93 protein-coding genes, 10 tRNA genes and 1 other RNA gene (1 of these 104 running past the window's edge) are annotated in these 115343 nt (G+C 73.2%); 8 read left to right on the plus strand and 96 right to left on the minus strand.

Annotation, left to right across the window (positions count from 1 at the left end):
* Positions 1-86: 86 nt before the first annotated feature.
* The 27 genes from mgtE to DYI95_RS10920 form a co-directional block, all read right to left on the minus strand.
* Positions 87-1499: a magnesium transporter gene (gene mgtE, locus DYI95_RS10790; protein WP_116899786.1), complete on the minus strand. Its 1413-nt coding sequence runs from the start codon at positions 1497-1499 to the stop codon at positions 87-89.
* Positions 1500-1508: 9 nt separating this feature from the next.
* Positions 1509-2546: a GTPase Era gene (era, locus tag DYI95_RS10795; RefSeq protein WP_116899785.1), complete on the minus strand. Its 1038-nt coding sequence runs from the start codon at positions 2544-2546 to the stop codon at positions 1509-1511.
* Between the two features lie 25 nt (positions 2547-2571).
* The gene (locus tag DYI95_RS10800; protein WP_116899784.1) at positions 2572-3795 is read right to left on the minus strand and encodes a DUF3048 domain-containing protein; all 1224 of its coding nucleotides are present in this window, start codon (positions 3793-3795) and stop codon (positions 2572-2574) included.
* A 141-nt stretch (positions 3796-3936) separates the two neighbouring features.
* A complete protein-coding gene (locus DYI95_RS10805) occupies positions 3937-4497 on the minus strand; it encodes a diacylglycerol kinase family protein (RefSeq protein ID WP_116899783.1) in 561 nt (186 codons plus the stop codon).
* Positions 4494-5027 (minus strand): rRNA maturation RNase YbeY, encoded by a 534-nt coding sequence (ybeY, locus tag DYI95_RS10810; protein ID WP_116899893.1) that lies wholly within the window; start codon positions 5025-5027, stop codon positions 4494-4496. Before ybeY ends, DYI95_RS10805 begins: the two co-directional genes overlap by 4 nt.
* A gap of 85 nt (positions 5028-5112) precedes the next feature.
* Entirely contained in the window at positions 5113-7413 is a 2301-nt protein-coding gene (locus DYI95_RS10815; RefSeq protein WP_116899782.1) for an HD family phosphohydrolase, read from the minus strand.
* A gap of 48 nt (positions 7414-7461) precedes the next feature.
* Positions 7462-8622: a PhoH family protein gene (locus DYI95_RS10820; protein ID WP_116899892.1), complete on the minus strand. Its 1161-nt coding sequence runs from the start codon at positions 8620-8622 to the stop codon at positions 7462-7464.
* Positions 8623-8873: 251 nt separating this feature from the next.
* Complete coding sequence (yqfD, locus tag DYI95_RS10825; RefSeq protein WP_116899781.1) at positions 8874-10193, minus strand: sporulation protein YqfD; 1320 nt, start codon at positions 10191-10193, stop codon at positions 8874-8876.
* Positions 10190-10621: a YabP/YqfC family sporulation protein gene (locus DYI95_RS10830; protein WP_116899780.1), complete on the minus strand. Its 432-nt coding sequence runs from the start codon at positions 10619-10621 to the stop codon at positions 10190-10192. Before DYI95_RS10830 ends, yqfD begins: the two co-directional genes overlap by 4 nt.
* A gap of 196 nt (positions 10622-10817) precedes the next feature.
* Positions 10818-11870 (minus strand): hypothetical protein, encoded by a 1053-nt coding sequence (locus DYI95_RS10835; RefSeq protein WP_147308085.1) that lies wholly within the window; start codon positions 11868-11870, stop codon positions 10818-10820.
* Between the two features lie 114 nt (positions 11871-11984).
* Positions 11985-12986 (minus strand): flotillin-like protein FloA, encoded by a 1002-nt coding sequence (gene floA / locus DYI95_RS10840; RefSeq protein WP_116899778.1) that lies wholly within the window; start codon positions 12984-12986, stop codon positions 11985-11987.
* A gap of 234 nt (positions 12987-13220) precedes the next feature.
* A complete protein-coding gene (locus DYI95_RS10845) occupies positions 13221-14702 on the minus strand; it encodes a nodulation protein NfeD (RefSeq protein ID WP_116899777.1) in 1482 nt (493 codons plus the stop codon).
* Positions 14703-14817: 115 nt separating this feature from the next.
* Entirely contained in the window at positions 14818-15276 is a 459-nt protein-coding gene (locus tag DYI95_RS10850; RefSeq protein ID WP_116899776.1) for a GatB/YqeY domain-containing protein, read from the minus strand.
* A 170-nt stretch (positions 15277-15446) separates the two neighbouring features.
* Positions 15447-15626 carry a 30S ribosomal protein S21 gene (rpsU, locus tag DYI95_RS10855; protein WP_006902959.1) on the minus strand — a complete coding sequence of 60 codons (180 nt, stop codon included), beginning with the start codon at positions 15624-15626 and terminating at the stop codon, positions 15447-15449.
* Between the two features lie 58 nt (positions 15627-15684).
* Positions 15685-16029: a histidine triad nucleotide-binding protein gene (locus DYI95_RS10860; RefSeq protein WP_006902958.1), complete on the minus strand. Its 345-nt coding sequence runs from the start codon at positions 16027-16029 to the stop codon at positions 15685-15687.
* Between the two features lie 126 nt (positions 16030-16155).
* Positions 16156-17436 carry a D-alanine--D-alanine ligase family protein gene (locus DYI95_RS10865; protein WP_116899775.1) on the minus strand — a complete coding sequence of 427 codons (1281 nt, stop codon included), beginning with the start codon at positions 17434-17436 and terminating at the stop codon, positions 16156-16158.
* Positions 17437-17691: 255 nt separating this feature from the next.
* Positions 17692-18450 carry a 16S rRNA (uracil(1498)-N(3))-methyltransferase gene (locus DYI95_RS10870; protein ID WP_116899774.1) on the minus strand — a complete coding sequence of 253 codons (759 nt, stop codon included), beginning with the start codon at positions 18448-18450 and terminating at the stop codon, positions 17692-17694.
* Between the two features lie 25 nt (positions 18451-18475).
* Complete coding sequence (locus DYI95_RS10875; RefSeq protein WP_116899891.1) at positions 18476-19540, minus strand: 50S ribosomal protein L11 methyltransferase; 1065 nt, start codon at positions 19538-19540, stop codon at positions 18476-18478.
* A 24-nt stretch (positions 19541-19564) separates the two neighbouring features.
* Positions 19565-20743 (minus strand): molecular chaperone DnaJ, encoded by a 1179-nt coding sequence (gene dnaJ / locus DYI95_RS10880; protein ID WP_116899773.1) that lies wholly within the window; start codon positions 20741-20743, stop codon positions 19565-19567.
* Positions 20744-20886: 143 nt separating this feature from the next.
* Complete coding sequence (gene dnaK, locus DYI95_RS10885) at positions 20887-22833, minus strand: molecular chaperone DnaK (protein ID WP_116899772.1); 1947 nt, start codon at positions 22831-22833, stop codon at positions 20887-20889.
* 52 nt (positions 22834-22885) lie between these two features.
* Entirely contained in the window at positions 22886-23728 is an 843-nt protein-coding gene (gene grpE / locus DYI95_RS10890; protein WP_116899771.1) for a nucleotide exchange factor GrpE, read from the minus strand.
* Positions 23729-23837: 109 nt separating this feature from the next.
* On the minus strand, positions 23838-24860 hold the full coding sequence (gene hrcA, locus DYI95_RS10895) for a heat-inducible transcriptional repressor HrcA (RefSeq protein WP_116899890.1): 1023 nt from the start codon (positions 24858-24860) through the stop codon (positions 23838-23840).
* Positions 24861-25202: 342 nt separating this feature from the next.
* Positions 25203-26453, minus strand: a complete 1251-nt coding sequence (gene hemW, locus DYI95_RS10900) for a radical SAM family heme chaperone HemW (RefSeq protein WP_243149989.1) — start codon at positions 26451-26453, stop codon at positions 25203-25205.
* Entirely contained in the window at positions 26453-28291 is a 1839-nt protein-coding gene (gene lepA, locus DYI95_RS10905) for a translation elongation factor 4 (protein ID WP_116899770.1), read from the minus strand. Before lepA ends, hemW begins: the two co-directional genes overlap by 1 nt.
* Positions 28292-28417: 126 nt before the next feature.
* The gene (locus DYI95_RS10910) at positions 28418-29230 is read right to left on the minus strand and encodes a thioredoxin family protein (RefSeq protein WP_116899769.1); all 813 of its coding nucleotides are present in this window, start codon (positions 29228-29230) and stop codon (positions 28418-28420) included.
* A gap of 236 nt (positions 29231-29466) precedes the next feature.
* Positions 29467-31812 carry a stage II sporulation protein P gene (gene spoIIP / locus DYI95_RS10915; RefSeq protein WP_116899768.1) on the minus strand — a complete coding sequence of 782 codons (2346 nt, stop codon included), beginning with the start codon at positions 31810-31812 and terminating at the stop codon, positions 29467-29469.
* A gap of 432 nt (positions 31813-32244) precedes the next feature.
* Positions 32245-32574, minus strand: a complete 330-nt coding sequence (locus tag DYI95_RS10920) for a phage holin family protein (RefSeq protein WP_006902945.1) — start codon at positions 32572-32574, stop codon at positions 32245-32247.
* A 166-nt stretch (positions 32575-32740) separates the two neighbouring features.
* On the opposite strand from DYI95_RS10920, the gene rpsT reads away from it, so the two are divergent.
* Positions 32741-33013 (plus strand): 30S ribosomal protein S20, encoded by a 273-nt coding sequence (gene rpsT, locus DYI95_RS10925; RefSeq protein ID WP_116899767.1) that lies wholly within the window; start codon positions 32741-32743, stop codon positions 33011-33013.
* 193 nt (positions 33014-33206) lie between these two features.
* Here rpsT and holA read toward each other — a convergent pair whose 3' ends face one another.
* The 36 genes from holA to DYI95_RS11105 all read right to left on the minus strand — a co-directional run bounded on the left by holA (position 33207) and on the right by DYI95_RS11105 (position 76418).
* Complete coding sequence (gene holA, locus DYI95_RS13150; protein WP_116899766.1) at positions 33207-34469, minus strand: DNA polymerase III subunit delta; 1263 nt, start codon at positions 34467-34469, stop codon at positions 33207-33209.
* A gap of 74 nt (positions 34470-34543) precedes the next feature.
* A complete protein-coding gene (locus DYI95_RS10935) occupies positions 34544-37525 on the minus strand; it encodes a ComEC/Rec2 family competence protein (RefSeq protein WP_116899765.1) in 2982 nt (993 codons plus the stop codon).
* A gap of 35 nt (positions 37526-37560) precedes the next feature.
* Positions 37561-38484, minus strand: coding sequence for a ComEA family DNA-binding protein (locus DYI95_RS10940; RefSeq protein ID WP_203530650.1), 924 nt, complete (start codon positions 38482-38484; stop codon positions 37561-37563).
* A gap of 822 nt (positions 38485-39306) precedes the next feature.
* Positions 39307-41907 (minus strand): leucine--tRNA ligase, encoded by a 2601-nt coding sequence (gene leuS / locus DYI95_RS10945; protein ID WP_243149765.1) that lies wholly within the window; start codon positions 41905-41907, stop codon positions 39307-39309.
* A gap of 137 nt (positions 41908-42044) precedes the next feature.
* Positions 42045-42117 (minus strand) — tRNA-Ala (locus tag DYI95_RS10950).
* A 366-nt stretch (positions 42118-42483) separates the two neighbouring features.
* Complete coding sequence (rsfS, locus tag DYI95_RS10955) at positions 42484-42840, minus strand: ribosome silencing factor (protein WP_116899763.1); 357 nt, start codon at positions 42838-42840, stop codon at positions 42484-42486.
* Positions 42841-42845: 5 nt separating this feature from the next.
* Positions 42846-44168: an LCP family protein gene (locus DYI95_RS10960; protein WP_243149991.1), complete on the minus strand. Its 1323-nt coding sequence runs from the start codon at positions 44166-44168 to the stop codon at positions 42846-42848.
* A gap of 246 nt (positions 44169-44414) precedes the next feature.
* A complete protein-coding gene (gene yqeK, locus DYI95_RS10965; protein WP_116899761.1) occupies positions 44415-45065 on the minus strand; it encodes a bis(5'-nucleosyl)-tetraphosphatase (symmetrical) YqeK in 651 nt (216 codons plus the stop codon).
* Positions 45066-45084: 19 nt separating this feature from the next.
* A complete protein-coding gene (gene nadD, locus DYI95_RS10970) occupies positions 45085-45978 on the minus strand; it encodes a nicotinate-nucleotide adenylyltransferase (protein WP_116899760.1) in 894 nt (297 codons plus the stop codon).
* Between the two features lie 41 nt (positions 45979-46019).
* Positions 46020-47396: a GTPase ObgE gene (gene obgE, locus DYI95_RS10975; protein ID WP_116899888.1), complete on the minus strand. Its 1377-nt coding sequence runs from the start codon at positions 47394-47396 to the stop codon at positions 46020-46022.
* Complete coding sequence (locus DYI95_RS10980) at positions 47393-47965, minus strand: Spo0B domain-containing protein (RefSeq protein WP_116899759.1); 573 nt, start codon at positions 47963-47965, stop codon at positions 47393-47395. The genes obgE and DYI95_RS10980 overlap by 4 nt, the downstream gene beginning before the upstream one ends.
* 141 nt (positions 47966-48106) lie before the next feature.
* The gene (rpmA, locus tag DYI95_RS10985; protein ID WP_116899758.1) at positions 48107-48415 is read right to left on the minus strand and encodes a 50S ribosomal protein L27; all 309 of its coding nucleotides are present in this window, start codon (positions 48413-48415) and stop codon (positions 48107-48109) included.
* A gap of 5 nt (positions 48416-48420) precedes the next feature.
* Positions 48421-48765, minus strand: coding sequence for a ribosomal-processing cysteine protease Prp (locus tag DYI95_RS10990; RefSeq protein WP_116899757.1), 345 nt, complete (start codon positions 48763-48765; stop codon positions 48421-48423).
* A gap of 3 nt (positions 48766-48768) precedes the next feature.
* Complete coding sequence (gene rplU, locus DYI95_RS10995; protein ID WP_116899756.1) at positions 48769-49080, minus strand: 50S ribosomal protein L21; 312 nt, start codon at positions 49078-49080, stop codon at positions 48769-48771.
* Positions 49081-49393: 313 nt separating this feature from the next.
* On the minus strand, positions 49394-51094 hold the full coding sequence (locus DYI95_RS11000; RefSeq protein WP_116899755.1) for an Rne/Rng family ribonuclease: 1701 nt from the start codon (positions 51092-51094) through the stop codon (positions 49394-49396).
* Between the two features lie 630 nt (positions 51095-51724).
* On the minus strand, positions 51725-52582 hold the full coding sequence (locus DYI95_RS11005; protein WP_116899754.1) for a site-2 protease family protein: 858 nt from the start codon (positions 52580-52582) through the stop codon (positions 51725-51727).
* Positions 52583-52684: 102 nt separating this feature from the next.
* The gene (locus DYI95_RS11010; protein WP_116899753.1) at positions 52685-54079 is read right to left on the minus strand and encodes a murein hydrolase activator EnvC; all 1395 of its coding nucleotides are present in this window, start codon (positions 54077-54079) and stop codon (positions 52685-52687) included.
* A gap of 165 nt (positions 54080-54244) precedes the next feature.
* On the minus strand, positions 54245-55387 hold the full coding sequence (locus tag DYI95_RS11015; RefSeq protein WP_116899752.1) for an FtsW/RodA/SpoVE family cell cycle protein: 1143 nt from the start codon (positions 55385-55387) through the stop codon (positions 54245-54247).
* A gap of 263 nt (positions 55388-55650) precedes the next feature.
* A complete protein-coding gene (gene minE / locus DYI95_RS11020; RefSeq protein ID WP_006902925.1) occupies positions 55651-56013 on the minus strand; it encodes a cell division topological specificity factor MinE in 363 nt (120 codons plus the stop codon).
* A gap of 39 nt (positions 56014-56052) precedes the next feature.
* Entirely contained in the window at positions 56053-56847 is a 795-nt protein-coding gene (gene minD, locus DYI95_RS11025; RefSeq protein ID WP_116899751.1) for a septum site-determining protein MinD, read from the minus strand.
* Positions 56848-56981: 134 nt separating this feature from the next.
* The gene (locus DYI95_RS11030) at positions 56982-58214 is read right to left on the minus strand and encodes a septum site-determining protein MinC (RefSeq protein ID WP_116899750.1); all 1233 of its coding nucleotides are present in this window, start codon (positions 58212-58214) and stop codon (positions 56982-56984) included.
* A 221-nt stretch (positions 58215-58435) separates the two neighbouring features.
* A complete protein-coding gene (gene mrdA / locus DYI95_RS11035; RefSeq protein WP_116899749.1) occupies positions 58436-60490 on the minus strand; it encodes a penicillin-binding protein 2 in 2055 nt (684 codons plus the stop codon).
* Positions 60487-61023, minus strand: a complete 537-nt coding sequence (locus tag DYI95_RS13155; protein ID WP_116899748.1) for a rod shape-determining protein MreD — start codon at positions 61021-61023, stop codon at positions 60487-60489. Before DYI95_RS13155 ends, mrdA begins: the two co-directional genes overlap by 4 nt.
* Positions 61020-61850 (minus strand): rod shape-determining protein MreC, encoded by an 831-nt coding sequence (gene mreC / locus DYI95_RS11045; protein ID WP_116899747.1) that lies wholly within the window; start codon positions 61848-61850, stop codon positions 61020-61022. Before mreC ends, DYI95_RS13155 begins: the two co-directional genes overlap by 4 nt.
* Positions 61851-61892: 42 nt before the next feature.
* On the minus strand, positions 61893-62933 hold the full coding sequence (locus tag DYI95_RS11050; RefSeq protein ID WP_116899887.1) for a rod shape-determining protein: 1041 nt from the start codon (positions 62931-62933) through the stop codon (positions 61893-61895).
* A gap of 157 nt (positions 62934-63090) precedes the next feature.
* Entirely contained in the window at positions 63091-63990 is a 900-nt protein-coding gene (radC, locus tag DYI95_RS11055; RefSeq protein WP_116899746.1) for a DNA repair protein RadC, read from the minus strand.
* A complete protein-coding gene (locus DYI95_RS11060) occupies positions 63987-64640 on the minus strand; it encodes a nucleoside triphosphate pyrophosphatase (RefSeq protein WP_116899745.1) in 654 nt (217 codons plus the stop codon). The genes radC and DYI95_RS11060 overlap by 4 nt, the downstream gene beginning before the upstream one ends.
* Positions 64641-64734: 94 nt before the next feature.
* Positions 64735-64989: a 2-keto-3-deoxygluconate permease gene (locus tag DYI95_RS11065; RefSeq protein ID WP_203530652.1), complete on the minus strand. Its 255-nt coding sequence runs from the start codon at positions 64987-64989 to the stop codon at positions 64735-64737.
* A 393-nt stretch (positions 64990-65382) separates the two neighbouring features.
* Positions 65383-68199, minus strand: coding sequence for a valine--tRNA ligase (locus DYI95_RS11070; RefSeq protein WP_116899743.1), 2817 nt, complete (start codon positions 68197-68199; stop codon positions 65383-65385).
* An 828-nt stretch (positions 68200-69027) separates the two neighbouring features.
* Positions 69028-69606: a GNAT family N-acetyltransferase gene (locus tag DYI95_RS11075; RefSeq protein ID WP_116899742.1), complete on the minus strand. Its 579-nt coding sequence runs from the start codon at positions 69604-69606 to the stop codon at positions 69028-69030.
* A 194-nt stretch (positions 69607-69800) separates the two neighbouring features.
* A complete protein-coding gene (gene lonB / locus DYI95_RS11080; RefSeq protein ID WP_116899741.1) occupies positions 69801-71492 on the minus strand; it encodes an ATP-dependent protease LonB in 1692 nt (563 codons plus the stop codon).
* A 482-nt stretch (positions 71493-71974) separates the two neighbouring features.
* Positions 71975-73234: an ATP-dependent Clp protease ATP-binding subunit ClpX gene (clpX, locus tag DYI95_RS11085; protein ID WP_116899740.1), complete on the minus strand. Its 1260-nt coding sequence runs from the start codon at positions 73232-73234 to the stop codon at positions 71975-71977.
* 24 nt (positions 73235-73258) lie between these two features.
* Positions 73259-73858 (minus strand): ATP-dependent Clp endopeptidase proteolytic subunit ClpP, encoded by a 600-nt coding sequence (gene clpP, locus DYI95_RS11090; protein ID WP_116899739.1) that lies wholly within the window; start codon positions 73856-73858, stop codon positions 73259-73261.
* Positions 73859-74102: 244 nt separating this feature from the next.
* The gene (gene tig, locus DYI95_RS11095) at positions 74103-75584 is read right to left on the minus strand and encodes a trigger factor (RefSeq protein ID WP_116899738.1); all 1482 of its coding nucleotides are present in this window, start codon (positions 75582-75584) and stop codon (positions 74103-74105) included.
* Positions 75585-75974: 390 nt separating this feature from the next.
* A tRNA-Gly gene (locus DYI95_RS11100) sits at positions 75975-76049 on the minus strand.
* 287 nt (positions 76050-76336) lie between these two features.
* Positions 76337-76418: transfer RNA gene (locus DYI95_RS11105), tRNA-Leu, on the minus strand.
* Between the two features lie 289 nt (positions 76419-76707).
* On the opposite strand from DYI95_RS11105, the gene speE reads away from it, so the two are divergent.
* The gene (gene speE, locus DYI95_RS11110; protein ID WP_116899737.1) at positions 76708-77595 is read left to right on the plus strand and encodes a polyamine aminopropyltransferase; all 888 of its coding nucleotides are present in this window, start codon (positions 76708-76710) and stop codon (positions 77593-77595) included.
* Here the strand turns inward: speE and DYI95_RS11115 are convergent.
* Complete coding sequence (locus tag DYI95_RS11115) at positions 77549-78439, minus strand: ankyrin repeat domain-containing protein (protein WP_371731875.1); 891 nt, start codon at positions 78437-78439, stop codon at positions 77549-77551. The two genes, speE and DYI95_RS11115, sit on opposite strands and share 47 nt — an antisense overlap.
* Before the next feature lie 224 nt (positions 78440-78663).
* Here DYI95_RS11115 and DYI95_RS11120 point away from each other — a divergent pair, with 224 nt between their 5' ends.
* Positions 78664-80364: an amino acid permease gene (locus DYI95_RS11120; RefSeq protein ID WP_116899736.1), complete on the plus strand. Its 1701-nt coding sequence runs from the start codon at positions 78664-78666 to the stop codon at positions 80362-80364.
* A gap of 24 nt (positions 80365-80388) precedes the next feature.
* On the opposite strand, the gene DYI95_RS11125 is transcribed toward DYI95_RS11120, so the two are convergent.
* The 22 genes from DYI95_RS11125 to hemL all read right to left on the minus strand — a co-directional run bounded on the left by DYI95_RS11125 (position 80389) and on the right by hemL (position 100929).
* Positions 80389-80461, minus strand: a tRNA-Lys gene (locus DYI95_RS11125).
* A gap of 8 nt (positions 80462-80469) precedes the next feature.
* Positions 80470-80540, minus strand: a tRNA-Gln gene (locus DYI95_RS11130).
* A gap of 62 nt (positions 80541-80602) precedes the next feature.
* Positions 80603-80676, minus strand: a tRNA-His gene (locus DYI95_RS11135).
* A 323-nt stretch (positions 80677-80999) separates the two neighbouring features.
* Positions 81000-81074, minus strand: a tRNA-Arg gene (locus DYI95_RS11140).
* A 35-nt stretch (positions 81075-81109) separates the two neighbouring features.
* Positions 81110-81180 (minus strand) — tRNA-Gly (locus tag DYI95_RS11145).
* A 78-nt stretch (positions 81181-81258) separates the two neighbouring features.
* Positions 81259-81330: transfer RNA gene (locus DYI95_RS11150), tRNA-Pro, on the minus strand.
* A gap of 13 nt (positions 81331-81343) precedes the next feature.
* Positions 81344-82009 carry an XTP/dITP diphosphatase gene (locus tag DYI95_RS11155; RefSeq protein ID WP_116899885.1) on the minus strand — a complete coding sequence of 222 codons (666 nt, stop codon included), beginning with the start codon at positions 82007-82009 and terminating at the stop codon, positions 81344-81346.
* Positions 82010-82154: 145 nt separating this feature from the next.
* Positions 82155-83546 carry a methylaspartate mutase accessory protein GlmL gene (glmL, locus tag DYI95_RS11160; protein WP_116899735.1) on the minus strand — a complete coding sequence of 464 codons (1392 nt, stop codon included), beginning with the start codon at positions 83544-83546 and terminating at the stop codon, positions 82155-82157.
* An 81-nt stretch (positions 83547-83627) separates the two neighbouring features.
* Positions 83628-84158, minus strand: a complete 531-nt coding sequence (locus tag DYI95_RS11165) for a DUF2179 domain-containing protein (RefSeq protein WP_116899734.1) — start codon at positions 84156-84158, stop codon at positions 83628-83630.
* Positions 84155-85453, minus strand: coding sequence for a DNA polymerase IV (dinB, locus tag DYI95_RS11170; protein ID WP_116899733.1), 1299 nt, complete (start codon positions 85451-85453; stop codon positions 84155-84157). Before dinB ends, DYI95_RS11165 begins: the two co-directional genes overlap by 4 nt.
* 200 nt (positions 85454-85653) lie before the next feature.
* Positions 85654-86004: a transfer-messenger RNA gene (ssrA, locus tag DYI95_RS11175) on the minus strand.
* Between the two features lie 263 nt (positions 86005-86267).
* Entirely contained in the window at positions 86268-86735 is a 468-nt protein-coding gene (gene smpB / locus DYI95_RS11180) for an SsrA-binding protein SmpB (RefSeq protein WP_006902900.1), read from the minus strand.
* Positions 86677-89268, minus strand: a complete 2592-nt coding sequence (gene rnr, locus DYI95_RS11185; protein WP_116899732.1) for a ribonuclease R — start codon at positions 89266-89268, stop codon at positions 86677-86679. Before rnr ends, smpB begins: the two co-directional genes overlap by 59 nt.
* A gap of 173 nt (positions 89269-89441) precedes the next feature.
* Positions 89442-91535 (minus strand): sodium-translocating pyrophosphatase, encoded by a 2094-nt coding sequence (locus DYI95_RS11190; RefSeq protein WP_116899731.1) that lies wholly within the window; start codon positions 91533-91535, stop codon positions 89442-89444.
* Positions 91536-91908: 373 nt separating this feature from the next.
* Positions 91909-92124 carry a preprotein translocase subunit SecG gene (gene secG, locus DYI95_RS11195; protein WP_116899884.1) on the minus strand — a complete coding sequence of 72 codons (216 nt, stop codon included), beginning with the start codon at positions 92122-92124 and terminating at the stop codon, positions 91909-91911.
* A 123-nt stretch (positions 92125-92247) separates the two neighbouring features.
* The gene (gene eno / locus DYI95_RS11200; RefSeq protein ID WP_116899730.1) at positions 92248-93534 is read right to left on the minus strand and encodes a phosphopyruvate hydratase; all 1287 of its coding nucleotides are present in this window, start codon (positions 93532-93534) and stop codon (positions 92248-92250) included.
* 190 nt (positions 93535-93724) lie between these two features.
* Positions 93725-95269, minus strand: coding sequence for a 2,3-bisphosphoglycerate-independent phosphoglycerate mutase (gpmI, locus tag DYI95_RS11205; RefSeq protein ID WP_116899729.1), 1545 nt, complete (start codon positions 95267-95269; stop codon positions 93725-93727).
* Positions 95266-96093 carry a triose-phosphate isomerase gene (tpiA, locus tag DYI95_RS11210; RefSeq protein ID WP_116899728.1) on the minus strand — a complete coding sequence of 276 codons (828 nt, stop codon included), beginning with the start codon at positions 96091-96093 and terminating at the stop codon, positions 95266-95268. Before tpiA ends, gpmI begins: the two co-directional genes overlap by 4 nt.
* Positions 96090-97364, minus strand: a complete 1275-nt coding sequence (gene pgk, locus DYI95_RS11215; protein ID WP_116899727.1) for a phosphoglycerate kinase — start codon at positions 97362-97364, stop codon at positions 96090-96092. The genes tpiA and pgk overlap by 4 nt, the downstream gene beginning before the upstream one ends.
* A gap of 87 nt (positions 97365-97451) precedes the next feature.
* A complete protein-coding gene (gene gap / locus DYI95_RS11220) occupies positions 97452-98462 on the minus strand; it encodes a type I glyceraldehyde-3-phosphate dehydrogenase (RefSeq protein WP_116899726.1) in 1011 nt (336 codons plus the stop codon).
* A 27-nt stretch (positions 98463-98489) separates the two neighbouring features.
* A complete protein-coding gene (locus DYI95_RS11225; protein WP_116899725.1) occupies positions 98490-99563 on the minus strand; it encodes an Asp23/Gls24 family envelope stress response protein in 1074 nt (357 codons plus the stop codon).
* Positions 99564-99621: 58 nt separating this feature from the next.
* Positions 99622-100929 carry a glutamate-1-semialdehyde 2,1-aminomutase gene (hemL, locus tag DYI95_RS11230; protein ID WP_116899724.1) on the minus strand — a complete coding sequence of 436 codons (1308 nt, stop codon included), beginning with the start codon at positions 100927-100929 and terminating at the stop codon, positions 99622-99624.
* Positions 100930-101193: 264 nt separating this feature from the next.
* Between hemL and DYI95_RS11235 the strand changes: the two genes are divergently transcribed.
* Positions 101194-102042 (plus strand): prolipoprotein diacylglyceryl transferase, encoded by an 849-nt coding sequence (locus DYI95_RS11235; protein WP_116899723.1) that lies wholly within the window; start codon positions 101194-101196, stop codon positions 102040-102042.
* Positions 102043-102203: 161 nt separating this feature from the next.
* Here the strand turns inward: DYI95_RS11235 and DYI95_RS11240 are convergent, their stop codons facing one another.
* Positions 102204-102860, minus strand: a complete 657-nt coding sequence (locus DYI95_RS11240; RefSeq protein WP_116899883.1) for a helix-turn-helix domain-containing protein — start codon at positions 102858-102860, stop codon at positions 102204-102206.
* A 383-nt stretch (positions 102861-103243) separates the two neighbouring features.
* Here DYI95_RS11240 and pruA point away from each other — a divergent pair, with 383 nt between their 5' ends.
* Together pruA and DYI95_RS11250 are read left to right on the plus strand one after the other, a co-directional pair.
* Complete coding sequence (gene pruA, locus DYI95_RS11245) at positions 103244-104794, plus strand: L-glutamate gamma-semialdehyde dehydrogenase (protein WP_116899722.1); 1551 nt, start codon at positions 103244-103246, stop codon at positions 104792-104794.
* Between the two features lie 480 nt (positions 104795-105274).
* Positions 105275-105886, plus strand: a complete 612-nt coding sequence (locus tag DYI95_RS11250; protein ID WP_116899721.1) for a Fur family transcriptional regulator — start codon at positions 105275-105277, stop codon at positions 105884-105886.
* A 295-nt stretch (positions 105887-106181) separates the two neighbouring features.
* Here DYI95_RS11250 and DYI95_RS11255 read toward each other — a convergent pair whose 3' ends face one another.
* Positions 106182-107117 (minus strand): S1C family serine protease, encoded by a 936-nt coding sequence (locus tag DYI95_RS11255; protein WP_116899719.1) that lies wholly within the window; start codon positions 107115-107117, stop codon positions 106182-106184.
* A gap of 140 nt (positions 107118-107257) precedes the next feature.
* Positions 107258-107332: transfer RNA gene (locus tag DYI95_RS11260), tRNA-Arg, on the minus strand.
* A gap of 541 nt (positions 107333-107873) precedes the next feature.
* Here DYI95_RS11260 and DYI95_RS11265 point away from each other — a divergent pair.
* Both DYI95_RS11265 and DYI95_RS11270 read left to right on the plus strand, forming a co-directional pair.
* The gene (locus DYI95_RS11265; protein WP_116899718.1) at positions 107874-108311 is read left to right on the plus strand and encodes a hypothetical protein; all 438 of its coding nucleotides are present in this window, start codon (positions 107874-107876) and stop codon (positions 108309-108311) included.
* A gap of 92 nt (positions 108312-108403) precedes the next feature.
* A complete protein-coding gene (locus DYI95_RS11270) occupies positions 108404-108958 on the plus strand; it encodes a hypothetical protein (protein ID WP_116899882.1) in 555 nt (184 codons plus the stop codon).
* A gap of 13 nt (positions 108959-108971) precedes the next feature.
* Here DYI95_RS11270 and DYI95_RS11275 read toward each other — a convergent pair whose 3' ends face one another.
* The 7 genes from DYI95_RS11275 to DYI95_RS11305 all read right to left on the minus strand — a co-directional run.
* Complete coding sequence (locus tag DYI95_RS11275; RefSeq protein ID WP_116899717.1) at positions 108972-109379, minus strand: hypothetical protein; 408 nt, start codon at positions 109377-109379, stop codon at positions 108972-108974.
* A 51-nt stretch (positions 109380-109430) separates the two neighbouring features.
* A complete protein-coding gene (locus DYI95_RS11280) occupies positions 109431-110108 on the minus strand; it encodes a hypothetical protein (protein WP_116899716.1) in 678 nt (225 codons plus the stop codon).
* Positions 110105-111136, minus strand: coding sequence for an ArsA family ATPase (locus DYI95_RS11285; RefSeq protein ID WP_116899715.1), 1032 nt, complete (start codon positions 111134-111136; stop codon positions 110105-110107). Before DYI95_RS11285 ends, DYI95_RS11280 begins: the two co-directional genes overlap by 4 nt.
* Before the next feature lie 49 nt (positions 111137-111185).
* Entirely contained in the window at positions 111186-112202 is a 1017-nt protein-coding gene (locus DYI95_RS11290) for a TRC40/GET3/ArsA family transport-energizing ATPase (protein ID WP_006902877.1), read from the minus strand.
* 71 nt (positions 112203-112273) lie between these two features.
* Complete coding sequence (locus DYI95_RS11295) at positions 112274-112573, minus strand: hypothetical protein (RefSeq protein WP_116899714.1); 300 nt, start codon at positions 112571-112573, stop codon at positions 112274-112276.
* Between the two features lie 135 nt (positions 112574-112708).
* Positions 112709-114481, minus strand: coding sequence for a carbon starvation protein A (locus tag DYI95_RS11300; protein WP_116899713.1), 1773 nt, complete (start codon positions 114479-114481; stop codon positions 112709-112711).
* A 626-nt stretch (positions 114482-115107) separates the two neighbouring features.
* A protein-coding gene (locus tag DYI95_RS11305) for a hypothetical protein (RefSeq protein WP_116899712.1) crosses the window boundary here: on the minus strand, positions 115108-115343 show its end. Its footprint extends 442 nt past the window's final position; only the last 236 of its 678 coding nucleotides appear in the window; the start codon falls outside the window, past its right edge; its stop codon occupies positions 115108-115110.

The following is a 115343-nucleotide window of genomic DNA, read 5'->3' on the forward strand; positions in this document are numbered from 1 at the left end:
ACCTCCCCGGCCCGGGCGGGCTGCGTGGGGCCCGGTTGGGATGGCACCACGAGGGCCGCTCCGCGCCTGGTCGCCCGGCGGCGCTATCAGCCCGCGACGCGGAACAGCAGCCACGTGGCGGTGAGAAAGTACACCAGGGTGCCCACCACGTCCAGGGTGGTGGTGACGAAGGGGCCCGACGCCACGGCCGGGTCGACCCGCAGCCCGTGCAGGGCCAGGGGCACCACCACGCCGATGGCCGCCGCCACCAGGGTGTTGAGCCCCATGGCCGTCCCCACCGTCACCGCCACCGCGCCGTTGCCCAGCACCGCGTAGACCAGGCCGGTGCTGGTCAGCGCCAGCACCAGCGCCAGGAGCAACCCCACCTGCAGCTCCCGCCCCAGGACCCGCAGCGCTTCGCCGCGGGCGATCTCCCCCGTGGCCAGCCCCCGCACCGCCGTGGCCAGGGACTGGGTGCCCACGTTGCCCGCGGTGGCCGCCAGCAGGGGGATGAAGTAGGCCAGCTCCGCCACCCGCTCCAGGGTGCCCTCAAACCCCTGGATCACCTTCGCCACCACCAGCTCGCCCAGCAAGAGGCCGACCAGCCAGGGCAGGCGCAGGCGGGCCCGCAGCCAGGAGGTGCCGGCCGCCGCCCCCTCGGGCGTGGCGGTCAGCCGGTAGATGTCCTCGCTGGCCTCCTCCTCCAGCACGTCGACCACGTCGTCCACGGTGACGATGCCCAGGATCCGCCCCTCGGCATCGACCACCGGCACCGCCAGCAGGTCGTACTTGGCCACCACCCGGGCGACCTCTTCCTGGTCCATGTCCGGCGGCACCGTCACCACGCGGGTGCGCATGATGCGGCGGATGGGGGTGTCTGGCGGCGCCACGATGAGCTCCCGCAGGGAGAGGACTCCCTGCAGCCGCTCCTCCCGGTCCACCACGTAGACGTAATAGATCGTTTCCGCGTCGGGAGCCAGCCGGCGCAGGGCGTCGATAGCCTCGGCGGCGGTAAGGTCGTCCTGCAGGGCAACGAACTCGGTGGTCATCAAGCCGCCGGCGGTGTCGTCCAGGTATGCCAGCAGGGACCGCACGTCCGCCGCTTCCCGGTCGCGGAGCAGCCTCAGCAGGTCGACCGCCCGCTGGGGCGGCAGCTCGCCCAGCAGGTCCGCCACCTCGTCGCTGGACATCTCCTCCAGGACGGCCCCGGCCCGCTGGCGGTCCAGGACCGCCAGGATCTCCGACTGGACCGGCGCCGGCAGCTCCTCCACCACCAGGGCGGCCTGCTCCGGCCGAAGCCACCCCAGCAGCCGGGCCCGGAGGGCCGGCTCCTGGCTCAGGACGAACTCGGCCAGGTCCGCCGGGTGCAGCTCGCCGGCCAGCCGTGCCGCCGCCGCCGCATCGCCGTCCTGTACGGCCCGGGCCAGCTGCTCCTGCCAGGGAGCTGCCGCACCGGCGGTGGCGGGGCCGGCCGGTGCGTTCCGGCGTCTCCGCTGCCCGTTCCCTTCCGCCTGCGCCACCGGACCACCTCACTGGTGGAAGCCGAAGTTGCTCAGGGCGCCCTGCTTGTTCCTCCAGTCGGGCTTGACCTTGACCCACAGGTCCAGGTAGATCCGGGAGCCCAGCAGGGCCTCGATCTCGAGCCGCGCCAGGCGCCCGATCTCCTTCAGCATGCGGCCCTGCTCCCCGATCAGGATGCGCTTCTGCCCCTCCCGCTCCACGTAGATGGTGGCGGGCACGTAGACCACCCCGTTGGGCCGGCGTTCCACCTTTTCGATCTGCACCGCCACCGCGTGGGGCACCTCTTCCCGGGTCAGGTGAAGGATCTGCTCCCGGATGAGCTCCGCCATGATCTGAGCCTCGGGCTGGTCGGTCACCATATCCTCGGGGAAGAACCGGGGCCCCTCCGGCAGCAGGCCCTCCAGGGTCCCAACCAGCTCGGCGACGCCGACCCCGTGCAGGGCGGAGACGGGGTGGACCGCGGCAAAGGTACCCAGCTCCGCAAAGCGGGCTGCGATGGCCGGCACCTCCCCCGGGGCCACCTGGTCGATCTTGTTGACCACCAGGACCCGCGGCGTCTTGAGACCGGCCAGCTGCTCGGCGATGAACCGGTCACCCGGCCCCGGTTCCCGGTCCGGAGCCTCCACCAGCCAGCAGACGGCCTCCACCTCCTGGAGAGTGCGGCGGGCGATCTGGACCATGTGCTCGCCCAGCAGGTGCTGGGGCTTGTGGATGCCCGGCGTGTCGACGAAGACCAGCTGGGCCCCGGGCCGGTTGAGCACCCCCAGGATCCGGGTCCGGGTGGTCTGGGGCTTGTCGGACATGATGGCGATCTTCCGCCCGATCAGCTGGTTGAGCAGGGTCGACTTGCCCACGTTGGGCCGGCCGATCAGGGCGACGAAGCCCGAACGGAAACCCTGGACGCGGGCACCCGGAGCGGGATGGGCGCCCGGCCCGCCCGGAGCGCCGGGCGGGTCCGGCCGGCGCTCGTGGGGCTCGTGGGGCGACTCGCCGGCTCCGGCCCGGCCAGGGGCCGGCGACTCCTGCCCCGGTCCACCGGTTGTCATGCGCCATCCCTCCTCTCTGCCCGGGCTAGTTGCCCGCCGGCGCCTGGCGGTTGTCCGTTTCGCCGGCGGCGTCCGGCCCCTGGTCCGGCCCCTGGATCTCCACCCGGGTGGACGTGGGAACCAGGTGGACCCAGACCGGACCGGGCACCAGGGTCACGGGCTGGCCGCCGGCCTCCAGCCAGCGGGTAGGTGCGGCAGCAGACGGCTTCTCCCAGCGCCCCTCCCGCCACCGCCCGCCGGTGGCGATGAGCAGGCGCCCGGAACCGGTCACCTCCACGTCCAGCCGCCCGGCCGCATCGCCGGCGATGGGCCGGGACGGGACGTACTGGATCAGCAGGCTCGCCGGCGCCAGGGGCTGCCCGGTCTCCTCGGCCGTATGGGGGCCGAAGGCGGTCTCCCGCCGGAAGCCTTGCCCCGTCCACCGGTAGCGCACCCACCCCTGGCGCCAGCCGGGCCAGTGGATGACCAGTTCCTCTACCTCCTGGCCCGCCGGACGGGCTCCGGGGTCCAGGAAGGTGAAGGGGGCGGCCGGCGGCTGCGCCGTGACGGCCCAGCCGCGTTCTTCCGCGGCCGCCACGGCCACCGGCAAGGATGCATAAAGATTATGGGGCATCGCCCGGCCGTTGTCCCGGGTGAAGACCCGCCGTCCCCCGCCCCGGGGATCGGAGCGGACGCCGTCCAGGTCATCCAGGCCGCTGGCCCCGATGCGGGCATAGTGCTGGGGGCTGCCGCCGGCGTGGACGTACAGGGCATCCCATTCGGCCGCCAGGTCCAGAAAATAGTGGCGCGAGCTGCGCACGGGCCCCACCCGCTCCGGCCGCTGGGTGACGAACAGGGCCAGCAGGCGGGTGATGCCGCCTTCCGCGGGCACCTCATACACCAGATCGGCCGCCGCCAGTCCCGCCTGGGGGCGGGCGTCAGGATGGTTGTCGATGCTGGCCAGGATCGGGCGCTGCTCCAGGAGGGCCGGGTCGTCGAGCGGCAGGCCCGTCAGCGGGTTCACCGCCGCCGGCGGCGTTGGGGCGGGTTCGGCCGGTCCGGGGGGTGGTGGCGATGGCGGGGCCGTGGCCGGCCCCGACCGGCTGCACGCGGGAAGGACCAGCGCCACGCCGGCCAGGATCAGCATGGCCAGGGCCAGGACCGGGCCCGGGACGAGCCTCCGGCCGGGGTGAAGGTGCGGGACGGCGGGCCGGCGACCGGCCCGCTCCGGCGACGGCGGCAGGGATGGCTCGCGCGGTGACGGCGGCAAGGGTGTCTCCTCCTCCCGTCAGGCTGGAATGGGATGGCCGCTTTGCGGCTCCGCCGGCGCGTCCCCCTGGCACCCGCGGTGGTCCCAGGCAGGTCCCGGCGGCGACCGGCGAACGGCGGGGGACGGCCCGGCCGGGCCAGCCTACCGGGCCGGCCGGCGGGCACCTGCCCGCCGCCGGTCCCGTGCAGGGGGGCGGGGGACCGGTTCGTCCCGGGTCGCCCGGCGAACGCCCAGGGAGCTCACGGCGAAATACAGCGCAGGGAGCAGGGGCAAGAGCCGCCAGGGCGCTTCCCGGGCGTGGGCCAGGAACAGGCCGGGGAGCTGCAGCAGCCCCTCACCCAGCACCACCACCCCCGTCAGGGTGGCCAGCAGGGCGGCCGCCAGCACGGCCCCCGCGGCCACATCCTTGACCCGGCCGGCCAGAGGCCGGAACTCCTCCGTGGCCAGGTCCACCGCCCCTTCGATGGCCGTGTTGAGCCACTCCAGCAGGATGACCATCCCGGCCGCCAGGATCAGGACGGCCCACTGCCAGGACGCGGCCCCGAGCCACCAGGCGGCGGTGAAGAGCAGCGTGGCGGCAGCGAAGTGCAGGCGCATGTTGGCCTCGGTGGCCCAGATCCAGCGGAAGCCGGCCCACGCGTAGCGGAAGGACTCGGCCAGGGTGCCGGCCCGGCCGAAGCTGGGCCGCCGGCCGCCCGTCATGGCCGGCTCAGCCCGCAGGCGGCCAGCGCCGCTTCCGCCTTCTCGTGCATGCGCCGCTCGCCCTCCGCGTCGGGGTGGTCGTAGCCCAGCAGGTGGAGCACACCGTGGGCCAGCAGGTAGGCCACCTCCCGGTCCAGGGAGTGGCCGTAATCCCGGGCCTGGGCCGCCGCCCGCTCCAGGGAGATCACCACGTCACCCAGGGGCACCGGCTCCGGCCCGGGCGCCACCTGGGCGGGGACGGCCGGCTCCCGCACCAGCGCGGCCACCTCGTCCGAGTCCAGCTGAGGAAAGGAGAGCACGTCGGTGGGCGCGTCCTTGCCTCGGTAACGCCGGTTGAGTTCCTGAATGGCCACGTCGTCGACGAAGGTGAGGGAGACCTCCACGGGGACCCCAAGGCCCTCGGCCGCCAGCAGGCGGCCCACCACCGCCGGCAGGAGGCGATCCCAGTGGGGTGGCACGGCCAGCCGGTCCTGGTGGTTGTCCATCGCCAGCACGGGCTGGGACGGCACGGCGCCGCCATCCTGGTGCATCCCGTTCCCTCCTGCTTCGTTGCCTCCGGCCGGGCCGCCCCAGGCCGGCCGGACTCCCCTCTCCTTCGATCTCAGCTGCCCGGTCTCAGTCGCCGCCGTCCGGGGGGCGGTGGCTGCCGGGGCCGCCGGCTCCCGCGGCCGGTCCCGGCGGCTCATCCGCTCCCGTCCCGGCCCGCTCCGGCCCGGCCGGCTCCGGGGCCTGGGGTGGCCGGGACCCGGTCCGGGAGGGCGGCCCTTCCTTGCGCCGGGCCCGCTCCATCTCCTTGAGCACCACCTCAGGGTACTCGATGCGGTGATGGAAGATCCCCGTCAGGACCCGGACGAAGGTGCTGGCGATCCGGTCCAGGTCGCGGAAGGTGAGGTCGGCCCGGTCCAGCTGGCCGTCGTTGAGGCGGTCCTTGATGATCTTGCGCACTACCTGCTCGATGCGGCCCGGGGTCAGATGTCCCAGGGACCGGACTGTCGCCTCCACCCCGTCGGCCAGCATCACCACCGCCGTCTCGCGGGTGGTGGGGGGCGGGCCGTCGTAGCGGAAGTTGCCCTCCAGCACCTGGTCCGGCTCACCCATCTCCTGCGCGCGCCGCAGGAAGTATTCCACCCTGGTGGTCCCGTGGTGCTCCCGGATGAACCGGATGATCTCTTCCGGCAGGCCGTGCTGCCGTGCCAGCTCGATGCCGTCCTTGACGTGGGCGGTGATGATCAGGGCGCTGAGGTTAGGCGACAGCTTGTCATGGGGGTTCTCGCCCCCGAACTGGTTCTCGATGAAGAAGTAGGGGCGCCGGATCTTGCCCACGTCGTGGTAGTAGGCTCCCACCCGCGCCAGCAGGGAGTTCCCGCCGATCTCCTCCACCGCCGCCTCGGCCAGGTTGGCCACCATCAGGCTGTGGTGGTAGGTGCCGGGCGCCTCCACCAGCAGCCGGCGCAGCAGCGGCTGGTTGGGGTTCGCCAGTTCGATCAGGCGGACCGGCGTGACAAGGCCGAAAAAGCTCTCCAGGAAGGGCAGCAGGCCGATGGTGAGAATGGCCGCCAGCAGCCCGCCGAAGGCCGACCAGCCCACCTGCTTCCAGACCTCGAGCCCGGTGAGGGGCGGGCTGCCGAACATCAGGGCCAGGGCCAGGGTCGACGCCGCGTTGACGCCCGCGATGATGGCCCCGGCCCGGATGAAGTCGGACCGGTGCCCCAGGCGGGAGACGGAAAAGGCCGCCGCCGCCCCTCCGAGGAAGGTCACGATGCCGAACCGCAGGCCGTCGCCGGCCATCACCCCCACCGCCACGGAGAGCAGCATGGCCGCCACCAGGGCCGTGCGAGGGTTCAGCAAGACCGCCAGCAACATGGGTCCCGTGGCCACCGGCATCAGGTAGGGCGACACGGGCTGGAGCAGGCGGGCAAAGACCAAGGTGATCACCGGCACCAGGCCGAACAGGACGAACCGCGGTTCGTCCTCGTAAACCCGGCGATCAAAGGTAGCCAGGTACGCGCCCCCGGCCGCCATGCCCAGCAGCACCAGCAGGCCCGTGCCCGCCCAGATGCCCGCCAGGTCCCAGGGGTCTTCCTGCAGCAGGCCCGCGTCCCGCAGGCGGACCATGTCCTCTTCCGTCACCTTCTCCCCGGCTTCCACGATGACCTCGCCGGGGACGATGACCACCGGATCAACCTGTTCCATGGCCCTGCGCCGGGCCTCTTCGGTGCCTTCCCGGTCGAAGATCAGGTTGGGCCGCAGCACGCGGCTGCCCACCTGGCGCATGAACTGCCGCAGGGGCTGGGGGTAGTCCAGGTTCTCGATCTCCTCGCCCAGCCGCAGCCGGGTGGCGGCCAGCTGGTCTTCCTTGATCCCCTGGTCCAGCTCCCGCCGCACCAGCGTCCACAGGTCGCGGCGCATGGCCTCCAGCGTGCCCTTGCCGGCCGCCAGGACGGCGTCCGCCACCTCCGCCGGAAGAGAAAAGCCCAGCCGCTCTTCCAGGCGGCTGCGATCCGCAGCCGTGGGGGCGGCCTCCGCAGGCGCGCCCTGGCCGTCCGCCTGGCCCCGCCGGGCCATGGCGTCCTGCACGGCAGCCACGGCGGCAAAGGCGGCCTCCAGGTCCCGCCGGGCCTGCTCGGCGGCCGAATCGTCCTCCTGGTACTGGTCGGGGACGGCCCGGGCCGCCTCCTGGCGGAGGCGTTCCGTCGCCGGGCGGTCGATGAGCTGCTTGGGCGCCACCAGATCCCGGGGTGCCGCCTGGCCGGGCCGCACCCGCACCTGGGCCGGCGCCACCGCCGTGGCCAGCAGCAGCGTGAAACACAGGAAGAACAGGCCACTCCACATGAAGCGCCGCACCTGGGGCTCCCGCCACTGCTCGCCCAGGTGGCGATCAAGCCACCGCCCCAGGCCGGCAAAACCTCCGTCCATCTTGTCCACTCCCGGCACAGGCGTCGCTCGAGGTGGCCGGGCGGGAGCTCACCGCCCGGCTTGCTGGGCCGGCATCCCGGCGCCAGGACGGCCGGCCGCCTCGCCCGCACCCTGCCCACCGTTGGGGCGCCCTTCCCCGGGGCCACCGGCCGGCGGCACCGCTCCACCCTCCCGGTGCGTCCCGTCGCGGCCGGCCGCAGCCTGTTCTTCCTGGCGCTCGTACGCCTCGTACGCGAGGATGATCTGCTGCACCAGGGGGTGGCGCACCACGTCCCGCTCCGTCAGGTAGACGAACTGGATGCCCTCGATGCCCTTGAGGACCTGCTGGACGTGGGCCAGGCCCGAGTGGCGCCCCCGGGGCAGGTCGACCTGGGTCACGTCGCCCGTCACCACCGCCTTGGAGCCAAAGCCCAGGCGGGTGAGGAACATCTTCATCTGTTCGGGGGTGGTGTTCTGCGCCTCGTCCAGGATGATGAACGAATCGTCCAGGGTACGCCCGCGCATGTAGGCCAGGGGGGCCACCTCGATCAGGCCCCGGTTCATGTACTTCTGGAAGGTCTCGACGCCCAGCATGTCCCACAGCGCATCGTACAGGGGCCGCAGGTAGGGGTCGACCTTCTCCTGGAGATCGCCCGGGAGGAAGCCCAGCTTCTCGCCGGCCTCTACGGCGGGCCGGGTCAGGATGATGCGGGCCACCTGGTGGGCCTTGAGACTGGCGATGGCCACGGCCATGGCCAGATAGGTCTTGCCCGTCCCTGCGGGCCCGATGCCGAAGACGATGCCGTTCTCGCGGATGGCCTCGACGTAACGACGCTGGCCCAGGGTTTTGGGGCGAATCGGCTTGCCCCGGGCCGTGGTCACGATGACGTCGTCGGTCACCTCGGGGATGCGCTCGGCCCGCCCCTCCCGCGCCAGCTGGATGGCGTAACGCACGTCTTCGGGCCCCAGGGCTACCCCGCGCCGCACCTGCTGCAGAAGGCCCTCGAACAGCGTGGCGACCTGCCGCACCTCCTCGGGGCGGCCGCGCAGGCGGATGTGATCACCCCGGGACACGATCTGCACGGGAAAGCTGTCCTGGATCAGGCGCAGGTTCTGGTCCCCGCGCCCGAAGAGCTGCAGCGCTTCGCTGTGGTCCGCCAGGTCGATCACGGCCACGTGGCCTTCGGCGGCCGGCGGCGCCGCACCGTTGGGCTGCCGCGCATCGGGCAAGGAGCCCATCGCCCTCCTTCGTGCGCCGGGTGAGGTCCTCCCGCGCCCCGGGCCCGGCAGGCTGCGCCCCGCGGCGGTGGCGGGTCGAGACCGGCCCGCCACCCCGGCCGCAGGATGAGCGGCCGGCCCTCGCTCACCAACCGGTCCCGCCGCGGGACCGGTTCCGCTTCCGGGAGGGCAGCCGGACAGGGAGCCTCGGGCCTGCGCCCCGAGCCCAGCCCCGGGGCCCATCCCGCCGGAGTCCGCGCCGCCTACCGCGGCTGAAAGGGGCGCTGGACGCCGATGTCCTCGATCACCTCGACGGTGGTGCGGACCCCGGCGAACCCGGCGCCCTGCTGCACCACCTGGCTGCGCACCGCCACCACCCGGCTTCCCGGCGGCAGGCCGGCGGTCACCCGGGCCACCACCTGCCGCTCCACCCGCCGCACCGCCTGCTGAGGTGTCAGCACGTGCCGGGCCAGCACCACCTGGTGGCGCGTTTCCCTGAGCAGTTCGACAGGCGGCGGGCCATCCCTCCAGCCGGGGATGGCCACCAGGACCCGGCGCTCGACCTCGTAGCGTCCTGGATACCCTCGCTGCCAGTATACCGGCAGGCGCCAGGATCCGATACGCAGGACGATTCGGGTCGACGAGCGTCCCGTGCGCACGGGCTGGGTCTGCTCCAGGGATACCTCGCGGTACTCGCTGTACCAGGTCCGGGCCAGCACCCGGCCCAGGGCGGCCACCGGCTTGCCCTGGCTGGGGGACGGGGACGGGCTGCCGCCGCGGCCGGGATCGGGGGGAGGCGGCGGCAGGTAGGCGCCGCGAATCAGGATCTGCCCGGCCTTCACCACCTGGCCGGGCTGGACCACCGGCTCACCCCGCAAGGCCATGACCTGGACGACGACGCCCGGCCGGCGGGCGACCACGTGGGCCGGCCGGTCGGCGGGCATGGCGGGCGGGGGATCCTTTTCCACCACATCCAGCACGACCTTGACGCCGTAACGGGTGATGCCCACCCAGGCCACCCCCGGCACCTCGAGGGGCAGCCGCTCGGCCAGCTGGCGGAGGTCGATGGCATCCTGGCGCACCCCGGGGCGGAGGCCGGCCCGGGCCAGCTCCTGCCGCAACACGGCCTCCGGCAGGTGCTCAAGGCCCCGGATCTCGATGAACCAGATGGCACCGGAGAGGTAATGGACCAGCAGCGCGGTCACCAGGGCGCCCCCCAGCAGCACCTTTCGCCGCTGCAGGCGGCGCCACAAAAAGGGCCAGCCCACCCGCCGGCCGAAGCGCACCCGGCAGCGGGCGGCCCGGGCCACCGGCCGCAGGCCACCCACCTGGCCGGCGGCCACCCAGCCCCGCAGGGACCCGTCTTCCCGCCGGCGCACTCGCCAGAGGACCAGCCCCCGGGCGGCCGCCAGGTTGAGAAAGGCCTCGGGCCCGGTTCGGGGCAGGCCGGGATCGTCACCCGGTGCCGGGGCGGGATCCCCCGGCCGGCGCTTGGACAGGGGGACGAACCGGCGGCCCCGGGGCGAGGGGCTGACGGTCACCTCCACCGCGCCCAGCAAAAACTGCCACAGCCCTCGGGTCACCGGGCCTTCCCTCCCGGACGGGAGGCGCCTCTGCCGGAGAAGCCGCCCGTCCTGCGGGGCCCGGCCCTGCCGCTTTCTTCCCCGCCGCCGGACACCGGCAGGAAGCGCAGCTGTTCCACCTGGCCCTGCAGGCGCAGCTGTTCCCGGTCGATCCGGCCGATGGCCAGCTCCCGGCCCGTGACCTCCAGGCGGCCGCCGGGCACGGCCACCAGCACCCGGCCCGGAGCGAAGAAGAGGACTCCCCGGTGATTCTCAACCACCAGCTCGAGCCCGCCCAGCAAGGTGATGCGGGGAAGGTTGCGTACCGCATCCCGCGGCAGCTCCAGGGCACCGGCAAGGGAGTCCTCCAGGCCCGCCAGCCACTGGCGCCACCCCTCCCCACCGGCGACCCCTCCGCCTGCTCCGCCCCCGCGCCCGTCCCGCGCCAAGGCGCTGCCTCCTTCGTGCACAAGCCTCCGCTGAAGGTTACGGCGGGGGACGGAGGGATATGATGGGCAGGTCATGGCCCCGCACCGGGGTCGGGGGCCTTGCCGGCGGCCACCGGCTCTCCCCGGGCAACGCGGCAGGGGCCGCGGCGTTACCGCGGCCCCTGCCGGACCTGAGTCGTTCGCGGAAGTTCGGGCGTCACGGCTTGCGGCGAAGAGGGGGTTCCGGCGTCCACGGGCGCAGGGCGCGGGGCCGGCCCAGCACCTCCGTCCAGACCCAGGCGGTGCGCAGGGCTTCCCGGCGGGCCGCCGGCGCCATCAGGGCGACCGCGGCCGCCGGCGGCAGGGGTCCCTGCCGGCCGGGAGCGGCCGGGCCCGGCGCGGCACCCCCATCCCCCGTGGCGGCGGCCGCCTGGCCGCCCGGGGCAGCCGTGGCCCCGGCGCCGGCCCGGACGCCTGCCCGGGCGGGAGCCGCGTGCCTTCCGGCAGGCCCCTCCCGGGTGAGCCGGCCCTCGCGGCCCGGCCCGCCCTCCCGGCCGGGGCTTCCCTCTCCGCCGGGAAGGCCCTCCCCGCCGGGGCCGCCCTCGCCGCCCCAGAGGCCCTCACCGCCGGGCACCCCCTCCCGGCCGGCCCGTCCTTCGCCACCCGCCCGCCCTGGACCTCTGCCGCCGGTGCCCGCCCGGCCGGTCAACGGCCGATGTTCCGGCGCCGCCTCGCCCGCCTCCGGGCGGCTGCGGGCCGGCGGCCGGGCTCGCCCGGGTTCGTCGCGGGGCAGCGCGATGTCGGTCTCCCGTAGCAGATCTTCCAGCTGGGACAGGAGGTCACCCCAGAGGTCGCCCCAAAGGTCCCGCCGGGGACCGGTCCGGGGCCCCCGGGCCGGCACCTGCGGGCGGCCGGCCCGCGGCCGCGGGGCCTCTGCTGCAGCGGGGGGACGGTGCCCTGGAGACCTACCGTCCGGGCCGTCCCCTCGGCCCTGAGCAGCCGGGAATCCTGGGGCTTCCGCCCGGCCCGGTTCCCCGAACCCGCGGGGCCGCGCCGACTGCGGGCCGGGCGGCGCCAGCTCCCGCCCGGGCTCCTTGTGCGCTGGGGGCTCCCGCCGTCCGGCCGCGGGGCGGTCCGGTGCCGGCCCGGCCCCTTGACCCGGCCGTTTCCGGTAGAAATCGGCCAGGCCCCGGGCGACGCTGGCCAGGACCCCGAGCAGGATGGCCAGATTGATTCCCGATTCCAGCAGCCACTCCAACCAGCCGTTCACCACCGCCCACCTCCCGGCGCCCGAACCCGGAGGAACCGGCGCGGCGTCGAGCCCTGCCGGCAGCGGCAGCCCCGGGCGCCGGGGAAGCCGCCGGCGCCCGGGCCGCCGCCCGGCTCACGTCTCCTGCCGCGGCGGCACCCCTTCGTCCTGGCCCGGACCGCCCGCCAGGGAGGCACGCATCTCGGTGTCGGCCTGGAGGTTGCGCAGGTTGTAGTAGTCGAACACGCCCAGGCGGCCCTGCCGGAAGGCTTCGGCAATGGCCAGGGGAATCTGGGCCTCGGCCTCGACCACCTTGGCCCGCATTTCCTGGACCCTGGCCCGCATCTCCTGCTCGGCGGCCACCGCCATGGCGCGGCGTTCCTCCGCCTTGGCCTGGGCGATGTTCTTGTCGGCCTCCGCCCGGTCCATCTGCAGCTGGGCGCCGATGTTGCGGCCGACGTCCACGTCGGCGATGTCAATGGACAGGATCTCGAAGGCCGTGCCCGCGTCCAGCCCCTTGCTGAGCACCACCCGGGAGATGGAGTCGGGATTCTCCAGCACCGCCTTGTGGTCTTCGGCGGAGCCGACGGTGGTGACGATGCCCTCGCCCACTCGGGCGATGATGGTCTCCTCGCCGGCGCCGCCCACCAGCCGGTCGATGTTGGCCCTCACGGTGACCCGGGCCTTGACCCGAAGCTCGATGCCGTCCTTGGCCACGGCGGCCACCACGGGCGTCTCCACCACCCGCGGGTTGACGCTGACCTGCACCGCCTGCAGCACGTCACGCCCCGCCAGGTCGATGGCCGCCGCCCGCTCGAAGGTCAGCGGGATCTCCGCCCGCTGGGCGGCGATCAGGGCGTCGACCACCCGGTCCACGTTGCCGCCGGCCAGGTAATGGGCCTCCAGCTTGTCCAGGCTGACGTCGATGCCGGCCTTGTCCGCCTTGATCAGCGGGTTGATGATCCGGTGGGGTGGAACGCGGCGCAGCCGCATCCCGATCAGGGTGATGATGGGCACCCGCACCCCTGCCGCCAGGGCCGAGATCCAGAGCCCCACGGGAATGAAGCTGAACAGGACCGTCAGGCCCACCAGGATGAGGCCGATGCTCACCAGAAGAACCGGCCAGGAAAGATCCATGGTCGTCCCCTCCCCTTGCCTCGCCCTTGCCGCCGCCCGGCGGCTTCGCCCCTCGCACCCGCGGCCCTGGCCGCCGGTCTCCCGCCCTCGTCGACTGCCTGCTGCCGCTGGCCTGGCCCTCGACCGGGGGCCGGCGCCAGGTGACGTCCCGGGCACAGGTGCAGAGGCTGCTTGCCCGGTGGCGCCAGGGGCGCCGCCAGAGCCTGCAGCGGCACCGCCCGGGATCCCGGCACCCTAGTCCCCATGGGACCCCTCTCCGGCCCCCGAGCCGGCAGCGGTGCTGCCACCGGAACCGGCGGCGGGGCCGGAACCGGCCGCGGCGCCAGGGGCCGCCTCCCCGGAACCCCCCGGACCGGTCTCGGGTCCGGCCGCCCGCACCACCACCCGGCGCCCTTCCACCCGGATCACCTCCACCCGCGTCCCGGCGGCCAGGTACTCCCCTTCCGTCACCACATCCACGCGCCGCCCGGCGATGGCCGCCGTCCCCGCCGGCCGCAGCGGAGTGAGGGCCGTTCCTGCCATCCCCACCAGCGCCGGGTCTTCCGCCGTGGCGCGAAAGCCCTCGGCCTCCCCCAGGCGGGTGGGCAGGGCCAGCCGGCGCCAGAGGCCCCTGCGGCCGGCCACCCGGGCCAGGACGATCAGCACCCCGGCGGTCACGGCAAGGCCGATCAAAAGGGATTGCAACCCCCGCACGGGGTCCCCGGTCACCAGCACGATGGCCGCGCCGATGGCCAGCAGCCCGGCCACCCCGAACACGCCGAAGCCCGGCATCAGCAGCTCCACCGCCAGCAACAGCACGCCGACCAGGAAGAGCAGGAGGATCTCCCACCCGGCGATGCCGGCCAGCAGATGGCCGCCGAAGAACAGGGCCAGGCTCAACAGGCCCACGATGCCGGGGAAGCCGAAACCGGGGACGTAGAACTCGGCCACCAGCCCCGCCATGCCGAGGGACAGCAGGATCGGCGCCACCACGGGGTCGGTGACGAACCGGGCCACCCGCTCGGCGGCCGTGGGGGCCAGTTCGTCCACGGGCAGGCCGCTCCACCCTGCTGCCTCCAGGGCGGCTTGGCGGCTGGCCGCCACCCCCTCGATGAAGCCGATCTCCCGCGCCCGCTCGCCGGTGAGGGTGAGGATGTGGCCGCGCTCCACCAGGCCGGGGACGGCCACGTCCTTGTCCACCATGGCGGCGGCCACCTGGGGGTCGCGGCCGCGGCTGCGGGCGGCGGCTTCGAATTCGGCGCGGACGTAGGAGATGGTCTTCTCGTCGGCGGGACGCGGCTCGGCGGCGCCCAGGGTGGCGTCGGGCGCCATGTAGAGGGAGGGAGCGGCGATGGCGATCAGCGCCCCGGCGGAGATGGCGCGGTCGGGAACCCAGGCAGCCACGGGCACCCCGGCCGCGGCTGCGGCGTTGATGGCGTCGCGGATGTCGGTGGCCCCGTCCACCCGGCCGCCGAAGGTGCTGATCTCCAGCAGGACCGCCGCCCGGTCGCGACGGGCTTGTTCCAGCCCCCGGCGGACGAAGCGGGCCAGACCGGGTTCGATGTTGCCGCGCACGGGGATGACCAGCACCCGCTGGGGCGGGCCGCTGGCGGGCGACGCCTCCTGGGCTGCCGCCGGCGGGCCGCCGCCCAGCCCGTGGCCCACCAGGGCGGCCAGCAGGGCCAGCAGGCCGGCCAGCCGCAAAAGGACCGTCCGGAACCGGTTCGGGTTCACCACCTGAGCCTGCCTCCCCCGGTCTCCCCCATGCGATGGGGCCGGCCGAGCCCTGCCGGCCCGGCGGGCCCGTGACCTGTGCGGGCCAGGGTCCTGGCGACCAAGACACCGGGCCCGGCTAGTTCATCCGGCCCAACAGTTCCCGCACGATCCGGCTGGCGTCGCTGCCCTCGGCCCGGCCGCGGATGCGGGGCATCAGCTGGCCCATGACCTTGCCCATGTCCTGCGGCCCCCGGGCGCCCACCTGGGCGATGACCTCTTCCGCCAGCAGGGTGAGCTCGGCCTCGGTCAGCGGCTCGGGCAGGTAGGACGCCAGGACCTGGATCTCTTCCTCCATCTGCTCGACCAGGTCCTGCCGGCCCGCCCGGCGGTACTCCTCCAGGGCCTCCTGGCGCTGGCGCTTCTCCCGCGCCAGGACCTGCAACACCTCGTCATCGCTGAGGGGATGTCCCCGCTCGATCTCCTCGTTCTTGATGGCAGCCCGGGCCATGCGAATGACCGAGAGGCGGGTCTTGCCCGCCTCCCGCGCCTTCATGGCCTCCTTCATGTCCTGTTCCAGGCGCTCCTTCAGGGACATGGGAAGACCTCCCCCGCCGCCCCGTCGCCCCGGTGCCCCAAGTGCCCGCCCCGGGCCCCTCGCCGTGGCGTCTCCCTCCGAGGCACCACCGGTCTTGGGGGACCCGGCCGTCACGGCGCGACCCGGCCGTCACGGCCGTCCCGGGCGGAGCGTCCGGGCGCTCGGCGACCCTAGCGGCTCCGCCGGCGACGGCGGGCGGCATCGCTCTTCTTCTTCCTGCGCACGCTGGGCTTGTCGTAGTGCTCGCGCCGGCGCACCTCGCCGAGAATGCCGGCTTTGCGCAAAGCCTGGCGGAACCGGCGCAGGGCGTCGTCCAGGGTTTCGTTTTCCCGGCGCTTGATCTCGGCCACCCCGGATCCCTCCTTCCCAGCCACGACCTCCGGCCACCGGGGTGGCCGCAGGGAGCCATCAGCCGGGTGGCCACTGCAGGGTGCGACCGCCCAGCACGTGGTAGTGCACGTGGAAGACGGTCTGCAGGGCATCGCGCCCGGTGTTGACCACCACCCGGTACCCGCTCTCGGCCACGCCCACCCGGCGGGCCACCTCGGGGATCACCCGCTGCAGGTGCCCGAGCACGGGGACGTCGTCGTCCCCCGCCTCGTTCAGGGAGGCGATGTGCCGCTTGGGGATCACCAGGACGTGTTGCGGCGCCTGGGGGTTAATGTCCCGGAAGGCGAGGACGTGCTCGTCTTCGTAGACCTTGTCGGCGGGCAACTGCCCCTCGACGATCCGGCAGAACAGGCAATCCGCCACGGGCTTCACCTCCCTGTCCTTGCTCCCGCCGGCGGGATCAAAGCCAGTTTCGCCACACGGGGGCCGGGGTCCTTCAGGTGCCTGGAGGAGCCTCCCGGGCGCCCCCTGCCCGTCTCCCGGGGCGCCTCATGCCCCGTCTCCATAGGTTGTCCGGAGGCGGGCCCGTTCACCATGCCGCTCCAGCGCCAGTTCGATGAGGCGGGTGATCTGGTCGCGATAGGGCAGGCCCGCCGCCTCCCACAGCTTGGGGTACATGCTCAGGGCGGTGAAGCCGGGGATGGTGTTGATCTCGTTGACCAGCAGCCGGCCGGTGGCCCGCTCGAGGAAGAAGTCCACCCGGGCCAGGCCGGCGGCGTCGATGGCCTGGAAGGCCGCGATGGCCAGCCGCTGCATCTCCTCCACCACCCGGGGAGGAAGCTGGGCCGGCACGATCAGGTCCGATCCGCCCTCGGTGTACTTGGCCTGGTAGGTGTAGAACGCGTCCCGGGGCCGGATCTCGCCCGGCACCGAGGCCACGGGGTCGTCGTTGCCCAGCACGCTGATCTCCAGTTCCCGGGCGTCGACGCCGCGCTCGACCACCACCTTGCGGTCGTAGGCGAAGGCCTCGGCCAGGCCGGCCTCCAGGGTGGCCCGGTCGGGACAGCGGGTGATGCCCACGCTGGACCCCAGGTTGGCGGGCTTGGTGAAGCAGGGGTAGCCCAGGGACTGCTCGATGGCGTCCAGCACCGCCGCCGGCTCCCGGCGCCAGCGGGCGGCCGTCACCACCAGGAAGGGCACCACGGGCAGGCCCCGAGCCCGGAAAAGCTCCTTCATGACGGCCTTGTCCATGCCGACGGCCGACGCCATGACGCCGGCCCCCACGTAGGGGATGCCGGCCAGCTCCAGAAGCCCCTGGACGGTGCCGTCTTCACCGAAGGTGCCGTGCAGCACGGGGAAGACCACGTCCAGCGGCTCGAGCCGGCGCCCCTGCACGGGCGCCCCGTCCTCCCCGGCCCCTCCGGCTGCGGACGAACCGGCTCCGCCGCCGGCCTCCAGCAGCAGCAGGCGGGCACCCTGCGGGCCGGGCACCACGGCCAGGGGGATGCCGTCGCCGGGTTCGACCCCCCGCCCTGCCTTCAGCAGGCCCGGCGCATCGTGGGGCAGGATCCAGAGGCCTTCCCGGGTGATCCCGATGGGCACGGGCTCGAACCGCCGCCGATCCATGGCCTCGAAGACGGACCGGGCCGACATCAGGGAGACCTCGTGCTCCCCCGACCGGCCGCCGAACAGGATGCCCACCCGCAGCCGGCGCGGCCCGGGCGCGGCCCCCGGGCCCGCCGCGGCCGGTCCGGTGGCCCTTCCGCCGTCCTCGCGGCGCGGGGCCGGCGTGGGCCCGCCGGCCTGGGGGGCCGCCGCGTGTTCTTTCATGATTTCCCCGCCTTTCCGCAGCCTGCCGTGGCCGCATGGTGTCCGGCAGGCGCCGCCGGCCGGAAGGCCTTCCGGGCGGCGCCACCGGTGCCCGGCCGGCCGGGCACCGCGGCCTGTCACCGGCCCTGCGGCTTCTCATCGATGGTATCTATTCGATGGTATCTATGCAGCAGAGCGCCGGCCATCGCCTGCCGGGGGCCCGGCCCGGAGAGCATCGCGGCCTTCGCCGGCCCATCCCGCGGCGGCCCAGCGGGCCTAACCCAGATCGCCCAGCACGTGCAGCACCAGGCCGGCCACCAGGACCCCCGCCGTCTCGGTGCGCAGGATGCGGGGCCCCAGGGTGACCACCCGGGCGCCGGCCCGCCGGGCAGCCTCGACCTCCCCGGCGTCCCAGCCGCCCTCCGGCCCCACCAGGATCAGCACCCGCCGGCCGGCGGCCGGGCGTCCCCAGGCAGCGGCCGCGGCCTGCAGCTCCTCCCGCAGGCCCCGGGCCTCCTCTTCCTCCCAGGGCATGAGGATCAGGTCCCATGCCTCCCCCCGGGAGAGCAGCCCGTCCAGAGAACAGGGCGGTTCGACCTGCGGCACGGCGGAGCGCTGGGACTGGCGGGCCGCTTCCCGGGCGATGCGCTGCCAGCGCTGGACCCGCTGGGCGGCGCCTGCCTCCCCGGGGCGGCTCACCGAGCGGGCGGCCAGGACGGGCACGAAGCGGGCGACCCCCACCTCCGTGCCGTGCCGTACCACCTCTTCCATTTTTGGTCCCTTGGGCAGGCCCTGTCCCAGGGTGACGGTGACGGGCGGCTCGCTGGAGGGCAGCTCTTCCCGGGCCTCCAGTTGAGGCGGGGAGCCCGGCGCCAGCCGGCCCAGCCACCGCCGGCCGGCGGGCGTGACGGCCACCACGGGATCGCCGGGACGGCGGCGCAGGACGCGCAGCAGGTGGTGGGCGTCGTCGGCAGCCAGAGGCGCCGCGGCACCAGGGGCCAGCTCGCGGTCGACAAAGACGTGGGGGACGAACATGCCCTTTCCTTCCGCCTTCCCGCTCCTACTGCGCCCCGGAGGGCGAACCGGCCGGCGTCCCGTCAATCTTTTCTGGCGCCGTGGCGCCGGGCCGCCGCAGCCGCCAGGCCTCCCAGCCCTCCGCCCGGCGCCGCTCCTCCAGCTGCCAGCCGCGGTCGTGGCAGCGTTCTTCCAGGGCGGCCGTGCCGGCCGCGCCCTCCAGCAGCCCCGAAAGGATGATGGTGCCGCCCGGCCGGGTCAGGGCATCCAGGTCGTCCACCATGCCGGCCAGCACCTCGGCGGTGATGTTGGCCACGGTCAAGGCGGCGGGCAGGTGGCCGGCCCACCCGGCGGGTGGCGCCTGGCGAAGGCCGGCCGGCGTCGCGCAAGCCAGGCCGATCCGCTCCGCGACCCCGTTGGCCGCGGCGTTCTCCCCGGCCACCCGCACGGCCACCGGGTCGATGTCGATGGCCAGCACCCGGGGGGCACCCAGCCGAGCGGCGGCGATGGCCAGGATGCCCGACCCCGTGCCCACGTCCAGCACGCTATCCCGGAGGGAAGCGGGCTCCGGGCCTGCTGCCGGCGCGCCGGCGGCACCCGCGGCATGGGACGGGGCCGCCGGACCGGCGGGGGCTTCCTGGCTCCCGTCTCCCCCCGGCGGCACCAGCACCTCCTCCAGCAGCTCCAGCGCCAGGCGGGTGGAGGCATGCTGCCCCGTGCCAAAGGCCATCCCCGGATCCAGAACCAGGGGCAGCCGGGGACCCGGGTCCACCTGATCCCGCAGCCAGCCGGGGACCACCAGGAGGTGCCGGCCCACGGGCAAGGGCTTGAAGTAGGCCTTCCAGGCATCCGCCCATTCGGCCTCGTCCCGGGCCCGTACCGCCGGCGCCCAGGGCCCGACGGCCGGGAAGACCTGCCGCACCCGCCGCCAGCGCTCCCCCAGCTGCCGGTACCGCTCCTCGAAGCCCTCCTCGGGCAGGTATGCCCGCAGGCGCACGCCACCGTCGCGATCTTCCCAGATCAGGCCGGAGCCCGCGATCTCCACCAGGGCAGCGGCGGCGGCCTCGGCCGCCTGGGCGGGCACGTCGATCACCATCTCCAGCCAGCGCACCGGCAACCCCCCGTCTGGTCCTGCCTACAGGTTGAAGGCGTCCCGCATGCGCTGGAACAGGCCGCGTTCGTCCGATACGGTCTCGCCCCGCAGCCGGGCCAGCTCCAGCAAAAGCTCCCGTTCCCGGTCGGAAAGCCGCCGCGGGATCTCCACCCGCACCCGGACCAGCTGGTCGCCCCGGCCGGTCCCCCTCAGCCGCGGCATGCCCTTGCCCTTGAGCCGGATCACCTCGCCGGGCTGGGTGCCGGGCGGCACCAGCAGCTCCTCTTCGCCGTCCAGGGTGGGGACCCGCAGCCGGGCGCCCAGGGCGGCCTGCGCCATGCCGACGGCCACCTCGGCCACGATGTCGTCGCCCTCCCGCCGGAAGACGGGATGGGGCTTGATGCGGATGCGCACGTACAGGTCACCCGGCGGGCCGCCGCGGCGCCCGGGCTGCCCCTGACCCCGCAGGCGCAGGCGCATGCCGTCGTCGACCCCGGCCGGGATGTCGATCTCCAGGGTGCGGCGCTGGGGCACCTCGCCCCGGCCGCCGCAGGCCCGGCACGCCGCCGCCGCCAGCCGGCCCGCCCCGCCGCAGCGCGGGCAGGTCTGGACGGTGACGAACTGGCCGAAGGGCGTGGTCCGGGCGGTACGCACCTGCCCGCTGCCGCCGCACTGGGGGCAGCTCACCAGCCGGCCGCCCTCGGCGCCCGTGCCGCGGCAGGAGGCGCATTCTTCCGGCCGCTCGACCCGGATCTCCCGGCGGCCGCCGCGGGCGGCCTCTTCCAGGGTGAGCTCCAGCTCCATCTCCAGGTCGGTACCCCGCGCGGGACCGCCCCGCCGGGCCGCCCGCCCGCCGCCGAAGACCGCGTCGAACAGGTCGCCGAGGCCGAAGTTGCCGAAGCCGTCAAAGTCACCGAAGCCGCCGAAGGGACCGAAGCCGCCGCCCGGGCCGCCGGCGGTGCCGAAGCCACCGGCGCCGCCCGGCCAGCCGCCGGCCGCCGGCCCCTCGGCGGTACCGAAGCGGTCGTAGGCCGCTCGCTTCTCGGGGTCGCTCAGGACCTGGTACGCCTCGTTGATCTCCTTGAACCGGCGCTCTGCCTCGGGGTCGCCGGGGTTGGCGTCCGGGTGGTAGCGGCGGGCCAGCCGCCGGTAGGCTTTTTTGATCTCCTCCTGGGAGGCGTCCCGGGACACGCCCAGGATCGCGTAGTAGTCCTTTGCCACGCCGCACCTCCTCCCTCACCGGGCAGGCGCCCGGGCCGGTGCCCCGTCCGGCCGGGAAGCCACACCGCCCCTACCCCGGCCCGGCCCCCAGCCGGCTCCATGGCCTGGGGCGAAAGCCGGCTGCAGCGGCCCCCGGCGGCTGTTCAGTCGCCGCCGGTACCGGTCCGCTCGTCGTCCCTGGACCGGAAGCCCGTGTCGTACACATCGCCCGCCGCGCCGGTGCCGCTGGTCGCCCCGCCGCCCGAACCGGCCCCGTCGCCGGCTGCCGCGGCGCCGCTGCCGGTCGCGGCCGCCTGCTGCTCGTAGATGCGCCGGCCCACCTCCAGCACCGCCTCGGAGAGCTCCTCCGCCCGGCGCCGGATGGTGCTGAGGTCGTCGCCCTGAGCGACCTCTTCCAGCGCCTTGATGCGCTCCTCGATGCGCTGCTTGAGGGCCTCGTCCAGCTTGCCCTCGTTGTCCTTGAGGGTCTTGCGCGCCTGGTAGAGCATGCCGTCCGCCTGGTTGCGCGCCTCGATGAGCTCCTTGCGCTTGCGGTCCTCTTCGGCGTGCTGCTCGGCTTCCCTGATCATCCGCTGGATCTCGTCCTCGGACAGGCCGCCCTGGGACTGGATGGTGATCTTCTGCTCGCGGCCCGTGCCCAGGTCCTTGGCCCGCACGTGGACGATGCCGTTGACGTCGATGTCAAAGGTCACCTCGATCTGCGGCACGCCCCGCGGCGCCGGCGGGATCCCGTCCAGGATGAACCGGCCCAGGGTCTTGTTGTCCCGGGCCAGGGGCCGCTCGCCCTGGACCACGTGGATCTCCACCCGGGTCTGCCCGTCGGCGGCGGTGGAGAAGATCTTCGACTTGGAGGTGGGGATGGCGGTGTTGCGCGGGATCATGGGCTCCACCACGCCGCCCAGCACCTCCACGCCCAGGGTCAGCGGCGTCACGTCGACCAGCACCAGGTCCTTGACCTCGCCGGCCAGCACCCCGGCCTGGATGGCGGCGCCCATGGCCACCACCTCGTCGGGGTTGACGCCCTTGTGGGGCTCCTTGCCGAAGAACTCCCGGATGGCCCGCTGCACCGCGGGGATGCGGGTGGAGCCGCCCACCAGGATGATCTTGTCGATGTCCCCGGGCTTCAGACCGGCGTCCTCCAGGGCACGGCGCGTCGGCCCCATGGTGGCCTCCACCAGGTCCGCCGTCAGCTCCTCGAACTTGGCCCGGGTCAGGGTCATGTCCAGGTGCTTGGGGCCGCTGGCGTCGGCCGTGATGAAGGGCAGGTTGATGTTGGTGCTCAGGGTCGACGACAGCTCGATCTTGGCCTTCTCCGCCGCCTCCTTGAGCCGCTGCAGCGCCATGCGATCCTGGCGCAGATCGATGCCGTGCTCCTTCTTGAACTCCTCGGCCAGCCAGTCGATGATCCGCTGGTCGAAGTCGTCGCCGCCCAGGTGGTTGTTGCCGCTGGTGGCCCGGACCTCGAAGACGCCGTCCCCCAGCTCCAGGATGGACACGTCGAAGGTGCCGCCGCCCAGGTCGAAGACCAGGATCTTCTGGTCTTCCTCCTTGTCCAGGCCGTAGGCCAGGGCGGCCGCCGTGGGCTCGTTGATGATGCGCAGCACCTCGAGGCCGGCGATGCGGCCGGCGTTCTTGGTCGCCTGGCGCTGGGCGTCGTTGAAGTAGGCGGGAACGGTGATCACCGCCTGGGTCACCGGCTCGCCCAGGTAGGCCTCGGCGTCCTGCTTGAGCTTGCGCAGGATCATGGCCGAGATCTCCTCGGGGGAGTAGAGCTTGCCGTCCACCTCCACCCGGGCGTCCCCGTTGGGCCCTTCCACCACCTTGTACGGCACCCGCCCGGCCTCGTCCCGCACCTCGGCGAAGCGCCGCCCCATGAAGCGCTTGATGGAGAAGATGGTCCGCTCGGGGTTGGTCACGGCCTGCCGCTTGGCCACCTGGCCCACCAGCAGCTCGCCGCCCTTGGACCAGCCCACCACGGAAGGAGTCAGGCGGCTCCCCTCGGCGTTGGTGATCACCGTGGGCTCGCCGCCCTCCAGCACCGCCACCACGGAGTTGGTGGTGCCCAGGTCGATGCCCACCACCTTGCCCATGCTACGTCGCCTCCTCCAGCACTCAACCTGCGACCGGTGCCCCGGCTCAGGTTCATCCGGACGAACCGGCCGTCCCCGCGCCCGGGGCCGGCCCCGGCGGCGCCACGGCCACCTTCACCATGGCCGGGCGCAGGGTTCGTCCCCGGTACAGGTAGCCCTTCCGGAACACTTCGATGACGGTCCCGTCGGGATGCTCGGCCGTTTCCTCCCGCGCCACCGCCTCGTGCCGGTAGGGGTCGAAGGGCTGCCCCTGGGCCGCGATGGGTTCCACCCCGGCCTGGCGCAGCACCTCGAGGAACTGCCGGTGGACCATGGCGACCCCCTGCACCACCGGGTGGTCGTCCTCGCCGGCGGCCGCCAGGGCCCGCTCCAGGTTGTCGACCACCGGCAGCAGCGCGCGGGCCAGCTCGGCCTCCGCCTCCTGCCGCCACCGGGACTGCTCTTCCATCATGCGCCGGCGGTAGTTGGTGAAGTCGGCCTGCAGCCGGCGCAGCTGATCCAGGGTCTCCTGGGCCTGCCGCCGGGCCGCCTCGGCCTCCGCCCGGGCCGCAGCAGCCTCGGCCCGCGCCGCCTCGGCTTCCGCCCGGGCCTGATCCAGCTGGCGCCGCGCATCGGCCAGGGCCGCCTCGGCCGCACCCAGGTCCCCCGCCGGCTCGCCCGCGGAGCCGGGGCCAGATTCACCGGACCCTTCCGGCACTGCGTCGAGCCCGGCCGCAGGGCCGCCCGCGGCGTCCCGGCCGGCCGCCTCGACCTCCAGGCTCCCGCCCGGGGCCCCACCGGCAGCGGCCGTCCCGGCCCGGGGCTCGCCGCCGGACTCGCCCGCGGCGGCCCCGCGGGCCTCAGGGACCGGATGACCCGCGCCCCCTGGAGTATTCGTCACCGCCTCACCCGTCACGATGGGCCCTGCCTCCTTCCCAGCGCCCCGCACCGGTCCCGGGTCCCGGACAAAAAAGCCCCGCCACCGGCTGGCAGGGACAAGCTTTCCCGTCCGGCGGCGGGCCCGGTCACCGAACCGACCGCTCGAGGGCTTCGGTCAGCAGCTGGGCCAGCAGCTCCATCAAGCTGGTGATCCGAGGGTAGTGCATCCGCTTGGGGCCGAGCACGGCAATGCGACCGGCCACCTCGCCACCAAGACGGTACGTGGCGCTGACCACGCTGCAGTCGTACAGATCGGGGTACGGATTCTCGTGTCCGATGGTGATGACCAGCTCGTCGTTCCCCTGCCGGCCCAGCAGGTCCCGCACCAGCTCCTGCCGCTCCACCAGCCCCAGCACGGCCTGGGCCCGCTCCAGGTCCTGGAACTCCGGCTGGCGGAACAGGCGGCGCGTGCCCATGACGAAGACCGGGTGGTCGTCGTCCGAGGCCGAAGGCCGCAAGGCCTCCAGCGCCACCTCCAGCAGCGCCCCGCAGGCCGCCAGCTCGTCGTAGAGCTCGCGCAGCACCGTGTGCCCCACCCGGTCCAGGGTCAGGCCGGCCAGGCGCCGGGTCAGGGCCGCCGAGATGCGCTGCAGGTCCGCCTCGCTGGCGGGCTCGGGCAGCTCCAGAAGCCGCTGCTGGACCAGCCCCTCGTCGGTCACCAGGACCAGCACCGCGCGCCGCTCGCTGAGGGGGAGCACCTGCAGGTGCCGGAAGGTCACGGGCTCCACCCGCGGAGCCTCGACCAGAGCCAGGCAGTCCGTGGCCTCGCTGAGGACCTGGGCCGTCTGCCGCAGCAGGCGACCCACCTGGTCGACCCGCTCGGCGTAAAGCCGGCGCAGGCGTTCGACCAGCTCCGGCGGCGGGACCACGGCCTCCATCAGCATGTCGACGAAGAAGCGGTACCCGCGGTCCGACGGGATGCGCCCGGCCGAGGTGTGGGGTTGCTCGAGGAAACCCATCTCCTCCAGATCCGCCATCTCGTTGCGGATGGTGGCCGGGCTGACCCCCAGCCCGTACTTGCGGGCAAGGGTCCGGGAGCCCACGGGCTCCGCCGTGTCGACGTAGTCTTCCACCACCGCTTTGAGGACCTGCTGCTTGCGCCGGTCCATGGTGATTCCCCCCTCGGCTCCGGACCCCGCTTCCCCACCGGGAACCTGCACCTGCCGCAAGCCGGCGGACCCGGGACCCTTCCAGCCCCGGGCTTGCCGCGGCCAACAGGGCCGGCAGGCTGCCCGCCGGCCCGGCGCCCGAGGCCGGACCGGCGGCCGCGACCCGCGCCGCCCGGCGGGCCCTCTCCGGAGACCGAGTCGACGCCCGCTACCGGAGCCGGCTGCCGCCTGCCCGATGGCCTCACGGACCCGGAGCCGGCGCCCGGATGCGGGCCGGTTAGCACTCGATATCAGAGAGTGCTAATGATCCTCTTAACAAGGTAGCACCGGCGGCGCTGCCCGTCAACGGGACTGGTCCGCGCCGACGAACTCGGCCAGCACGCTGTTGGCCACGGGCACCGCCTGAAGGCTGAGGCGCAGGTGCCCTCCCTCCCGCAGGAGCCAGCCCCCGGCCAGCAACCGGGCCACCGCCTCCGGGAAGGCTTCGGCCGGGGTCAGGCCGAACCGCCGGGCGAAGCAAGCCTCCTCAACCCCCTCGGCCAGGCGCAGCCCCAGGATCATGGTCTCCTCCATCGCCTGGCGCCGGCCGACGGGTTCCCGCAGGTCGACGGCCGGCTCGCCTTGCTCCAGGCTGGCGGCGTAGGCCAGGGGGTGCAGCCGGTTGCGCCGGCGCTCCCCCTGCCAGCAAGACCAGGCGCCGGGCCCCGCCCCCAGATAGGAGCCGTTCAGCCAGTAGACCCGGTTGTGGACCGACTCCCGCCCCGGCCGGGCGAAGTTCGAGATCTCATACCGGACGAACCCGGCCGCGCCCAGCACCTCGTACGCCCGGTCGAACATGGCCCGCTCCGCGTCCTCCCCCGGCAGGTCCAGAAGGCCGGCCTCCCAGCGGCGGTGGAAGGGCGTGCCCGGGTGCAGCTCCAGGCCGTAGCAGGAGACGTGCTCGGGCTCCAGCGCCACCACGGCCCGGAGGGATTCCTCCCACTGGGCCAGGGTTTGCCCGGGCAGGCCGAAGATCAAGTCGACGTTCACGTTGTCGAACCCGGCCCGCCGCACCCGGGCGTAGGTCGCCTGAAAGTCCGCCCAGGTGTGGTCTCGGCCGATGGCCTGGAGCAGCTCGTCCTGCACCGCCTGCAGCCCCAGGCTCAGCCGGGTGACCCCGCCGCCGCGCAGGGCCCGCAGCCGGCCTTCGTCCAGCGTGCCGGGATTGCACTCCACGGTGATCTCCGCCCCGGGGGCCAGGGCGAAGCGGCGGTGCACCGCCTCCAGCAGCCGCTCCAGTTCGGCGGGCTCCAGGATGGACGGCGTGCCGCCGCCCACGAAGACCGAGACCAGGGGCCGGGTCAGGCCGGGATCGGCCGCCAGAAGGTCGAGTTCCCGCTCCAGGGCGGCCAGGTAGCGGCGCTTGCCTTCGGGGTCGAGCAGGTAGGTGTTGAAATCGCAGTAGTAGCACCGCTGGCGGCAATAGGGGACGTGGATGTAGAGGGCGGGTCCGGCATCCCAATCGGGCCAGGTCCCGGCCGCGGGCGGGTCCGGGTCGGGGCGGGCGGCCGCCGGGGCCGGGGTCCCTACGCCGGTGGTGGCGCCCGGCCGCATCACCTGCCCCCGCCTCCCCGGGGCTCGTCCACCCGCAGCACGGCCATGAAGGCCTCCTGGGGGATCTCCACCCGGCCCACCTGCTTCATGCGCTTCTTGCCTTCCTTCTGCTTCTCCAGCAGCTTCCGCTTCCGGGTCACGTCGCCGCCGTAGCACTTGGCCAGCACGTTCTTCTTCAGGGCGCGGATGGTCTCGCGGGCAATGACCCGTGATCCCACCGCCGCCTGGATGGGCACCTCGAAGAGCTGGCGCGGGATCAGCTCCTTGAGCCGCTCCACCAGGGCGCGGCCGCGGGCGTAAGCCTTGTCCCGGTGGACGATGACCGACAGGGCGTCCACCAGCTCCCCCGCCACCAGCACGTCCAGCCGCACCAGGTCCGACTCCCGGTACCCTTCCAGGTGGTAGTCCAGCGTGGCGTAGCCCTTGGAGCGCGACTTCATCTGGTCGAAGAAGTCGTACATGATCTCCGCCAGGGGCATCAGGTACTCAAGGCGGACCCGCCGCGGGTCCAGGTATTCCATGTTGATGAACTCGCCCCGGCGCTCCTGGCAGAGCTCCATGATGGAGCCCACGTAGTCCTTCGGCGTGAAGATGGAGACCCGCACGTAGGGCTCCAGGAACGCCTCGATCCGGTCCCGGGGCGGCAGGTCGGCCGGGTTCTGGATCTCGACCTCGCTCCCGTCCCGCAAGCGGATCCGGTAGACCACGCTGGGCGCGGTGGTGATCAGGTCCAGGTCGTACTCGCGCTCCAGGCGCTCCTGGACGATCTCCATGTGCAGCAGGCCGAGGAACCCGCAGCGGAAGCCGAAGCCCAGGGCCTCGGAGGTCTCCGGCTCGAACACCAGCGCCGCATCGTTGAGGTGCAGCTTCTCCAGCGCCTCCCGCAGCCGGTCGTAATCGCCGGGGTCCACCGGGTAGAGGCCGGTGAAGACCATGGGCTTGGCGGGCTGGTAGCCGGGCAGGGGCTCCGCCGCCGGGCGGTCGACCAGGGTGATGGTGTCGCCCACCCGGCAGTCCCGCACGTTCTTGATGCCCGCGGCGACAAAGCCCACCTCCCCGGCGGCCAGCTCGTCCACGGGAACCAGCATGGGGCGAAAGGTGCCCAGCTGGTCGACCTCAAACTCCGTGCCCGTGGCCATCAGGCGGATGCGGTCGCCGGGGCGCAACCGGCCGTCCCGCACCCGGACATAGGCGATGACGCCGCGGTAGGGGTCGTAGTGGCTGTCGAAGACCAGGGCCCGCAGGGGCGCCTCGGGGTCGCCGGCCGGGGGCGGGATCCGCCGGACCACCGCCTCCAGCAAGGCTTCGACGCCGGTGCCTTCCTTGGCGGACACCAGGAGCACCTCGTCGGGATCGAAGCCCAGGTCGGCCAGCTGCTGGCGCACCTCATCGGGCCGGGCCGCGGGCAGGTCGATCTTGTTGATCACCGGGATCAGCACCAGGCCGGCGTCCAGCGCCAGGTAGAGGTTGGCGACCGTCTGGGCCTCCACCCCCTGGGTGGCGTCGACCAGCAGGATGGCGCCCTCACAGGCCGCCAGGGCGCGGGAGACCTCGTAGCTGAAGTCCACATGGCCGGGCGTGTCGATCAGGTGCAGGGTGTATTCCTGGCCGTCGGCGGCGCGGTAGAACATGCGGACCGCCTGGGCCTTGATGGTGATGCCCCGCTCCCGCTCCAGGTCCAGCATGTCCAGCACCTGGTCCCGGCGCTCCCGCTCGCTGATGGTGCCGGTTCGCTCCAGCAACCGGTCGGCCAGGGTGGACTTGCCGTGATCGATATGGGCGATGATGCAGAAGTTGCGGATCCGGGCCTGGCGGCCCCCTCCGGCAGCCTGGTTCATCCTGCACCGAGACCTCGCCGTTTGCGGAATCGGAATGGCGCGCAATGCCCGGGCCGTTCACCGGGCCCTGGAAGCCCGGTCCCGGGCGTCCACGGCTTAACCCGGGCCCGGAATCCCGCCGCCTGCTCAGGCCGGCGGGATTCCTAGAACCTGGGCAATCGCCGACCACAGCATCTCATCACCCACGGCCCCGTCCAGGGCCACCCGGTCGTTGACCACCGTCTTGGGTACGGCCCAGACCTGGTACTGCCGCGCCAGCTGCGGGAAGGAGCTGGCCTCCACCGCCTCGGCGATCACCCGGGGGCTGGCCAGGGCCAGTTGCATGGCGGAGCGCACGGCCCGCGGGCAATGGGGTCAGGTGGGGGTGAAGAACACCCGCAGGTGGACGGTTTCCCCCGCCTGTTCCAGCAGGGCGAGGCGGTGGGCGTCCAGCACCCCGTCCGGCGCGGAGGAACCGGCCCCGGGGCCGCCCTCCGCCGGGCCCTGGGTCTCCGCGGCTCCGCCCGGAGCCACGGCCTCGCTGCCCGTGCCGCCCCGGTCCTCGCTGCCCGGGGCGCCGGGCGCCGCCCCGTGGCCTTCCCCACGGCCTGCTTCCACCAGCGCCTCCAGCAGGGTGGCGAACTCGTAGCCCATCGGCGGCCCCACGAAGCGGATGCGGCCGCCGGCCCGCCCGTGGATCACCAGGGTGGGGGTGCGCTCCACGCCCAGCTGGCGACCCCGCTCGCTCTCCCGGTCGAGGTCGCGCACGGCAAGCGCCAGCTGGGGGCTGAGGGCACAGACCTCTTCCAGCAGCTGCACCGTCTCCTCGCAGCGCGGGCACTCCCGGCCGGGGATGATCAGGCGGGTATCGCGGACGAAGAGTTCAAGCTCCACGGGAGCGTCGACCGCCGCCAGCCGCTCGGCCACCGCCCGCCGCTGGGACTCGGCGAGGATCGCCACGGGCCCATCGCCTCCTCACGCCGGCGGCAGTTCCCGGCCGCCCCCGGCCGGGAACTGCCGCTACCGTTGAGGATACCGGCGAGGGCCCGCCGTCACAAGCCCGGCCATCCCCGGGCCGGAGGCACCGCCCGGCGGGCCCGAGCCCCCCGGAACCGCCCGCATCCCGCGACCCGGCCCGCCCGGGGCTCCACCCGGACCCGCCGCGACCCGCCGGACCGGGTCCCCGGAGCCGGACCTCAGCGGGGTGGCGCCACCCCCGGCGGGCACTGAAAGGGACGGTCCGCCTGGGGCACCTTGCCCGCTTCGATGACCGCCGCCAGCGCCTCGGCGAACATCCGGGCGCTGCGGTCCGCTTCCTCGGGCGTGTTGCCGTAGCCGCCGATCTCCACCAGCACCGCACCGGGCCGGACATGCTGGTTGTAGCGGTTGTCCGACAACAGCACGCCCTTGACCAGGCCGGGGTAGCGGGCGTTGAGCTCCGCCACGATCCACTGCACGAAACAGAAGTTCTTCTTCCAGTGGGGGTGCTCCAGCCGGCGGTCGGTCCCCACGACGAAGAGGATGCCGGCGGCCGGCCGCCCGCCCACCTTCACCAGGGTCGAATCCCGCGGGATCCCGTCGCGGTGGACGTCCAGCACCACGTCGACCGTGGGATAGCGGTCCAGAAGGCCGGGTTCCTCCTTGCTGCCGGCCAGGGCCGCCAGTGAACGCTGGTAATTGCCGATGCGCGTCACCCGCTGGCCGTCCCGGTCGAACACCTGGCGCAGGTGGACCGCGCCGATGCCGTGTTCCTCCAGCACCTGCTGGATCACCGCCCCGGCCCCCACCACGCTGGCCCCTGGGTCGCTGGTGAACGCCTCCACCGCCGGGTCGAACCCGGCCCCCGCCGGCACGGCGCCCACGTACGCCTCGCTGGTGTGGGTATGGTAGATCAGCACCCGCGGCCGGTGGCCGGTGACCGCCACCTCCCCGCCGCCCTGGGCCGGCGCCGGCGGGCGGAAGCGGGGCAGGCCGCCGGCCAGCACGTCGGGAGGCGCCAGCCGGCCTACCACCGGCCCGCCCTCTTCCTCGAAGAGTTCCAGATGGTGCTCCCCCGGGAACTGGGCGGCCACCAGGGTAAGGGGCTCGTCCAGCCGGACGCCGCTGGCCTTCTCGACCAGCAGGTAAGCCAAGCGGCGGCCCAGCTCGCCGGCGTCGCCCGCACCCGCGCCGGCGTCCCCCGCACCCTCGCCTTCACCGGCGGGCGAACCCGGCCACACCGCACGCAGGACGGCACGCCAGCCCCAGAGGCGCTCGCCCAGGGCCTGCCAGAGATCGGGCTCCTCCCCGCTGCCGTCTGCGGCCGGGGCACCGGAATCCTCCCTGCCGGAGGCCTCGCCGCCCGCAGCACCGGGGGCAGCGCCGCCCTCACCACCGGGAGCAGCACCGCTTGCAGCACCGGGAGCAGCGCCCCTTGCACCACCGGGGGGAGCGCTGCCCTCCTGCCCTGGTCGGGGAGCCCGACCGCCGGCCCCGCTCAGGGCCGGAACGGCCGGTTCCTCCAGATCCTGGCCCGGACGGGCTGGTGCGGTGAAGGCTCCGCCGCCCGCCAGCCGGGCGGGTGCCTCCGCCCGGTCCCAGGGCAACCCTCCCCCCAGCCCGGCCAGGAAGAGGAACACCGCGACCACCAGACCGGCGTAGGTGGCCACCAGGGACCAGGCGTCGGGACGCCCGCCGCCGCCTTGCGGCCGGGCGCCGTCCTTCCCGCCGGGCCCCGGCCTGCCGGGCGGCCCCCCGGGTCCCGAGGCGTCCTGGGCGCCGCCATCGCCGGAGGAACCGGCGCCCGTTTCCTCCTGGGCCCCGGGCGCGCCGCCACGCGGGCCTGCGACGTCCGGCGCCCCGGGGTCCCCGGTGCCGGCGGTACCGGTTCGTCGGGAAGCATCCTCCCCCGGCGTCCCGCCCGCCCGCACCCCGCCGGCCAGGACCGGTCCGGCCGGTCGCCCCCCGGGCTGGCGCGCCCCGGCCGCCGCCGGGTACATCCCCGGCAGGCCGGATCCCGGCGGCACACCGGGACCCGTCGCCGCGCCGGGTTCTGCCGCGGCGACGGCCTCGCGGGCCCCGGTCCGGGACGGGACGGCAGGCCGGGAGCGATCGGGCACCACCGCGCCAGGGGACGGGCGGCGGCGCCCGGCAGCCGGCCGGCCCAGGGCCGGCGGCACGGGAGCCGGGGCGAGAGGGCCTGTCCCATCGCCGGGCTGCAGCCCCGGCGGGGGCGCGGCCCGGCTCGCGCTCCCTCCCGCGGCCTCACCGGGCGGTGGGGCCGCGTCGTCGCCCGCGGCACGCCCTGCCTCCCGGTCACCTCCCGGTGCCGGGTCGCCGCCCGCCCCCCGCCCCGTGCTGGGCCCGTCGCCGGCCGGCGGGGCGTATCCGCCGGAGGCATGCTCCAGGGCCGGCCCGCCGGCCGGTTCGTCCCGGTGGGAGGCTCGGGCCCGGTCCGGCTGGGACCGGCCCGCGGTGGGCGGGAGCGACGGGTCGCCGAAAGGCCGGGCGGCCGGTGCAGGCGCGCCGGGTGTGCCGTGACCCGGAGGCCGGTTTACGGACATGGCTGTCCCTCCATTCGCCTCCGCTGCACACCTATGCGCTAGGTCAGGTGGTCATGCCGGGGGCCGGCCGGCAGGGCACCGGCCCGAGGGCCGCAGCCCCGCGAGGTACCGGTACGGGGTCCGCCTGGAGGTCGAGACAGCGCAGAAAGCCAGAGCAGAGAGCAGGACGTCGAGCGGGGCGAGGAAGAGAGCGGGGAGCGGAGCGTTCAGCCTATGGCGACAAATTGCGGAAGGCCGGCGTGGCCTTGCGCGGAGAGCCGGGCGTGCAGGGCACGGGGTGGCGGAGAGGGCAGGGTGCAGAAGGCAGGGAGCGGAGAACACCGGTCCCGGCGCACGGCAGGGCGGGCTCCCGCCGGAGCCCGCACCCGCATCCGGCCCGGGCCACCGGCCGGGCGTGCAGCCGGAACCGGTGGGTCCCCAACCGCTCCCTCTTCACCTGAGTTCCGTCGGGACGAAGGCGTCGATGATGCCGATGATCAGCGAGGCCAGTAGCGCGCCCAGAATGGAGACGCTCATGCCGGGCACGATGAACTGCACCGCGTAGATCACCACCGCGGCGGTCAAGAAGCCGACCAGGCCACGGGCCTGCGGGGAGATGTTCTTCCCCAGGAGCGCCTCGACGAGCCAGCCGATGGCGGCGATGGCCACCGCTGCCAGCAGGGCGTTGACGAAGCCCATGATCCGGAACCCGGGCACCAGGAAACCCACCAGCAAGAGGACGATGGCGGAGACGATGAAGCGAATGATGGCCCCAATCACCACCAGGGTCACTCCTTCCAGGCGCTAGCTCCTTCACCGGCTGTAGGCTAACCCTCCGGGAGAGCCGCTATTCCCCGCCGGCAGGAAGAGCTGGTGCCGGGAGGCGCCGTCCCCTTGCTACGCCCGGCCCCGTGGATTAACATGAAAGTCTGGCACGGAGGTGAAGACGGTGCCCAACACCCGTTCGGCGCGCAAGCGGGTCCGGATTGCGGAGCGCAACCGCCTGCGCAACAAGATGTACAAGACCCGGATCAAGACGGCCATCCGGCGCCTCGAGGATGCCCTCTCCGGAGGCGATGACGACGCCATCAGGGCGGCCCTGCGGCGGGCCCTGAGCGCCATCGACCGGGCCGCGGTGCGGGGTGCGATCCACCGCAACACCGCAGCGCGCAAGAAGTCTCGCCTGATGCAGCGGCTGAAGAAGCTCGGGCGCGCTTCCTGACGGCGTGCCCCGCAGCCTGGAGCCGGCTGCTCGCCTGCTGCCAGCGCCGTCGTGCTGCCGGTACGCTCCTGCCGCGGCCTGCTCTCTGGGGGCTGCGCCCATGCTGCTGGTGCATGCTGGTGCCGGGGCTGCTTTTTTGCTGTTGGTGCTGCGGGCCGCCGGACAACGGCCTGATCGCTAGAACTGGTTGGTGCTACGGCCGCTTCTGTCGGGAAGCGGCTTCTTTTTTGGCAGAGGGTTGCGGGGCTTTTGTGGTCGCGGGTTCCGCCGCCTGCAGCCCGGCCAGAAACCAGACCAGGCGCTCCAGGCCGATGCGGGCCGGCCACCGTCCCTGCTTGATGCCCACATCGGCCTCCAAAACCGCCTCCAGGGCCGCCATCGCCCGGTCCGGCGCCAGCCGGCGGGACTGCTGCCAGGCCTTGCGCGCCACGAAGGGGTGAAGTTGCAACCACGCTTGCAGGTCGGCCACATCGCCCCCTTGCCGGCGGAGGCTGGCCGCATAGGCCAGGATGCGGTACTGCCGGGCGATCAGGGCCAGCAGGCGCAGGGGCGGCTCGCTGGCGTCCAGCAACCGCCCCACCAGTTCCATGGCCTGCCGGCGCCGCCCGGCCACGATGGCATCAACCAGCTCGAACACCCCGGCCGTCGCCACCGCCACCCCCACCTGGCGCAGGTCGGCAGCCGTGATCCGCCGGCGGTCGCCCACGTAGGTTGCGACCTTGGCCAGCTCGCTGGCCAGCCGCCGCAGGTCGGGTTCGCCGGATTCCACCAGCCAGGCCACCGCCTCCGGGTCGAGCTCCTTTCCCCAGGCGGCCGCCTGCCGGGCCAGCCACTGCCCGAGGGCCTCGTCCCGCAGGGGCTGGCAGGCCACCGCCCAGCCTCGCTGCCGCAGGCGCCGGACTGCGGCGCGCCGGCCGTCCAGCTCCGGGGGATGGCTGATGACCAGTACGGCGCTGGGCGACGGGTCGTCCAGATAGGCCAGCAGCGCCCCTTCGGCGGGGTCGGTGCTCCGGCCCGTTCCGGCGGACGAACCGGACCCCGCGCCGCCCGCCTCCGGTTGGTCCGCACCGCCTTGCGATCCCGCGCCGCCGGCGTGCCCGCCGGCGTCCCCACCGGTGCTCCGGCCGCCTCCGCCTTGCGCACTGCCCCCCGTCCCGCGACCGCTGCTGGCGGCAGCACCCCGCGGGGCCAGCCAGGCTGCCTCCCGGACCACCACCAGCCGCCGTTCCGCCAGGAACGGGACCGTCCGGGCCTGTTCCACCGCTTGCGCCGGCGCGGCCGACCGGCCGTCCAGCTGGGTGAGGTTCAGCACATCGCCGTCGGGCAGCAACGTCCTGCGCAACGCCTGGATGATGGCGTCGTGCCAGTAGGTCTCCGGGCCGTGCAGCACGTAGACCGGCTGGATCTGGCCCTGCTCAATGGCGGCCAGCACGGTGGCGGCAGGTTGCGACTCCAAGGGCAGGCGGACCTCCTCCCTCGCGTGCCTCCAGCCAGCATCCTACCGGACATCCTACCGGACCGTCGCGCCCTTCACGACCCCCTGAACGCCCGGGAGGCCTCGGAGTCCCCGCCGCCGGGAAGCATGACCCGGACCTCCAGGCGCTGGCCCGGTCCTGCCCGAACCGACACCGCACCCAGCCGGTCGGTCCGCAGCACGGGGATGCCGGCACGCTGCAGGCGGGCCAGGGTCTCCACATGGGGCAGCCCGTAAGGGTTCGGACCGGCGGAAACCACCGCCAGTCGCGGCCTTACCGCCGCCAGGAAGGCGGCGGTGGTCGCCCCGCGCGAGCCGTGGTGGGAGACCTTGAGCACCTCGGCGCGCAGGTCCACTCCCCGGCGCAGGAGCTCTTCCTCGCCGGCTCGCTCCAGGTCGCCGGTCAGGAGCAGGCGCGGTCCGCCGCAATCGAGTCGCAGGACCAGCGACCGGTCGTTTTCGCTGCCGGCCGGCCCGCCGCCGCGGCCGCTTCCCCTGGCGCCATCTGCCGCCGCGGCGCCGGTCCCGGCCGCGCCACCCGGCTCCTGGGGATGCAGAACGTCGACCCGGCAACCGGGCGCCGGCTGCCACCGCCATCCGGCCGCCGGCCGCACCAGGGGCACGCCGCGCCGGGCAGCGGCCGCCTGGAGGGCCTCGTCGAGCCGCACGCCCGGAATGCCGCCCAGCCAGACCATCTGGGTCCCCAGCTGCTCGATGACGGCCCCTGCCCCGCCGGCGTGGTCCCGGTCTCCGTGGGTGACGACCAGCAGGTCCGGCCCCCGGCCCAGCAGCCGCCGCACCACCGGCACCGTAACCTGCTCCCCGACGGCGTCGGCCACGGCCGGCGGCGGCCCGGGCCAGTACCGCCCGGATTCGGCTTGCAGGGCTTTGCCGCCGGCGTCCACCAGGGCGCTCCGGCCCCCCGGGAACTGCACCAGGATGGCGTCACCCTGCCCCACGTCGAGAAACCAGGCCACCCATATCCCCGGGGCGGGCGGCCGGAGCAGCCAGGCGGACAGGGCTACCGCCGCGACCAGCCCCGCAGCGGCCGGGGCCAGCTGCTGCAGAGGGGGCAGGGGGCGGGGACGCCGGCGCCGGGCGTAGGCCGGGCGCCCGTCGCCCAGGCACCAGAGGATCCAGGCGGTGGCCAGGGCCAGGCAGCCCGCGGCCGCCGGCGCCAGCCCGCCGGCGGCACCCGGCACCCGCCCCGCCACCATGGCCGTCTTCACCATGAGCGCCAGGCTGGCAGCTGCTGGCCACCCCGCCAGCCTGGCCAGCAGGGCGGCCGGTTCCTGCCAGCCGGAGGGCAAGGGGAGAGCATGGAGCGTCGCGCCCAGCCCCGCCGCCGCGGCGGCCGCCACCAGGGCCACGGCGGAGACGGGCACCACGGCTAGGTTGGCCACCAGGGCGAGCAGGGGCGCCCGGCCGAAGAGGGCAACCTGCACGGGCAGGACGGCCAGCTGCGCCGCCAGGGTGACCGCCAGGGCATCGCCGGCCCAGCCGGCGACGTGCCAGAAGGCCCCCCGTACCCGGCCGGCCGTTCCTTCCCGGCAGGGCGGCTCGGGGGGTCGCGTGGCCCAGCGGCTCGCAGCAGCGCAACCGGCCGTCACCCCGGCGGCGGAGGTGCCGGCCCGGGACCGGCCGCGGGGTACGAGGGCACCCTGGGGCTGTCCCGGCGCCGCTCGCGGTGGAACCGGACCGGCGCCGAGCCAGGGCCTTCTTTCCGCGACGGATTCGCGCGGGTTCGCCAGGAGTGGCGCCAGGAAGCCCAGCGCCGGTTCCGGAAAGGCGGGCTCCAGGCGGGTCGCAGCGAGCCCTGCCGGCGCCGCGTGCTCCCCTCCGGGCCGTCGCGGTCTCACCGGCGCCACGAGGGCCTGGTAGCGGTTCCACCACCGCCGCCAGGCCCGCTGCAGGGGGCTTCCCAGCAGGATCAGTCCCGCCGTCGCCGCGAAGGACAGCTGGAACCCCGGATCCAGGAGGACCAGGGGCCGCCAGGCTGCCTGCAGAAATCCCGACCATACCAGAATGGTGAGGGGGCTCACCGGGCGGGCCAGGGCCCGAGCAAGCTCCGCGAGCAGAAAGGTTGCGGTGGCCCGCAGCACCGACGGCGGCCCGCCGGTCAGGCCTGCATACAGGACCACCACCGCCATGGCACCCGCCCGCCGCCGGCGCGGCAGCCAGCGGGCCCTGCCGGCCGTCCAGGTCGCAAGGGCCGCGGCCATGGCCACATGCTGGCCCGACACGGCCAGGGCGTGAATCAGTCCCGTTTCGGCCAGGGCGTTCCGCGCCGTCACGGAAAGGCCCTGGCGCTGATCGAGGAGCAGGGCTGCGGCCACGCCCCGGGGGCCCGGCGGCAAAGCGAGGGCCAGGCCCGCTTCCAGGGCATGCCTGAGCCGGGCCAGACCCCGGCCGGCCCAACTGAAGGGTCCCGGCACGACCTGCACCCGGGGCGGCCCGTCGGCCTGGAGCTCATAGGCATAGCCCTGGCGCAGCCCGGCCGCCCGGTCGTCGTAGCCGCCGGGATTGGTAGCCGGGCGCAGCCGCCGCAGGGTGCCCGTCACCTGGACCACCGCCCCCGGCGGGATCCCCTGGCCTGGGCCCGCACCCATGGTCCGGGGCCAGCGGACCCGGAGCCGAGTGCGCACCGGGGTGTCGCCGATGGCCGTCACGGCCAGCCGCTCGGCTCCCTCCAGGCGCCCCGTCACCACCACCGGCCGCACCCCTTCCCATGGGGCCGGCCGCCAGGCGTCACGGGTCCAGGTGTCGGCCGCCAGCCAGGCGGAGCCGGCGGCCAGCGCCACCAGCAGCGAGCCGGCCATGCGCTCCGGAACCCGCCACGGCCGGCGACCGCCCCGGCCGTCTCCGGCCGCCCCGTTCCACAGCATGGTGACCAGGGCGGCCCCCAGCCCGAGCAGCGCCGCCTCCGCCGCGGGTGCGCCCGGCGGCGGCGGGCCGGCCTGGTAGCCCGGCCAGCGCAGCAGGGCCCACAAGCCGACGGTGGCCGCGTAAGCCAGCATCCAGCCGGTGCGGTAGACCACCCTGCCCTCTCTCCTTCAACCGGGCGCCGGGAGCATCAGGGGCCGGCGGTGATGTGCGGGAGCAGCTGGGCCAGGGTCTTCTCCCCAATGCCCGGCACCCGGGTCAGGTCCTCGGGACGGCGGAAGGGGCCGTTGACCTCCCGGTCCGCCACAATGCGCTGGGCCAGGGCAGGCCCGATGCCCGGCAGAGCCTCCAGCTCGGCCGCCGTGGCGCGGTTGATGTCGATCCGGCCCTGGGGCCCGCCGGCGGCGCCGGCTCCCCCGCCGGTGGCGATGCCGGCCGCGGCCCCCGGAGCGGCGGCGGTGACGCCGTCCCGGGCCGGAACGAAGGTTCCGGCCGCCAGCTCCTTCTGGGTGGGCACCAGGACGCGCGTGCCGTCGGCCAGGGGAGCCGCCAGATTCAGAGCATGCGGCGCCGCTGCCGGCGCCGGGCCGCCGGCAGCGGTGATGGCATCGACCACCCGGGCGCCGGCCGGGAGGAGGTACACGCCGGGCTGGGCCACGGCCCCGGCCACGTGCACGGTGAGGACCGGCCCGGAGGGTCCGCCCGCTGCGCCCGGCCTCACCGGCCTGCCGGCGGCACCGGCTGCACCCGGGTAGGGCTGGGCCCAGACGGCGGGGGAGGCAGGGTCACCGGATTCCCCGGCCCCTGCCTGACGCTCACCGGCCGCCTCCGGCCCCTGGAGCGCGGGGTCGCCGGGTGGGGACGGGGCATCCCCGGGCGCCGTTCCTGGCGTCGCCCCGGCCGGTAGGGGCCCGGGCTGGTTGCCCGTCGAAGCAGCGCCTGTCTCGCTCCCTGCTACCTCGGGCTCCCCCGGCGGCGCGGTGGCGGAGACCTCCGGCCGGCCAGGCCCTGGAGCCGGCCCCGGCTCCACCAGCAGCGGTGCCGACGCACTGCCGGCCATGGCGCGCCACGACCAGACGGCGGCCAGGAAACAGAGCCCCAGCAGCGGCGCCACCGTTCCGGCCCGGCGCCTCCGGGAGGCCGGAGCGGGAACCACCGGAGGCCGGGGTGGCGGCGTGAAATCCGCCCTCGGGGGCGGGCCCGGCTGGGCTCGCCCCGGGCCCCTCCGCGGGCCTGGCACCCGGGCACCGGCTACGGATCCGGGGGGGCGGCTTTCGCCAGGGGCAACCCGCTCCGGCGGCTGGAAGAACACCACGCCGGCACGCTCGCCGTGGTGCGTCGCATGGGGCGGGTGGAACGACCCCGGATCCATGTCCCATGCCTCCCCGCGCAATAAAGGGTCCCGCCCTCCGCGATCCGGCCAGGCCCTGCAACCGGCCGGATGCCCCTCGCCACCCCTACCCCGGGGACAGGCAGCAAAGCCCGCGGTGATGGCGGGCTTCCGGCTCGGGCACCGAAGCGCCAAGGACGGCAACCGCAACTACCAATTTATTACACCAAACCGGGGGACGATGTCAAATACTGGATGAACGGGCGACCGGCGTGCGGGCGCCGGACCGGCCACTCTCGCCGATGAACAACGAGGACGGGTGCACCCGCACCCGTCCTCCGGTGGCTGCGAACCGCAGGCGACCGCGAACCACAGTCCGTGCCTTAAGCATCCCTTGCGCGTCCTGAGAATCCCTGGGAATGAATCACCTTGCATCACCGTGCCGGCGCCCCGGGCCCGTGCCGCCGCACAAGGCCGGCAGCCGGTCCTGCATCCTTCCCCCCGGCGCCGGTACCGCGTCCCTGTCCCCGGAGCGCCGGCCCGTGGCCCGGCCGCGCCTTCGCCCGGGGGCCGTCCCCCGGCGCCTGCGGGGCCCCATTGCCCCACCTACCGGACCACGATGTTCACCAGGCGACCCGGCACGGTGACCACCCGCGCCACGGTCTTGCCGTCAATCCACTCCCGGACCCGCGGGCTGGCCAGGGCCTGCTGGCGCAGGTCTTCCTCACCCAGGCCCGCCGGGACCTGCAGCCGGTCCCGCACCTTGCCGTTGACCTGGACCACGATCTCCACGGTGCCGGCCTCCAGCACCGACGGATCCCACTGGGGCCAGGGCTGCCGGTGCACGCTGCCCCGCGTCTCCCGCCAGCCCAGCAGTTCCCAGGCTTCTTCCGCCAGGTACGGGGTAAAGGGTGCCAGCATCCGCAAGAGGCGGTCCAGCGCCGCGGCCAGCAGGTCGGCCCGCTGCGCCGCCGGTTCGACCCGGTCCCGGTAGCCGTAGATGGCGTTGACCAGCTCCATCAGAGCGGCCACCGCCGTGTTGTACTGCATGCGCTCGGCCATGTCGGTGGTCACCCGGGCGATGGCGCGGTGGACCTCCCGCCACAGGGCGTGTTCTTCCGGCCCCCAGCCTTCCGGCACGGGCATCACGCCAGCGGCTGCCGTGGCCGCCTCCCGGCCTCCGGCCGGCGGCTGCGGGGCCTCCGGCCGGGGTGCCGCCACCGCCCCGTCCCGGGCTGCGGCCACCTGCCCCGCGGCGCCGCGGATCGCACCGGCACACCCCGCCACCAGCCGCCAGACCCGGTGGACGAACCGGCTGGCGCCCTCGATGCCGTGCTCGGACCACTCCAGGTCGCGCTCGGGCGGCGCGGCGAAGAGGATGAACAGGCGGGTGGCGTCGGCCCCGTACTCCTCCAGGATGTCCTCGGGGCTGACCACGTTGCCCTTGGACTTGGACATCTTGGCGCCGTCCTTGATCACCATGCCCTGGGTCAAAAGGCGCTGGAAGGGCTCGGGGCTGGGCACCAGGCCCTCGTCGTAGAGCACCTTGGTGATGAACCGGGAATAGAGCAGGTGCAGCACGGCGTGCTCGATGCCGCCGATGTACTGGTCGACCGGCAGCCAGTAGAACACCTTCTCCCGGTCGAAGGGCTGGTGCTCGTCCCGGGGCGACGTGTAGCGGTAGTAGTACCAGGACGAGTCAACGAAGGTGTCCATGGTGTCCGTCTCCCGCCGGGCCGGGCCGCCGCAGGCCGGGCAGGTGGTGCGCACGAAGGACTCGGAGGTGGCCAGGGGCGAAGCGCCCACCTCAAAGCGCACGTCGTCGGGCAGGAGGACGGGCAGCTGTTCTTCCGGCACCGGCACGATGCCGCAGCGGTCACAGTAGATGATGGGAATCGGCGCACCCCAGTAGCGCTGGCGGGAGATCAGCCAGTCCCGCAGGCGGTAGTTCACCGTCCGCCGGCCGATGCCCCGGCGCTCGAAATCCTCGGCCATGCGCCGGTAGGCTTCCCGGCTGTCCATGCCGTCGTAGGGGCCCGAATGGACCATCCGGCCCGGGCCGGTGTACGCCTCCTCCAGCCGGTCGCCATCGGCCGGCACGCCCTCGCCCTGGATCACCACCCGGACCGGCAGGCCGTACTGGCGGGCGAACTCGAAGTCCCGCTCGTCGTGGGCAGGCACCGCCTGGATCGCCCCGGTGCCGTAGTCCATCAGCACGTAGTTGGCCGTCCAGATGGGAATCCGTTCCCCGGTGGCCGGGTTAATGGCATAGGCACCGGTGAAGACCCCCTCCTTGGCGTCCACCGCCTCCGCCCGGTCCCGGACCGTCAGGCGCGTCACCCTTTCCACGAAGGCGCGCACCGCCTCTTCCTGCGGGGTCCCGCGGGCGAGCTCCAGGGTGAGGGGGTGATCGGGGGCCAGCACCATGAAGGTCGCCCCGTAGATCGTGTCGTGGCGGGTGGTGAAGACGGTGAGCTTCTCATCCCGCCCGGCGATGGGGAAGTCCAGCTCCATGCCCTCGCTGCGGCCGATCCAGTTGCGCTGCATCACCTTGACCCGCTCCGGCCAGCCCTCCAGCAGGTCCAGGTCGGCCAGCAGCCGGTCGGCATAGGCGGTAATCTTGAAAAACCACTGTTCCAGCTCGCGCTTTTCCACCGGCGTGCCGCAGCGCCAGCAGGTCCCGTCCTCCACCTGCTCGTTGGCCAGCACCGTGGCGCAGCGCGGGCACCAGTTCACCGGCGCCTTCTTCCGCTCCACCAGGCCGCGCTTGTAAAGAAGCAGGAACAGCCACTGGGTCCACTTGTAATACCCCGGGTGGGAGCAGGCGATCTCGCGCCGCCAGTCGTAGCTAAGGCCGAGGCGCTGCATCTGCTCCCGCATGGCGGCGATGTTGGCGTAGGTCCAGCGGGCGGGGTGGGTCTGGTTGGCGATGGCCGCGTTCTCGGCCGGCAGCCCGAAGGAGTCCCACCCCATGGGATAGAGGACGTTGAACCCGCGCATGCGGTAGAACCGGGCCGTGGCGTCGCCGATGGAGTAGTTGCGCACGTGGCCCATGTGGAGCTTGCCCGACGGGTAGGGGTACATCTCCAGGCAGTAGTACTTGGGGCGCGACGGGTCGGCCTCCACGTGGTAGAGGCCTTCCTCGGCCCAGCGCTGCCGCCATTTCTTTTCCGCAGCATGGAAGTTGTACCGGTCGTCGAAGGCCATGGCCATAGCCTCCTCCTGGCTCCTCGCTGGTCGCGGCGGGGCCCAGGGCGCCGTGGGATCCCCCGGGCCAATACGCCGGGAGCCTCCCGCCCTCAAGGGACGGGAGGCTCCCGCGGTACCACCCTTCTTGATCAGTGTGGAGCGGATGGGACTCGAACCCACGACCTCGTCAATGCCATTGACGCGCTCTCCCAACTGAGCTACCGCCCCACGCCTCTGACCCACTCGCGCCCTTAACGCGGGCCACGTCACCGGCTCCGGCGGAAACCCGCCGCCCGTCCTTCGCCGGTGCGGCTCCCGGGCGAGTTCCCCTGCCGCGCGCCGCCGGTTTGCACCCCCACCGGCTCTCTGTAGGCCGCCTGCAGGGTACTGCTCCCGTTCACGGCCTTTGCCTTTCCGGTTGTCGAACCGCGTAGCCCATTATAGAGAGGGTCCCGCAGCAGTGTCAAGGCAGGTGGCCGGCGACCGGTCCGGGGCGCCGGCGGGGCCCATGATGCGGCCGCTGCACCGCGCGGGGCCGCCCCGCAGCCGCGCCGCGGCCACGGCACGCTACGGCCCGCCCGCCGAACGCCGGCATCACCCCTCGGGCAGCGCCTCCAGTTCCAGGCGCCGCGCATCGCCCCACAGGCGCTCCAGGGCGTAATATTCCCGCTCGGCCGCCAGGAACACGTGCAGCACCACGTCGTCGAAGTCCACCAGCACCCAACGTGCCGCGTCATACCCTTCGCGGTGGCTGGGCACCTGCCCTTTTTCGGCCAGATCCTCTTCGACCCCGTCGGCGATGGCCCGCACGTGGATGGCGTTCTGGCCGTGGCAGATGACAAAGTAGTCAGCAATCAGGGTGATCCCTTCCATGTCCAGGACCACCACGTTGCCCGCCTTCTTCGCCTCGGCAGCGCGGGCGATGGCCAGCGCCTTCTCCCGGCTGGTCAAGCGCCTCATCCCTCCCTGCCGGCCGCGGCCGTTGCCGTTCCCGCGGCCGTGCCGGTGAAGTCCTCCCCCACCACGATGCGCGCGTCGATGCCTTCCGGCAGGTCCTCGGCCGTTTCCACCCGCACCGTCACGGCCGATCCGGCCAGGGCCTGGCGCAGGCGGTCCGCCACCGCCGTATCCTCGGGACGAACCACCACCACGGTGGTGGCGAAGTCGAAGCGCTCGGCGTTGCCCACGGTCACCACCCGAAAGCCCAGGCTGCGCAGCAGGTCGGCGGCCTGGCCAGCGGCCCCCCGCCGGCCGTTCCCGTTCAGCACTTCCAGCCGCACCTGGGCGTTGGCCTCCACGTCGACCCCCGCCAGGATCTTCATGGCTTCGCGGCGAGCGGCCGACTCGTCCACCAGCCAGTAGCTGAGGCCGTCCACGTAACCCGGCCGGCCCGGCAGGATGCCCATCTCCAGCCGGTCCAGGTCGAACCGGGGCAGCAGGGCCGCCAGGCCCAGCATGCGGGAAGCCGGCATGTTGGTGGTGATCTGGCTGCCCAGGGTGCTGGCCAGCTGGGGCAGCTTCAGGACCCCCTGCATGCTCAGCACCTTGTCCGCCAGCGCCCGGAGGAACTGCTGCTGCCGCTGGATCCGGAAGATGTCCCCGTCCTGCCGGTAGCGGACGTAGTGCAGCGCCTTCTCGCCGTCCAGCACCTGGCACCCCGGCTTCAGGTCGATGCGCAGGTTCTGGCTGCGCGCCGTGTAGCGCATGGGCTTGTCGATGCAGACCTCGACGCCGCCCACGGCATCCACCAGGGCCCGGAAGGCATCGAAGTCGATTTCCACAAAGTAGTCGATCCAGATGCCGAGGAAGTCTTCGACGGTTTCCTCCACCCGCTGCGCTCCCGCGCCGGGACCGCCTTCGGCCTGGCCGTAGGCGTGGGCATGAGCGATCTTCTCCGGGTGAGGCCGGCCGGGGATGGCGACCCGCGTGTCGCGGGGGATCGACAGCAAGCCGACCCGCCCCGTGGTGGGGTTGACGTTGACCACCATGATGGTGTCCGACCGCTGGGGTGCCGACGGCTCTCCCGCACCCGCGCCGGCGTCGACCCCCAGCACCAGGATGTTCAGGGGCCGGTCGGCGGCGGCCGCATGCTGGGAGCCCGGGTCCGCGTCCTGCGGCACCTGCTGCACGTGGCTGAAAAACCCGTACAGGGTCGACCCCAGCCAGAAGGCGCCCGTCACGCCGGCCACCAGCAGGACGCCCGCCAGCACGGCCAGCACGCGGGCCGCCCTGCGCCGCGGGCGCTTGGGTTCCTGTTCCACCGGTCCAATCAAGGGCATGCTCACCGTCAAGACGCTCCTTTACGGCCCTCGCGGCGCAGGGGTTCGGCGCTCCTGCTCGCGGCCGCCTCCTGCCATGGTAGCGGCCGGCCTGCCAGGCTGCCAGGTCGACCGGTACCAGCCCGGGGCGGGTACCGGAGCCGCCGGGCCGTTCCTGGCCCCTGGACGCCCGCCCCGGCCGGGTCCCGTTCGCCGTCCCGGCGCCGCCAGGGACGTGCGTCCTCGCGGCCCTCCCGTGCCCCGTGCTCAAGACTTCGCGTCTCCGCCGGCGGTTCCCGCCCCGCGGCGCAACCACCGGTTGCGGGCGGCCACCGTGGCCTCGGGCAGCCACAGGCCGCGATCCAGGCAATAGCGGATCAGGTCGTCCAGGACGGCGGCCATGGCCTGGTCCAGGTCGCGGAAGGCCAAGCGCCGCAGGTCCTCCACACCAGGGTACGTGCGGCCGGGCTCCAACTTGTCCGCCAGGAACAGCAGGCAACCGGTCCGGCCCAGGCCTGGGCGAGCCGTGGTGTGCCAGCGGACGGCTTCCAGGACCTCGGGATCGCGGGTGAGCCCCTCCCGCATCGCTTCCCAGGCCGCCACAGGGCCGTGCAGCAGGATGGGGTCGGCTCGCTCCGCCGCATCGGGTTCCCACCCCGCCTGGCGGGCCAGGCGCAGCAATTCGCCGGGGGGGCGCTCCCGGGCCAGGTCGTGGATCCAGGCGGCCAGCTCCACCGGCCGGGGATCGGTGGCATGGTGTCCCGCCAGCCGGCGCGCCATCTCCACCACCCGCACCACGTGCCGGTACCGGCCGGGGCTGAGGGTGGCCTGGGCCTTCAACTGGGCGCGGCGCAGCGCCTCTTCCAGGGGCAAGGCTTGCGGCAGCTGTCCCGGCGTTTCGGGCAGCGATCCCGGCATGCCGATTCCCCCTCCGGGCTCACAGGGCGACGCCGGACGAACCCGGCCGCGCGGCCGGGTTCCCGACGGCGGGAGGCCACGCCCTGGCGGCGCCTCCTCCCGCGGGTCCTTCGGCCGCGTTCCGCGCCCGGCCTTCGACCGCCGCATCGCCCCCCGGGCTCGGGGGTGCCTGCTCCCCGCCCTGGCCGGCCCCCCCTGCCGGCCCGCGCTCCGGCCCGCCCCCGGCGGGCGCGGGCCGGGCCGCGGGCTCCGGCGCGGCGGGGCGGTAAAGCCCATATTTCTCCACGTAGTCCTCCACCGCCGCCGGAACCAGGTACCGGATGGACTGCCCTGCGGCCACCCGCTCGCGCAGTTCCGTGGACGAGATGCCGATCTCCGGGATGGGCAGCACATGGACCCGGGCGCGACGCACCGCCGGCAACCCGTCGAGAAAGTTCTGCAGCACCGCGCCCGGCAGCCCCGGCCGCGTCACCACGATCAGGTGGCAGATATCCAGCAACCCGAGGCCGCCTCGCCAGGACGGCAGGGTCACCACCGAATCCGCCCCTGCGATGAAGTAAAGGGATGCGCCGGGCCCCGCCATGGCGGACAGCTGGGTCAGGGTGTCGATGGTGTAGGAAGGTCCCTCCCGGTCCAGTTCCAGCCGGGTCGTGTAGAAGTGGGGGTTGCCGGCGGTGGCCAGCACCGTCATGCGGTACCGGTGCTCGGCATCGCTAACCCCGGCCGGGTCCTTGTGGGGCGGCCTTCCCGCCGGCACGAACAGCACCCGGTCCAGACGGAAGTGGACCCGCGCTGCTTCCGCTGCTACCAGGTGCCCGATGTGAATGGGATCGAAGGTGCCGCCGAGCACCCCCAGCTGCAGCGGCCGGCCGTCCCGGCGCGGCTTCAGCCACTCCTCCAGCCCTCTGGCCACCGGAATCCTCCTTCGGACCCGCCGCGCTTCCCCTGCATCCTTCATGGGGCGTCGCCTTCGCCGCCGGTCTCATGCCCCGACGGGTTCCGGCCCTCCCCGGCCCCGGCGGCTTCCACCGAACCCGTCTCATCGCCCAGAACCAGCTCCATGGGTCCCAGCCGCACGGTGTCACCGGTTTCGGCCCCCGCCGCGCGCAAGGTCTGTTCGGCCCCCAGGCGCTCCAGGCGCCGCAGCAGCCAGCGGACCGCTTCCTCGTTGTCGAAGTCCGTCATGGCGACCCAGCGCTCCACCAGCGGGCTGGTGATGATCCAGGTTCCGTCGGGCTCGCGGCGGACCTCCAGCCGGCGCGGGTCCGGTCCCGGCCGGTACACTTTGCGACCGGCCGCCACCAGGGGCTGGGGCACGGGTGCCCGGGCCAGCAGCCCTTCCACCCGGTCCAGCAGCCGGTCCACGCCCTCCCCCGTGGCCGCTGAGATGGGAACCAGCTCCAGGCCGGCCGCCCGCGCCGCCTCTTCCAGGGCGGGCAGGTGCTGGGCGGCCTGGGGCAGGTCCATCTTGTTGGCCGCCACCACCCCCGGCCGGTCCAGCAGGGCAGGCTCGTATGCTTCCAGTTCGTCCTGCAAGGTGGCCAGGTCCTGCTGGGGATCGCGCCCTTCCGTCGCCGCGGCGTCGACGACATAAATCAGGACCCGGGTGCGCTGGATGTGGCGGAGGAACTCGTGTCCCAAGCCCACGCCCTGGTGGGCCCCCTCGATCAGTCCGGGGATGTCCGCCACCACGAAGCTGCGCCCGGGCCCCCGCTGCACCACACCCAGGTTGGGCGCCAGGGTGGTGAAGGGATAGGCCGCCACCTTGGGCCGGGCGGCGGAAATCCGGGCCAGCAGGCTCGACTTGCCGGCGTTCGGCCAGCCCACCAGCCCCACATCGGCCAGCAACCGCAGCTCCAGCTTGAGCCAGCGCCGCTCCCCCGGCTCTCCCTTCTCCGCCAGGCGCGGCGCCTTGCGCTGGGGGGTGGCAAAGCGGGCGTTGCCCCGGCCGCCGCGCCCGCCGCGGGCCACCACCACCTGCTGGCCGGGCTCGGCCAGGTCGGCCAGCACGTCCCCCGTGTCCCGGTCCCGGACCACCGTACCCGGCGGCACCCGCACGTGGAGGTCGTCCCCGCGGCGGCCGTGCCGGTTGCCGCCCTCCCCGTGGGTACCGCGCCCCGCCCGGTAGTGACGGCGGTAACGCAGGTCGGCCAGGGTGGTCAGGGCCGGGTCGACCACCAGGATCACGTCCCCGCCCCGGCCGCCGTCACCGCCGTCGGGACCGCCCCGGGGCACGTACTTCTCCCGCCGGAAGCTGACGGCCCCGTTACCGCCCGTACCGCCTTCCACATAGATCTCCGCTTCGTCGACGAAATCGGACAAGGACGTCACCCCGTGGTGCTGCCTCGGCTCCCCGTGGCGGCTGGGGGGCCGCCGCCTTCCAGGCCCCACCGCAACCGGCCATCCCGGCCGTCCCACTGCAGCCAGATGCGCCGGCCCGGCTCCCGCCGGGCCGCTTCCAGGGCCGCTTCCAGCGCAGGCCCCACCGCGGCTGCGGCGTTCCCCTGTCCCGGTCCTGGCGGGGTAGACTCCGGCGAGGACGATGCGTCGCTCGCGGCTGGCCGCCCCAGCCCCCGGCCCCCGCGGGCCCGCCCGGCCGCCGCGCCCGGGGCGGAACCGGGTACCGGCGCCCGCCACGCCACCTCCAACCCCATTTCCTCACAGCGGGCCCGCCAGACCAGGTAGAAGGAGGCCGCCTCCACCGGCCAGCAGCGCAGGGCGGCGCCCTCCCATTCCAGCTGGCGGCACCACTCGGCAAGGGCCGTGGCGGCCTGCTCCGGCCGCCCCAGCTGCAGCCAGCCGAGAGCCACCTGCAGCCGGTTGACTGCGCCGTGGCGCCATGCGCGGACCACGCTCACCAGCTGGGCGGGGCCGGCAGCCGTTGCATCGCCTTCCGTCATCAGGATCCCCCACGGGCTGGACCGGGCTCGCCACGGCCGCCGCCGCTGCAAGCAGCACCGCGGCCGCAGCAGGCCAGATAGCAAAAAGCCTCCGCCCAACCGGTACCGGCCGCAGCGGAGGCGCCTGGCATAGGGACAAGGTCAGTCGGCAGCAACCTGGGCGGGCTCTTCCGCCGCCAGCGGCATCACGTTGACCACCCGGCGGCCGCCCCGGGTGCCGAACTGGACCACGCCGTCGACGAGAGCAAACAGGGTGTCGTCGCCGCCCCGGCCCACGTGCTTGCCGGGGTGGAACCGGGTCCCGCGCTGCCGCACCAGGATGGTGCCCGCGCGCACCACCTGTCCCTCGTACCGCTTGACGCCCAGGTACTTGGGGTTGCTGTCGCGACCGTTGCGGGTGCTGCCGCCGCCCTTCTTGTGGGCGAACAGCTGCAGGTTGATCCGGCGCATGGACCTCACCTCCCTCCGGTCGACCGTTCTTCCACGCGCACGTACTCGTCGTAGTCGCTGGCGATGGCCTGGATCCCGACCCGGGCCGTCTCCAGGATCGCCTGGGCCGCCCGGTGCAGGTCCGCCGGCACGTCAGCGGGGAGCTGGCACACCAGCCGCCCCTCCTCGTCCAGCTCCACCTCGGGCACCAGGTGCAGCACTTCCTCCAGGCCGAGAATGGCCGCCTGCCCCAGGGCCGACACGGCGGCACAGACGATGTCGTCGCCGCGGTCGGCAAACCCCGCATGACCGGTGATCTCGAAGCGCGTGATGGCGCCCTGGCCATCGCGGAAGAACACGGCCCGGATCACGGCTCACGCCTCGATGCGGTCGATCTTCACCCGGGTGAAGGGCTGGCGGTGACCCCGCTTGCGACGGTAGTTCACCTTGTGCCGATACTTGAAGACGATGATCTTCCGGTCGCGGCCATGGCCCAGCACGTGGCCCGTGACCCGCGCGCCCTCCACCACCGGCGTGCCCAGGCGGAATTCCTCCCCCTGCTTCACGGCCAGCACCCGGTCGAAGACCACCGTCTCGTTCTCGTCCACGGGCAGCTTCTCCAGGCGCAGCACGTCGCCTTCCTGCACCCGGTACTGCTTGCCCCCCGTCTCGATGATGGCGTACATGGCGTCACCCCGCCTCCACCTGGCTGCGTTCAGCATCCGTGCCGGTCATCGGCATCCGTTCCGGTCGATCGCCGCGGCATCATCGCCGTGCCCTTGTCCGAGGGGAAAAAGGCAGAAAGAGGGGCCCCCGCGGCGCCGGGGCCTTCACAGCGCTAGTATTCTAGTCGCCCGGCCGCAGGGGTGTCAAGGTAAGCGGCGGACATAACGTGGTGGTGCCGTGCCGGGCGGTGTCGGGCCGGGTGGGGGGCCCGCGGCCGGCGGCGTGCGCGGGAACACCCGCCGGCGCGGGCCGGGCCACGATCTTGGCCGGGCCTTACGAGACCACCCGGGCCCGGGCATAGGTGCGGTAGGCCCGGGTGATCTCCACCACCACCCGCTGCCCCACCCGGTCGCCCGCTCCCTGGATGTCGATGACGTACCCCTCCAGGCGCGCGATGCCGTCCGCCTGGTTGCTGGCGTGGCGCTCCTCGACCTCCAGCTCCAGGCGCTGGCCGGCATGGACGGGCAGCGCCTGGCGTTCCACTTCCTCCCGGCTGCCCAGGGCCACCAGGTGCATGGCTTCCAGGTGGACGTCTTCCCGGCCCCGGATGAACACGCTCCGGCCCGTCTCCCGTTCCAGCTCCCGCAGGTTGGCCCCGCCGGCGCCGATGAGCAGCGACGCCACCGACGGGTGCACCTCGACCAGGATGGCCTCGCTGGGCGAATGGCGCAGGATGCGTTTGATCTCGCGGCGAACGCGGCGCGCCGCGCTTTCCTCGCTGAGCACCCGGCCCCGCCCCTCGCAGTAGGGGCATTCCCGCGTCAGCTGTTCCAGCAGGCTGCGCCGGCCCTTCTTCCGGGTCATCTCCACCAGGCCCAGGGCCGTGATGCCCAGCACCGTGGCCTTGGTGTGGTCCCGGGCCAGGTGCCGCTCCAGCTCCTGGACGACCCGGTGGCGGTGGGCGGGTTCTTCCATGTCGATGAAGTCGATGACGATGATGCCGCCGATGTCGCGCAGGCGCAGCTGGCGCGCAATCTCCGCCGCCGCCTCCATGTTGGTCCGGAACACCGTGTCGGCCAGGTTCTTGCTGCCGACGAACTTGCCCGTGTTGACGTCGATGGCCGTCAGCGCCTCGGTCTGGTCGATGACCAGGTAGCCGCCGCTCTTGAGCCACACCCGCCGCTTGAGGGCCCGCTCGATCTCCTCGTTGACCCCGAATTGTTCGAACAGGCCGGTTTCCCGGTTCTGGTAGAGTTGAACCCGATCCCGCAGCGGCGTGGCGAAGGCGGCCATCAGGTCCAGCACCCGCCGGTACTCGGCGGGGTCATCGATCAGCACCTGGTCGACCTCCGGCGTCAGCATGTCCCGGACCACCCGGAAGACCAGGCCCAGGTCCCGGTAGAGCAGCACGGGCGCCCGCTGCCGCCGGGCCCGCTGCTGGATGTCCGCCCACAGGCGGGTCAGGTACTCCACGTCACCGCGCAGCTCCGCCTCGCTGCGGCCTTCGGCGGCGGTGCGGACGATCAGCCCGGCGCCCACGGGCTGCAGTTCCTGAGCCAGCTGCTTCAGGCGCTGGCGTTCCTTCTCGTCGTGGATGCGCCGGGAGACGCCCACGTAGTTCACGCCGGGCATGAGCACCAGGAGCCGCCCGGGCAAGGTCAGGTGGCGGGTGACCCGGGCCCCTTTGGTGCCCGTCGGCTCCTTGGTGATCTGGACGATGATCTCCTGGCCCGGCCGGAGGATGTCGGTGATGGCGGCGTGGCGGATGTCGTCGGGCAGGTCGTCGGCGTCGTCGGCCTCGTCGCCCCGGGGAACGGCGTCGGCGACGTAGAGGAAGGCGTTGCGCTCGAGTCCGATGTTGACAAAGGCGGCCTGCATGCCGGGGAGGACGTTCTCGACCCGTCCCTTGTAAATGTTGCCAACGACCCGCTGGGTGGAGGGGCGCTCGTGGTAGATCTCCACCAGCCGGCCGTCTTCCAGCACGGCGACCCGCGTCTCGTCGGGTTCCACCGTGACCAGGATGGACTTGTTCATGAAAAACCACTCCAAACTTGTAGATAAGCTCAGTTTAATCCATCGGCAGGCCTTTGATCCACGGTACCGGCCCCGGCCCGCGCACCGGGCCGGGTGGCTCCACCGCCCTGCCGGCTTGCCTGGGATCCCGCCCAACGGGCCGGCAGGCGCTGGTTCTTACCATGGATGAATATGGCGGGGCGGGGCACCGGCAATACGGCCGGGCGGCCGTCGAAGCCAAACCGGGACCGGCCTGAACGGCCACCACGGGAGACGCCTGGTGGGCTGGCGAGGGGCGCCGCCAGGGGCATCCGGCGGCGTACCTGGAGCTGGAATAATTGGAGGTGCAAGCGGCTTCTTGGGGGTCGAAGGGGGTTCTTCGGACCGAAGGGCGGTGGACGCCGTGCCGGTGCACGCCGTGCCGGACCCCGCTGGGGACGGCTTTTGCCCGCCGTTCCGCGCGACCAGGCGGCCGCGACCCGCCCACTTCCGGCAAGCGCCGCGGCCGGGCCGGCCTCGGGGGCCGAATCCACCCCACCCTGCGGTCTTGACCGGTTCCGGCGACCGCCGGGGACGGAGCCGCCGCCGGAACCGGGCCCGCAGCACCCTAGCACCCTGCGGCCCCGCCCGGCCCGCCAGGGGCGGCGGCCGTCAGGCGCGCCATTCCAGCAGGTCCCGCACGGGCGCATCCAGCCCCAGCTGGAGGATGCCGCGCAGCAACCGCCCCTCGTCCACTTCCCCCAGGGGGCGCTCCTGGATGTCGACCACCACGATCTCGTGGTAGCTCCCCGGCCGCAGGGCTTCCGCCACCTGACGCAGGCTGGTGGTCTCCAGTGCCACCAGGCGGTGCACGGGCAGCAGGCCTATGCGGCGCAGGCGGCCGCGCTTGGTCCACAAGCCCCGCAGGGCGGTGACGCCCACCCACTGCTCTTCCCGCGCCGTGCCCACCCAGATGGTCAGGGCCGCCGCCAGCAGGTGGGGGGCCAGGACCTGCCAGTAGAACGCGAGAAGGGTCGCCGCCGCCAGGGCCAGGGCCACGGACCGGCCCAGCCGGCCCAGCATCATGACCGCCTGGCGCGGCCCGCGGGTCCGCTTGAGGAAAGCCAGGAGGATGCGGCCGCCGTCCAGCGGCAGGGCCGGCAGCAGGTTGAACAGGGCCATGGCCAGGTTGGCGGCCTGAAAAGGAGCGACCCACGGCCCCAGAAGCCACCCTGCCTGGTGGAGGGCGATGCTGATGGCCAGCAGCAGCAGGTTGTTGAGCGGGCCGGCCAGGGCCACCACCGCTTCCACCAGGGGTTCCCGGCGGCCCGGCCCGCGGATGTCGGCCACGGCGCCGTAAGGTAGAAGCTCGAGGCGCGCGATCTCCAGCCCGCAGAGCCGGGCCGCGACCAGGTGGGCCAGCTCATGGGTGGCCAGGACGGCCAGGAGCAACAGCAACTGGCCCGGCAAGCCCAGCAGAGCCGCCAGGGCCACCAGGACCAGCAGCAGCGGATGGACGAACACGGCCACGCCCAGGATGCTGCCCAGCTGCAGGGGCCCTCGCCTCCTTGCGCCCGGGCCGCCCCCCGGGCCCCGAGGGTGCCATGGCGAGGGCGCCTGGCGACCGCCGCCCTAGCGACCGCCTTCCGGCGGCAGGTGCAACTCGGGGTCGACGGCCTGCCCCCGGCGCCGCATTTCAAAGTGCAGGTGGGGTCCGCCGCCCTCGCCTTCGGCGGCCACCGCCGCCAGGAGCTGGCCCGCCGTCACCGCGTCCCGGTCCCGGACCACCACGTGGTCGACGACCGCATAGCGGGTCACCCAGCCCCCGCCGTGGTCCACCTCCACCATCCAGCCCAGGCCTGCCCGGTCGTACCACACCCGCGTGACCACGCCGGCCGCCGCCGCCCGGACGGCCGTTCCGGCCCGGGCGGCGATGTCGATGCCCTCGTGAAAGCGCGGGGCATCCCCTTCGTCCAGCTGCCAGCCGAAGGGTTCCGTCACCCGGCCTTCCAGAGGCCAGGCCCATCGCGGCTCCCAGCTTCCTCCCCCGGAGGAACCGGCCCCGGAACCGCTGCCGGCCGCGCCGTCGCCCGCTGAACCGCCGGCCCCCCCATCGCGATCGCCGGTGAACCCGGCGGAACCGGGGCCGGAGCTTTGCGCGCCGCCATCCTGCTCCGGCGACCCGCCGGCCGGCTCCGTCCCGGACGGGCTGGGGCCGGTTCCCCCGCCAGCCCCCAGGCCCGGCTCCTCGCCGCCGGCACCCCGAAGGGCCCGGCCGGTAGCGCTGCCCGGTGCGGCACCGTCCCCCGCGGGGCCGGCTGTGACGCCCCCCGGGCCGCCTCCGGGCGGGGAGCCGCCCGTGGAGCCCCCGGCCGGGGCGCCGCCTGTGGAGAGGCTCCCGGCGGCCTGCCCCCCGCTGGCTCCGGACCCGGCGGGGTCCGGAGCCAGCGGAGCCAGCGGGGCCAGCGCAGGCACGCTGCCGCCGGTGACGCCGGCGCCCCCGGCGCCGGCGTCACCGGCTTCCTGGCGCCCCAGGACGGCCACCTGGAGCCAGCCGCCGGCGGGCAGCCCGGAGAGCCAGCGGGCCACCTGGGGCCGGTCGAGCCAGTTGGCGCTGACCATGCGCCCGGCCGCCCGCGCCCAGGCCTCGCCCGCATCACCGGGCAGCCACCGGCCGGCCACCAGGGCCAGCGCCAGGAGCAGGGGCACCCACAGGGCCGGGCCTTGCCGCGCTCCCGGCATCCAGCCCCCCGGTGGCGGCTGCAGGCCGCCTGTGACGGGGCCGGCGGGGCCGGCGCCGGGTCCAGGGTCCGGGCCCGGCAACGGCTGCCCGCCCGCATCGCCCGCAGGGACGGGCCGGTCACCGCCGTGGCCGGCCCCGGCCACCGGCCCGCCGGCCGAAGAGGCCGCTTCACCACCGACAATAGCGCCACCGGCGGCCGGGGCGCCGGCCGCGCCGTCCCTGGCCGCGCTCTCCCCGGCCGGACCCTTCTCGCCCGCTTCCCCGCCTGCACCTGGAGGCACCATGGGCCGTCCCTCCCGGCGCAGTATATGGATCGCCCAGCCATCCCTATGCTGGCCACCGGGCCACCCCGGTGGGGGCTGGGCACGCCGCGGCGGCCGCGGTCTTCCCGGGCGGTCCGGACCCTAGGATCAGGATCCAGGATCAGGATCCAGCGCAGGATTCAGGATTCAGAACAGGATCTTGTGCCGGCGGGCGTAGGCGCTCATCAGGAGGCCCAGGCTGATGCAGTTGGTGAGGAGGTTGCTGCCCCCGTAGCTGATGAAGGGCAGGGGCAGGCCGGTGATGGGCATCAGGCCGACGGTCATCCCGGCATTGATGATGAAGTGGGTGGCCAGCATGGACACCACGCCGGCCCCCAGCAGCATGCCGTAGGTGTCCCCGGCCTGGGTGGTGTCGTGCAGGGCGCGCAGGAGCAGAGCCAGCAGCAGCAGGACCAGCAGGGTGATCCCCACGAAGCCCAGGGTCTCGGCGGCCACGGCGAAGATGAAGTCGGTCTGGGGCTCGGGCAGGAAGCTGGTGGCCGTCTGGCTGGTGCCGGTCAGCCCCTGGCCGAACAGCCGGCCGTTGCCCACGGCCAGGCGGGACTGCAGCACGTGATACCCCGCACCCAGGCCGTTCTGCCCGTCGTTGTACGGGTTGATGAACACCACCAGCCGCATCAGCTGGTGGGGCTCAAGGAGCGAGATCTTGTCAGGGAAGCGCAGCTGGGCCCACACCAGGCCGGTGGCCGCGGCCAGGCCGGCCGTGGCCAGGCCGAAGAGGCGCCAGACCGGGTAACCGGCCATGAGCAGCATGCCGCCGGTGATTCCGAAGAAGACCAGCACCGTCCCCAGGTCCGGCTGTTTGAGCACCAGCAGGGCCAGGGGAGCCACCATGGCCCCCACCGGCACCAGGTCCAGCCACGTCCAGGGCCGGTCCTCGTGGCGGGCGAGCCGGTCGGCCAGGACCAGGATCAGGATGGGCTTGACGAACTCGGCCGGCTGCAGGCTGACCGGGCCGGCCTGGATCCAGCACCGGCACCCGTTGATCTCGGGCGCCACCACCAGCATGGCCGCCAGGCCGGCAGTGGCCGCGCCGTACAGGTACCACTGCACCCGCGGCAGGGTACGGTAGTCGACCCACAGGGTGACGGCCAGCATGGTGGCCAGCCCGGCGACGGCGAAGACGGCCTGCTTCTCCACCAGGTCCAGCATCCCCCGGGCCCGCACGGCCACGGAGATCAGGACCAGCCCGCAAGCCATGAGGACCATGACCAGGGCGATCAGCGGCAGATCCAGGGTTTTGAGCAAGCGCCGGTCCAGCAAGCCCACGGGCCTTCCCTCCCGCGCCGGCCGCCCCGCCGGCGTCGACGCCCGGACAGGCATCGGCGTCCCGGCGGCCGCTTGCCGGCGCCATCACCCTCCCATGATAGCAGCCGTCCGGGCGGTGCGGGGGTGGGGCTCGCTGCCGCCGCTGGCGGGGCGGCCCAATGGCCGCTGCCTTCCGGGCCGCTGCTTTCCGCCCAGTGGCCGCCACTTTCCGCCCGTGATCGCCGCCTCCCGCCCGCCCGGCGCGATCGTCGCCGGCGCGCCTGTCAGTCCTCTCCTTCGGCCGCCGCCAGCGGTCGCCGCCGGACGGCTCGCACCGGGATGCTGGCCACCAGGGCCACCGCCGCCGCCTCCCGGTGCAGGCTGACCTCCATCCCCGCCCGGTCCACCTCCAGATAACGGGAAATGGCACGGATCAGATCGTCCTTGAGGGCCTCCATCAACTCCGGCTCCATGTCGACCCGGTCGTGGACCAGCATGAGCTTGAGCCGCTCCCGGGCGATGTCCTTGCTGGCCACCCTGGCCGTCCCCCAGCCCGGGGTTCCCCCGGCACGGGGTCCGGCCGTCCCTCCGTTCCCGGGCGCCCCGCCCCCGCCGCGTCCCAGGACGCGCGCCAGAAGCTGGATCACCCCACATCCCTCCCCATGGTCCCCGGTTGCGGCCGCTCCTCAGGCCCCGCCCAGAAGCCGCCGCAGCCGCCCGAGCAGGCCGTGTTCTTCCTTGAAATCGGGGAAGGGGACCTGCTCGCCCAGCAAGCGCCGCACGATGTCCCGGTAGGCGCGGCCCGCCCGGCTGCGCTCGTGGGCCACCACCGGCTCGCCGCGGTTGGTGGAGTCGACCACCTGCTCGTCCTCGGGCACCACTCCGATGAGCTCGATGGCCAGGACGTCCAGCACGTCCTCCACGCCCATCTGGCGCCCCTGCTGGACCATGTCGGGGCGCAGCTTGTTGATGATCAGCCGCGGCGCGGCCAGGCCCTCCGCCTCCAGCAGGCCGATCACCCGGTCGGCATCGCGCACCGACGACACGTCGGGGGTGCACACCACCAGCGCCTCCTGGGCCCCGGCGATGGCGTTGCGGAACCCCTGCTCGATGCCCGCCGGGCTGTCCACCAGCACGTAATCGAACTCGGCTGCCAGCTCCTCGCACAGCGCCTTGAACTGTTCGGGCCGTACGGCGGTCTTGTCCTTGGTCTGGGCCGCCGGCAGGAGGAACAGGCCGTCGTAGCGCTTGTCCTTGATCAAGGCCTGTCGCAGCCGGCAAAAGCCCTCCACCACGTCCACCAGGTCGTAGACGATGCGGTTCTCCAGGCCCATGACCACGTCCAGGTTGCGCAGGCCGATGTCGGCGTCGACCAGCACGACGCGCTTGCCGGTCAGGGCCAGGGCCGTGCCCAGGTTGGCGGTGGTGGTGGTCTTGCCCACGCCGCCCTTGCCCGAGGTGACGACCAGCGTGGTGCCCAAGGCGTCCCCTCCTCCGTGGCTACCGTCGGTGATGCCTGCTTCGCCCCTCACAGGCGCAGGGGAGCCGGCCGGCGCGGGCGCGCCCGTGCTGTTGCGCGCTCCCGGTTCCCCGCACCTGTATTCGTTCCTTCCTGCTAGGGGTGGGCGGCCTGCGCGCGGTCCCGGTCGTCCCGCTCCGCGGCGCGCTCCCGCTGCCGCTGCCAGAACCAGCGGGCCGGGTCAAAGGGTTCGATCAGCACCTGCCCGTCCCGGACGCAGGCGATCTCCGGGCTGCGCCCGCCTGCGGGTCCGGCGACGGCCCGGCCTGCCGCGCCGGGCGGCGGCTCCCCGTCGGGGGCGCGGCCGATCCAGCGGGCGATGCGGAGCTGCACCGGCTCCATCACCAGGGCGGCCACCACCGCCTGCTCGTCGCCTTTGAAACCGGCGTGGACCGTACCCCGCAGCCGCCCGAAGACCACCACGTCGCCGGCCGCCAGCACCTCGGCGCCGGGGTTGACGTCGCCCAGGATCACCACGTCGCCGTCGTAGACCAGGCGGTGGCCCGAGCGCAAGGTCCGCCGCACCACCACGCCAGCGCGCGCCCGCCCCGCCCCCCGGGACGAACCGGCCCCCGCCGGGGGTGCAGCCGCTGGCTGGCGCCAGCGCGGATCCGTTTCGCCCCACGCCGTGACGGCGATGCCGGGGGCTCCGCCGGCGGAGCCTGGGGATCCAGTGGCGGCCCCGCGGGCGCCAGGGCGCTCCTCACTGCCTTGCTCCCTGGGCGTCCCGGGCCGGCCCCGCGGAGCCTGTGGGCGGTGATCCCCGCCGCCCGGGCCATCCGGCGGCCCACCCTGCCGGCCCCGGCGACGGACCCTGGCGGCCCGAACCGCTTCACCGGCCGCACCGGCCCGGTTCCCCTCGCCGGCCGGTGCCGGGTCCACCGGCCTCGGGACGGTCGCCGGGAAAGCAGGTGGGGCACCGGGACGCGGCGCATCCGGGGCCTGCTCCAGGCAGGCCTCCGGGACCGGTTCCCGGCGGCCGTGACAGTGGCCATCGGGCCCTGGCCTGCCCGCCCCCGCCGGCCACGCGAAGCCGTTGAACCGGTCGCGGACCGGGTGCCGGGAACGCGTCTCGTCCACCTGCTCGGTGATGACGTGCAACAGGCGGGTTCCACCGTAGCGGCTGACCAGGCCTTCAATGGCCATCACCTGGTCGGCGGTCAGTTGCAGCCGGCCCGTATCCAGCACCAGGGCGGGACAGTCCCGCAGGGTAGGGTCACCGGCCAGCATCCGTTCCAGGGTGGAGCACAAGGTGGGGAAATCCAGGTCGGCGGTCACGGAGACGACCACCTCGTCTCCGACCCGCGTCACCAGCGGTGATCCTTTCACCGCGGCCCCCCCTTCCAAACCGGCGCTGACCCGGTCCTTCGCTCCATGGGGGACAAGTCCTGCCGCGAAGGGTGTCGGACGAACCCGCCGGGCCGCCGCAAAGTTCGGCACGGTGCCGCCGCCCGGCGGCGCCGGCGGCCCGGCAACGGCGGCCGCCGGGGCGCCCCCGGCGGGTCCGCCTGTCCCCGGCTTCCCCAGGATCCCATGAGCACCGGGTCCGGTCAGTCGGAAGGGACCACCGCCGCGCTGCGGGCCGCGTCTTCGTGGGCCTCTTCCGCAGCCGTCTCGGGATTGGCCGGCAGCCCGTACCGGCCGGCAAAGTAGGCGTCCAGCATGGCGCGGGCCACCGGACCGGCGGCCAGCGAGCCGCCGCCACCGGCCCGGACGACGACGGCCACGGCGATCTCAGGTTGCTCGCCCGGGCCCGCGGGTGCGAAGGCGATGAACCAGCCGTGGTTTTCGTACTCGGGATCGCGGGTACCTCCCTGGGCCGTGCCCGTCTTGCCCGCGGCTACGTAGGGCGCGTCCCGGAACACACCGTAGGCTGTGCCGTACCAGCCGCCGTTGTCCTGGGTCACTGTCACCATGGCTTCCCGCACCTTTTCCAGGAACGCCGTCGGAACGTCCACCGTGTTCAGCGGGTCGGGCTTCGCTTCCCACAGCACCCGGCCCGTCTGCGGATCCCGGATCTCCTGGACCAGGTACGGGCGGTAGCGGGTGCCGCCGTTGGCCAGGGCGGCGGTGTAGACGGCCATCTGCAGGGGCGTGAAGGCATGGAACCCCTGGCCGATGGAGGCATTCAGGGTATCCCCGGCGTACCAGCGGCGCTCGGATTCGGTGCTGTTCGGGTCGGCACGAGCCACCAGCTCGGCCTTCACTGCCGGCGTGGCCAGCGAACCCTGAACCTCCCCGGCCAGGTCCCGGAGACCGGTCAACTGTCCGAGCCCGAACTGCGTGGCGACGTCGGCGATGGCGTCGATCCCGGCGTTGAGACCCGTCTGGTAGAAGTAAACGTTGCATGAGCGCCCGATCGCCTTGTCAAAGTCGACGTGACCGTGGACACCCCAGTCCTGCCAGGCCCGGCCGGCAAAATAGAACTCACCGCCGCAGTAGGCGGAGGCGGGCAGGACACCGCGCAGCATGGCCGCCAGCCCCGTGATGGGCTTGAAAGTGGAGCCCGGCGGCAAGGCGTCGGCGATGGCCAGGTTCCGTGTTGGCCCCTCGACCCGCTTGCCGCGGTACCGCTCGTTCCAATGGACGTACTGGTAAACCTTGCGGTTCACCGCATCGTAGCGCGGGTCGCTGGGCTCCATGAAAGCCTGGCGGGCGAAATCGTTGGGGTCAAAGGTCGGATAAGAGGTCATGGCCAGGATGGCCCCGGTCCGCACGTCGATGGCCACGGCGGCACCGTTGCGGGCCGGGCAGGGGCACGGCCTCGTCTTCAGTTCCCGCAGTTCCTGAATCCGCCGGGCCAGCGCCTCTTCCGCCGCCTTCTGCACCCGGGCATCCAGCGTCAGCACCAGGGTGCTCCCGGGCTTGGGCGGCACCGCATACCGGTCGGCATCGCCGCCCAGCAGCAGGTGGCGGGATTCGTCGCTGAGGGGCCGGCCGCGGGCGTCCACCTCCACCAGCCGCTGGCCGTCAACCCCCGTCAGGCCGCGCACCGTCCGCCCGTCGGGCAGCTGCACCGGGCCGTTGTAGGTGGCTTCGATGCCTGACTCCCCTTTTAGCTCCCACGGGCGGTTCCCCTCACGCACATAGCCCAGCACGTGGGCCGCCAGGGTGCTGCCCGGGTAGTAGCGCAGGGGCTGGGGCTCGACCACCACCCCGGGCAAGCGGTCGCGGTTCTCCGCCAGGGCGGTGATCTCCGCCGGAGTGAGCTCCGCCTTGAGGCGCACGGGGATCTCCGGCACCGGCCGGACACGCAGTTCGGCCTCCGCCTCCTCGATGGCCTCGACGGGAATGTCGAGGATCCGGCTCAGCAGCCGGCGCGCCTCCGGGTCAAGGCCCTCCCGGGTGTAGACCAGGTAGGCGGAATAGGCAGGCAGGTTTGTGGCCAGGACCTGGCCGCGCCGGTCCAGGATCTGCCCCCGCGGTGCGGGCACGTACACCTTGCGCAGCCGCTGGCCAGCGGCGTACTCGCTGAGCTCGTCGCCCATGACCACCTGCAGCATGTACAGGCGGCCCAGCAGGATCACCGTCCAGGCCACCAGCAGTCCCATCAGGATGTTGCGCCGGCGCAGGCGCTGCCGGCGGGCCAGTTCTTCCGGGTTCATGGCCATCCTCCCCGCCAGCCGCCCGGGATCTCCGCCTCCCGGGCCTCCCGCTCCCGCCGCTCGATGCCCACCACCAGCCGCAGGAGCAGCGGCGCCGCCACCGCCGCCGCCGCCAGCTCCGGCCAGAGAGCCCGGGACCAGACCACCAGGTCGGCCGTGGCCAGGGGCAGGCCTGCGGCGGCCGACACAAGGAGGCCGCGCACCAGCTCCGCCACCCAGGTGGCGGTCACCCCCAGGGCCGTGGCCAGGCCGGGCACGTCTCGGTACAGGCTCTCGCCGGCCTTGCCCCCGGCCCAGCCGGCCAGGGCGTGGAGCAGGGTCCAGGACCCCACAAGCCGTCCCGTCCAGAGATCGAGCCAGAGGCCGGCCACCGCCCCCGCGGCCATCCCCTGCCGCGGCCCGTAGACGACGCCGGTGGCCAGGGCCAGCAAAAGGGGCAGGTGGAACCGGGGCAGGCCCAGGGCGGGAATCGGCCCCACCTCAAGCCAGAGCAGGAGCAGGCTCAGCAGGGTCCAGCGCAGGGGGCGCCTCACGGCGCCTCACCCTGCCGCGCCGGCTCCAGCAGCAGCACGGCCGCCAGGCGGTTGAGGGGCGCGCTGGGTTCCACCGTCACCTGGATGCCCAGGCCCGTGGGATCGCGGCCCACCGAGGTCACGGTGCCGATGGGCAGTCCCGGCGGGAAGACCGGTCCCAGCCCCGAGGTCACCACATCGTCGCCCACCTTCACGTCGGCGCTGGCGGCAAAGAGGGTCATGACCAGCTCGGGCAGGTCGCCCCCCCGGCCATAGGCGACGCCGGCCTCCCCGCTGCGGCCGATCAGGGCCCCGATGCCGCTCTCGGGATCGGTGATCAGGAGGACCCGGGCGCTGTGGGGGGTGACGGATACCACCCGGCCCACCACGCCGCCGGGCACCACGGCCACCATGTCCGGGCGAACCCCGTCCGCCGAGCCCTGGTCCAGGATGATCTCCTGGTACCAGCGGTCCGGGGTCCGCCCGCTCACCCGGGCAGCCAGGACGGCGTCGGGCCGGGCCTGCTTGAGGCCTAGCAGCTCCTCCAGCTGGCGGTTCTCCCGTTCCAGCTGGCGCACCTGCGCCTCCACGCCCCGCAGGCGCTCCAGTTCTTCCCGCAGGGTCTGGTTTTCCGCCTCCAGCCGCCCCAGGGTCGCCAGGGTCCGCCCGATCTCGCCGGCCCCCCGCGCCATGCGGGCCGTAACGCCACTGAGGGGCGCCAGGACCTCCTGCAGCGCCCCTTCCAGCAACGCGGGCCGTGGCCGCAGGTTGCGGGTGGCCGCCATCACGCTCCCCGCCACGGCCAGGACCAGGGCCACGGCCAGCAGCCTGCGGAGCCACGGCACCATCGCCCTTCCGCCCCCCTCTGCCCTCAGCCGGATGAACCGGCCTCAGGCCAGGCGGCGCGAGGTCGCCAGGCTCCGCTGGACGTTGTCGATCACATCCAGGTACTTGCCCGCACCCAGGGCCACCGAGAGCAGGGGGTCTTCGGCGATGTGCACGGGCATGCCCGTCTCCTCGGCCACCCGGCGATCGAGGCCGCGCAGCAGGGAACCGCCGCCGGTCATCACGATGCCCCGGTCCATGATGTCCGAGGCCAGTTCGGGCGGCGTCCGCTCCAGGGTCACCTTGATGGCGTCGACGATGGCCGCCACCGTTTCGGACAAGGCCTCGCGGATCTCCGCCGCCGTCACCTCGATGGTCTTGGGCAGGCCCGTGACCAGGTCGCGCCCGCGGATCTCCACCGAGCCCTCGTCCTCCATGGGGTAGGCGGAGCCGATGGCGATCTTGACCTCTTCCGCCGTCCGCTCGCCGATCAGCAGGTTGTAGTTGCGCTTGACGTAGTTGACGATGGCCTCGTCCATCTCGTCGCCGCCGATGCGGATGGACCGGTGGGTGACGATGCCGCCCAGGGAGATGATCGCCACCTCGGTGGTGCCGCCGCCGATGTCCACGATCATGTTGCCGGTGGGCTCGTGGACCGGCAGCCCGGCGCCGATGGCCGCCGCCATGGGCTCCTCGATGGGGTACGCCTTGCGCGCCCCCGCCTGCTCGGTGGCGTCGACCACCGCCCGCTTCTCCACCTCGGTGACCCCGGACGGCAGGCAGATCACCACCCGGGGACGAACCAGCGACCGACCCCGCAGCGCCTTGGCGATGAAATGCCGCAGCATGGCCTGGGTGATCTCGAAGTCGGCGATGACGCCGTCCTTCATCGGCCGCACGGCGATGATGTTGCCGGGGGTGCGGCCGATCATGCGCTTGGCCTCCTCGCCGACGGCCAGCACCTGCTTGGTTTCCGCCTGGACGGCCACCACCGAGGGTTCCTGGATCACGATCCCCCGGCCCCGCACGTAGACCAGCGTGTTGGCCGTCCCCAGGTCGATGCCCATGTCGCGGGAGAAGTAACGGTATACCGATTCAAGCACCACCAACGCCCCCTGACCGTGCCACCTCTTGACCTTCCTTCGCCTGACCTGGCCGGCGCCTCCCCTGGAACGGAGCGCATCAAAGCCGCCGGCCAGGCGCCTTCCCCCGGGTCCGTGCAGCCTCCCGCTGCCCGTGCCGCGCCTTCCCGCGGGAGCGCCCTCACGCCTCCCACACCAGGCCGGCCTCGCGCAAGCTGGCGTAACGCTGGTTGCCGATGATCACGTGGTCCAGCACATCGATCCCCATGATCCGCCCGGCCTCCACCAGGCGGCGCGTCACCTGGACGTCTTCCGGGCTTGGCGTGGGATCGCCGCTCGGGTGGTTGTGCACCAGGACCAGCGCGGCCGCTCCCCTGCGGACGGCGGCCCGGAAGACCTCCCGCGGGTGCACCAGGGACCCGTTCAGCGTCCCGATCGAAATCAAGTCCACACCTAGTACATAATGTTTCGTGTTCAACTGAACCACGTATAAATGTTCCCTATCCAGGTCTTTCATGCCGGCCATCAGCAGCCGGCTGACGTCCTCCGGACCCCGGACCCGCGGCCGAACCGGCCACGCCGTGGCCAGGCGCCGCCCGAGCTCTACCCCAGCCACAATCTGGGCGGCACGGGCGGGTCCGATGCCCGGGATCTGGCGGAGCTCCTCCGCCCGGGCCGACGCCAGCCATTGCAGCGCATCCCACTCCCCGCCAGGCTCCGGCGCTCCCGCCCTTTCCTCCGGTGGTTGGGCGGGCGCCGTGCCTCCGGCTGCCGGCCCGTCGGCCACGGCCCGGCAGCCGGCAACGCTACCGGTGGCGGCCGCTGCGCCGGCCCGCCGGTCACGGCGGTCCGGATCGTCCCGCTGGAGCCGGCGGGTGGAGCCCCGGCTGCCCCAGGCCAGCACCCGGCGCGCCAGATCCAGGGCCGATTCGCCCCGACCCGTCCCCGAACCGATGAGAATGGCCAGGAGGTCGACGGTGCTCAGGGAGGCGGCGCCGCCCGCCAGGAGCCGCTCCCGCGGGCGGTCCGACGGGGGCAAGTCTTTGACCCGCAAGGACTCGGGCCGCCGGACCCGCCTCATCGCCCGGAAGCCCCCGGGCCCGGGTGGGCCAGGATCCTCTCGGGTCCCAGCACCCGCACGCCGAAGAGGGAGAGCAGATCGGCCAGCAGGGGCAAGGGCAGGCCAACGACGTTAAAGTAACACCCCTCGATGCGGGGAACAAGGGTCGCGCCCAGCCCCTGGATGGCATAGGCGCCCGCCTTGTCCATGGGCTCTCCCGTCGCCACGTAGGCCTCGATCTCCGTCCGGGTCAGGGGGCGCATCCAGACCCGCGTCAGGCGGGTCCCCGTGGCCGCGCGGCCGGTGGAGGCGTCCACCACCGCCACGCCGGAGGCGACCCGGTGTTCCCGACCGGCCAGGGCGCCCAAGATGGCCATGGCTTCCTGCCGGTCCCGGGGCTTGCCCAGAAGCCGGCCGTCCAGCTCCACCACGGTATCGGCACCGATGACCAGCGCTCCGGGGTGGCGCCGGGCCACGTCCTTGGCCTTGCGCAGCGCCTGCCGCAGGGCCCAGTCCTCCGGGTCCAGGGTTCCGACCGGCCCTGCGGGCAGGGGTTCTTCCGCCCGGGACGGGTCCTGGACGAAGGGCAGGCCGAGCATGGCCAGGAGCTGCACCCGCCGCGGCGAGGACGATGCCAGGACCAGCCTGCGGTGCGAGCTTGTCCCCTTCATCGGCCCTCCCCCCGCATCACGCCGCGACGGGATCCCGGACAAGGCCGGCGGCTGCCCGCAGGGCCCATCCCCGCAACGGCGCCGCCCGGCGCGCCTACCGGCGGCGCTGCAGCCAGAACAGTGCAGCCAGGATGCCCAGCAAGCCTCCCGCCGTGATGTCGAGGCGCAGGCCCAGGGTCACCGCGCCCAGGTACGGCACCGCCAGGGTGGTGGGCTCCAGGGAAGGGCCCAGCCCCTGGGACAGCCAGGGCAGCCACCCCGCCAGCCCATGGCGTGCCGCCAGGTTGCCCAGGGCATTGCCCACCAGCACCGCGGCCAGCACGCCCCATCCTCCGCCGTTGCGTCGCATGAACTCCCGTCCTTTCCTGGACGGTGGCTCTTTTCGGTACCGGCACGCTGTTGCCTCCCTTTTGTCGAAAAGTGATGTGGATCACCATTATTTGGTGGGGTGCCATTATTTTACATCATGCTCCAGTCCCCCGCCAGCTGCTCCCAGCGGCCGGCACCCGGCGGTTCCGGCCGGATCCAACGGCTCGGGGGCAGCAAAGAAGGGCGGGCGGCTCTGCCGCCCGCCCCTGGCCGGTGGCCTAGGGTACCCCTTCGGCTTGACCCGTCGCCCCCTGGACCAGACCCTGGGGGCCGGACCCCTGCCGGGCCGGGGCACCTGCCGGCACGCCCGTCCCGGCCTGCCGGCCTGCCGCCCTGGCCGCGCTGCCCGCGCTGGAGGCAGCGCCGGTGGCGTTCAACCCAGCTCCGCCAGTCGCTGGGCCAGGAGTTCCAGCCGCGCCGCCAGCTCCTGCTCCCGCTGGCGCTCCTGTTCGACCACCTCCGCCGGTGCCCGGGTCACGAACCCCTGGTTCTGCAGTTTGTCCCGCACCCTTCCCAGCGCCGCCTCGGCGTGCTCCCGTTCCCGCTCAAGGCGCCTCCGTTCCGCCTCCAGATCGATCAGGCCGGCCAGGGGCATGTAGGCGACCACGCCCGGCCCGACATAGGCGGCAGCCTGCGCGGGCCGCTCCCCGCTCCCCGTGGCGATCTCCAGCCGGTCGACCCCGGCCAGGCGGCGAATGGCTTCGGCCTGCTCGCGGAACGCCTCGGCCTGGGCGGGTTCCTCCGCGTAGATCAGGACGTGGGCCTTGCGCCCGGGCGGCACCCGGAACTCCGCCCGGATGCTGCGCAGGCCGTGGATGGTGTCGATCACCCGCTGGAACCGCGCGATGCGGCCGTCGTCGCCGGCGGCCGCCTCCGGCCACGCCTCGCCCGCCCGCGGCCAGGGGGCCAGGGCCAGGGTCCGGGGCCCGCCGCCGGGGCGCGGCAGCTTCTGCCAGATGGCCTCGCTGATGAAGGGCATGAAGGGATGGAGCAGGCGCAGGGTCTGCTCCAGGACCTGCCAGAGGGTGTACTGGGCGGCGTAGCGGCTGGCGGCGGCCCCGGCCTCCGCGACGCGGCCCTCTCCAGGGGTGCGGGCTTCAGGACTGCGGGCCGCACCCGCCGGGTCGCCGGCCGGCCGCCCACCGGCATCCGCCCGTCCCGGCGCCGCCCCGTCACCCGCCAGCCGCGGCTTGACCAGCTCGATGTACCAGTCGCAGAACTCGTCCCAGATGAAGTTGTATAGGGCGCGAGCCGCCTCCCCCAGCTCGAAGCCTTCCAGCAGGCGCTGCACGTCGGCCGTCACCGCCTCCAGCCGGGCCAGGATCCAGCGGTCGGCGGCGTTCTCGCGCCGCGGCTCGCCCCGGGCGGGGTCGAAGTCCTGGAGGTTCATCAGCACGAAGCGGGCCGCGTTCCACAGCTTGTTGGCGAAGTTCCGGCTGGCCTCGGCCCGCTCCCAGGAGAAGCGGGCGTCGTTGCCCGGCGCCAGGCCCGTCACCAGGGTGAAGCGCAGGGCGTCGGCCCCGTACTTGTCGATCACTTCCAGCGGGTCGACCACGTTGCCGCGGGATTTCGACATCTTCTGCCCCTGGGCGTCCCGCACCAGGCCGTGGAGGAGCACCGTGCGGAAGGGCACGTCCCCCATGAACTCGAGGCCCATCACCATCATCCGGGCGACCCAGAAGAACAGGATGTCATAGCCCGTCACCAGCACCGAGGTGGGGTAGAACCGGCGCAGATCGGGGCTGTCCGCGTCGGGCCAGCCCAGGGTGGAGAAGGGCCAGAGGGCCGAGCTGAACCAGGTGTCCAGCACGTCCTCGTCCTGGTGCAGGGCGTCGCTGCCGCAACGCGGGCAGCGGTCGGGGTCCTCCCGCGCCACCACGGTCTCGCCGCACTGCCGGCAGTACCAGGCCGGAATCCGGTGACCCCACCAGATCTGCCGGGAGATGCACCAGTCGCGGATGTTCTCCAGCCAGTGCAGGTACACGCGGGTGAACCGCTCGGGCACGATGCGGGTGCGGCCGCTGAGGACCGCCTCCATGGCCGGTTCGGCCAGGGGCTTCATGCGGACGAACCACTGGCGCGAGATCAGGGGCTCGATCACCGTCCCGCAGCGGTAGCAGACCCCCACGTTGTGGCGATGGGTCTCCACCTTGACCAGGTAGCCGCCCTCCTCCAGGTCGGCCACCACCCGGCGGCGCGCCTCCTGGCGGTCGAGCCCGGCGTAGCGGCTGCCGGCGGCATCGGTCATGCGCCCGTCGAAGCCCACCACCTGCACGGCCTCCAGGCCATGGCGCCGCCCCATCTCGAAGTCGTTGGGGTCGTGGGCCGGCGTCACCTTGACGGCGCCGGTACCGAACTCCGGGTCCACCAGGGGGTCCGCAATGATGGGGATCTCCCGGCCCACCAGGGGCAGGCGGACCCGCCGGCCCACCAGGTGGCGGTAGCGCTCGTCCTCGGGGTGGACGGCCACCGCCGTGTCGCCCAGCATGGTCTCCGGCCGCGTGGTGGCCACCTCGACCGCCCCTTCGCCGTCCACCAGCGGGTAGCGCAGGTGGTAGAGCCGGCCCTCGCGCTCCTCGTGCTCCACCTCGATGTCCGCCAGGGCCGTATGGCATTCCGGGCACCAGTTCACCATGTAGTCGCCCCGGTAGATCAGGCCCTTCTCGTACAGCCGGACGAAGACCTCGCGCACGGCGCGGCTGCAGCCCTCGTCCATGGTGAAGCGCACCCGGTCCCAGTCCACCGAGGCGCCCAGCCGGCGCAGCTGGCCCAGGATGTTCGCCTCGTACTGGTTCTTCCACGCCCAGACCCGTTCCAGGAACCGCTCCCGGCCCAGGTCCTGCCGGCGCAGGCCCTCCTCCCGGGCCAGCCGCACCTCCACCACGTGCTGGGTGGCGATGCCCGCATGGTCCGTGCCGGGCACCCAGAGGGTGACGTCGCCCAGCATGCGGTGCCAGCGGGCCAGGATGTCCTGCATGGTGTTGTTCAGCGCGTGGCCGATGTGCAGGTTCCCGGTCACGTTGGGCGGAGGGATCACCATGGAGAAGACGGGCCCGGGCGCGTCCCGGTCGGCGTGAAAGGCCCGCTCCTCCAGCCAGAAGCGATAGATGTCCTCCTCGAAGTCCTGCGGCCGGTAGCGCGTCGGCAGTTCTGGCGCCACCGCCTGGTGCACCGGCTCTCCGCTTGCCATGCTCCCTCTCCTTCCACCGGCGCGGCATCTTCGGCCCGCGCGCCGGCACCAGGCTGTCGTCCCCTGGCCGCCCGCCCCCGCCCGGGCCAGCGGCAGGGCACCCGCGGCACCCGGAGGGAGGAACCGGCCCCTGGCGCCGTCCCAGCAGCGTCCAACCCGGGCGGCTCCCGCCCGGCGGCCCATGAAAAAGGCCCCTCGCCCCAAGGGGCGAGAGGCCTTGCTCTCGCGGTACCACCCTTCTTCCGCCCCGCCCGGCAGCGCCGCCATGGCCCAGCCGCCACGGACCGGCAACGGGCACCCGCCGGGTGCGGGACGCTCACGGCGCGTTCACGGGCGCCACCCGCCCGGCCTACGCCCCCCTGCCATCCCCCGCCCCCGGGGTCCGGCCCGGGCCGGGGGTCACACCGGCAGGCGAGTTGGGACCGGGAGCTCCGGGGCGACTTCGGGCCCGCCTTACCGGAAGGCGCCTTCCAGCCGCCGGGCGCCTCTCTCTGGCCGGGGTTGCGGCCCCTACTCCTCCCCGTCATCGCCCTCTGCCGCTGCCCCGCGGGCCGGCAGCGGGACACGCGCGCCGGCTGCGGGGCGAGCTGGATTGGGTTGACTGTAGTGTAAAAGAAGGAAAGGCAGCCCTGTCAAGGCCCGCGGCGCGGCAGAACCGGCGGCCGGCGATAAAGCGGGACCCGTAAAGGCGGGACCCCTTGCGCCGAGTCCGGCAGGCTGCCGCGCAGCCTCCTCCCACCCGCAGGGCCGGCGTGGAAGAACCCTGACCCGGGGGGCGAAGGGGCCGGCCCCCGGCGAAGGAACCCTCACCCGGGGGACCGGCCGCGGCTAGTCGGCGGCTGCGGCCCGCGGGTCCGCCGCGGCAGGGCCGATCCCCGCGCTCCCGCCCGGCCTGGCGTCCAGGGCCCGGACCATCAGGTACATGTCGGCCAGCCCGTCCGCCTTGCGGCGTCCGGCCGTGAACCGTCCCAGGGAGCGAAACCCCGCCGCCCGGTAACAGCGCAGGGCGGCCACGTTGCGCACGTCGACCCGCAGGAACAGCTGCTTGAGACCGATCCCGGCGGCATACCGGGCGGCCGCCCGGACGGCGTCGCGGCCCAGGCCCCTGCCCCGGTAGCGGGGGTCGCCGATGCGGATGCGCAGCTCGGCTTCCCGCCGCACCCAGTTGATTTCCACCAGCTCCACATCGCCGATGACCTGCCCCGACGGCAGGCGCACCGCCAGCACCACGTGCCGCGGGTCGGCCTGCGCCGCCTGCCACCAGGTGCAGGCCCCGGCCAGGCTGTCGAAGCGCTGCCCGGCGAAGCGGGCGACCGCCGGATCCCGTTCCCAGCGCACCAGCCAGGCGAGATCGGCGGGGGTCAGGGGTGTCAGGACCACCCGCTGCCCCCGGATTTGTACCGTCATCGTCCCGGTTCCCCTCGTCCCCAACTGGCGTGGCGGCCGGGGCATCCCAGCCACCGCGGGTCACAGCCCAGGGGGTTCGGGGAACGGGGGGCGTTTTCCTACCTCGCCGGGACAAGCACTTTCCGGCAGGCCCGTCAGTCCTGGGCACCGGGTGCCCGGCGGGCCCGGCACCCGGTCCTGGGGGCCGGGGTGCGCTAGGCGTTGGGCTGCGGGGCGGCCGTCAGCACCTCGGCGCCCACTTCCTGACCGGCCCGCGGCGCGGCCGGTTCTTCCCGCACCAGGGCGGCCCGGAGCACCTCCTCCACGGTGTTCACCGGCACCACCTCCAGGCCGCAGCGGCCCAGCGACTCCTGCCAGTTCTCCCGGGGCAGGACGACCCGGCGGGCGCCGGCCTGGCGCGCCGCCGCCACCTTCGCCTGGATGCCGCCCACCGCCCGGACCAGGCCCCGGGCGCTTACCTCGCCGGTGATGGCCACCTGGTTGTCCACCGGGATGCCTGTCAGGGCCGAGTAGATGGCCGCCGCCAGGCACGCCCCGGCGGAGGGGCCGTCCAGGGGAATGCCCCCCGGGAAGTTGATGTGCAGGTCGTAGTCGGCGGGATGAACCGGCAACAGCCGCCGCAGGGCGGTGAGGACGTTCTCCACCGAGCCGCGGGCGGTGCTCTTGCGCCGCTTCACAGGGCGACCGCCGCCGCCGAATTCCTCCTCGTCGATGACCCCCGTCAGGGTGATGCGCCCCTGCCCTGCAACGGCAGCCCGGGAAGCGACCACCTCGATCTCGATCAACGTGCCCAGGTTGGGCCCGTACACGGCCAGGCCGTGGGCCACACCCACCTGGGGCCGGTCCGCCACCCGGCGCTCGGGGCGGGGCGTGTACTGCCCGGTGTTGACCACCCACTCCACGTCGGCGGTGGTTACCCGCTGGCGCCCCTCGGTCTCCGCCAGCCCCGCGGCGATCTGGACGATGTTGACGGCTTCCCGGCCGTTGCGGGCGTACCGCTCGATGACCCGCACCGCCCCTTCGTCCATGGGCAGGTCCAGGCGGGCCGCCGCCCGGCGGGCGATGAGGCCGACCTCTTCCGGCGTCAGGGGGCGGAAGAAGATCTCCACGCACCGCGAGCGGATGGCGGGCGGGATCTCGTCCGGCATCCGGGTGGTGGCGCCCACCAGGCGGAAGTCGGCCGGCAGCCCGTTCTCGAACACGTCCCTGATGTGGGCCGGCAGGTTGGGATCGTCGGGATTGTAGTAAGCGCTCTCCAGCAGCACCTTGCGGTCTTCCAGGACCTTGAGCAGCTTGTTCATCTGCACCGGGTGCAGCTCGCCGATCTCGTCGATGAACAGGATGCCCCCGTGGGCGCGGGTCACCGCGCCCGGCTTGGGCTGGGGGATGCCGGCCACCCCCAGCGGGCCGGCCCCCTGGTAGATGGGGTCGTGGACCGACCCGATGAGGGGGTCTGCAATGCCCCGCTCGTCGAAGCGAGCGGTGGTGGCGTCGATCTCCACGAAGGCCGCGTCGGGCCGGAAGGGCGAGCGCGGGTTGCGCTTGGCTTCCTCCAGCACCAGCCGGGCCGCCGCCGTCTTGCCGACGCCCGGCGGGCCGTAGATCAGCACGTGCTGCGGGTTCGGGCCGCAAAGGGCGGCCCTCAGGGCACGCAACCCCTCTTCCTGGCCGACGATGTCTTCAAAGCGCTGGGGCCGGGTTCGCTCCGCGAGGGGCTCGGTCAGGGCGATGGCCCGCAGCTGGGCCAGGCGGTCCTGCTCCTTGCGAGATTCCTTGCGCACGGCCACCTTGCTGCCTTGCTGGGCCTTCAGCAGGTTCCAGAAGTAGAGGCCGATCACCACGGCAAAGAAGAACTGAACGAAGGTGATGATGCTCCCGTAGTCCATGGCCGGCGGGCTCCCCTCACGCTTGGTGGGCGGAACGGCGGCGCAGGTGGAGGGCGCCGGCGTTCCGGGAATCGGTCCTAGTATCTGCCCGGGCGCCCGCCTTCACCCCGAGACCGGTGGGCAATGGCCGGTAGCAGCACCAAGGCACCTGGTGCGACCCCGGGCAGGGGCCGGCAGGCGGGGGGCACGGCGGGTGGCAGGGCGGGGTGACAAGTCGGGACCGCTGGTCAGGCAACGGACCCGCGGGAGGTGCCGGCTGAAGATAAAGCGCGAGGATAAAGCCGCTGGTAAAAGGCGACTGCCGGCGCGGAGGTGGCGGGGCATGATGCCCCTCCTAGGGCATGGTGCCCCTTCTTCCCACCGCCGTACCGGCAGTCCGGCCGGAGGACTTCAGGCCCGCCGCCCCTGGCGAGGCGGCCCTGACCGGCCCGCCCTACGGGCCGGCCCTCTTTGCGGTCGCCCGGCTCTGGCCGTCCGGCGCCTCAGGCCGATTCTTCCTGCTTCTTGACGCGCTCGCGGGTGACCATGATGGGTTCCCGCCGCTGGCGCACCGTCTCCTCGGTGATGACCACCCGGGCCACATCGTCGCGGCCGGGCAGCTCGTACATGAGATCCAGCATCAGCTCCTCCACGATGGCCCGCAGGCCACGGGCGCCGGTGTTCCGCTTCAGCGCCTCCTGGGCGATGGCCCGCAGCGCTTCGGGCTCGAACTCCAGCTCCACGTTGTCCAGCGCCAGGAGCTTCTGGTACTGCTTGACCAGCGCGTTCTTCGGCTCTGTCAGGATCCGCACCAGGGCGTCCTCATCGAGGGCGTCCAGGGTGGCGATGACGGGCAGGCGCCCGACGAACTCGGGGATGAGCCCGAACTTCAACAGGTCTTCGGGCATGATGTGGCGCAGGATGTCACCCACGTTGGTCTCCTGCTTGCTGCGCACCTCGGCACCAAACCCCATGACCCGGCGCCCGATGCGGCTGGCGATGATCTTGTCCAGGCCCTCGAAGGCGCCGCCGCAGATGAAGAGGATGTTGGTGGTGTCGATCTGGATGAACTCCTGGTGGGGGTGCTTGCGCCCGCCCTGGGGCGGTACGCTGGCCACCGTTCCCTCCAGGATCTTGAGCAGGGCCTGCTGGACGCCTTCGCCCGACACGTCACGGGTGATGGACGGGTTTTCCGCCTTGCGGGCGATCTTGTCAATCTCGTCGATGTACACGATCCCGCGTTCCGCCCGCTCGATGTCGTAATCGGCGGCCTGGATGAGCTTCAGCAGGATGTTCTCCACGTCCTCGCCCACGTAACCCGCCTCGGTGAGGGAGGTGGCGTCGGCGATGGCGAAGGGCACGTTCAGCAGCTTGGCCAGGGTCTGCGCCAGCAGGGTCTTGCCCGAGCCCGTGGGGCCGATCATCAGGATGTTGCTCTTCTGGAGCTCCACGTCGTCGATGCGGCCGCCCAGGTGGATCCGCTTGTAGTGGTTGTACACCGCCACGGAGAGGATCTTCTTGGCCCGCTCCTGGCCGATGACATACTGGTCCAGGAAGGCCTTGATCTCCGCCGGCTTGGGCAGGTCCTTGAGCTCGACGTCGGCCTCCTCGCTGAGCTCCTCTTCGATGATGTCATTGCAGAGCTCGATGCACTCGTCGCAAATGTACACTCCCGGCCCCGCCACCAGGCGCTTCACCTGGTCCTGGTACTTGCCGCAGAACGAGCACTTCAGCTGGCCCTTCTCGTCGGTGAATTTGAACATGACGACCCCTCTCTCGCCGGGTGGCTACCCGTCCGACCGCTTGGACCGAGGCTCGAGGACGTGGTCGATGAGACCGTACTCCTTGGCCTCCTCCGCGGTCATGAAGAAGTCCCGCTCGGTGTCCCGCTCGATGCGCTCCAGGGGCTGGCCGGTGTGCTTGGCCAGGATCTCGTTGGCCACCTGGCGCAGCTTGAGCAGTTGATCGGCGTAGATCTTGACGTCCGACGCCGTGCCGCCGACCTGGGAGTGGGGCTGGTGGATCATGATGCGGGAGTGGGGCAGGGCGTAGCGCTTGCCCTTGGTCCCGCCGGCCAGCAGGATCGCCCCCATGCTGGCCGCCAGGCCCACGCAGTAGGTGGCGACGTCGGGCTTGATGTGCTGCATCGTGTCGTAGATGGCCAACCCCGAGTCGACGCTCCCGCCGGGGCTGTTGATGTAGATCGAGATGTCCCGGTCGGGATCGTCGGTCTGGAGAAACAGCAGCTGGGCGATCACCGAGTTGGCCACCACGTCATCGATGGGGGTGCCGATGAAGACGATGCGGTCCTTCAGCAGCCGCGAGTAGATGTCGTAGGCCCGCTCGCCCCGGTTGGTCTGCTCGATGACGTACGGAACCAGGTTCATTCCAGCCCACCTCGCCCTCGCCCACCGAAGCCGGCGGCGCACCCGCAGGGGGCCGGCCGGTCTCCGGCCCGGCCGGACCCCCCAGGGGGACGAACCGGCCGCCCGGAGGCGCGGCTTCGGTGTCTATTATATTGGCCCGATTCTCCGGCCGCCTGCACCTGCCAGGGAATCCGAACCGGCCCGGGACCTTCCGGCGGTACGCCCGGTCCCCGCGGCCGGCTTTCCGTCACACCCTTGCAGTTTGTCATTCCGTGGTCCCGGTTGATGCGCCGGCCGCCTCCGGCGTGTCCGGCGTCCGGGCACCTTCTGCGACCGGCCCTTCTTGGCCCTGCCGCCCGGGACCGGCGGGGGCCCCCGTCACCGCAGCTTCGGTGGCAGCTGCTTCCACGGGTTGACCTTCAGCGGCCTCGCCGCCGGTGGCCGCCGCCCCGGCCGCCTGGCCCGTGGCCTGTTCCACCAGCCAGTCGATGGTCTTGCGCCGCCGGATGTTCTCCGCCACGTCCAGGACCAGGCCGCTACGGGCGAATTGCTGGCGCACCCGCTGATAGGGCTGGCCCATGGCCGCAGCCAGGCTGCGCAGTTCCGCCTGAATCTCGGCGTCGGTGGCCTCGATCCCCTCCGCTTTGGCCACGGCATCCAGCACCAGATCGGTGCGGACGTCTTCCACCGCCTGCGGCCGCAGGGATTCGGCCAGTTGCTCGCGGGTCTGGTTGGTCGCCTGCAGGTACGACTCCAGGCTGTCGCCCTGGCGGCGCAGCCGGTTCTCCAGGCTGTTGATGCGGTCCTCCACCTGGCGGCGCACCAGCGTTTCCGGCACCTCCAGGCGAGCCCCTTCCACCACCTTCTGCACCACTTGCCGGCGCAGGTCCGCCCGGGCTTGCTCCTGGGCAATTCGGGTCAGTTCTTTCTCGACCTGGGCGCGCAACTCCTGCAGGCTGGAAAGTCCCGCCACGTCCTGGGCGAACTCGTCGTCCAGCGGCGGCAGCACCTTGCGCTTGAGCTCCTTCAGGCGAATGTGGAAGGTGGCCGTCTTGCCGCGCAGGGACTCCTCCGGGTGGTCGGCGGGGAAGGTCACCGGGACGTCCTTCTCCTCGCCCGGCCGCATGCCCAGGATCTGCTCCTCCACGCCGTCCAGCAGGCGGCCGGCGCCCAGCTCGACGGTGTAATCCTCGGCCTGGCCGTTGGGGATGGGCTGGCCGTCCAGGGTTCCTTCCAGGTCCAGGACCGCCACCATGCCCTTCTCGGCAACCGCATCCTCGCCGGCGGGTTCCAGGGTCGCCCGCAACTCGCGCCAGCGCTCCAGTTCCTGCTGGACATCCTCCTCGGTGACGGTGGCCACCGGCACTTCGACCCGCAGGGAGCGGTAGTCGCCCAGGTCGACCTCGGGCTTCACCTCCACCTCGGCGGTGAAGCGCAGTCCCTGCTCTTCACTGAAGGTTTCAATGTTGAGCTGGGGCCGGTCGATGGGTTCGATGCCCGTTTCCGCCACGGCCTGGCTGTAGGCCTCGGGCAGGAGGTGATCCAGGGCTTCCTCGTAGAGGGCCGCCTTGCCCAGATGCCGCTCCACCAGGAACCGCGGCGCGCGACCCTTGCGAAAACCCGGGATCTGGACCCGCTGGACCAGATGGCGGTAGGCGTGGTCCAGGGCCCGGGCCACCGTCTCCGGTTCGACCTCAACGGTGAGGGTCGCCCGGCGATTTTCGATCTTTTCCACGGTCGCCTTCAAATCAGCCCATCCTCCCCGGCTCGCCCCGGCGCAAGCAAAAGGAGCAAGCCTTCGCCGTACTGCACGCATGCTGCACGCCAGAGCAGGATCCGATCCGCAGGACCCGAAAAGTTTAGCATACCAGGCAACGACCGGCCAAGGGATGGCACCGGCGCCTGCCCTGTACGTGACCGGTGCCCGCTACGTGCGACCGCTTCCCTTCGCCTGCGTCACCGGTGCCCGCCACCTGCATGTCAACGTACCCGGACCGCTGGCGGGACGGCAGGGATCGGGCCAGTTCCTGGGAACGGGTTCTTGCGGTGAACGCCTTCTCGTGAGAGCCTTCTGGCTTCATGCGCAGGTGGCGCCCTTCGGCACCGGGATACGACCCGGCACCCGAGGGCGCCACCGTGGAGCGGGAGACGGGATTCGAACCCGCGGCCTTCTGCATGGCAAGCAGACGCTCTACCCCTGAGCTACTCCCGCGCGCTAGCTCGAATCACCCAAGCCTGCTTCGCGAAGCGCTTGGGCCGACCTGGTGTGGACGGCTTTGGGCCGCCCGACAGCACCTGACTATAACACGAAACCTGTGACGGCGCAACCCGCACCCACCGCCAGCCGCACCCCACCCCGCCCCCGCCGGGCTGCCCGGGGCAGGCGCAGCGTCCTGAGCCCGGCTTAGCCCCTGCATCTTCACGCCGGCTCAGCAGCCGGCGGCAGGTTGCGGGGCGGCCGGCCGGACCTGCTGGCCGCGGCCGGGATGGCCGTCCCTGTGCGGGCGGGGAGACTCGAACTCCCACGGGACGAACCCACCAGATCCTAAGTCTGGCGCGTCTGCCGTTCCGCCACGCCCGCCTGCCAGCGGGATCCGGGGTCGCAGCACCGCTCATTTTAGCATCCCGCTCCAGCGAGTGTCCACGCCGCACCCGGGCCGTGGGCCGCGCTTGCGCCTGGCAACCGGGCGGCGGCCGGGAGGGTTCCCACAGCCCGTGGCAAAGTGGCAAAGTGTTGGATTGCAGGACCGCTCCCCGGCCGCGCGCCGCGGGCCGCAGCTGCGCGGGCCCGGGGCGGAGCCCGGCAGACGGCACCGCACGAACCTGACCTCGACCACAAGCACCCTCATGGCAAAGGAGTGGACGGTAGAGTGGGAGTCAACGAGCTCACCCAGGCCGGCTGGCAGGTGGACCCCGAATCGGGCTGGCTCGTGGAGAACCAGACGGTGGGCTTTCAGGTCCGGTGGCGCCTGCAGCGCCTGCTCCACCACGAGCGGTCCCCCTACCAGGACATCGTGGTGGCGGAGCTGGAGCGGTTCGGGCGTGCCCTCTTCCTGGACCGGATCCTGCAGGTGGCCGAGCTGGACGAGTTCATCTACCACGAGATGCTGGTTCACGTGCCCCTGGCGTCGCTGCCCCGGGCGCGCCGGGTCCTGATCATCGGCGGCGGCGACGGCGGCACCTTGCGGGAGGTGACCCGCTGGCCCGAGGTGGAGGCCATCCACATGGTGGAGATCGATGAAGCGGTGGTCCGCGTCTGCCGCCAGTGGCTCCCCCAGGTGGGCGGCACCGCCTGGTCGGACCCGCGACTCCAGATCCACTACGCCGACGGCTTCGCGTTCCTCCAGGAGGCCGAGCCGGGCCGGTACGACGCCATCCTGGTCGACTGCAGCGACCCGGGCACGCCGGCCGACACCCTGTACGGCGAGACCTTCTACCGGCTGGCTTACCGGGCCCTGGCCGAAGGCGGCCTGCTGGTCCAGCAGGCCCTCTCTCCCTTCATCCACCGGGAGGCCCTGACCACCATCACCGGCCGGCTGGGAACGGTGTTCCCCAACAGCGGGGTGTACTATTGCCCTTCCATTGCGTACCTCATCGGCCTGCAGGCCTTCGTCTGGGGGGCGCGCGGGACGGACCCGGGCGCCGGGCCGGTGCGCGGCGCCCCGCAGGGGACCCGGTGGTACACTCCGGAGGTGCACCGGGCGGCCTTCGTCACCCCGCCGGCCCTGGCGGCGCTGCGGCCAGCCAGCGCCGGATGACGGGATCGCGGGCGTGATCACCGGGGGTGCGCTGGCGGGCATCGCGGGCCCGCGGGTCGGCGCCCCGGTCGAGCAGCCAGCGCACGGCCTCCCGCTGTCCCGCCAGGGCCGCCACGTGCAGGAGCGTCCCCTGCCAGTCGTTGCGTGCCGAGAGCCACCCCGGGTCCCGCTCCACCCAGGCGGCCAGTCGTGCCACGTCGCCCAGGCCGGCGGCCGCGAAGGGCCCGATGGCGGCCCCCCGCTCGACCAGAAGGCGAGCCACCTGCGGGTGCCCGAAGACGATGGCCCAGTCCAGGGGCGTCTGCCCCCCTGCCGCGGCCACGTCCGGCCGGGCGCCGCGGTCCAGCAGCAGCTCCACCACGGCACCGTGGCCGTACCGGGCGGCGTAATGCAGGGGGACCAGGCCCCAGCGGTTCACCGCATCGGGGTCGGCCCCCAGGTCCAGCAGCCGCTGCGCCACGCCGGCCCAGCCGTGGCGCGCGGCATGGTGGAGCGGCGTCATGCCGGTGGCCGCCGTCACCCGGGCCAGTCCGGGCCGAGCGGCCAGCAGCGCCAGCACCTCCTCCCTCCGCCCGTCCCGCCCGGCCCGGAGCAGGCGGGCAGCCGGTTCGTCCTTATCCTGTGCATGTCCTGCCGGCCGCGTTCCGCCGTATCCGGCCCCGCCCTGTGCGCTCCCTTGCGGCCCGGCCCCGCCCGGACGGTCTCCGCCCGGGCCGCCCCTGTCCTGCCGGGCCCAGGCCGTTTCGGCCCTCCCCTGCCGGGTGGCGTCCTGTTCCGGCACGGCGGGCTCCTGCCCGTCCCGGCGACGGCCTTGTGGAGATGGAATGGCACCCTGACCCTCCATCCGGCTCACCTCACCGCCATGACTTCCAGTTTGGGCCTTGGTGGGCTCCCGGCGCCAGCTCCTGCACCGCCCCGGGCGCCGGCCCTAGCCCGCCGGCCCCCTCCTGGCGGCGTCCCTGGCCAGGATGAGTCCCCTGCCCGGGTCCCATGCTAAAACCCGGGCGGTGCCGCGCGCCACCAGGTGGCGGTGCAGCACCGCGCGACGCCACGCAAGGGGGAGTCGCCATGGCCAGGCGCGAGGGGCTGACGGCCGGCCAGCTGACCATGCTGGCCCTGGGCAGTGCCATCGGAGGAGCTTTCTTCCTGGGTTCCGCCGTGGCCATCCGCAGCGCCGGGCCCGCCGTCCTGCTGGGGTTTGCCGCAGGCGGCGCCCTCGTCTATGTGGTCCTGATGGCGCTGGCCGACCTCACCCTGGACGACCCGGCCCCCGGATCCTTTCGCGACTACGCCCAGCGCGCCTTCGGCCCCCTGGCCGGCTTCGTGGTGGGGTGGGTGTACTGGGCCGGGCTCACCCTGGCCATGTCCAGCGAGGCAACGGCGGCGGCCGTGTTCCTGCGGGCGTGGTGGCCCGGCCTGTCCGGTCCCGTGCTGGCGACCCTGATCGTGCTGGTGGTAACGGGGTTGAACCTGCTGGGCGCTCGCCAGCAGGCCCGGCTGGAAGGCGCGCTGGCCGGCGTCAAGGTGCTGGCGGTGGCGGGGTTCGTCCTGGTGGCCCTGAGCCTGATCACGGGGCTCTGGCCCGGCAAGGCCCCGGTGGGGCTGGGCGCCCTGGCGCGCGAGCCCTGGCAGGCCGCAGGCTGGCGCGGGCTGCTGGGGGCCATGCTGGTGGTGATGTTCACCTACGCCGGGACGGAGATCATCGGGCTGGCGGCCCCCTCGGCCCGGGATCCCCGGCGGAACGTGGTCCGGGCGGCGCGGTGGACGGCTGTGGTGCTGGCCGGGCTCTACGTGCTGGCCGTGGGGGTGCTCTTGGCCCTGATCCCCACCCGCAGCCTGAGCGTTTCCGCCAGCCCCCTGGTGACGGCCCTGGCCGCCCACGGGCTGGGGACCGCCGCCCGCGCGGTCAACGGGGTCCTGGTGACGGCCATCCTGTCGACCATGCTGGCGGTGATGTTCAGCCTGGGCCGGGTGGTGCGCTCCCTGGCCGAAGACGGCATGGGGCCGGCCTGGCTGGTGGACCGCAGCCCCGTCCCGCGCCGCGGGATCCTGTTTTCTGGTGCGGTGATGCTGGCCGGGGTGGCCCTGGCCTACCTGGTGCCCCGGCAGGTATACCTGTTCCTGGTCAGCGCGGGCGGCTTCGCCCTGCTGCTGGTGTACGCCAGCATCGTGGCAGCCCACTGGCGGCTCCGGGCGGCACAGGCCCGGCTCCACGCCGCCGGTGGCCCACCCACCGGGCACCGGCCCACCCTGGTGCCCTGGTTCCCCTGGAGCAACGCCCTGGTCCTGGCCATCGTGGTGGCGGTGCTGGCGGGCATGCCCCTGGTGCCGGGCCAGGGCGCCGGGCTGGGGGCGGGCCTGGCCATGACCGCCCTGGCCGCAGGGATTTACGCCTGGCGGGCCCGGAGGCGCCCCCGGACCCCGGCGGAGGTCTGGAGTCCCGGACGGGAAGCAGCGGCCCGGGGCGAGCAGGCCCACGCGGCCCCTGCCTCCTCCGCGCCCCACCGCGCTCCGTCCCCGCCCCGGCGGCTCCGGCCGGAACCGGCCAGGGCGCCCCTTCAGGCGCCGGCACCCCTTCCCGCGCCCGCCCTGGAGTGGGAGGTGGCCCCCGAGATCGCGCCGGACGAACCCGCCACCAGCAGGACGCCGCCCCAGGCCTCCGGTCCCCAGGCGGCCGGCGGGCCGCGGCAAGCCCGCGAGCGGCGACGGCCGGGCCGGTCCCACCACCCCGGCCACCCCGGGAGGAAAGACAAAGGGCCCGCCGGATGACGCCTCCGGCCGGGCCCTGCAGGGTGGGCCATGAGGGAGTCGAACCCCCAACACCCCGGTTAAAAGCCGGGTGCTCTGCCAGTTGAGCTAATGGCCCCTCTTCTGCTGGGGCGGCAGGATTCGAACCTGCGATCGAGGATCCAAAGTCCCCTGCCTTGCCGCTTGGCTACGCCCCACCGAGGCCGGCATAAGGCCAATGGGCGGCTCAAAGCCTGTTCGGCTCGGAGCCGCCGCGCTGGGTGACTGAGGGGATTCGAACCCCCGACCTCCAGGGCCACAACCTGGCGCTCTAACCAGCTGAGCTACAGCCACCACGTTTCGTACCGCTGCGTTGCCTTGGCCCGGTGGTGCCCTGGCCGTCCCGGGGAACCGTCCCGGGGGACCTTCCCGGGGCTGCGCGCCGGGCGAGCAGGCTGGCCCCCATGCCGGCAGCAACCTGGGCAGTAGCCTGCCGCCGTCCGGACGGGCCTGGCGCTGCCCTGGCGGGGGCGGCGCCCGCACCGCGCGGCCCGGTCACCGCCGGATCGCGCCGCCGGGTCCCGGCACCACACCGGCTTCCCTATGATAGCACACCGGGCGTGCCCCGTGGACCCACCGGGCGTACCGGTTCCTCCCACTCCCGGCACCGCGCCGGCTGGCGCGCCCGGAGGGATTTGAACCCCCGACCCACCGCTTAGAAGGCGGTTGCTCTTCCGCTGAGCTACGGGCGCGGGTGGAAGCGCCGGCAAACGCCGCGCGCCCGCTGAGCGGGAGACGGGAATCGAACCCGCGTCACCGGCTTGGAAGGCCGGCGCTCTACCATTGAGCTACTCCCGCGTGTGAGCTCCTGCCCCGTGACGGGCCGGCTCTTCAAGCGGCCCGCTTCCGTGCCCGGGCGCGGGGGGCGCCGGGTTGTCGGGGCGGGCGGATTCGAACCGCCGACCTCTTGCTCCCAAAGCAAGCGTGCTGCCCCTGCACCACGCCCCGCCGGTCCACGCCGTCAATTAACTATACCGTCCACCAGCCAGGCGCGCAACGCCGGCAGCAGCGCGCGCAGCGCCCGGGACCGGTGGCTGACGCGATTCTTCGCCCCCGTGCCCGCTTCGGCGAAGGTCATGCCCAGCTCGTCCGAGTAGAAGAGCGGGTCATAGCCGAAGCCGCCCTGGCCCCGGGGAGCTTCCAGGATCCGCCCGGGGGCCTCCCCTTCCGCCCATGTCCAGCGGCCGCCCGGCAGCGCCAGTACCACCACGCAGCGGAAGCGCGCCGTGCGGCGCGCAGCGGGCACACCGGCCAGTTCCGCCAGCAGGCGGGCGTTGTTGGCCGCGTCGCTGGCGCCGGGACCGGCGAACCGGGCCGAGTGGACCCCGGGCCGCCCGCCCAGGGCATCGACGCACAGGCCGGAATCGTCGGCCAGGGCCGGCAGGCCCGCCTGCCGGGCCACGGCCTCGGCCTTCAACCGGGCATTCTCCAGAAAGGTGGAACCCGTCTCTTCCGGCAGGTGCACGGGCCCCACCTGATCCAGGGTGAGGACCTGAATGGGCAGTCCCGCCGCCTCCAGGAGCTCTTCCAGCTCCCGCACCTTGCCCGGGTTGTGGGTGGCCAGCACCAGCCGGGCCGGCAGCCGGCCGGATCCTCCCGCTGGCGGACACTTCCCATCCCGCTGCATCTCCATCACACCTTTTCGGCTTGCTGGCGCCTTGCCGGGCCCGGCCCAGCGCGGGCGGGGCACGGTCCATGGGCGCGCTCCTGCGCCTTCTCCGCCGGCCGCCCGGCGACCGCCAACGGGCCCCGGCCTGCGCGCGGCCGGCAACTCAGGCCTGGCCCACGGGGACCAGGCCGGCCTTCAGCAGCTTCAGGGCGGCCGCCGGGTCGACCGCGGCCAGCAGGCCGGCGTGGCTCAACAGGTAATCCCCGTCGACCCAGAGGCGGGCCTGCCGAGGCCGCAGGACCGGCCCTTCGCCCTGGAGGTCCAGGGCCGCCGCCAGGATCCCGGCCGGGTCGGGGGCGTGGCGGAAGATGCCCCCCGTGCCGATGACATGGCGGATGCCGCGCAGGTCTTTGCCCCGCTGGATCCAGCGGCGGCCGTGGGGCGTGGCCAGGGTCTCACGGCGGCCGGCGTGGCGTTCCACCGCCAGCCGCACCGCCGCCCGCGCCAGTTCCTGGTCGGCCAGTCGCTCCTCGGTCTCCTGGGGACCCGGCACAAAGGCCGGGTCGGCGGCGCGCCGCCGGACCCGCTGCAGCCAGGGGCTCGGACCGCCGCCCGCAGGGATGAACCCGGCCGCCTCGGCGAGGGACGGTGCTCCATGGCGCAGGCCCAGGTCGCCCTCCACGGTGCGCTGGCTGCGGGGCGGCGGCAGGCCGCGGAGCACGGTCTTGCCGTCGGTGGGCAGCCCGTCGGCCACCGAATGGACGTCGGTGGTGGCCCCGCCGATGTCCACCACCAGCACATCCCCCAGGCCTTCTTCCGGCCCGGCGCCAGCGGCCAGAAGCTCCGCTCCGCGCAGGGCGGCGGCCGGGGTCGGCATCAGGATGGAGCCCAGGCGGGACTCCACCTCTTTCCAGCCCCGGGCCACCACGATGCGCTCCATGAAGACCCGCCGAATGGCCTCCCGCGCCGGTTCGACCTGCAGGGTGTCCAGGCGCGGCAGCACGTTCTCGACCACCACCACCGCCTTCCCCGCCGCCTCCAGGATGGCGGCCGCATCAGGGCTGGCCTCCCGGTTCCCGGCCACCACCACGGTGGCCCCGGTGGGGCAGCGGGCCAGGGCGCGGGCGAAGTCCAGCAGCGCGGTGCGGTTTCCCCCGTCGGTGCCACCCGCCAGCAGGATGATGTCGGGCTCCAGCTCCGCCAGCCGGTCAAGGTCGGCAGGGCGCAGCACACCGCTGAAGGTGGCCAGCACCCTTGCTCCCGCTCCCAGGGCGGCGCGGCGGGCCGCCTCGGCGGTCAGGCCGGGAACCAGCCCTACGGCCACCATGCGCAGGCCGCCGCCGGCGCTGGAGCACGCCAGCCGGTGACGAAAGGCGGGCAGGCGCCCGCCCAGGGCCTCCCGGAGGGCCTCCAGGGCCCCCTCCAGCCCCTGTTCCAGGCCGGTGGCGTAGGTGGTGGGCGCCTGGGCGCGGGCCAGAAGGCGCGGCGGGTCCAGGTCGACGGCCGAAACCTTGGTAAAGGTGCTGCCGAAATCGACCAGCAGGGCGACGTTCATCGGACCCTCCCCATCCCGGTCCCCCGGTCCTCGTCCCGCTCCCCCGGAGCGAATCCCGGGTTCCAACACGGCGCACCCCGGCTACTTCCCCTTGCGCACGCGGGGGAAGACGCCGCCGATGGCGCGCCGGGTATCCAGCACGGTCACGAAGGCCTGGGGCTCTCGCTCCCGCAGGGTCGCCAGCAGCTGGGGTAGCCGCTTGCGTTCCACGGTGATCAGCAGCACGGTGCGGTGGCCTTCCCGGCCCTGGCCCTCCAGCTCCGTCACGCCGTAGCCCTGCTGCCGCAGGTCACCGGCCAGGATCCGGCCCCCCGACCCGTGGGGGATCACCTGCACCATCTCGACGCCCAGGGCCAGCCGCTCCTCCAGCACGCCGCCCAGGTAACTGCCGCTGGCGAAACCCAGGGCGTAAAACAGCAGGGTGATGGGATCCTCGTGCAGCCGTTCCACCACAAAGCCCAGGGCCACGATGTAGATGCTGACTTCGAACAGGCCGACTAGGGATCCCAGCAGCCGCTGGCCCCGGAAGACCAGCATCAGGCGCAGCGTGCTCAGGCTGACGTCCGCGACCCGGGCCAGGAAAACCAGGACGTAGCTGAAACCGTCGCTCACCGCTGGGCGCCTCCCCGCGGCCGGCGGCCGGGGGCCGGTTCCACCGGCGCGCCTCGCGCCCCGAGGGCGGGGTCGGCCGGCTGGACGGGCCGGCCCCCGCCGGGCGAACCGGCCGGGCCATGCTCCGGCGGGACGCGGCGGCCGCCCTGCTCGCCCTGGCGCAGCCACCGGGCCGCCAGGCCGATGGCGCTGGGGCCGAAGCGCCCGCGCACCCGGTCGACGGCCTCCGCCAGCCTCTGGGCCCGCTGGTCGCCAGGCCAGAGGTGCAGCTGCAGCGGGTCATGGCGGTGGATCAGGCCGCCGGCGGCCACCCCCACCAGCCGCAGCCAGCGGCCGGCGGGCACGTGCCGCTCCAGCAGCTCCCGGGCCACGGCAAGCAGCTCCCCGTCCCCGCAGATGGGCTGCTCCAGGCTGCGGCTGCGGGTGATGGTGGTGAAGTCGGCGAAGCGCACCTTGAGGGTCACCTGGGTCGCCCGGTAGCCGTGGCGGCGCAGCCGGCTGCCCAGTTCCTCACAAAGTTCGGCCAGCACCGGCAGGACCTGCCCCGCCCGCCGGTCCCGGGCCAGGGTGCGCTCCTCGCTGAAGGACCGCACCGGCGCGCCGGCTCCCACCGGGCGCGGATCCCAGCCCCGCGCCCGCGCCTGCACTTCGGCCACCCGGCTCTTCAGGACGGGATGCAACCGGGCCGGATGGGCCGTGGCGAGCTGGCCCAGGGTCTCGATGCCCAGGCGGCGCAGGCGGGCGGCCGTCACCGGACCCAGGCCGGGCAGAGCGTCCACCGGCTGGGGAGCCAGCCACCGCTCCACCGCGTCCGGCGGCACCACCAAAAGCCCGTCGGGCTTGGCCATCTGGCATGCCATCTTGGCCACCAGCCGGTTGGGCCCCACGCCCACGGTCATGGCCAGCCCCACCTCCCGCCGCACGGCCTCCCGCAGCCGGTGCGCGGTCGCCGGGCCGTCGCCCCGCACCTCCAGGTACGCCTCGTCGATGGACACCGGCTCGAGCACCGGGCTCTCCCGGGCCAGGATCGCCATGACCCGGCGGGACACTTCCTCATACCGTTCCCGGCGCACGGGGAGGAACACGGCCTGGGGGCACAGGCGGCGCGCCTGGGCCAGGGGCATGGCGGAGCGCACCCCGAAGGCCCGGGCTTCGTAGGAGCAGGTGGCCACCACGCCACGGGACGCGGGATCGCCGCCCACGACCACCGGGCGGCCCGCAAGCTCGGGCCGGTCCAGCTGCTCCACGGCGGCAAAGAAGGCATCCAGATCGCAATGGAGGACCCAGCGGTCCATCAGGTTCCTCCTCGGACAAACCGGCCCGCGCCCGCCCGGCCCGGGCCGGGCGGGCATGCCACCGCAGCCCGGCCATCGGCGGCCGGGCCACGCCACGACGGTGCCACCGGGCCGCAGCCAGCCGGCGCCGCGCGCCGGCTTCCGCCCACAAGCACGCCGGCGCCCCGGGCGGCCGGGATCACCGGCCACCCGGGGCGCCCCGGTGGAGGTGCGGGGATTTGCACCCCGGTCCGCCGGCGGGCCAGCCGGAGCCTCTACGAGCGTAGCCCCTGGATGGGTCTCGCCCTCCCGTCCCCCAGGGGCAGGGTCCGGGACGGGCCAGCCCGCTTGGATCTCACCGCCCGCCCCGCGGGCCGGGCAGGCGGCCAGCCTGCTGCATGAAACCGCGCCCGCCCCGCAGGCAGGGGCTCACGCGGCTTGGCCGCTAGCGATTAAGCAGCCAGAGCGAGCTCTTCGTTGGCACTTATTGGCCGTTCCGCTGTTTAACGAGGGGCGGAACCTCGGCTCGCTTCTCCAACCCACCCTACCGGCGTCGAATCTAAATCACCCCCGCAGGATGCCGTAGCCCGCCGCGCCGCTGCGGCCCGTCCGGCCGCAGCCGGCCCGCCGTTCCCCGGGGCCGGCTCGCGGGCCGGCGGGCATACGACGGCTAGCTACATTATAGCGCAATAGCGCAACGGTTTAGGCGGCGCTTGGGGCCGGCTGCCATTGTAGCGTAGCGGCCGTCCCCACGCAGCGGTCACGCCGGCCCGGCTCCCGGCCCGCACCACCGGCGGCAGTGCCACCGCCGGTCCGCCCCCGTCCCGGCCCCCGCTCACCGGCGGGCGCGCAGGGCCTGGGCGATCCGCCGCTGGGCTTCCCGCTGGGCAATGGTGGCCCGCTTGTCGTAGCTCTTCTTGCCCCGGGCCAGGGCCAGTTCGACCTTCGCCCAGCCGCCCTTGAGGTACAGCTTGAGTGGTACCAGAGTGTAGCCCCGCTCCCGCACCCGGCCCGCCAGGTAATCGATTTCCCGGCGGTGCAGCAGGAGCTTGCGCGGCCGGTCCGGCTCGTGGTTGAACCGGTTGCCGTGCTCGTAGGGCGCGATGTGGACGCCGTAAAGCCACACCTCGCCCCGCTCCACCCGGGCGTGGCTGTCCCGCAGGTTGACCCGGCCCGCGCGGATGGACTTGATCTCGGTACCGGTCAGCACCAGCCCCGCCTCGAAGGTCTCGTCGACAAAGTAGTCATGGCGCGCCTTGCGATTTTCGGCCACCAGGCGCACTCCGTCGCCCCGTGCCGCCATGGGCTCTCCTCTCCCGGCCCTTGCCGCTGTTGCTCCGGGCCGCGGCCGGCGCCGCCGCCGCGGCGCCGCGGGCCGCGTTCTTCCCTCGCTCAGCCTGGGTGGTCGCGGTGCCGCCCCTCCGGCGCCCGGCGCGCGCCGGCCGGCCGGCATAGTCCTCCAGCTCGCCGGCCAGCTCCGCCAGCACCAGGTCGATGGTGCGGGTCTCCGGATGGACCCCGGCCACCACCACCTCCACCTCGTCGCCCAGGCGGAAGGTGCGGCGGGTGCGCTCGCCCACCAGGCTGTAGAGCTTCTCCTCGTAGTGATAATAGTCGTCGGTCAGCGTGCTGACATGGACGAGCCCTTCCACCAGGTTCGGCAGGGTGACGAACAAGCCGAAGGAGGTGACCCCCGAGATGATGCCCCGGTAGGTCTCCCCCACCTTGTCCGCCATGAACTGGACCTTCTTCAGGTCGACGCTCTCCCGCTCGGCCTCCTCGGCCACCCGCTCCTGCTGGGAGCAGTGGTCGGCGATCTCGGGCAGGAGGGCCTCCAGCTGGTCGACCCTGGCCGCAGGCAGCGTGCCCCGCGCCACCAGCTCCTTCACGATGCGGTGCACCACCAGGTCGGGATAGCGCCGGATGGGCGAGGTGAAGTGGCAGTAGAACCGGGCCGCCAACCCGAAGTGGCCCAGGGCCTCGGTGGCGTAGCGGGCCCGCTTCATGGTGCGCAGCACCACGGCATTGACCAGGTATTCCTCGGGGCGGCCTTCCACCTGCTTGAGCACCTGCTGGAAGAGCCGCGGGTGCAGCTTGCGCCGGGGCGGCAGGTGATAGCCCAGGATGGTGAGGAAGGCAGCCAGTTCCTCCACCTCGTCGGGGTCGGGCTCCTCGTGGACCCGGTAGAGGAAGGGCGCCTGCCGCCAGTGACAGTGCTCCGCCACCGTCTCGTTGGCGGCGATCATGAACTCCTCGATGATCCGGGTGGCCACGGTGCGCTCCCGGCGCAGAAGCTCCCGGGGCATGCCCTGCTCGTCCAGGACCACCTTGACTTCGGCGATGTCGAAGTCGATGCTGCCCCGCCGCTCCCGGCGCGCCGCCAGCCGGGCCGAGAGTCGCGCCATGTCTTCCAGCATGGGCAGCACGTCGGCGTGCTGCTCCCGCAGCGCCCGCACCTCGGGGTCGGCGGAATCCCCCTCCAGCATCCGCTGCACGCCCTCATAGGTCAGCCGGTGACGGGTGCGGATGACGCTGGGGAAGATCTCGTACCCAACCCGCCGCCCCTGGGCGTCGAAGTCCATCAGCACCGTGACGGTCAGCCGGTCGACCCGCGGGTTCAGGCTGCAGATGCCGTTGGAAAGACGGGGCGGCAGCATGGGCACCACCCGGTCCACCAGGTAGACGCTGGTGGCCCGGCGGCGCGCCTCCAGGTCCAGCGGGCTGCCCTCGGGGACGTAGTGGGACACGTCGGCGATGTGGACGCCCAGCCGCCAGACCGCCTCGCCCCCCTCGGGCAACCGCTCCAGAGAGACGGCGTCGTCCAGGTCCTTGGCGTCGGCGCCGTCGATGGTGACGATCAGCCAGTCGCGCAGGTCGCGCCGGCCCCGGCGGTCGCGGGCGGTGACCTTCTCCGGCACCTGCTCCGCCTGGGCCAGGGCCGCCGGCGGGAAGTCGACCCGCAGGCCCGCCTTGGCGACGATGGCCGCCACGTCGACGCCCGGCGCATCGGCCGGGCCCAGCACCCGCACCACCCGGCCTTCGGGGCCGCGCCGCTTCTCCGGCCAGCGGGTGATCTCCACCACCACCATGTCGCCGGCCCGCGCGCCGCCCAGCTGGCCCTGGGGGATGAAGACGTCCCAGAACAGCCGCTGGTCCACGGGGGTGACAAAGCCGTAGCCTGCCTCGTCCCCGCGCCACTCCAGGCGGCCCACCAGCTCGCGGTTGGCCCGCTCCAGGATCCGGATGACCTCGCCCTCGGCCTTGCGCCCGCCCCGGGCGCGGCCCACCAGCCGCACCACCACCCGGTCCCGGTGCATGGCCCCGTTGAGGTTCTCCGCCGGGATGAAGACGTCATCCCCGTCGGGCTGGATGAGGAAGGCGTAGCCTTTGGGGTGTCCCTGTAGCACGCCCACGGCCAGGTTCATCCGCTCGGGGACGCCGTAGCGCCGGGTGCGGGTGCGGACAACCCGGCCCCCGGCCTCCAGCCGCTCCAGGGCGGCGCGGAAGGCGGCATCCGCCTCGGGATCTTCCACGCCCATGGCCGCGGCCAGCTGGCCTGCCGTCAGGGGGCGGTAGGCCTTTTCCCGCATGAAGGCGACGATGCGCTCTTCCCAGCGGGCCACCGCCGCCGGGGCGGCCGAGGGCGCACCGGCGGCCGCGGTGGCACCGGCGGCCGGCGCGCCCGCAGGCCCAGGCGCTTCCCCGGCGGCAGCCCGCTCGGGCTGCTCTTGGCCGGCGCCGGCCGCCGAGCCGGCCGGGGCTCGTTCGTCCCGGCCGGCAGCCTCGGCCGCGGGGCCGGTGGTGGTCTCGCCCTGCTTCCTTCTCCGCCTTGCCAAAGTACGGTCCCTCCCGGGCCCGGGAACGGCCCGGGACCCGCAGTCCGGCAGGCGCCGGTCCCCCGGGGGACCGGGCCGGGGCCGGCTGGCCCGGCCCTGGCACGCCCTGCCTGTCCCCATGATACACGGCCGGCGGCCGCCGGCCTACGCCCGCCGGGCTGCGGTCCTGGCGCCTAGCCGCCCAGCCGCAGGAAGAGGGGCGCGAAGACCAGGGCCACCACGGACATCAGCTTGATCAGGATGTTCAGGGACGGGCCCGCCGTGTCCTTGAAGGGGTCGCCCACGGTGTCACCCACCACCGCCGCCCGGTGGGGGTCGGAGCCCTTGCCTCCCAGGGCGCCCCCCTCGATGAACTTCTTGGCGTTGTCCCAGGCGCCGCCCGCGTTGGCCATGAAGATGGCCACCAGCACGCCGGTCACCATGGCCCCCGCCAGGAGGCCGCCCACCGCCTCGGGCCCCAGGATCAGGCCCACGGCCAGGGGCGCGGCCACCGCCAGCAGGCCCGGCAGCACCATCTGGGCCAGGGCCGAACGGGTGCTGATGTCCACGCAGCGGGCGTAATCGGGCCGCTCCTGCCCCGTTAGGATGCCCGGCTTCTGGCGGAACTGGCGCCGGACCTCCTCGATCATGGCAAAGGCCGCCCGGCCCACGGCCTCGACGGCCAGGGCGGAGAACAGCATGGGCAGCATGCCGCCCACCAGGGCGCCGGCAATCACTCGCGGGTCCAGCAGGTCGATGGCGCCCAGCCCCGTGGTGGTGGCGTAAGCGGAGAAGAGCCCCAGGGCCGTCAGGGCGGCGGAACCGATGGCAAAGCCCTTCCCCATGGCGGCGGTGGTGTTGCCCACGGCGTCCAGCCGGTCGGTGACGGCCCGCACCTCTGCCGGCAGGCCGGCCATCTGGGCGATGCCGCCGGCGTTGTCGGCGATGGGGCCGTAGGCGTCAACGGCTACGGTGATGCCCGTGGTCGCCAGCATGCCCACGGCGGCCACGGCGATGCCGTACAGGCCGGCGTAGTGGTGGGCCACCAGGGTGGCCACGCCCACCATCAGGACGGGCAGGGCGGTGCTCTTCATGCCCACCGCCAGGCCGGCCAGGATGTTGGTGGCGGTGCCGGTGGCGGAAGAACGGGCCACCTGCTGCACCGGCGGCCGGTCGCCGGACGTGTAGTACTCCGTCACCAGGCCGATGAGGACGCCGGCCAGCAGGCCGGCCACCATGGCCGCCGCCGCCCGGGGCAGCCCGAGCCAGCCCGCCGCCAGACCCCCGCCTGCCGCCAGCAAGAAGGCCGCGGCCAGGGTACCCCGGCGCAGGGCGGCGGCAGGATCGCCACCCGCCCCGGCCCGGGTGATGGCGATGCCCAGCAGGGAGGCCACCACGCCGACGGCGGCCAGCACCAGGGGAAAGAGCACCTGGGCCGGCCCGGCTGCCGCAGCGCCCGCCAGCGGCCCCGCGCCGCCGCTTCCGGCCAGCCCCCCGGCGGCCCCGCCGGCTGCCGCCCCCCCGGCCGCCGCCACCACCACGGCCGCCACCACCGACCCCACGTAGGATTCGAAGAGGTCTGCCCCCATGCCGGCCACGTCGCCCACGTTGTCGCCCACGTTGTCGGCGATCACCGCAGGATTGCGCGGGTCGTCCTCCGGGATCCCGGCCTCCAGCTTGCCCACCAGGTCCGCGCCCATGTCGGCCGCCTTGGTGTAGATGCCCCCGCCGACCCGGGCGAAGAGGGCAACGGAACTGGCGCCCATGGCAAAGCCGTTGAGGACCGCCAGGGTCGCCGGCCGGGCCGGGTCGACCCACGCCAGGTACAGGACGCCCAGGCCCAGCAGGCCCAGGCCCACCACCGCCAGCCCCATCACCGCCCCGCCGCTGAAGGCCACGGCCAGGCCCGCCGGCAACCCACCCTGCTGGGCCATCCGGGCGGTGCGCACGTTGGCGGTGGTAGCGACCCGCATGCCCCCAAAGCCGGCCGCCAGGGATGCCGTGGCCCCGATCAAGTAGGCAGCGGCCGCCGCCGGGCCGAAGCCGGCGCCCGGTGCCCAGCGACCGGCCACCGCCAGCACGCCCGCCATCACCAGCACGAAGGCCACCAGCGCCCGGTATTCCCGGGCCAGGAAGGCCATGGCCCCCTCCTGGATGGCCCGGGCCACCTCGACCATCTTGCCCTCGCCGGCGTCGACCCGCGCCACCGAGCGGGCCAGGGACACGGCCACCACCAGCGCCAGGAGGCCGACGGCCGGGACCAGCAGGGCCAGTTCCCGCTCCACCACGGCATGACCCCTCCCTCGGTCGCCCGCGGTCCGGGGACCCGCCCCCGCGGGCTCCTGGGAAGTCCTATGCCGGTGGGCGGCTTGTCATCCCGGCCGCCGGGACCGGAGGGGGCCGAACCAAGGGACCCGGGAGAAGGGGGACCGGAGGAAAGGGGGAAGAACGCAGCGGCCCGCATCCTCTGGGGATGCGGGCCCCGTGGTCGAGACTCGGCGCCGGCCCCTGCGGCCCTCCCGGCGGCCCAGGCCGTGCCCCGGCTGGCAGGTCCGGCCGCGGCGTAGCCGCGGCGGCCCATTCCCGGCGGCCTATCCCCCGGCGGTGGGGCCCCCGGCGCTGCGGTCCCCGGCCGGCAGGGATCCCTGCGCCGCCAGCAGCTCACTTCATGAAATAGCCCAGCACGAAGGAGGTGACGAAGAACACGACGGCCAGGATCACCGTCATGCGGCTGAGAAAATCGTCCAGCCCCCGCCGCTTGCCGAAGAAGGCCTCGGCCCCGCCGGCGATGGCCCCCGAGAGGCCGGCGCTGCGGCCCGACTGCAAGATGACCGCGGCAATCAGGCCGATCACCGCCAGGATGTGCAGGATCAGCATCACCGTCTCCAAGGCATCCACCCCAATCCCGCCGCCGGCCGCTGCCACCCTGCGGCCGGCGGTGGCTGTGCGGTGCCATGCTACCACAGCCGGCGGGGACCGGCAACGATGGCGGCCAGAGCCCTAGCGGCGGCCGAAGGCGGCCCAGCCGGCGTACTGGGCGCTCTCGCCCAGCTGCTCCTCGATGCGCAGCAGCTGGTTGTACTTGGCGACCCGCTCCGAGCGGGACGGAGCGCCGGTCTTGATCTGGCCGGCCCGGGTGGCGACGGCCAGATCGGCAATGGTCACGTCCTCCGTTTCGCCCGAACGGTGGGAGATGATGTTGCGGTACCCTGCCCGGGCCGCCGTGTCCATGGTGAGCAGGGTCTCCGTCAGGGTGCCGATCTGGTTCACCTTGACCAGCACCGCATTGGCCGCCCCGGCAGCAATGCCCCGCTGGACCCGCTCCACATTGGTGACGAACAGGTCGTCGCCCACCAGCTGCAGGCGGCCGCCCAGCTGGGCCGTGAGCCGGCGCCAGCCTTCCCAGTCTTCTTCGGCCAGCCCGTCTTCCAGGGAAACCAGCGGGTAGCGTTCGAGCCAGCGGGCGTACATGGCGATCAGCTCGTCGGCATCCAGCCGCTGGCCTTGTCCCTCCAGCACGTAGACGCCTTCCTCCGGCCGGTACCACTCGCTGGCCGCGGCGTCGATGGCCAGGGCCACGTCCTCCCCGGGCCGGTAACCCGCCCGCTGGATCGCCTCCATGAGCACGTCCAGGGCCGCCTCGTTGGACTGGAGGTCGGGGGCGAAGCCGCCCTCATCCCCCACGCCGGTGGCCAGCCCCCGCTCGCTCAGCACCCGGTGCAGGGCGTGGAAGATCTCTGCGCCCATGCGCAGGGCGTCGCCAAAGGTGGGCGCACCCGCCGGCACCACCATGAACTCCTGCACGTCCACGTTGTTGTCGGCATGGCGCCCGCCGTTGAGGATGTTCATCAGAGGAACCGGCAGCAGCCGGGCGTTGACCCCACCCAGGTACCGGTACAGGGGCAGGCCCACGGAAGAGGCCGCGGCCCGGGCCACCGCCAGGGACACCCCCAGGATGGCGTTGGCGCCCAGCCGCCCCTTGTTGGGGGTGCCGTCCAGCTCGACCAGGGTGCGGTCGATGGCGGCCTGGTCCAGGGCGTCCATCCCCACCACCTCGGGGGCGATGACCTCCACCACGTTCTCCACCGCCTTGAGGACGCCCTTGCCCCCGTACGCCTCGCCGCCGTCCCGCAGTTCCACCGCCTCAAAGGTGCCCGTCGACGCCCCCGACGGCACGGCCGCCCGGCCGAAGGCGCCGTCTTCCAGCCAGACGTCCACCTCCACCGTGGGGTTGCCCCGGGAGTCCAGGATCTGGCGGGCTTCGACCCCCGCGATCAGCGTGCTCACCGGGCTCGGTTCCTCCCTTCCGATTGCTCTGCCGCTTTCCTGGAGTCGGTTCTACCACTTCCTGGTTGTCGAGGAGTCCCCGGGCGCCCGGGCCGCCGCCCGGGACCGGTGCCCTGGCCCGCCGCGCCGGGCCGGCCCATGGCCATCCCGCCCCCGCCGGCACCGCCCGCCTCCGGCCGGGGGGGAGCCGTTAGCCCCCGACGATCAGGGACCGGCCGGTCATGGCCCCCGGCGGCTCCAGCCCCAGAAGCTCCAGCAGCGTCGGCGCGGCGTCGGCCAGGATCCCGTCCCGCAGCCGCACGTGCCGGCGCCGCCGGTCGACCAGCACGCAGGGCACGGGGCTGGTGGTGTGGGCCGTGTGCGGCTCGCCCGTGGCCGGGTCGACCATGATCTCGGCGTTGCCGTGGTCCGCCAGCACCAGGGCGGCCCCGTCCTGGCGGCGGATGGCCTCCAGCACCCGGCCAAGGCAGCGGTCCACGGTGGCACACGCTTTGATGGCCGCTTCCAGCACGCCCGTGTGCCCCACCATGTCGGGGTTGGCGAAGTTGAGGACCACGGCGTCGAAGCGGCCGCTGTCGATGGCGGCCACCACCTGCTCCGTCACCTCGGGGGCGCTCATCTCCGGCTTGAGGTCGTAGGTGGCCACCTTGGGGGAGGGGACCAGCACCCGCTCCTCCCCGGGGAACGGCGTCTCCTCCCGGCCGTTGAAGAAGTAGGTCACGTGGGCGTACTTCTCCGTCTCGGCGATGCGCAGCTGGGAGAGCCCGGCCCGGGACACCACCTCGCCGAAGGTTTCCTTCAGGTACACCGGCGGGAACGCGGTGGGCAGGGGGAATTCCTCGTCGTATTCGACCATCTGGGTCAGCGGCACCGGGCCCACCCCCTGGGGCCGGGCAAAGGCGTTGAAGGCCGGATCGGCCAGGGCACGGGCCAGCTGCCGCGCCCGGTCGGCCCGGAAGTTGAAGAAGACCGTCTCGTCCCGGGCGGTGATCCGGGGCAGGGGCTGCCCATCCTCGCCGGTGATCACCACGGGCTCGATGAACTCGTCGGTCTGCCCGGCAGCGTAAGCCTGTTCCACCGCCGCCTCGGGCGAGGGGGCGCGGCGGCCCTCCCCCAGCACCAGCGCCCGGTAGGCGCGCTCGGTGCGGTCCCAGCGCTTGTCCCGGTCCATGGCGAAATAGCGGCCCACCACGGTGGCGATGCGGCCCCCGGCCGCCGCCACCCGCCGCAGGTACTCGGGTGCGCTGGTGGGCGGCGTGTCCCGGCCGTCGGTGAAGGCGTGGACCACCGTCTCGACCCCCTCCCGCCGGCCCAGTTCCAGCAGGGCCAGCAGGTGCTCCAGGTCGGAGTGGACCCCGCCGTCGGACACCAGCCCGATCAGGTGGAGCCGGCCGCCCCGCTGCCGGGCCCGCCGCGCCGCTCCCACCAGGGCCTCGTTGGCGAAGAAGGACCCGTCGGCGATGGCGCGGCTGATGCGGACGATGTCCTGGTAGACGATGCGCCCGGCCCCCAGGTTGAGGTGGCCCACGTTGGAGTTGCCCATCAGGCCGCGGGGCAGGCCTACCGCCTCGCCGCTGGCCTCCAGCTGGCTGTGGGGCCAGTGGGCCCAGAGCTCGTCCATCACCGGGGTCTCGGCCAGGGCGACGGCGTTGTTCTCCCGCTCGGCCCGCAGCCCCCAGCCGTCGAGGATGATCAGGGCCACGGGGCGGGGCCGGTTGATCCCGGCGATGGTCATGGCCGGCCTCCCTCCGGGACACCGCCGGTCCGGGCCGCCGCGCCTTCCCGGACCAGCCGGGCGAAGGCCGCCCCGTCCAGGGAGGCGCCGCCCACCAGGGCGCCGTCCACATCGGGCTGCGCCATGAAGCCGGCGATGTTGTCGGGCTTGACGCTGCCGCCGTACAGCACCCGCACCGCAGCGGCCGCGGCGGGGCCGTGCAGCCGCGCCACCAGCTGGCGGATGGCCGCTGCCACCGCCTGGGCGTCGCCGGGGGTGGCCGGGGTGCCGCTGCCGATGGCCCACACGGGCTCGTAGGCGATGACCACCTGGGCGGCCTGGCCCGGCTCGAGGCCCGCCAAGGCGAAGGCCACCTGCCCCAGCACCACCGCCGCCGTGCGGCCCTCCCGGCGCTGGGCGGCATCCTCGCCGACGCACAGGATCGGGGTGAGCCCGCCCGCCAGGGCCGCTTCCAGCTTGCGCTGGATCAGGGCGTCGGTCTCGCCCAGCAGCTGGCGCCGCTCCGAGTGGCCGACGATGACGTAGCGGCAGCCCAGCTCCCGCAGCATGGGGGCCGAGATGGCCCCGGTGAAGGCACCGAACTCGCCCCAGACCAGGTCCTGGGCCCCAAGGGCGATGGAACTGCCGGCCAGCGCCCGGCCCGCCGCCGCCAGCGAGGTGAAGGGCGGGCAGAGCACCACCTCGGCGGACGGGGTCTGCCCTTCCAGGCCCTGGCGGACCGCCGCGGCCAGCTCCGCGGCCTCCGCAGGCAGGGTGTGCATCTTCCAGTTGCCGGCCAGCAGGGGCCTGCGCCCCGCCGGCCCGCCGGAGGCCGCCGGGTTCATCCCGCCATCCCCCCGCCCGGCCCGGCCGGGCCGCCGCGCTCGCTGGCGCCACCGGCCGCACCCGCACCGCCCGGCCCGCTCCCGTTTCCGCGGGGCGCGGGCGCCTCGGGTAAGACCGCCACCCCGGGCAGCTCCTTGCCTTCCAGCAGTTCCAGCGACGCCCCGCCCCCCGTGGAGATGTGGTCGATCCGGCCGGCCACACCGGTGCGCTGGACCGCCGCCACGCTGTCGCCGCCTCCCACCACCGTCACCGCCTCCAGCCCCGCCAGGAACTCCGCCAGGGCAAAGGTTCCCCGGTGGAAGGGCTCCACCTCGAACACCCCCAGGGGACCGTTCCAGAACACGGTGCCCGCCCCCCGCAGCCGCTCCTGCCAGGCCGCCAGGGTGGCCGGTCCCACGTCCACGGCCATGGCCCCGGCGGGGATCCGGTCCACGGGCACCACCCGGCTGGGCGCCCCCGGCTCGAGCTTCTCGGTCACCACCACGTCGGCGGGCAGCAGCAGGCGATCGCCGGCGGTCTCCAGCCACCGCCGGGCCGGTTCGACCTGCTCGGGTTCGTAGATGGAGCGGCCCACGTCGAAGCCCCGCGCCGCGAGCAGCGTGTTGGCCATGGCGCCGCCGATGGCCAGGCCGTCGCACACCTCCAGGAGCCGCTCGATGACCCCGATCTTGTCCGACACCTTGGCGCCGCCCAGCACAGCCCAGAAGGGCCGCCGGGGGCGTTCCAGCAGATCGCCCAGCACCTGCAGCTCCCTCTCCAGGAGGAACCCGGCCGCCGCGGGCAGGCGCTCCGCCACGCCGACCACCGAGGCATGGGCCCGGTGGGCGGCGCCAAAGGCATCGTTCACATACGCATCGGCCAGGCGGGCCAGGGCAGCGGCAAACTCCGGGTCGTTGGCCGTCTCCCCCGGATGGAAGCGCAGGTTCTCCAGCAAAACCACCTCACCGGGCTGGAGACCGGCCACTTCCCGCTCCACCTGGGGCCCCACCACCTCCGGCAGGGCCCGCACCGGCCGGCCCAAAAGCTCCTCCAGGCGCCGGGCCACGGGGGCCAGCCTGAGCTCCTCCACCACCTTGCCCTTGGGCCGGCCCAGGTGGGAGCAGAGGATGACCGCCGCGCCCTGCTCCAGCAGGTAGCGGATGGTGGGAAGGGCGGCGCGGATGCGGGTGTCGTCGGTGATGCGGCCGCCTTCCAGGGGAACGTTGAAGTCGGCGCGGACCAGCACCCGCCGGCCGCGCACATCCAGATCGCGCACCGAGCGCTTGCGCAAGGCCGGGCCTCCTTTCCAGGCCCGGGGCGCCCGGCCGCTCCCGGCCGGGCGCCCCGGCTTCCTGCCAGCTACCCCATGCGCCGCTCTTCACAGGCCCTTCTCGCCGATGAAGGCCACCAGGTCGACCAGGCGGGCGGCATAGCCCCACTCGTTGTCGTACCAGGCCACCACCTTGACCATATTCCCCTCCATCACCATGGTGGAGAGGGCGTCGACCACCGACGAGTAGGTGGAGCCGCGGAAGTCGCTGGAAACCAGGGGCTCCTCGGTGTAACCCAGGATGCCCTTCAGCGGGCCGGCGGCCGCCTCGGCGAAGGCCTGGTTGACCTGTTCCACCGTCACCGGCTGCTTGAGCTCGGCTACCAGGTCGACGATGGACACCGTGGACACCGGCACCCGCAGGGCGAAGCCGTTGAGCCGGCCCTGCAGGTGGGGCAGCACCAGGCCCACGGCCTTGGCCGCGCCGGTGGTGGTGGGGATGATGTTCATCGCCCCGGCCCGCGCCCGCCGGAGGTCCTTGTGGGGCAGGTCCAGGATGCGCTGGTCGTTGGTGTAGGCGTGGACGGTGGTCATCAGCCCGCGGACGATGCCGAAGCGGTCGTCCAGGACCTTGGCCACGGGGGCCAGGCAGTTGGTGGTGCAGGAGGCGTTGGAGATCACCCGGTGCCGGGCGGGATCATACCGGTCGTGGTTGACGCCCAGGACGATGGTGATGTCCTCGTTCTTGGCCGGGGCGGAGATGATCACCTTCTTCGCCCCGCCGCCCTCGATGTGGGCCACCGCCTTGGTGGCGTCGGTGAACACGCCGGTGGACTCGATGACCACCTCGGCCCCCGCCTGGTCCCAGGCCAGCTGGGCCGGGTCCTTGATGGCGGTGAAGCGGATGCGCTTGCCGTCGACGATCAGGGCGTCGTCCTCTGCCCGGACGTCGGCGTCGAAGATGCCGTAGTTGGAGTCGTACTTGAGCAGGTGGGCGAAGGTGGCCGCCGGCGCCAGGTCATTGACGGCCACGATCTCGATGTCGTCCCGGCGCCAGGCTTGCCGGAAGAACCGGCGGCCGATGCTGCCGAACCCGTTGATGCCAACCCGAACGGCCATGACATCCCGCTCCTTTCCAGCCCGTGCCTACGGGTCCATCATAGCAGTTTCCCCTGATGATTCCTTGAGGGGCGCCGCCGTGGCCGGGGGAGGTGCCGCCGTCCCCGCACCCTGCCCTCCCGCACCCTGCCCCCCCGCGCCCTGCCTTCCCGCGCCGGCCACGCCGGCCGCCCCCACGCCCTCCGCCCCGGATGGGCCGCCCTCGCCGGGATCAACGCCCTGGGCCGAACCGCCCCGGGTCGAACCCGCCGCCGGGCCGCGGCCCTCCGCCGGGCCGGCGCCGCCCCCGGCCAGCCGGCGGGCCACCACGTCCAGGGCGATCACGTTCAGGGCCGTCATGTGCTCCACCGCCTGCAGCGCCTGGCGCTGGGCCGAGGCCAGCACGGCCCGCAGGGGGCGCCCCGGTTCCACGGCCACCTCCAGGGTGATGGCCACCCCCTCCTCCCGGTCCGTAACGCCGGCCCGCAACACCTCGGCCACCCCCGTCACCCGGGCGGCCGCGTAGGCCGCGATGCTGCCCACCACCTGGCGGGTGATGAAGAAGCGGCCCAGGGAGCTGTAGGTGGGGCGCACCATGGTCTTCTCGATCACCTGGCCGGAGCCCGCCGGCCGGTTCTTCCCGCGGTAGAACAGGCGCAGCGGGTCCAGCAGGTAACCGGAGAAGCTGCGCTTCACCTCGAAGGTGGGCGCCGGGATCACGTGCCGGCCCTGGGTCCGGCGGATGAGCTGGGCCCGCCGGATCCCCGCCGGCGTGGCCACCTCTTCGATCCCGATGTAGCGCGCTGGAGCCGGCAGCCCCAGGGTGGCGGCGATCCGGTCCACCATGTCCCGGGAGGTGCCCAGGATCAGCACCCGGCGGGGCCGGAGGGCCTCCAGGGCCCGGCGGACCTCGTCCCGGTGGGCCGGGTCGACGAACAGGGCGCGGCGGATGGCGCCGATCTTGGTCGCCTCCCGCTTGGCCGACACGCCGGCGACGATGCGGCTCTCCCGGATGAGCAGCCCGTCGTCGATCAGGGCGTCGGCCTCCACCTCCCGCGCCACGGCGGCGGCGCGGTGGCTCTTGCCGGTTCCGCTCGGCCCCACCAGGGCGATGACTTCCATGAGGGCCTCCCTCGTGGTCGCAGCCGGGGCCGGTGCCCTTGCCGCTGGCACCGGCCTGTCACTGCCGGGCGCGGCGCAGGGCACGGGCGTGGGCCTCCACGGTGAACTCGATGTCCTGGTCCGTGTGGGCCAGGGAGACGAAGGCCGCCTCGAAGGCCGAAGGCGGCAGGTACACGCCCTCCCGCAGCATGCCGTGGAAGTAGCGGGCGTAAAAGGCCGTGTCGGAACGGCGCACCTCCTCCAGGTTCCGCAGCGGCCCCGGATGGAAGAACCCGGTCCACATGGACCCCACCCGCTGCACGCAGTAGGGCACGTCCTGCGCCCGGGCCTCGGCCAGCAGGCCTTCCGCCAGCCGCGCCGCCTGGCGTTCCAGGCGCTCGTAGGTGCCGGGCTGGCTCAGCACCTCCAGGGTGGCCAGCCCCGCCGCCATGGCCAGGGGATTGCCCGAGAGGGTCCCCGCCTGGTAGACGGGCCCCGCAGGGGCCACCCGCTCCATGATGTCGGCCCGGCCGCCGTAGGCGCCCACCGGCAGGCCGCCGCCGATGATCTTGCCCAGGCAGGTCAGGTCGGGGACGATGCCCAGCAGGCCCTGGGCGCCGCCCAGGCCCACCCGGAAGCCCGTGATCACCTCGTCGAAGATCAGCAGGGCCCCCGCCTCCCGGGTCAGGCGGCGCAGGGCGGGCAAGAACCCCGGTTCGGGCGGCACCACCCCCATGTTGCCGGCGATGGGCTCGACGATCACCGCGGCGATTTGCTCGCCGTGCCGGGCGAACAGTTCTTCGACGGCTGCCACGTCGTTGTACGGCAGCACCCAGGTATCCCCGGCCGCCCCCGCCGTCACCCCCGGCGACCCCGGCAGGCCCAGGGTCAGCACGCCCGAACCCGCCTCCACCAGCAGGCTGTCGGCATGGCCGTGGTAGCAGCCGGCGAACTTGACGATCTTGTCCCGCCCGGTGAAGGCGCGGGCCAGGCGCAGGGCGCTCATGGCGGCCTCGGTGCCCGAGTTGACGAACCGGACCCGTTCCATGGAGGGCATGGCGGCGGTGATGGCCTCGGCCAGGGCCAGTTCCACCTCGGTGGGGGCGCCGTAGGCGGTGCCCTGCTCCGCCTGGCGCTGGACGGCCTGGACCACGGCCGGGTGGGCATGGCCCAGGATCAGAGGACCCCAGGCCATGACGTAGTCCACGTAGCGGATGCCGTCCACGTCGGTCACGTAGGGCCCCTTGGCCCGGTCGATGAACCGCGGCGTGCCGCCGACGGCCGCAAAGGCCCGGACGGGGCTGCTCACCCCGCCCGGGAGCAATTGTCGCGCCCGCTCCCAGAGCTCCCGGGACCGGGCGGCGCGGCGCTCTTCCCCGCTGTCCATGGGCGTCCCCTTTCTGCTCCTGGGGCCTGGCCGGGCCTGGCTGCCAGGCCTCATGGGCGGCCTTGTTTCGCTGGGCCGCAGCCGGTGACCCGGCCGGCGGCCTTGCCGCCACCGGGGCTGCGGCGGCTGCCGGACCCGCAGTCGCCCGGCCGCAGCCGGCGGCATGGCACCGGCGGTTGGCGGGCCGGCCCATGCCGCCGGACCTCGGGTGATTTCAGGTTGAATGGTACAATGAACCGGCAAGGAAGACGAGGAGGGCGCGCCGTGGAAGTCAACTGGGACCCCGTATTGATTCAGATCGGCCCCCTGGCCATCCGCTGGTACGGGTTCTTCATGGCGGTGTCCATGGCCGCGGGCCTGTACGTGCTGGTGCGGGACGGTATCCGGCGGGGCTACGACGAGGAGTTCCTCTACAACGTCAGCGCGCTGATCATCGTCGGCGGGATCGTGGGCGCCCGCCTGGTCTACGTGCTGACCAATCCGGGCGATTACTTCGCTCCCGGCCGCTACGGCGAGATCATCCGGGTCGACCACGGCGGGCTCTCCCTGCACGGCGCCCTGCTGGGCGGCGGCCTGGCCGGCTGGTGGTACATCCGTCGCCGGCTGCCGGGGCCGGCCTGGCCCCATTTCCAGCGCCTGCTGGACCTGGCGGTGCCGGGCGTGGCCATCGGCTACATGCTGGTGCGCATCGGCAACCTGTTCAACGGCGAGGTGCTGGGCAACTTCACCACCGCCCTGCCCTTTCCCCGCCACCCCGTCCAGCTCTACGCCTCGGCGGCAGGGCTCGGGCTCCTGCTCCTGCACCACCGGCTGGCGCGCCGCCGGCCTCCCGCCGGTTACCTCTTCTGGAGCTTTCTCTACTACTACCAGTGGTGGCGGGTGGCGGTGGAAGAAACGGTGCGGGACGCCCCCATCGCCTGGCCCGTCTACGCCAACCCGGCCTACGGCATCGAAATCCTGACCGTCACCCAGGTGACCACCTGGCCGCTGCTGGTCCTGGCCTGGTGGCTGCGCAAGCGGTCCCTGGAACAGGACATCGATCCGGCCTGGGAGCCCGGAGAAGGGGCGGGGCTGGATTACGGCACGGAAGACGGCAGGGAAGGCGAGCGGTAGACCCCCGCAGCCAGGGGCCAGGCCCTCGGCAGGCCCCAGTCACCGCGCTCCCCGGGACTGCCCGGCCGAGGCCGGCTCCGGCGGGCCCCAGGTGCGGGAGCAGCCTGGCCGGAATCCCGGGGGTCACCCCGCCGGCCCCGAGGTAGCCGTCGCTTCCGGCTTCAGCCGGAGGGACCGGGTTCTTCGCCCGGTGCCCCGCCCGGAGACGAGCCGCCCGGCATCCCGCCCGGCGCCGGGCCGCCCGGTGGCGGGGGCGGGGCGCCCGGTGGTGAGGGCTGGCCCGCTCCCGGCGCAGCTTCCGCCGGCTCCGCTTCCGCCGCCGTGTCCGCCTCCGGGGCTCCATGTGCCTCCGGGCCGGAAGGGGCGAGCGAACGGGAGTCGCCGCTCAGGCGGGGTCCGCCCCGCGGGCGCGGGTACAGGGTGCCTCCCCGGCGGCGGCCGCCGGTGGTCCCGCGCCCCCGCCCGGTGAGTCCCACCCGGTCGAGAAACTCCGCCACCGCCTCCAGCTGCTGGTCCTCCAGGGTGGCGAGCCGCTGGCACGCCTCGGCCAGGGCCGGCCGGTCCAGCAACTGGAGCGCCAGTCCCGCCAGCGGCTGAGGCAGCAGGGTCTCCAGCGCCAGCCGGTCCGTCAGGAAGACCGAAACGGGCACTTCGTAGAGGGCCGCCAGCTCCCGCAGCACGTCCAGGCTGGGTTGCCGTTCGTTGCGCTCGTATTTGCTGATGGTCGAGAAATGCATCCCCGTCCGCCGCTCCACCTCGTAGATGCTGAGGTTGCGGCTCTCGCGGATGCGGCGCAAGCGGCCTCCCAGGTCGTCCACGCTGGTCACTCCAGGCGGTGGTGAATGGTCCACCCCGCGGGCCCATGCCCGGCACTCCCTGCCATGCATTCCGGCTGGGCGGGAGGCTTCCTATAGCCACAGCGGACATACACCGGCGTGATGTAGCCACTGTGTCGACACCGGGTGCGGGAGGTCCCGAACGAACCCGCCGCCAGGGCGCGGGTTCGTCCGGCGGGTGGCACCCGGTTGGGCCGGTCGCGCGGGCGGTGCAGGGGGAACGGCAGGGATGTGGGCGGCGGCTGTCTAAGGGTTGGCGCGGCCGGCACCGGACTGGTGAGGACTTCCACAGCCCTGGCCGCCCCCTGGGGTGTATCGGGTGCGCCGCGCCATTGGCAAGGTATCGGCGGAAGGAGGATGCGTAGATGCCCGTGCCGGAATTCCGCAACGAGCCGCTCACGGACTTTACCCAGCCGGCCGCGCACCAGGCCATGACCGAGGCCCTGGCCCGGGTGCGGGCGGAGTTCGGCCGCCACTATCCCCTCTGGATCGGCGGCCGGGCGGTCGACACGCCGGAGCGCATCGTCTCGTACAACCCGGGCCGCAAGACGGAAGTGGTGGGGACGGTGGCCCGGGCCAGCCGCGAGCATGCCGAGCAGGCCCTGGCCGCCGCCTGGGAAGCCTTCGGACCCTGGAGCCGCCTCTCGGCGGCCGCCCGGGCGGCCGTGCTCTTCCGGGCCGCCGCCATCATGCGCCGGCGCAAGCTGGAGCTGGCGGCGTGGGAGGTCTACGAGGCCGGCAAGACCTGGCCGGAGGCCGACGCCGACGTGGCCGAGGCCATCGACTTCCTCGAGTACTACGGGCGGCAAGCCTTGCGGCTGGAGGAACCGCAGCCCCTGACGCCCCTGGCCGGGGAGTTCAACGAGGCCTTCTACATCCCCCTGGGAGCCGGCCTGGTGGTGCCGCCGTGGAACTTCCCCCTGGCCATCCTGACCGGCACCACCGTGGGTCCGGTGGTGGCGGGCAACACGGTCGTCCTCAAGCCGGCCAGCAACACCCCCATCATCGCGGCCAAGTTCATGGAGATCATGATCGAGGCCGGCATCCCGGCCGGGGTGATCAACTTCCTGCCGGGCCCCGGCCCGGAGGTGGGCGACTACCTGGTGGCCCACCCGCGCACCCGGTTCATCAACTTCACGGGCTCCATGGAGGTCGGCCTGCGCATCTACGAGCAGGCGGCGCGCCGCCAGCCCGGCCAGATCTGGCTGAAGCGGGTCGTGGCCGAGATGGGCGGCAAGGACGCCATCATCGTGGACGACAGCGCCGACCTGGAGGACGCGGCCAGCGGCATCGTGACGTCGGCCTTCGGCTTCCAGGGCCAGAAGTGCTCGGCCTGCTCGCGGGCCATCGTGGTCGACCGCGTCTACGATGAGGTCCTGCGCCGGGTGGTGGAAAAGACCCAGCAGCTGCGGGTCGGCCAGGCGGACGACCCGGCCACCCAGGTGGGTCCCGTCATCGACCACGCGGCCTTCCAGAAGATCATGCGCTACATCGAGATCGGCCGCGGCGAGGGCCGGCTGGTGGCCGGCGGCCAGGGCGACGACCGCGAGGGCTACTTCATCCAGCCCACCGTCTTCGCCGACGTGGACGGCCGCGCCACCATCGCCCAGGAGGAGATCTTCGGGCCCGTGGTGGCCTTCATCCGCGCCCGCGACTTCGACCACGCCCTGGCCCTGGCCAACGACACCATGTACGGGCTGACGGGCTCCGTCTACGCCCGCGACCGGTACAAGCTGGAGCGCGCCAAGCGGGAGTTCCACGTGGGCAACCTGTACTTCAACCGCAAGTGCACCGGCGCCCTGGTGGGCGTGCACCCCTTCGGCGGCTGGAACATGTCCGGCACCGACGCCAAGGCCGGCGGGCCGGACTACCTGCTCTGGTTCCTGCAGCCCAAGGCGGTCTCGGAAAGGCTGTAGGACGCCGGCACCGGAACAGCGGGGAGGCCTGAAGCCCGCGGGACGGGCACCCCGGGCAGGGATCAGGGAGGGCGCCCGCCGGCCTTACCGGCTCCCCCCGGCCCTGCCCGGCGGCCCCGGTCGGGGCGGGTGAACCGGCGGACCCGGAGCCCGCGAGGCCGGGTGGACCTGCGAGCACCGGGGGCCCGGTCGACCACAAGCCGGGTCAAGGGGCCGGCGGGGCAGGTGGAAGCAGGTATGGCATCGGGGGGTACCGCCGGGGCAGCCGTGGCTGCGGCGGTGCCGCCCGGCCCGTGCCGGCCTGTAGCCGCCGGGCGGGCGTCAGCCCGCCCGGCGGTCACCTGGCCCCGGCGGAGTCTTTGACGCTGGCAGCCGGTTCCGCCTATAATGGCGATAACGGTTGTATTTTTAGAACCGGTATCGAGTAGTTGGCCGAGCCGGGGGTGGCGGCGCCCCCGCCCGTTCCGTGGGGTGAGCCCGGTGACCATCCGCAGGATCCTGGAGACCCTGGCCCAGCACGAGTACCGCCTGACCTGGCAGCGGTGGGCGGTGGCGGCAGCGGTGGTCCTCAATCAGGACCGCCTGCTGACGGCGGAAGAGCTCTACTCCCAGCTCAAAAAGGATTGGCCGGACATCGGCCTGGCCACGGTCTACCGCACCCTGGACCTGCTGGTCGAGCTGGGGCTGGTGGACCGGGTGCAGGTGGGTGAAGGGCCGACGAAATACGGGCTCCGCAACGCCAACCTGGAGATCCGCCAGCAGCTGGTGTGCGAGTGCTGCGGAGAGGTCGCCCCCGTCGACGACCGCCAGCTGGAGCCGCTGTTCAAGCACCTGGCCCACACCAGCGGCTATCAGATCTCCGAGATCGAAATCAAGGTGACCGGCATCTGCCCGCGCTGCCGCAGCGCCGCGCGCTCTGGCCCAGCTTCCGGGGCCCCCGCTTCCCGGTCCCCCGGAGGCGGCAACGCGGGAGCCGCCGCGGAGGGCGGGGAGCAGGCCACCGCCACCCTGCCGCGCCCCACAGGAAGCCCGGCGCCGGTTCTTCCCGAAGACCCCGGCGCGGGGCGCGCCCAGGCGGGGGACGGCGCCTAGCGCGCCCGCACCTGCGGGATGGCCGGTCGCACGACCTGCCACAGGTGCCGTGGCAGCGCCGTGGCCAAGTGCTCCTGCCGCACCTCCCCGTGGACCCCCAACCGGGTGGCCCCCCAACGGGGCCACCGGCCGCACCCACCGCCTGGCCTGCCGGCCGGGTCCTCCGGCCGACCTTGCCGTCCGGTGGTGAAGCTCCCGGCGAACAATGGCGGCGGCCGCCTCCCGGCGGCCGCCGTCGCATTGTCGGGCAGCTTCCAAGACGCCTCGGGGAGGCGCCTTCTGAGGCGAGATGCCTTCAAGACGCCGACGCCAGGCGCGGGATCTCCTCCACCGGGAACTCCAGCTCGATCAGCTCGCCGCCCCGCAGCACCGTCAGCCGGGCCCGGTCGCCCGGCCGCCGGTAAGCCAGCACCTTGCGGATGGTCCCGGCGTGGGTCACCGGCTGGTCGTCGGCGCGCACCACCATGTCGAAGGGCTTGATGCCCGCCCGCTTGCCCGGCCCGTTGTCGGCCACGTGGCCGACCACCAGGCCGCGGTCCACCGGCAGGGCGAAGAGCTGGGCCAGGGCGGGGTCCACCACGTCGGGCTGGCCCGAGAAGCCCAACCAGGGGTGGGTGGCACGGCCGAACTCGATGATCTGGTTCACCACCCGGCGCACCACGTCGCCCTGCACCGCCAGGCTCATGCCGTGGGACCAGGGGATGCCGTTGACCCCGGCCACGGCGCCGTCCAGGGTGACCAGGGGCCCGCCGGTGTTGCCGGGGTGCATGGGCGCCTGGGTGACGATCAACCCGTCCACAGGAATGCGGTCGGGACGGTACAGGGTCATGTCCACGGTGCTGACGATGCCGAAGGTGGCGTTGAGCTGCAGGTTGAGAGGGTAGCCCGCGGCCACCACGAAGTGGCCCACCCGCAGCTCGGCCGTGGGCCGCCAGGTGGGAAGGGGCCCCGGGAACCGCTCGGCGAGCCGCAACACGGCGATGAAGTACACCGGATCCGACCCGACGACGGTGGCATCCACCTTGGTTCCGCCGGGCAGGGTCACCACCACCTCGGCGGCGTCGTCCACCGTCTGGGCGTTGCAGATCACGTGCCAGTGGTCGAAGAGGATCCCCGTGCCAAAGGCCGTGGTCTGGCGCTTGCGGTCGGTCCCTGCCACGTGGCAGAGGAACGGCCGCACCCGCTCCAGGGTTTCGACAATGGCCGTCTCCCAGCCGAACGGTTGCATCATGGCGATCGCCCCAAGCCGTTGAGCCCGGCGCGCGCCGGGCTTTCGCGAAGTAACCGGCCTTGGAAGGGAAGAAGCGCTACCGGCCCCAATGAACCAAGGGGCGGCGCCGGCCTGTCTTGCACCGGTCACCGCCCCTGATGTGCGCCCGGCAGGAATCGAACCTGCGCAAGACGTGGCTCCGGAGGCCACCGCTCTATCCGCTGAGCTACGGGCGCATGCGCGAGCGCCGGTGGCGCCCGCCGCGCTACTCATTATACCCCGCTCCGGGCATCATGCCAAGGGCTCCCCGGGGCAAGCCGGGCTGCCGGAGCACCGGGCGCTCCGGAAGCCGAGGGCCGCGCGGCCTGGCGGTCGGCGCACCGCGCGCTCCGGCGGCCGGCTTGCCTCGCCGCCCCGCGGGGGCACCGAGCGGCCCGCGGGCGGCGGCCCGGCGGGCCTCGCCCTGCGGGGAGGCGGGTGGCAAGCGTGGCCGGATACGCCCCGTTTCCACCGGGAGGGCGGCTTCAACCTCCGGCGGCTCGCCGGCGCAAGGAAGGTGGGGACCGGCGCCGCCCTTGACGTGGCCCGGCCTGGTCCCGTCCGGGGATGGGCGTCCCGGGCAGGGACCGCGGTGGTGGGCGCCGAATCCTCTTGCCAGGCCTGGTTCAAGGCGCGCGCGGGGTGGATCGCCCCGCAGGGTCGGGCCGGCTCAGCCCGGCGGCCCGCGGCGGGCACCGATCCCCGCCGGCAACCTGCCCGGCAAGGAGGATTGAGCTCATGGTACCCGCAAGCGGGTTGCCGGTTCAACCGGCGCATCCCGGCCGCCACGATGCCGGTGCAGCGCAGGGTAGCGCGCCAGCCGGCCAACATCACCACGGCACCGGTCATCAGCACGGTGATCCGCTGTTGCGCCGGCACGGCCAGCCCCAGGTCCACAGCTGGCTGGCCCAGCGGCCCACCACCTTCTGGGGAAAGGTCAAGCAGTTCGTCTGGGGCTTCCTCTTTTTCGACTGGTATCACGAGCTTCAGCATGCCCGCTCCCAGTACAACGACGTGATGAACCTGGTGCTGTTTGGCGAGCTCTTGGGGATCCCGCTGATGAACTCGTCCATCGGGCTGCGGCTGCTGCCCTATGTCCTGCCCGACCTGGGCGCCTGGAAGCACCGGCAGCTGGAAGAGCACCTGGTCGAGGAGCATGCGCCCCACATCCATTAGGCGTCAGGCCTTGGGGGTTTGGAGGCATGCGCCCCATAAGGGCGCCCCGGGGAACACGGCCCCGGGTGGAACCGGCGGGTGAGGTGAACCCCGTGCCCGAACCGCTTCTGGACCGCATCGCGCTGGCCGTGGCCGTCCTGCTGGTCCTGTGGTGGGTGGCCGGCCGGCAGTGGAACCGGCACCGGGCGGTACAGCTCGCCCGGGTGGCCCGGGAAGCCATGGCCACGCTGGGCGGCGACGTCACGCTGCGCGCCCTGGGTGGCGGCACCAGCGGCTTCATCATGGAAGTGGGCCGCCCCGGGCCGGGCATCCGCTCCGCCCAGATGCTGTGCCTCCTGGAGCCCCGCGATTTTCCCCTGGCCTGGGCCTGGACCCGCTGGCGCGGCCGGCGGGACCAGTTCATCCTGAAGATTGAGGCCACGGCGTCCTTGCGCCCGGCGCGCCTGGAGGGCCGGAGCGGGCCGGCGGGCGGGTTCGGCCTGCGCCGGCTGGTGCTGGCCGCCACCCAGGCCCAAAGTCCCCATGTTCAGGTGAGCTTTGGTGTGGGACCGGGCGAGGAAAGCGACATCCCGCGGGCCGTCCAGCTGGCGGCCGGGCTTGCCCGGGGCGAGCTGCAACTGGCGGCCCGGGGACAGGATTCGGCTTGAGATGCCACTGCTCTTATCCCGCGGCCTGGTCTTCGCCCAGGCACGATGCCAGGAGGCGGTCTATGGCCTCGTAGCCTTCATCCAGCCGCACGCAGCGGCCCGCGGCCACCAGGGCCACTTGGCCGGTGCCGATGCCGTACCGGGTGGCCAGCCACATGCCCCTTAGGGAAGTAAGGGGAACGGTGACCACCTGCAGCCGCCAGCCGAAACGGGCCGCCAGGTGAGCCACAAGGGACTCCAGCTGCCGCTGCCGCGCCTGTTCCTCCGGCGGATAGTCCTGGGTCTGGTCCGCAGGCCACTCCAGGCCACAGCCCGCACCCCAGCCCATGCCGCGCGGGCACATCTTGTAGATGAGGGGAAACAGGCCGACGATCTCCACCCGCAGGGGACGTCGCCGGCTCTTCCTGCCCAGGGTCGCCACTTTCCCGTCCCTCCCTGGCGCACCGGCTTGGCCCCGCCCGCGCCGGATTCCTTAATGGCACCGCCACTCCGCCAGCAGGGCCTCCCAGGCAGCCTCCAGGTCGCCCGGCTCAACGCCTGGCACCGCTTCCAGGCGGATGTGCAGGCGGCGGCGAGTGAAGCCACACTCCAGCACCAGCGCGCGGGCCGGCCGCCACCGGCCGGGGAACCCGCGCCGTACGGCACCTGCGGCCCACCAGCCTGGGTGGCCGTCCAGCAGGCAGGTACCCGTGGCGTCGATCCGGCCGAGCCCCCAATCCCTGGTGGCGGGGCGGCCACCACCTCTCTTCCCTGATGCCCTTGCCTGCGGGACGCCCTTTCCGGTCCGGGGGCCAGCGTTCCGCCCGTCGCGCCCCGCTGCCGACACCGCCTCCGCCGCCGGCGTCCCGGGGCCGGCGGCCACCGCTCCAGCCGGCGTGACATGGAGGAAGAGCTCCGCCCGCAGTGCCGCCCTGCCCCCCGTACCGGTCCGGGCAGCCAGCCACCAGTGGCCACGACCCGCCGTGGCCCAGCTGACGCCATCCCGCACGTGCCAGCGGTCGACCTCGGGCGGGAAGGCTCCGTCCCCCAGGCGCCATCCGGCCGGCACCCCCAGCAGCAGCAGGTTGCACGTGCCGAAGACCACGCTGCGGACGGCCAGCAGGTGGGGCCGGGCGGCGTCCCGCCCGGCCCCCTGGGCCCCCGCGCTCACCCGGTCACCTGGGCCAGGGCCCAGTGCTGGTCGGGATCGAAGAGGTCATCCACCGCCTGCTTGAGGGCGTCCAGGCCGTGCACCTCGCTCTTGTACAGGGGCAGGAAGGCGCGGACCAGGTCGCCCAGTTCCCGCTGGATCCGCTCCAGATAGCCCGCCTGCTCCTGGTACTTGTTCAGAAGGTACTCGTCGCCGCTGGCTTTCTCCACCTCTTCGCCGCGAATGACACCGTTGACCAGGACCCCGCCCACGGGAATGTCATAGGCGCGCACCATCTTGATGAAGCGGGTGACCACGGAGATGGGCAACGCCAGGGGCAGGGTGACGAAGAAGAAGGCGGTCAGGTTGGGGTCGACCAGCAGCCGCTTGACCGCCTTAAACCGCTCGTCCATGGCGATCAGGTCGGCCAGCATGGGGTCCTTCTTGACTTCTTCCATCACCTTTTCCTTGCGGAAGCTCAGCTGCACCCGTAGCGAGAGCGCCTCCTTGCGCGACTCGATCATCCGCTGGAGCCACAGGCCGTAGATCTTGGACAACCCGATGAGCCGCACGGCGTTGGCCACCGCCGCCGTATCGAACACCAAGATGTCGTACTCCTGACCCTCCCGCAGCATGATGTCGACCATCTTGTCGAACATGGCCGACTCTTCGAAGGCAGGGTTCGTCACGGCAATGTCGACGAAGGGCTTGGCATCGACGGGGATGTCCGCATACTTGAGGAATTCCTTCACCCGCTGGCCGATGTTCTCCCGGTAGCGGGCCACCACGTCCGAGGCATCCACCTCGACGGCATGGAGGTTGGGTACGCCCTGTACCGGGCGCACCTGGCCGCCCGACAGGTCCTGGCCGAACACCGACGTCAGCGAATGCACGGGGTTCAGGCTGGCCAGCAGGGTGCGCTTGCCCTGCTCGGCAAAATGGTACGCCAGCACGGCGGCACAGATGGTCTTGCCCACACCACCCTTGCCGCCGGTGAACACGAATTTCAACTGGGGGTGCTCCTGCAAGAAGGCTCCGATATGCTGCACCCGTGGTCACTCCTTTGCGGCTCCCCAGGCCCCGCCCCGGACCCGTCCGTCAGGCCTCCAGGGCGATCTCGCAGTTCATCAGGTAGCGGGAAGCCTGCTCGATCATCTCCAGCCCCTTGGGCTCCCGGGTGAACATGGGCACCACCGACTGGACCCGGTCGCCGAACTTGCGGGCAATGTCGGCCAGGTGCTGCTGTTGCATCAGGACCCGGTTGCGCAGGTACTCCGACGTACCGGGGCGATCCAGCAGCTCCCGCGGGTACACCTGGTTGACCACCAGGCCGGACATCTCCATGCCCAGGGCGTGGAACATCGCCAAAGCCCGCTCGGTGTCGAGGATCGCCATCTTTTCCGGGATCAGCACCATGAAGAAGGCTGTGCGGCGGCGGTCGGTGATGAGGTCGGTGAAGGCCTTGATCTTGTTGCGGATGTCGATCAGTTCCTGCATGACCGCGTCCTCATGGCCCTTCTCGCCCTTGAGGGTCGCGGCAATGGCATCGTACTCGGCCACCTTGGAGCGAGCCTCGGTGATCTTCTCCACCCATTTGGAGAGAATGTCGGCCATGGCCACCATGCGCACCCCGTGGCCGAAGGGCGGCATGTCGAAGATGTAGATGTCGTATTCGTGGGCCGCCACCAGCTCGGCCATGGCATCGTAGGTGGCGGACTCGTACATGGCCGGCTCCGCGGAGGTGGAGTCGATGTACTCCTCGATCTCCCGCGGCACCTCGTCCAGGCCGTACATGTCCTTGATCTTCTGTTTCACCGACGCCTGGTAGTCGGCCACCCGGCGGTCCGCGTCGATCTCGACCACGAACAGGTTGGGGGCCACCTCGATCTCGCCCAGGCCGTAGAAGTTGCGCTCGAAGATATCGCTCAGCGAGGCCTGGGGATCGGTGCTGAAGAGCAGCGTCCGCTTCTTCTTCACCTGGGACATGTACCAGGCCAGGGACGAGCTGGACGTGGTCTTGCCCAGGCCGCCCTTTCCCGCGAAGATGACGATCTCCACGTCGGGGTGCTCGTTGAAGTACGACTCCAGTCCCCGGGGCCGTACCAGGGTGGGCATGCCTCCACTCCTCCCTTTCAGCGTCTCCGGCGGCACCGGCGCCAGGCCCTCTCCAGGAGACTCGCTCATCCTCAGTAGATGGCGTCGGTGAAGTCCCGCTCCCGGAAGACCCGCTGCTTCCACGACTCGATGTTGGGAACGGCGTACGGCAGGATGCGCAGGCTGTAATAGGGCGGCAGCACGGGGATGCCGAGCATGTCGCCCAGGGTGATGAACATGAACAGGTGCTCCAGGTGCATCCGGGTGCGCAGCGCCGCCGTGACGTTGCCGTGGCTCGCCATGCCGTACATGACGCCCCGGAGCTTGGTCAGGAACCCAGCCTTCTGCTCCTTGCGGGCTCCGTTGGCCGGCCCGTCCTTGCGACCCAACATGGGCATGCGCCTCCTTTGTCGACCTTGGCCCGGCCCGGTAGGTGGAACCGGCCCGGCCGCCGCCACGGATGGCGGATCCGGCGGCGGGCCCTGCCGCGGTGGCAGGGCCCGCCGCGACGGCCGCCTCGGTGCCGGTCAGTCGCCCGGTGCCGCCTGCGGCTGGGCCAGCAGGCCCGCCTTGGCGCGGCCGTACGCCTGCAGCGTCAGGATCGCCATCCGCAAGCCGAGGACGAAGAGCACCACGCCGATCAGCACCGACGCCCAGTCGATGATGTTGGCGACGGTGGGCGCCAGGGTCTTGAGCGGGTCCTGGGTCAGCGTCTTGGCGGGCCCCCCCAGGGCGGCCTGGAGGAAGCGCACCGTCTGGACGGCGATGGCCGCCAGGGTGGTGACGATCATGAACAGGGCCGGGACCAGGGTGTAGCGGCTGGGCGCCTTGACCCGGGCCAGGTGGATGGTAATCAGCATCAGGGCCAGGCCGGCCAGCAGCTGGTTCGACCCGCCGAAGAACAGCCAGATGTTGTTCCACGAGCCGCTGACCGCCATGATCCATGGCAGCAGCAGGCCGATGAAGGTGGCCACATGCTTCTGGGCCAGGATGCTCTCGCCGAACACCTCGACGGAGACCAGGCGCCAGAAGCGGGTGACCAGGGCCTGGACGGTGATGGCGTAGATGACCAGCACCGTACCGAAGAACACGCGAATGGCGTTGTCGGACATGAAGGCGCCAAGGATCGGCTTGGTGATCAGCGTCGCTCCGAACACCCAGGAACCGACGCTGGCGCCGCCCAGCTCGGCGATGCGCTCCGGGCTGAGCACCATGTAGGAGGCCAGGGACACCAGCGCCAGCAGGCCCTCGCCCAGCATGGCGCCGGCGCCCACGGGGTGGGCGTCGGGCTCGATGTCCAGCTGCTTGGCGGTGCTGGACGAGCTGACCAGGCTATGCCACCCCGAGATGGCACCGCAGGCGATGGCCGTGAACAGCACAGGCCACATGGGGTTGCCGCCAGCGGCAAAGCTGCCCTTGGGCCCCCAGAAGCCGACATACGCCGGCTGCGCCAGGGTGACCCCGGTCAGGGGGGTGATCAGCGCGCCCACCAGGATCACCAGCACCGCGAACATGGCGGGGAAGAAGGACACGTAGTTGAAGGGCTGGATGAAGGTGGGCAGCGGCAGGATCGAGCCCACGTACAGGATGACGCAGCACAGCGCCGCCCAGAGCCAGACGTTGAAGTTCAGCGCGCCCTGGGCCGTCAGGTTGAACTTCACCGCCTGGCCGATGCTGGTGGAACCCAGCCAGAAGGACAGGATCATCAGGGCGAAGGCGATCAGGGTCACCGCGCCCACGTTCATCCGGCGCTTGTACAGCAGCTGGCCGCAGATCACACCGGTGAGGATGATGCCGGCGGTGGCCACGAACGACCCCGCGAAGGTGTTCCAGAATACGGCGATCAGCTGGATGAAGGTGGCCGAGATGATCAGCAGGTAGAACAGGATGAAGCCCAGCAGGGTACTGCGTCCCGCGGCCCCGGTGAACTCGTAGGTGATCGGACCGAAGGACCGCCCCTGGTTGCGCACCGACAGCATGATGGCCCCGTAGTCCTGGAGCCAGCCGATGAAGAAGTTGCCGAAGATGATCCACAGCAGGGCGGGGACCCAGCCGTACTGGATGGCGATGAAGGGTCCCAGAATGGGCCCCAGGGCGGCGACGCTCTTGTACTGGTAGCCCCAGAGCACGTAGCGGCTGACGGGGAAGTACTCGACCCCGTCGGTGTACATGTGGGCCGGCGTGGTGCGGTTGGGGTCAGGCCGCCAGACCGTGCGGTCGTACCAGCGCCCGTATCCCCAGTAGGCGATGCCGTAGGCGATCAGCGCCAGCACCACGAACATCGCCGGCGAGTTGAGCATGGCCCTCTCCCCTTTCCCCTCGAGCGCGCGTCGCCAGGCGGGCGCGGCTCCTGCGGGCGATGCCGTCTTGCCACCCTTCCGCGGGCCGGGGATGATGACGGGCCATGACTCCTGTTGGGATCGACCGGCCCGCCGGCGACCCGGTGCGGGCCGCCCTGCCGGCGCTGGCCTGGAGCCGCAACCGGCGGCGGGACGGCGGCGGATCCCGGCCTGGGTGAGGGCCGGCGATGCCGCCCGGCGGCGATGAGCCCGCGGAAGGCGAAACTCCGGGCTCCGATACCGGCCTCCAGGGTGCATCCCGAAGGCATACCCCGGGTGGCCGGCGCGGGCCCGGACCTCAGACTGGTGGTCTCAGGCGCCGGTCAACCGCCCTGCACCCGCCGGACCGGCCCGAGGCCGGGCCCGCCCGCAGCCGGTGCCGGGCGACCTTCCACCTCCCTGCCTGGAGTCCCGGCCGGCGATCCCTCCCCCAGCGGGGACCGGCGGCGGGACGCCTTTCCCATCCCAGGGCCCGCCCGGTTTGTCCGAAACCGGTGGCGTGGTCCCGTTTAGCGGTGGATTTCGTCGAGCGGAAGGAAGTTCCTGCTCCCCGGCGGTCCGGGCAGCTCGCCGGCCCCGCCCCCCATTCAACTGAGGAGCCACCACACGGGCACGCCCGCCAGACCCGCCCCCGCCCGCTCCTGGGGGCCAAACCCGGCCAGGTTGGCCGGCAGAACCACCGGGGCAGGGACGGGTTCTTCCAGGTTCCGCAGGAGCTCCCGCCGCACCCGGGCCAGTTCCGCCGCCAGGCGCGACGGGACCTGGTGGTCCCCCTGGAGTCCTGCGGGCATGATGACCGGACCGGCCGCCGCCGGGGCCCACG

Source organism: Thermaerobacter sp. PB12/4term, from assembly GCF_003403315.2.
Classification (GTDB): domain Bacteria; phylum Bacillota; class Sulfobacillia; order Thermaerobacterales; family Thermaerobacteraceae; genus Thermaerobacter.

Bases quoted from the DNA above. Each gene is read 5' to 3' on its own strand.
- pruA (WP_116899722.1), top strand. From the start codon at position 103,244: ATGCCCGTGCCGGAATTCCGCAACGAGCCGCTCACGGACTTTACCCAG.
- mrdA (WP_116899749.1), bottom strand. From the start codon at position 60,490: ATGAACCCGGAAGAACTGGCCCGCCGGCAGCGCCTGCGCCGGCGCAAC.
- DYI95_RS11265 (WP_116899718.1), top strand. From the start codon at position 107,874: ATGGTACCCGCAAGCGGGTTGCCGGTTCAACCGGCGCATCCCGGCCGC.
- DYI95_RS10980 (WP_116899759.1), bottom strand. From the start codon at position 47,965: ATGACGGAAGGCGATGCAACGGCTGCCGGCCCCGCCCAGCTGGTGAGC.
- DYI95_RS10870 (WP_116899774.1), bottom strand. From the start codon at position 18,450: ATGTTCGTCCCCCACGTCTTTGTCGACCGCGAGCTGGCCCCTGGTGCC.
- rpmA (WP_116899758.1), bottom strand. From the start codon at position 48,415: ATGCGCCGGATCAACCTGCAGCTGTTCGCCCACAAGAAGGGCGGCGGC.
- DYI95_RS11255 (WP_116899719.1), bottom strand. From the start codon at position 107,117: ATGATGCAACCGTTCGGCTGGGAGACGGCCATTGTCGAAACCCTGGAG.
- DYI95_RS11295 (WP_116899714.1), bottom strand. From the start codon at position 112,573: ATGTTGGGTCGCAAGGACGGGCCGGCCAACGGAGCCCGCAAGGAGCAG.
- DYI95_RS11075 (WP_116899742.1), bottom strand. From the start codon at position 69,606: ATGACGGTACAAATCCGGGGGCAGCGGGTGGTCCTGACACCCCTGACC.
- ybeY (WP_116899893.1), bottom strand. From the start codon at position 5,027: ATGCACCAGGATGGCGGCGCCGTGCCGTCCCAGCCCGTGCTGGCGATG.
- DYI95_RS11120 (WP_116899736.1), top strand. From the start codon at position 78,664: ATGGCCAGGCGCGAGGGGCTGACGGCCGGCCAGCTGACCATGCTGGCC.
- DYI95_RS11070 (WP_116899743.1), bottom strand. From the start codon at position 68,199: ATGGCAAGCGGAGAGCCGGTGCACCAGGCGGTGGCGCCAGAACTGCCG.
- gap (WP_116899726.1), bottom strand. From the start codon at position 98,462: ATGGCCGTTCGGGTTGGCATCAACGGGTTCGGCAGCATCGGCCGCCGG.
- radC (WP_116899746.1), bottom strand. From the start codon at position 63,990: ATGAGGCGGGTCCGGCGGCCCGAGTCCTTGCGGGTCAAAGACTTGCCC.
- clpP (WP_116899739.1), bottom strand. From the start codon at position 73,858: ATGAACCTGGTTCCGTACGTCATCGAGCAGACCAACCGGGGCGAGCGG.
- DYI95_RS10865 (WP_116899775.1), bottom strand. From the start codon at position 17,436: ATGAAAGAACACGCGGCGGCCCCCCAGGCCGGCGGGCCCACGCCGGCC.
- leuS (WP_243149765.1), bottom strand. From the start codon at position 41,907: ATGGCCTTCGACGACCGGTACAACTTCCATGCTGCGGAAAAGAAATGG.
- DYI95_RS10815 (WP_116899782.1), bottom strand. From the start codon at position 7,413: ATGGACGGAGGTTTTGCCGGCCTGGGGCGGTGGCTTGATCGCCACCTG.
- yqeK (WP_116899761.1), bottom strand. From the start codon at position 45,065: ATGCCGGGATCGCTGCCCGAAACGCCGGGACAGCTGCCGCAAGCCTTG.
- era (WP_116899785.1), bottom strand. From the start codon at position 2,546: ATGACAACCGGTGGACCGGGGCAGGAGTCGCCGGCCCCTGGCCGGGCC.
- mreC (WP_116899747.1), bottom strand. From the start codon at position 61,850: ATGGTGCCGTGGCTCCGCAGGCTGCTGGCCGTGGCCCTGGTCCTGGCC.
- clpX (WP_116899740.1), bottom strand. From the start codon at position 73,234: ATGTTCAAATTCACCGACGAGAAGGGCCAGCTGAAGTGCTCGTTCTGC.
- DYI95_RS10850 (WP_116899776.1), bottom strand. From the start codon at position 15,276: ATGTCCCTGAAGGAGCGCCTGGAACAGGACATGAAGGAGGCCATGAAG.
- hemW (WP_243149989.1), bottom strand. From the start codon at position 26,453: ATGCGGCCGGGCGCCACCACCGGCGTAGGGACCCCGGCCCCGGCGGCC.
- DYI95_RS11290 (WP_006902877.1), bottom strand. From the start codon at position 112,202: ATGCCCACCCTGGTACGGCCCCGGGGACTGGAGTCGTACTTCAACGAG.
- DYI95_RS11065 (WP_203530652.1), bottom strand. From the start codon at position 64,989: ATGCGACGCAACGGCGGAGGATGGGGCGTGCTGGCCGCGGTGCTGGTG.
- DYI95_RS11115 (WP_371731875.1), bottom strand. From the start codon at position 78,439: ATGGAGGGTCAGGGTGCCATTCCATCTCCACAAGGCCGTCGCCGGGAC.
- hemL (WP_116899724.1), bottom strand. From the start codon at position 100,929: ATGGACAGCGGGGAAGAGCGCCGCGCCGCCCGGTCCCGGGAGCTCTGG.
- glmL (WP_116899735.1), bottom strand. From the start codon at position 83,546: ATGAACGTCGCCCTGCTGGTCGATTTCGGCAGCACCTTTACCAAGGTT.
- DYI95_RS11300 (WP_116899713.1), bottom strand. From the start codon at position 114,481: ATGCTCAACTCGCCGGCGATGTTCGTGGTGCTGGCGCTGATCGCCTAC.
- DYI95_RS10960 (WP_243149991.1), bottom strand. From the start codon at position 44,168: ATGCCCTTGATTGGACCGGTGGAACAGGAACCCAAGCGCCCGCGGCGC.
- DYI95_RS11225 (WP_116899725.1), bottom strand. From the start codon at position 99,563: ATGGAAGTCATCGCCCTGGTGGGGCCGAGCGGAACCGGCAAGAGCCAC.
- dinB (WP_116899733.1), bottom strand. From the start codon at position 85,453: ATGGACCGCTGGGTCCTCCATTGCGATCTGGATGCCTTCTTTGCCGCC.
- dnaK (WP_116899772.1), bottom strand. From the start codon at position 22,833: ATGGGCAAGGTGGTGGGCATCGACCTGGGCACCACCAACTCCGTGGTG.
- DYI95_RS11155 (WP_116899885.1), bottom strand. From the start codon at position 82,009: ATGCAGCGGGATGGGAAGTGTCCGCCAGCGGGAGGATCCGGCCGGCTG.
- DYI95_RS11060 (WP_116899745.1), bottom strand. From the start codon at position 64,640: ATGAAGGGGACAAGCTCGCACCGCAGGCTGGTCCTGGCATCGTCCTCG.
- lonB (WP_116899741.1), bottom strand. From the start codon at position 71,492: ATGGACTACGGGAGCATCATCACCTTCGTTCAGTTCTTCTTTGCCGTG.
- secG (WP_116899884.1), bottom strand. From the start codon at position 92,124: ATGCTGATCCTGCACATCCTGGCGGTGATCGGCCTGATTGCCGCGGTC.
- lepA (WP_116899770.1), bottom strand. From the start codon at position 28,291: ATGAACCAGGCTGCCGGAGGGGGCCGCCAGGCCCGGATCCGCAACTTC.
- tpiA (WP_116899728.1), bottom strand. From the start codon at position 96,093: ATGAACCCGGCGGCCTCCGGCGGGCCGGCGGGGCGCAGGCCCCTGCTG.
- gpmI (WP_116899729.1), bottom strand. From the start codon at position 95,269: ATGACCATCGCCGGGATCAACCGGCCCCGCCCCGTGGCCCTGATCATC.
- DYI95_RS11010 (WP_116899753.1), bottom strand. From the start codon at position 54,079: ATGGTGCCTCCAGGTGCAGGCGGGGAAGCGGGCGAGAAGGGTCCGGCC.
- smpB (WP_006902900.1), bottom strand. From the start codon at position 86,735: ATGGCGGCACGGGGCGACGGAGTGCGCCTGGTGGCCGAAAATCGCAAG.
- spoIIP (WP_116899768.1), bottom strand. From the start codon at position 31,812: ATGTCCGTAAACCGGCCTCCGGGTCACGGCACACCCGGCGCGCCTGCA.
- hrcA (WP_116899890.1), bottom strand. From the start codon at position 24,860: ATGGACCGGCGCAAGCAGCAGGTCCTCAAAGCGGTGGTGGAAGACTAC.
- DYI95_RS11000 (WP_116899755.1), bottom strand. From the start codon at position 51,094: ATGAACAAGTCCATCCTGGTCACGGTGGAACCCGACGAGACGCGGGTC.
- rplU (WP_116899756.1), bottom strand. From the start codon at position 49,080: ATGTACGCCATCATCGAGACGGGGGGCAAGCAGTACCGGGTGCAGGAA.
- floA (WP_116899778.1), bottom strand. From the start codon at position 12,986: ATGGATCTTTCCTGGCCGGTTCTTCTGGTGAGCATCGGCCTCATCCTG.
- DYI95_RS10805 (WP_116899783.1), bottom strand. From the start codon at position 4,497: ATGACGGGCGGCCGGCGGCCCAGCTTCGGCCGGGCCGGCACCCTGGCC.